We start from the raw sequence: 111,903 nt of genomic DNA on the forward strand, positions 1-111,903 counted from the left end.
CGATGGTGCCGGTCTCCTCCGGCCCCTGCGGCGACTCGAGCAGGAACTCCAGCGTCAACAGCGTGCGGTCGACCGCCTGGCGCCGGCCGATCCAGCCGTTCTCGATGCCCACCGGATACGCGGTCAGCGCGAAGCCGATCGCCGCCACGCTCGCGAACGGCCGCGACGGGAAACGGTCGGGCGTCATGCCGTTGCGCTCGTCTGTGGTGTCCCAGAAGAACTGGAAGGTGCGCTTTTCAATGTCGCGGAACAGCGGCGGCAGCGGCTCCTGCGCGGGCGGCGCGGCATCGGGGGGCGGCGGCGCGGTGACCATCACCTCCTCGATCGGACCCGGCCGCGGCGGCTCGACCTCCTGCTGCTGCTCGCGCCCGCAGGCGGCGAGCAACATCAGGGCAAGAACGGGAAAACAGCTGCGGATCCAGGGTCGGGGCATGGCTTACCAGTTGAATCCGATGGAGACCTTGAACGTACGTGTCGGCAGCGAGATGGCGTTGGGCCTGCCCCAGTTCGGGTTTTGCGGCTCGCCGGCACCGCCGCGCCAGTCATCGTAGCCGCTGTAATTGTCCCAGTTGAAGACGTTCAGCACGTCGGCCCGCAGCCGCAGTTGCAGATCGGTACCGGTGTCCCAGCGCTTCTCCACCGCGAAGTCGAACTGCTTGAAGTCCTCGTCTGGCGTATAGAACGAGAAGTGGCAGTACGCCCACTCCGGCATGTTGCAGTTCTGGTAGTAGCGCGGCGTCGCCGAGGCCAGGGTCAACTTGCCGGAGAAGGTCAGATCCCAGGGACCATCGAGGATGCCGGTGGCCACCAGCCTGTGGTCGGGCACCTTGCCCGGGAAGTCTCCGTAATCCTCGATGCGTTCGGCGTTGAAGGCGCCGGGCCAGCCGTCCATCGGGCTGTTCTGCTCGGAGTCGGTGTAGGTGTAGGCGACCGTGGCCCCCCAGCCCGAGGACGGTGTGTAGCTCTTCGCCAGGCGCAGGAACAGGGCGTTGGAATCGGTCTCCAGCGCGTTGACCGTCAGGATCATGTTGCTGAAAGGGGCGAAGCCGGCGCCCCACGGCGGCGGATCGGTCGCTCCAGGCGGGTCGGAGGGGAAGAAGCCGCCGTCATCGAGCCGGTTGCCAAGCATGAAGGCGATGCCGTCGCGGCTGCGGATATGCGACAGCGTGACCTCGGCGATCCAGTCGTGGCCGAACATGTCGAAAGCATTGCGCATGCCAACGCTCAGCTGGTCGGAGTACGGCACCTCGAGGTCGTTGTGGTTGAGGAACACCTCGCGCGCCCCGCCGGCCACGGCGCTGGCGCGCAGCACCGCCGGATCCAGGTAGGCGGGGTCCCACTCGCGGCAGGTGGCGTCGGAGACCGTGTCGCAGGGATGCAGGGGCGTGTTGAAGTTGTACACGTACTGCCCCCAGCTGCCCTTGGACACCTCGTTCTGCAGGTAGTCGAACAGGTTGCGATCGTAGGAGCGACCCACGCCACCGAAGACCACGTGGCGCTGGTCGCCATTGATGTCGTACGAGAAGCCCAGCCGCGGCGCGATGTTGTCGTCGTCGCGGCCGCGGTTGCTACCGGTGCTGATGAAGTCGCCGATGTCGACGCTGGAGCCGGGCAGGTTGGCGTTCGACGCCTCCAGCGCGGCAACCACGTCGGTCGGAGTCACGAAGTCCTCGTAGCTCGGCGTCTCCTCCACGTCCCAGCGCACGCCCATGTTGAGCGTCAGGTGCGCGTTGACCTCCCAGTCGTCCTGGATGTAGATGCCGAACTGGCTGTTGGCGGAATCCACGGTGCCATCGCCCAGGCCAGCCACCGGCGCACCGAACTCGACGTGCGTGGGCACCACCAGGCTTTCGTGGATGTCGTAGTAGAACTGCGGGTTGAACTTGTTCTGCTCCAGGGTGTGCAGGTCGATGGACTTGTACTTGAATCCCATCTTCACCGTGTGCCCGGCCCAGCCCATGTAGGTCAGGTCGTTCTGCAGCGACCAGCCTTCCTGGCCCTTGTCCTGGTAGTTGTCTCCGCCGCCCGTGTGGCCGATCGTCTCCCACCAGTTGCCGTCGCTCAGGATGTAGCCGGGCGCGAACAGTGCCGGCTGCGGGCTCCAGTACGACTCCTCGTAACCCAGGTGGGCATCGTTGAGCCAGTCACCGCTGCTGAACTGCCAGCGCAGGTCGACGCGGGTCTCCTCGTTGGTATTGTCGGTCGCCGCCGGCGGCAGGCGCTGGCCACCGACCTGGATCGTCTCCGACTCTTCACGGTATTTGGTGCTGAGCTCGAACAGGTGCGCGTCGCCAACCTGCAGGTCGACCTTCGCGAACCACAGGTCCTCCTTGAACGGCGCCGTGATGGTGCCGGTGCCGTACTGCTCCCTGAACTCGGGGGGCAGTTCGCCCGGCAGGAAGCCGCGCCCGAACTCCAGGGTACGCGGCGACTGGTATTCCTTGGCCTCGTAGGCAATGAAGAAGTGCGCGACGTCGCGCACGATCGGGCCACCGAAGGTGGCGCCATACTGGGTTTCCTCGGACTCGGCTTTCGGCGCGCCGTTCTCCTCGAAGGTGCTCCTGGAGCGCCACTCGGTGCGGGTATGGTCGAGGAAGAAACTGCCCTCGAACTCGTTGCTGCCCGAGCGCGTGACCGCGACCACGGCGGCGCTGCTGAGCTGGTCGAACTCGGCCTTGTAGTTCTGGGTGATGACCTTGTATTCGCCGACCGCCGATTGCGGGAACGGATTGCCGCGGCTGGTGTCCTGCCCCGACACGCCACCGGTGGTGACGTAGTTCTTCTGGCCGACGCCGTCGATGAAGACGTTGACCGCGTTGGCGCTCTGCGCACCCGAGCGCAGGCGGGTATTGCCGCTCGCGTCCTGGATGAACTGCATGCCCGGCACGGTGTCGGCGAAGGCCAGGAAGTTGCGCGTGCCCTGCGGCAGCGCCTCGATCTGCCGCTGGCTGACGTAGGTGGCGACTTCGGACGTGCGCGTCTCGGTCATCGTCTCGCCGGTCACGACCACGGCCGACATGTCCGTCGCGTCGCCGACAGGCGCGGACTCGGCCACGCCACCGACTCCAAGGTCGAGGGTGGCCACCTGGCCGACCGCCAGGGTCACCGTGCGGCTGTCCGCCCGCCCAGCCGCCTCCACGTCGATGCGGTACGTCCCCGGCGGCAGGCCCGCCAGCGAATAGCGGCCGTTGGCGGCGTCGACGCTGCGCGTGAGTCCAGAGGCGAGGTTGGTGGCGGTGACCCGCGCATCGGCGGCCGGCGCAGAATCGACCATCACCTGGCCACGCAGCGAGGCCGAGGTGGACTGCGCAAACGCAGGAGTGGTGACCAGCATGCAGCCGGCCAGCGCGCAGCAAAGCAGCGAGCGTTCGAGTCTATGGATGTGCCTGGGGTTCATTCGCGTCCCTCCCGGGGGTGACGGGCCTGTTTCATCTGCGGCGGCTTGATTCTCGGACCACGAGTTCCGGCACCACGGGGAGCACTGCCGCGGCGCCCTCCCCGTCCGCCGGAACGATCAGCGCGCGCATCGCACGCGCACCGAGTTCGGCGATGTCTACCTTCATCGTGGTGAGCGTCGGGTGCACGTGGCGCGCAAGCGGAATGTCGTCGAAACCCGCGACCAGGATCTGGCCGGGCACGCGTACGCCCGCAGCCGCCAGCGCCTGCAGGCAACCGAGCGCCATCATGTCGTTGGCGGCAAACACGGCGTCCGGCCGGCGCCCGGCCTGCAGGATGGCCTGCACGCCGCGCTGTCCCGAAGCCTCGTCGAAGCCACCCGGCAGCACCCACGGCTGCGTGCCGGGCATCAGCGCTTCGAGTTCGTCGCGATGGCCCTGCAGGCGCTCCCGCGCCTCGTGGTTGTCGTCGGGGCCGGCGATGAAAGCGATGCAGCGGCTGCCGGCCTCGACCAGGTGCCGGGTCATGGCACGCGCGCCGCCGCGGTTGTCCACGTGGATCCCCGCGCGGCCACCTTCAGCGGCTGGCGTATTGATGAGGACGGCAGGCAGGCCAGGCGGCAGGTGCCCCGACAGGACCCGGGCGGCCTCGTCGGTGGGCGCCATCACCAGCACCCCATCCACGCGGCCACGCATCGCCTGCAGCGCGGCACCCTGTTCGCGGGCATCGCCATGGTCGCTCGAGACCAGCATGTGCAGGCCATGGGCACGCGCCACCTGGCCGATGCCGCGGATCAGCTCGGAAAAGAATTCGCCGTGGAGGTCCGGCAGGACCACGCCGACGGTGTGCGTACGCCGGCTGCTCAGCGCGCGCGCCGCCTGGTGCGGGGCGTAGTCGAGCGCGCGGGCGACGGCCAGCACGCGCTCGCGCACGGCGGGGGCGACGTTGCCCTGGTCGTTGATGGCCCGCGACACCGTGGCGACCGACACCCCGGCTTCGCGCGCCACATCCTTGATGGTGATCGCCATCGACCCCTCGCACACGCTGGATCGGGTCGAATGTAAACGTTTACATGCCGCCCGGCAAAGGCCGCCGGTGCTGCGATGCAGCAGCCCCCCGGGTGGGTCAGTCGATGGTGCTGGCGGTCACGGCAACACCTTCCGGAACGGCCGCACTTCGACGCTGGCGTACACGCCCGCAGCGACATAGGGATCGGCATCGGCCCAGGCGCGGGCGTCTTCGAGCGACTCGAAGCGGGCGATCACGATGCTGCCGCTGAAGCCCGCCGGGCCCGGGTCCTCGGCGTCGACCGCCGGGCACGGGCCGGCCACCAGCAGGCGGCCGTCGTCCCGCAGGGCCCGCAGGCGCGCAAGATGCGCATCGCGCGCCGCGCTCCGCTTGCCGAGGACGTCCGCGCCGTCACGCCCTTCGATCGCATACCACATCGGCCCTGCTCCACTGTCTCGCCTGCAATGGCGGGTATCCTACTAGCCGCAACCCGCAATGAAGCCGCGATGCGGCCGGGCTGGACAAGCCGCATCCCCTGCCCGTACCCTGAAGCCCGGTTCCGAGGCCGGAACGCAGTGGCGGCGACGTGCCCGCCCGTCCTGTCCCCGTCGGCCCGACCACACCTCACCACCATCGCGCCGCCTCGGCCGCCTGCCGTCGCGCGCGGCCGGGCATGGTCAGGTCCTGCAATGCCCCGCGGCGTCCAGCCGCAAAGACGTGGACCGCGGCTCCAACCCGAGCCCGGCCCTTGCCGTCCAATGTTCCAGTGGCCCGGAGGGGGCCGCCAAACCGATGACCCAAGCCGGTCCAGACACCGCCGCCGTACCCGAGTCCGACGCCCCGGCGTCCGGGAGCCATCCGCTGCAGCAGGAGTTCGCGCTGGCAACGGTGCACGGCCAGCCGCTGCTGCAGATGCCGCAGGACCTCTACATCCCGCCGGATGCGCTCGAGGTCATCCTCGAGGCCTTCGAAGGCCCGCTGGACCTGCTGCTGTACCTGATCCGCCGCCAGAACCTCGACATCCTCGACATCCCGGTGGCGGAGATCACGCGCCAGTACGTGACCTACATCGACGTCATGCAGGAGCTGCGCTTCGAGTTGGCGGCCGAATACCTGGTGATGGCCGCGATCCTGGCCGAGATCAAGTCGCGGATGCTGCTGCCGCGGCCGCCGCTCGAGGAAGGCCTGGAAGACGACCCGCGCGCCGACCTCGTCCGCCGCCTGCAGGAGTACGAGCGCTTCAAGCAGGCCGCCGAGGACGTCGACGCCCTGCCGCGCATGGACCGCGACACCGCGCCGGCGCAGGCCTTCATGCCCGAGCGCAACGTCCACCGCGAGCCGCCGCCGGTGGATCTGCGCGAGATGCTGCTGGCCCTGCACGACGTGCTCAAGCGCGCCGACCTGTTCACCGGGCACGCCATCAAGCGCGACGCCCTGAGCGTGCGCCAGCGCATGGGCGAGCTGCTCACCCGGCTCGAGGACGGTGCCTTCCACCGCTTCGAGCAGCTGTTCGAGCCCCGCGAGGGCCGGCTTGGCGTGGTGGTCACCTTCCTGTCGATCCTCGAGCTGGCCAAGGAGCAGCTGCTCGACGTGGTGCAGGAGGAGCCGCTGGCGCCGATCTACGTCAAGTCGCTGGCCGTGGCGCGCGAGGACGGCCCGCCGCTGGAGTTCGCCAGCGAGTTCGACGACGACATCGAGCCCGCCGCCAACGATGACGACGCGGCGCGCTGACGCACCGCTTCCTGCCACAGGACACCCATGGATCCGCAACTGATCAAACGCATCGTCGAAGCCGCGCTGCTGGCCGCCAGCCAACCGCTGACCGTGGTGCAGCTCAACGGCCTGTTCCCGCTCGATGAGCCCGCGCCCGACGGCAGCATCCCGCAGGCGCTGGACGCCCTGCAGGCCGACTGCGCCGAACGCGGCGTGGAGCTGGTCGAGGTCGCGTCGGGCTGGCGCTACCAGGTGAAAGCCGACGTCCACCCCTGGGTGGCGCGGCTGTGGACCGAGCGCCAGGTCAAGTACACGCGTGCAACGCTCGAGACCCTGGCCCTGATCGCCTACCGCCAGCCGATCACCCGCGGCGAGATCGAACAGGTCCGCGGCGTCGCCACCAACAGCAACATCATCAAGGCGCTGGAAGAACGCGAGTGGATTCGCGTCGTCGGCCACCGCGACATGCCCGGCAAGCCCGAGCTGCTCGGCACCACCAAGGGCTTCCTCGACTATTTCGGCCTCAAGCGCCTGGACGAACTGCCGCCGCTGTCCGAGCTCAAGGATTTCGGCGAACTGGAGCCGCAACTGCGGTTCGAACCCGAAGCCGCCAGCGACGGGGACAGCACCGCCGATGCGATGCCGCTCGGCGACATCGCCGCCGGCAACGACACTGAAAACAACACCGTGGATTCCGCGGATACCGAACCAAGCCCGCCGCAAGACGCGGCACGACAAGAAGATGCCCTCGCCGTCGAAGGCGACAGCACCGGAGTGGAAGAAGAATGACCCAAGACAAGACAGGCGGCCGCAAGCTGTCGCTGAAGCGCAGCACCGACACCGCCACCGACGCACCCGATGCGCCCCGCCTGGAAGAACGCCTGCACAAGGTGCTGGCCCAGGCCGGCCTGGGTTCGCGCCGCGCGCTCGAGCAGCGCATCGCCGAAGGCCTGGTCAAGGTCAACGGCGAGATCGCACAGGTCGGCGTGAGCGTCGGCGGCGGTGACCGCGTCGAACTGGACGGCAAGACCTTCGTCGCCAGCGCGCTCACCGAGCCGGCGCGCGTGCTGCTCTACAACAAGCCCGAGGGTGAAGTGACCACGCGCGAGGATCCCGAGGGCCGGCCGACGATCTTCGATGCCCTGCCCGCGCTCAAGGGCGCGCGCTGGATCGCGATCGGGCGCCTGGACATCAACACCACCGGCCTGCTGCTGCTGACCACCGACGGCGAGCTCGCCAACGCGATGATGCACCCCTCGTTCGAGATCGAGCGCGAGTACGTCTGCCGCGTGCGCGCGCCCGAGGGCGAGGAAACGGTGGCCGAGGGCATCGTCGACCGCCTGCGCCGCGGCGTCGTGCTCGACGACGGCCCGGCGAAGTTCGACGAGATCAAGCGCATCGGCGGCACAGACTCCAACGAATGGTTCCAGGTGCTGCTCAAGGAGGGCCGCAACCGCGAGGTGCGCCGCCTGTGGGAGTCGCAGGGCTGCCAGGTCAGCCGCCTCAAGCGCGTGCGCTACGGACCGGTGGAGCTGCCCCAGCCGCTGCTGCGCGGGCAGTCGCAGGAGCTGTCCGACGACAAGGTGCAGTCGCTTCGCGCGAAGCTCGGCCTCGAGGACGGCGCCCCCGCCGCCCTCACCCTGCTGCCGGTGATCGGCCAGCGCCGCGCCGCCAAGTCCACGGTGCACGTCGGCGGCCAGCACCGCAGCAATGGCTATGTCGGCGGCCACAGCACCGCCGACGAAGGCCGCGAACTGCGCCGCTTCGACAACGTCCGCGAGGACCGCGGCCGTCGCGGTCAGCGCAAGCCCTCCGGCGGCCTGACGGTCACCGGCGAGGCCGCTGCGCGCCAGTCGCACAATCCGCTCAAGGCGCGCAAGGACAAGCGCGCCCTGCCCGAAGGCAATCCCGCCACGTTCCGCAGCTGGTACGTGCCCGATGGCGTCGACACCGGCCCGTCGGGGCATCGCAACGCGGGTCCGGCGGGTGCGCGCAAACCCGGCGGCCCCGGTGGCGGTCCTCGCAAGCCGGGTGGCGCGGGTCGGCCTGGCGGCGCAGGCCGGCCGGCACGCGCGGCGCATCCCTACGGACATCCGGGCAACGCGCCGGTCTTCCCCTCCGACCACGCCACCCCCGGTGGCGCACATGACCGGCCCCGCGGTCCGCGCACCGGTCGTCCCGGCGGAAAGCCGGGCGGTGGAAAGCCCGGCGGTGGCAAGCCCGGCGGCGGGCGTCCCGGCGCCGGCGCGCGTCCGGGCGGCAATACCCGGCCGGGCGGACGCCCGCAGGGCGCGGGTCCACGCGGGCCGCGCAGCGGCGGCGGCGGCCGCCGCGGCGCCTGAGCCCGGTCAGTCCGCGAGCGTGAACGCATCCCCGTCGCGCAGCGCGGGGAAATGCTCGCGATGGGCCGCCAGCGTGCCGGCGAGCAGGGTCGTGGTCACCACCACCTCCTCGTCGGCGCACTCGCTGAGCGGCGCACCGAGGAAGTCGATCACCGCGCTGTCGCCGGAGTACGCCAGGCCGTTGCCGTCACGCCCGACGCGGTTGAGTCCGGCGACGTAGCACAGGTTCTCGATCGCCCGCGCGCGCAGCAGCGTCTTCCAGGCATACGCGCGCGCGGCCGGCCAGTTCGCCACGTACAACTGCAGGTCGAAATCGGGCCTGCCCGTCGCGTCGAGGGTATTGCGCGCGAACACCGGGAAGCGCAGGTCGTAGCAGACCAGCGGATTGATGCGCCAGCCCTTGAGTTCCACCACCAGGCGGTCGCGACCGGCGGCATAGCGCTCGTGCTCGCGCGCGTAGGTGAACAGGTGGCGCTTGTCGTAGTACTGCAGCCCGCCGTCGGGCGTGGCCCAGAGCATGCGGTTGTAGACGCGGCCGTCGTCGCGCAGCTGCACGCTGCCGCTCACCACCACGCCCAGCGCGGCGGCCTGGTCGCGCATCCAGCGCACGGTGGGCCCGTCCATGCCCTCGGCCTGGTCGATGGCCTCGTTGCTGAAGCCGCTGGTGAATGTTTCCGGCAGCAACACCAGGTCGGTGATGCCGCGCAGCGGCGCGATCAGTTCACCGTAGTACTCGCGGTTGCCACTGGGGTCGTGCCAGAGCGTTTCGCCCTGGACCAGAGAGATGCGCAGATTGTCCATGACCCGATCTTAGTCCGCCCGCGCGACGAGGGATCCTTCCCTGCCCCTGTCCGTGTCCCCGGCCTGCGCCGGTTACAGCCTTGCCAGGCGTTCGATGGCCGCGTCCAGGGTCGGCTGCGCCTTGGCGAAGCACAGCCGCGCCAGACGCTGCCCGGCGGGCGGCGTCTCGTAGAAGGGTGAAAGCGGGATCGAGGCCACGCCGTGCTCGATGGTCAGCCAGCGGCAGAATTCCACGTCGGACAGGTCGCTGACCGCCGAATAGTCGACCAGCTGGAAGTAGCCGCCCGGCACCGGCAGCGGCCGCAGGCGCGTGGCCTCGAGCTGCTCGCGGAACGCGTCGCGCTTGGCCTGGTAGAAGTCGCCCAGGCCGAGGTGGTGCCCCGGCTCCTTGCGCAGCATCTCGGCGAACGCGTGCTGCGCCGGCGCGAAGGTGCAGAACACGTTGTACTGGTGCACCTTGCGGAACTCGAGCGACAGCCCCGGCGGCGCGATGCAGTAGCCGACCTTCCAGCCGGTGCAGTGGTAGGTCTTGCCGAAGCTCGACACCACGAACGCCCGCTCGCGCAGCGCCGGATAGCGCAATGCCGACTCGTGGCGGGCGCCGTCGAAGACGATGTGCTCGTAGACCTCGTCGGAGACCAGCCAGACGCCGGTGTCCTGGACGATGGCGGCGAGCTCGGCCATGTCGTCGGCAGTGAGCGTCGCACCCGAGGGGTTGTGCGGCGTATTGACGATCAGCATCCGCGTCTTCGGACCGATGGCCGCGCGCACCCGCGCCCAGTCCGGCGCGAAGGTCGCCGGATCCAGCGGCACGTGCACCGCGCGCGCGCCGGCCAGGTCGATCGCCGGTTCGTAGCAGTCGTAGGCCGGGTCCAGCACCACGACCTCGTCGCCGGCGCGGACCAGCGCATGCACGGCGTTGAAGATCGCCTCGGTGGCGCCGCTGGTCACGGTGACCTCGGCCTCCGGATCCGGGCGATGGCCGTACAGCGACAGGGTCTTGTCGGCGATCGCCTCGCGCAACGTGGCCACACCGGTCATCGGCGCGTACTGGTTGTGGCCGGCACGCATCGCGCGGCCCAGGGACTCCACCAGGCGCGCCGGCACGTCGAAGTCGGGGAAGCCCTGCCCCAGGTTGACCGCACCGTGCTCGGCCGCCAGCTGCGACATCACGGTGAAAATGGTCGTACCGACCTTCGGAAGCTTGGTGCCGGGCATGCAGGATCCTCCACCCGGCCGCCTGCCGGTGAACGGCGAGTTTACGCAGCCGCCCGCCTGGCGTTAAATCCCGGACATGCCGACGCAGCCGCCCGCCGTCCCCGAGGCCGAAGTCCAGCGCCTCGCCACCGCCTATCTCGAAGCGGACTATCGCTGGGCGCGCGACGGCGACTGGCATGACATCCACATCGGCCTGCCAGTCCCCGGGCTCGAACTGCTGCATCCTCGCGTGCGCAGCTTCGGGCTGCTGTCGGCCTGGAATCCGTATTCGAAGCCGCGCGAGGAGTCCGCCAACCGGCGCGCGGACGTGGCGCTGGAAACGGAACTCGCCACGCGCGATCTCAAGCACATTCCAGCGTTTTCTTCGGCGGCAAATCGCAGCTGGCGGGAGCCGGGCTGGGTGATCTTCGACATCACCGCCGCGGAACTCGACCACCTGCGCCGCGAGTTCGGGCAGCTCGGTGCACTGTGGTGGCAGCGCGGCAGCGCCGTGCGCCTGCGCATGCAGTCCACGCGTCCCTCGCGGTTCCACCGCGACGCTCCGGTCGACTGGCTAGAATAGCCGCCACCCGGTCGCCGTCGCGGCCCGTGCCGCACGATGCCCGAATCCGCCAACGCCGCTCCAGCGCTGCTTTCCGCACAGGCCCTGCGCTTCACGCGCAACGGGATGCCCGTGTTCGGGCCGATCGATTTCGAAGTCGCGGCCGGCGAAGCGCTGCTGGTCCAGGGCGACAACGGCGCCGGCAAGACCACCCTGCTCAAGGTCCTGGCCGGGCTGCTGCGCGCCGACGACGGCGACATCCGGCTGCAGGGCCAGGCTGCGGCAGCAGCGTTGCGCGCACGCGTGGTCGGCTATCTCGGTCACCTGCCGGCGCAGAAGGCCGACCTGAGCGCACTGGAGAACCTGCGCTTCCTCTGTGGCCTGCACGGCAGTCGCCCGGGAATGTCGCTCGAGGACGCCATGGACACCGTCGGCCTGGCGGGCTACGAGGATGCCCTGGCCCGTCAGATGTCGGCCGGGCAGCGCAAGCGCCTGTCGCTCGCACGACTGTGGCTGTCGCCGGCGCCGCTGTGGCTGCTCGACGAACCCTATGCCAACCTCGATCTCGAGGGCATCGAGCTGGTGAACCGCATGGTGCAGGCGCACCTCAGGGAGGGCGGCGGCGCGATGGTCACCACCCACGGCGCCTACGCCGCGCCGCCGGTCCGCACCCGGCTGCTGGTGCTGGAGCAGCCGTCATGATGTGGTCCGCCGCCCGCGCACTCGCCGTCCGCGACCTGCAGCTGCTATGGCGCAGGCGCGGCGACGCACTGCAGCCGGCGCTGTTCGCACTCCTGGTGCTGGTGCTGTTCGCGCTGGCCCTGGGCAACGATCCGGAGATGCTGGCCCGGGTGGCACCGGGCGCACTGTGGGTGGCGGTGCTGCTGTCGGGCCTGTTGGCCCTGGACACGCTGTTCCGCGGCGACGCCGAGGACGGCTCGCTGGAGCAGTGGCTGCTGGCGCCGGTGCCGCTGGCCTGGCTGGTGCTGGTGCGCGTGGCCACGCACTGGGCGACCACGGCGCTGCCGCTGGTGCTGGCGATGCCGCTGCTGGCCGAGCTGATGGCCCTGCCGCGCGACCACTGGCCGGTGCTGTTCGCGGCCTTGATGCTGGGAACTCCGCTGCTGGCGCTGCTGGGCGCGGTGGTCGCCGCACTCACCGTGGGCATGCGCCGCTCCGGGATCCTGGTGGCGCTGCTCGCGCTACCGCTGTACGTGCCCGTGCTGGTATTCGGCGCCGGCAGCGTCACCGCCGCTGCGCAGGGCTTCGACCCGGTCGGCGGCCTGCTGCTGCTGGCCGCGGGACTGGTGGCGGCGCTGGTACTGGCACCGCTCGCCGCCGCGGCAGCGATCCGGATCGCATTGGCGTAGAACCAAGGCCTGTCTTCCTGCGCCGCGTACTCCCCCGCTGAGCGCGTAGGGCACGATCACCCTGACGCCGTAAACCGACACCGGCAACGCCGCGGGATGGCCACTGTGTGCCATCCCCTGCGCTTGGCCCGGGGGACCAAACCTGAAAGAATGCACCAACGGGCGCCAAAGGCGTCCGTCGAGGCCTTGAGCCTGCCCACCCTCGGCCTGCCCACCTCCAGCCAGCGAAAACCAGATGTCCGACATGAATCCGGTGATCCGCTGGTTCCACCAGCTTGGTTCACCCCCCTACTTCGACCGGTTCGCCGCCAGGTGGTCGCCCTGGGGCTACGCGCTGGGCGCGCTGGTGATGGCCTGGGGCATGTACGGCGCGCTGTTCCAGGTGCCCGCGGACTACCAGCAGGGTGACAGCTTCCGCATCCTCTACATCCACGTGCCGGCGGCCTGGATGAGCCTGCTCGTCTTCGGCCTGATGGCGCTGTACTCCGCGATCGCGCTCATCTGGCGGATCAAGCTCTGCGAGATCCTCGCCATGGCCTGCGCGCCGATCGGCGCCGCCTTCACCTTCGTCACCCTCGCCACCGGCTCGATCTGGGGCAAGCCGATGTGGGGCACCTGGTGGGACTGGGACCCGCGCCTGAGCAGCCAGTTGGTGCTGCTGTTCCTCTACCTGGGCGTGATCGGCCTGTACCACGCCATCGACGACCGCCGCACCGCCGCGCGCGCCGCGGGCCTGCTGGCCCTGGTCGGCGTGGTCATGCTGCCGATCATCCGCTACTCCGTGGTGTGGTGGAACTCGCTGCACCAGGGCCAGACCATCCGCGTGTTCGGCGACTCCTCGATGGACCCAAGCATGATCCCGCCGCTGGTGTGGATGCTGATCGGCACCAAGCTCTGGTTCGCCGGCTCGCTGCTGGCGCGCGCGCGCGCCGACAACCTGCAGCGCGAAGCCGGCAAGGACTGGGTCCGCCGCATCGCGGGGACGAACGAATGAGCTATCGCGAATATGTCATCGCCGCCTATGCGGTGTTCGCCGTGATGCTGGTGTGGGACTACCTCGCACCCCGCTTCGCCATCGCGCGCCAGCTGCGCGCCGCGCGCAAACTGGCGGCGCGCCGTGCCGCCCGCCCCACCCGACCCGACCGTTCCACGGAGCTTGGCCGATGAACCCCACCCGCCGCCGACGCCTCTGGTTCGTGCTCGCCATCGTTGCCGCCTCCGCCCTGGTCGCGGTGCTGGTGGCCGCTGCGCTGGAGCGCAACGTCGCCTACCTGTTCACCCCTGCCGAAATCCTCGACGGCCGCGCCGGCGAAGACGTCGCCTCGGGCGCCACCCGCTTCCGGCTCGGCGGCATGGTCGCCGGCGACTCCTTCGAGCGCACGCCGGGTTCGATGGAAGCGCGCTTCCTGGTCAGCGACGGCGACGCGCTGATGCCGGTCGTGTTCTCCGGCATCCTCCCCGACCTGTTCCGCGAGAACCAGTCGGTGATCGCCACCGGCCGCATGCGCGCCGATGGCACCTTCGTCGCCGATGACGTGCTGGCCAAGCACGACGAGACCTACGTGCCCAAGGAAGTCGCCGACAAGATGGGACTGGCGCACGAAAAACACGACGTCGACATGCCCGCGCCGCAGTCCGAAGGCGGTCTCTAGGTGCTGCCGGAGATCGGCCAGGCGGCGCTTGCGCTGGCCCTGGTATTCGCCGTACTCCAGGGCATCGCCGGCCTGGCTGGCGCCGCCCGCGGGCGCGAGGACCTGGCGGCCGTCACGCGCCCGGCCGCGCTCGCGCAGCTGGTGCTGGTACTCGCCGCCTACGTGCTGCTGACCCTGGCCTTCGTGCTGCAGGACTTCTCGGTCAAGTACGTCGCCGACAACTCCAACTCGCTGCTGCCGCTCGTCTATCGCTACACCGCGGTCTGGGGCGCGCACGAAGGCTCGCTGCTGCTGTGGGCACTGATGCTGGCGGTGTGGAACGCGGCGGTGGCGGCGCTGTCGGGCCGCATCCCCTGGAGCTTCCGCGCGCGCGCCCTCGGCGTGATCGGCCTGGTCGCGGTGGGCTTCCTGTCGTTCATGTTCTTCACCTCGAACCCGTTCGACCGGCTGCTGCCGGCGGTGCTGGAAGGCCACGACCTCAACCCGCTGCTGCAGGACCCGGGGATGATCATCCATCCGCCGCTGCTGTACATCGGCTACATCGGTTTCGTGGTGCCCTTCGCGTTCGCGATCGCGGCGCTGCTGGAGGGCGCCGTCGACGCGCGCTGGCTGCGCTGGTCGCGGCCGTGGACCAACGTCGCCTGGGCCTTCCTCACCGTCGGCATCGCCATGGGCAGCTGGTGGGCCTACTACGAGCTCGGCTGGGGCGGCTGGTGGTTCTGGGATCCGGTCGAGAACGCGAGCTTCATGCCCTGGCTGGTGGGCGCCGCGCTGATCCATTCGCAGGCGGTCACCGAGAAGCGCGGCAGCTTCAGCAGCTGGACGATGCTGCTGGCGATCGCGGCGTTCTCGCTGTCGCTGCTGGGCGCGTTCCTGGTGCGCTCGGGCGTGCTGACCAGCGTGCACTCCTTCGCCGCCGATCCGTCGCGCGGCCTCTTCATCCTCATCTTCCTGGGGGCCGTGATCGGCGGCGCGCTGCTGGTCTATGTGACGCGCGCGCCGCGACTGGCGCAAGGCAAGCCTTTCGCGGTCGCCTCCCGCGAGACCCTGCTGCTGGTCAACAACCTGCTCCTGGCCTCGGCCTGCGCAATGGTGCTGCTGGGCACGCTGTACCCGCTGATCGCCGATGCCCTGGGCCTCGGCAAGGTCTCGGTGGGGCCGCCCTACTTCGGCACGCTGTTCCTGGTGCTGATGGCGCCGCTGGTGCTGCTGGTGCCGTTCGGCCCGCTGACCCGCTGGCAGCAGGAGCAGGCCTCCAGGCCGCTGGCGATGCTGGCGCCCTGGCTCGGCCTTGCCGTGCTGGTGGGCGTGATCGCATGGTTCAAGGCGCCGCAGGGCGCGTTGAAGACCGGCTTCGGCGTGGCGGCGGCCGCATGGGTGGCGCTGGGCACGCTGCGCTTCGCGTGGACGCGGCTGCGCGCCAAGGGCCGCAGCTTCACCCCGGAGATGTTCGGCATGGTGCTGGGGCACCTCGGCGTCGCCGTGTTCGTGATCGGCGCGATGCTGGTCGAGGCGCAGAACGTGCTGCGCGAGGTGCCGATGGTGCCCGGCGAGACGCAGACGATCGGCCGCTACGCCTTCCGTTTCGACGGCGTCGAGCGCGTGCCGGGACCGAACTACATGGCCGACCGCGGGCATGTGCAGGTGTTCCGCGACGACCGGCCGCTGGTGCTGCTGCATCCCGAGAAGCGCGCCTACGCCAGCGGCGGCCAGGTGATGACCGACGCCGGCATCCACGCCGGAGTGCGCGCCGACATCTTCGTGGCCCTGGGTGAACCGCTCGGCGGCGAGGCCTGGGCGGTGCGCCTGCACATCAAGCCCTTCATACGCTGGATCTGGGCCGGCGCGCTGCTGATGGCGCTGGGCGGCCTGGTCACCGCCACCGACCGCCGCTTCCGGCTGCCACTGAAGCAGGAGGCGGCGCCATGAGCACGTCCCTGCCTCCCGAAACGCCTCCTGCCGACGGCGGTCGCAGGCTGCTGACCGCGCTCTTGTTCGGCGGCTTCCTCACCCTGTTGGTGCTGCTGGGCTGGGGCGTGAGCCGGTCCGACCGTCCCGACCGCGAATCCCTGCCCTCGCCGCTGATCGGCAAGCCGGCGCCGGAGTTCTCGCTGCCGGTGCTGCACGACAGCGACTACCGCGTCGGCAGCGACGACCTGCGCGGCCAGCCCTACCTGATGAACGTCTGGGGCAGCTGGTGCCCGGCCTGCCAGGTCGAGCACCCGGTGCTGGCGCGCTACGCCGAAACCAGGCGCATCCGCGTGGTCGGCTACAACTGGAAGGACGAGCCCGAGGACGCGCTGCGCTGGCTCGAGCAGTTCGGCAATCCCTACTGGGTGGTGATCACCGACTACGACAGCGACGCCGCGATCGAATGGGGCATCTACGGCGCACCCGAGACCTTCCTGGTCGACGCCGAAGGCATCGTGCGCTGGAAGCACGTGGGTCCGCTGACCGACGAACTGATCGACGACGTGGTCGCACCGATGGTGGACGCCATGGAGGGCGGCGCATGAACCTGCATACCACCACCGGCCCGATGCCCGCCGCGCTCGGGGCCTGCCTGCTGGCGCTGCTGATGGCCACGCTGGCGCTGGCCCCCTCGCCCGCAACGGCGCAGGTTGCGCGCCCCGCGCAGCCGCTGGAGTTCCGCGACCGTGCCGAAGAGCAGCGCTTCCACGAGCTGACCCTCGAACTGCGCTGCGTGATGTGCCAGAACCAGTCGCTGGCGGACTCCGACGCGCCGATCGCCCACGACCTGCGCCGCGAAGTCTTCAACCTCATGCGCGAAGGCCGCAGCGACGCCGAGATCAAGACCTTCCTGGTCGAGCGCTACGGCGAGTTCGTGCTCTATCGTCCGCAGTTCGGCGGCGCCACGCTGCTGCTGTGGCTGGGGCCGGCGGTCGTGCTGCTGGCCGGCGCGGTCGTGCTGGTGGTGGTGGTGCGCAAACGCGCAGCGGCCAACCGCAAGGCGCTCGATCCCGTCGACGACGGACAGGAGTGGTGATGACCGTCGTATTCCTGCTTGCCGTGCTGTTCGGATCGCTGCTCGCCGCGGCGCTGGTGGCCGCACCGCTGCGCCGCGCTTCCCCGCGCAGCTGGCTCACCGTGCTGGCGCTGGTGCCGGTACTCGCGCTCGGCCTTTACCAGATGCTGGGCACGCCGGCAGCGCTTGATCCGGCCCTGCGCGCAACCCCTGCGGCGGCGGTCGGAGATGCCCCGCATGTCGATCCGGCGGAGTTTGCCGAGGCGGTCGTGCAGCTGCGCGCCGAACTCGAGCGCAATCCGCAGCAGCCGGAGGGCTGGGCGCTGCTTGCGCGCTCGCTGTCGGTGCAGGGCGACGCCGCCGGCGCGCGCGACGCGTACGCGAGAGCGCTGGAGCTGGTTCCCGACGAACCTGCGCTGATGGTGGAAGTCGCGCAGGCCAGCGCCCAGGCGCATCCGCAGAATCTGTTCGACGACCAGGCGCTGGCCCTGCTCGAGCGCGCCGCGACCCTGCAGCCGGCCAACCAGCGCGCGCGCTGGTTCATCGGAGTGGCCCAGCGCCAGCGCAACATGGACGCGGAAGCGGTCGCGACCTGGGAGGCGCTGCTGCCCGACGTCGACCCGTCCACCGCCGCCAGCCTCACCAACCAGATTGCCGAGGCGCGCGAAGCCGCGGGCCTGCCTCCGGCCACACAGGCGGCAGCCGGGGTAGTCGGCACTGAAGGCGGCACCACGACCGCGCCGCCTGCCATCGCGCAGTCCGGCGGCAGCGCCAACGCCGCTGTCGCCGCACCTGCCGGCAGCGGCCTCCGCGTGCGCATCAGCCTCGCCCCCGGCGTCGCCGAGCGCCTCGGCGGCAGGGGCACGGTCTTCGTGATGGCGCGCGCCCCCGACGGTCCGCCGATGCCGGTGGCCGCCGAGCGCCACGACGTTTCCGCGCTGCCGCTGGAGATCGTGCTCGATGACGCCGACAGCCCGATGCCCACTCAGGTCCTTTCGCAGCTGGAAGAGGCCCTGGTCTCGGCGCGCGTCTCCGCCAGCGGCACCGTCGAGCGCAGCGCAGACGACGTGGAATCCGCGCCGGTCCGCGTGTCCCTGCCGACCGAGGCGATCGTGGAGCTGGTGATCGGCGCGGAGTGAGCCGTCCTTGATGGGCGCGTCGCGGCCGACACCCCATGCCGCGGCCGTTAAACTTGCGGCCATGACCGAATTCATCCCGCCCGGCACGCGCTTCCTCGAACTGCCCTCGCCCTTTGCCATGAAACGCGGCGGCGGTCTGCGCGAGGGCCGCATCGCCTACGAGACCTGGGGTCGCCGCAACGCCGCCGGCGACAACTCCATCCTCATCCTCACCGGCCTGTCGCCGGACGCGCATGCCGCGGCGAACGAGGCTGATCCCGCCCCCGGCTGGTGGGAGGCGATGCTGGGCCCCGGGAAGGCGATCGATACCGACCGCTGGCACGTGGTCTGCGTGAACTCGCTGGGCAGCTGCAAGGGATCCAGCGGGCCGGCTTCGATCGATCCGGCCACCGGCCAGCCCTGGCGCATCGCCTTCCCCGACGTCGCCATCGAGGACATCGCCGATTCCGCGGCGCACGCCGTGCGCGCACTCGGCATCGAGCGCCTGGCCTGCGTGATCGGCAACTCCATGGGCGGCATGGCCGCGCTCGCCCTGCTCGCGCGCCATCCCGGCATCTCGCGCAGCCACATCAACGTGTCGGGCGCCGCGCGCGCATTGCCGTTCTCGATCGCGATCCGCTCGCTGCAGCGCGAGGCCATCCGCCTGGACCCGCACTGGAACAACGGCGACTACGATGACGCGAACTATCCCGAAAGCGGCATGCGCATGGCGCGCAAACTCGGCGTGATCACGTATCGATCCGCGCTGGAGTGGGACGGCCGCTTCGGCCGCGTGCGCCTGGACTCCGACCGCCGCGACGACGAGGACCCCTTCGGCCTCGAGTTCGAGGTCGAGAGCTACCTCGAGGCCCACGCCAGGCGCTTCGTGCGCAACTTCGACCCCAATTGCTATCTCTACCTCAGCCGCTGCATGGACTGGTTCGACATCGGCGAATCCTGCGGCGGCACCACGGCCGACGGCCTGGCCCGGATCCGCGTGGAGCGCGCACTGGCGATCGGCGTACACACCGACCTCCTGTTCCCGCTGCAGCAGCAGCAGGAAATCGCCGACGGGCTGCGCGCCGGCGGTGCCGAATCCACGCTGCTGCCGCTGGAATCGCCACAGGGACATGACGCCTTCCTGGTGGACTTCGCCCGCTTCACGCCCGCGGTCGGTGGCTTCCTGGCGGCGCTTTGAGGCCGGGCATCGCACCGGGCAGGATGCTGCACCGCGGCGCGAGGGCGGCGCGGGGCGTCGTACACTCGGGCCCATGACCCAGACCCGCGAGGACGCCGATGGCGTCCTGTCCGACATCGACTTCCCCGGCCGCGCGCGCCTGATCGCCGGCATCGACGCGGCGCTGGCCGCCGGCGACTGCCACGCCATCACCGCGGCCCTGCGCAACGTCATGTGCGGACTGATCCGCGACCCCGCGGTCCGCCTTCCCGACTGCGTGCACACGCCGATCGCCGACCACTACGCCCGCCGCGAGCTGTATCGAAGCCCGGAGCACGGCTACAGCGTGGTCGCCATGACCTGGGGACCGGGCCAGGGCACGCCGATCCACGACCACGCCGGCTGCTGGTGCGTGGAAGGCGTCTGGTCGGGCGAGCTGGAAATCACCCAGTACGAGCTTCTGGAGCACGACGGCGACCGCTTCCGCTTCCGCTCCGCAGGCGGCCTGCAGGCCGGTCCCGGCAGCGCCGGCAGCCTGATCCCGCCGCACGAGTACCACACCATCCGCAACGCCGACGCCGATGCGATCGCCGTGTCCCTGCACGTCTACGAGGCGCCGTTGGAGGCGTGCTCGCGCTTCGAGCCGATGAGCGGCGAATGGCATCTGCGTACGGACAGCGCGCTGCGTACCGACACGACGGCCTGACCGCTATACTTGCCGCCCGCGCCGGAATGGCGGAATCGGTAGACGCAGCGGACTCAAAATCCGCCGGGCTAAACACCTGTGTGGGTTCGAGTCCCACTTCCGGCACCACTGTAGGATTTTTCTGACCCCTTTGCCGGGGCTGGGCCGATACCGCGGACCTGCGCCGTGCCGGATCATGCGGATTCCGGCAGCACAGCGCACCAACGGACGGCGCGCCGCCTACAGGAAGTCCGGCCGTGGCCATCGGCCACGGTGCTGGGCCGGGATCTCAAAGTCGTAGCATCAGGCGCGCAACGCGCCTTCCCGGGTGGATCCCGCCCGGGACCGCTACCATGAGCGGCATGTGCCTGATCGCCCTCGCCTGGCGCCTCCATCCCCGCTACCAGCTGGCCATCGCGGCCAACCGGGACGAACTCCATGCCCGCCCCGCTGCCGCGGCAAGCCTTGATCCCGACGCCCCCGCCGTTTATGGCGGACGCGACCTGGTGCAGGGCGGCAGCTGGCTGCAGGTATCGGCGCACGGCCGGCTTGCAGCCGTCACCAACGTTCGCGACGGCCGCGGCAGCATGGCACCACAACCGTGTTCAAGGGGCTGGCTGGTTCGCGACTTCGTCCGGGACCACGTCGCGGCGGAGGATTTCGCCATGACGCAGGCCGCCTCTCCGGGCTACGGCCCGTTCAATGCGTTGTTCTGGGATGGCGACTCCCTTGTCCACGCCAGCAACCATCCAGAGGCGTTCGGGGCTGTAGTGACCCCCGGCATCCACGCGATGTCGAACGGCGCCTTCGATGCGCCCTGGCCGAAAAGCATGGCGGCAACGCGCGCGCTCGAGACCTGGTTGGGCACGCCGGCCGCATCGGCCGATCTGCCGGGCTCTCCGGAGGTGCTGGAGCCGCTGTTCGCAGCGCTCGCGGACACCACCCTGGCGCCCGACGACACGCTTCCGGACACGGGCGTGGGGCTCGCTCTCGAGCGCGCGCTTTCGCCTCCATTCGTGGACGGGCCGGAATACGGCACCCGCTGCAGCACCATCGTGCTGGTGGCACGCGATCACGTGCTGTTCGCCGAACGGCGTTACGGCCCCGCGGGCGTGCGCAGCGGCGACAGCATCGCCATGGTTCCCCTGCCCGTCAGCTGATGCCCGTCAGCTGACGCCGCAGCATCGGTGACGCACACCCGCTCCGCCCGGATCAGGGCGAACTGGCGCGGCAGCGCAGCGGCACGTTGTCCTCGAGTCCCTGCTCCCATCCATTGGGACGACGCAGCGCGATCGTGTGATTGATGCATGCGCGCTCGGCGCCATCGCGCATCGCAGCCACCGGCCCCGGAAGCATCACGAGATCACCGCCGCTGGACTGTCCGACCTCGACCACCGCCGCGTCCTCCAACGGCGCTTCGTCTTCGAATTCGTCGTAGTCCGTCCCGGCACGCTCCACCACCGCCGTTGCCGCCACAGGCTCGCTCCCGGAGCCGAAGACGGCACCCACTACGTGACCGACGACATCCGCCACCAGGATGCCGACGGCCACCGCGAGCATCATCGGCAGGAAGAAGGACCAGGGCGTGACGTCGTCGCGCAGGCGGACTGGACTCATGGGCGTGGCCTCCGTTTCAGAGATCACATTAACGCGTCCGTCCCCGGACGGCGCCTCGGGTAAACCCCAGGGAGAACCGCGGCAAGCCCCACAAGTGAAAGGCCCAGTCGTCCGGGTTTCCCCGGTCGGCTGAGCCTTCCGTCGTCGAAGCGATTGCGTTGGGCCGTGAGGCCGTTCCGCTTTTTCTTCGACGGGTCGACCATAGCGCAGGCGGCGTTAAACGCTCGTCAATCCACGCGACCGTCCGTCGGCGGCGCCGGCCAGGGCCACCAGCCGCGGCCGGTGAGCGCGTAGCGGTCGGCGGCGCGTTCGAACCGGTTGCGCACGCCGATTCCGCCGCACAGGAAGTACATGGGAAGGAACAGCGGGCCGAGTGACATGTACTGCAGTACATGCGCGCGCTCGTGGTCGGCGAGCCGCACTGCAGGTTGTTCGCACAGCCCGGCGCGGTGGGCATAGGTCAGGCAGTCGCTGTCGATGCTGTCGCCGGTATGCAGGATCACGTTGCCCAGGGTGAGCGCCCCGCCCGGCCCCCAGGGCACCGCGTCGAATACCAGGGCGAGGTCGCGCCTGCGCAGTCGAACGCGCGCGCCGAAGGGCAGCGCGGCCAGTCCCGCCAACAGGCCGGCCAAGGTGTTGGGCAGCGTCCAGGCGATGCCGAGCGCGCCGAGCACCCGCCGCAACGCGCGCAGGCCGCGCGCGCTCACCCGTCCTCGGGCATCAGCAGCCACAGCAGCAGGTAGGCGAGAATGCCGGGGAAGGCCGCCGACAGCACCGAGAACACGACGTACAGCACGCGCAGCAGGGTGGAATTCCAGCCGAAGCGGCGCGCGATGCCGCCAACCACGCCCACGAGCACGCGGTCGTCGAGCGGTCGGCTGAGGCTGGGCTTCGCGGTGTTCATCGCTGCGCCAACCAGTTGTGGATCGCGTCGGGCACTTCCTTCTGTGCCCGTCCCGAGACATAGATGCCGATATGGCCACCGCGGAACGACAGCTCCGAATAGTCGCTGCCGCCGATCAGCCCGCCCAGCGGCTTCGAGGCCGACGGCGGTACGAGATGGTCCTGCTCGGCGTAGATGTTGAGCACCGGTATCTCCACGTTCCCCAGGTGCACCTCGCGGCCGCCGATCTCGATGCCGCCCTCGACGAAGCCGTTGCCCTGGTAATACATCTTGATGAACTGGCGGAAGGCCTCGCCCGCCTGGTCTGGCGAGTCGAAGATCCACTTCTCCATGCGCAGGAAGTCCTCCATCGCCGCCTTGTCGTCGAGGATGTCGGCCATGCCCACGTACTTCTGCACGAACAGCCGCCAGGGCTTGAGCGTGAGGTAGCACATGTTCATCAGGTCGGCCGGCACGTTGCCGAGGGTGTCGACGAACAGGTCGACGTCCATCCCGCGCGTCCAGTTCGACAGCATGTTGTCCGGCGTGTGGAAGTCCACCGGCGTCACCATGGTGATGAGGTTGCGGAGCTTGCCGGGGTTGAGCGCGGCGTAGCTGAGCGAGAACGCGCCGCCCTGGCAGATGCCGAGCAGGTTGATGGCATCCAGTCCGTGTACCGCGCGCAGGTGGTCGACGGCGCCGCCGATGAAGCGTTCGATGTAGTCCTCGAGGTCGAGGAAGCGGTCGGAGCGGTCGGGATAGCCCCAGTCGATGATGTAGACGTCCTCGCCGCGCGCCAGCAGCTGGCGCACCAGCGACTTGTTGTCCTGCAGGTCGACCATGTAGGGCCGGTTGACCAGGGCATAGGCGATCAGCAGCGGCACGCGGGCCGTGGGCTTGCGCTCGCCGATGAAGCGGTAAAGCACCACTTTGCCGTCGCGCCAGACCTCCTCGCGTCGGGTGGCGCCGAAGTCGACGTCGTCGACCTCGCGCAGCACCTGCAGGCCCGCAGCGAGTTTCTGCTGCAGCCGCATGGCCTCTTCGGCCAGCCCCGCGGGGGTGATGTTGAGCGGACCGTACATGTCAGCGCTTCCCCTTCTTCACGGACTTCTTCGTCGACTTCGACGCCATGGGCTCGGGCGTCCGCGGCATTGCACCGGCGATCGCGCCGCCGAAGCTCCTGCCCCTGGACGATCGCCCACCGGTCGTCTTCGCGACCCGTCTGGCCGCCGTCTTGCCGGGGCGCTTTGCAGCGCGCTTCGTGACGGTCTTGGCGGCACGCGCGGGAGCACGCTTGGCCGCGGGCTTGGCGACCGCCTTGGCGGTACTGCGTGCGGCCGTCTTCTTCGGGGCCTTTCGCGCGCGCCTGGGAGGCACAACGGCTTCAGCAGTGGACGCCGGCTCCGCTGCGGGCGCGGGCGCCGGGGCCGGCCGGCGCTGCGGCGCACCCGCGGCGCGCGCACCGCCACCCGATCCGCCTGCAATCGCATCACGCAGCCGCCGCACCTCGCGTTCCAGCTGCGCCAACTTGCGGTGTGCGCCGTCGAGTTCAGTGCGCGTGGGCATGCCCAGCTGCGTGCAGGCGTCCTCCACCATGCGCTGCACCCCGGCGCGCACGCGCATCTGCGCATTGACCAGGTTGCCGTAGACCTCACGGAACTCCGGCGACAGCGCGATCTCGGCGTAGGCCTCCTCGGCCGCGTCGATCCAGAGGTCGAACAGGGCGCGGGCGGACTGGAGCTGGCGCCCCGGTTCCTCGTGGTCGACCAGCCTGTTCTCGAAGATCACGAACGCTTCCTGCTGCGCCTTGAGCATCAGCGCAGCGTGGGCATTGGAGGCCTGCTGGTACTCGGCCACGTGGGCCGCCAGCGCCTGCTGGCGCTCCTGCTGCTCGCGACCGGAGCCGAAAGCCGGCATGCGCAGCCAGGACATGCCCTCGTCGCGGACCTCGTCGAGCCAGGGCGAGGCGTCATCGACCCACTGCCCCAGGCCCTGCAGCCCGTGTCCGCGCATGCTGCGCAGCATCTCGGGGAAGGGGTTCTCGCCGCTGGCCCCCAGCGCCTCCTTCCAGGCGCGCGCGACGTCGACCGCACTGGCTTCCTGGCCGGCGAAACGCGCGGCGACTTCCTGCATGCGCCCGTACCAGCGGCGGGCCTGGCTGTTGAAGTGCGTGAGCGCGTCGTTGGACTCGCTGCGGCCGCCGTGGGCCAGCCGCGTCCACCAGTCCAGGGATTCCTGCCAGGCCTCCGCGCCCAGCGGCGGCAGCTGCGGCCCGCCCATGCCGGGGATGGCGCCGGTGCCCGGCACCGCGCTGCGCAGCGCGTCGCCCCAGGCGGCCCAGTAACGCCGCGCCAGTGACTCGAAATCGTCCCTTGGATTCCCCGACATCACCTGCCTCCGTCCGTTCAACCGATCATAGCAATGCCCGATGTCTGCGCCACCGCGGATCAGGGCTTGGGGATGCGCAGCGTCTTGCTGATCATCAACGAGCCCGACAGCGCGTACACCAGCACCAGCGGATGCAGCTGCCAGGGGCCGAGCTGCCACTGTCCGAACCAGATCGCGTCGCCAAGCGCGCCCTGCCAGGCCGCCACCGCCAGCAGCAGCACGATGGCCACGCTGCTGGGGATCGGCGTGCCCTCGAAGTACTTCACCTTGTCGCCGCCGTCGGCAAGGGTTTCCGCGGTGACGTTGTAGCGCGCCAGGCGGCTGACGCCGCAGGCGACGAAATAGCTCAGGACCACCCAGTCCCAGCCGCCCTGCAGGCCGCAGGCGTAGCCGAGCACGGCCGGTGCGACGCCGAAGGAGATCACGTCGGCCAGCGAATCGAGTTCGCGGCCCAGGGTGGAGGCGACCTTGCGCCAGCGTGCGACGCGTCCGTCGAGCGCGTCGAACACGAAAGCCAGCGGGATCAGCGCCATGCCCAGCATCAGGTCGCGGATGCCGCCGCCCCCACCGCCTTCCTGCAGGTAGCGCATGGCCGCGAAGATCGCACTGGTGCCGCAGACCGCGTTGCCGAGGGTGAACCAGTCCGCGAGCTGGAAGTCGCGGATCATCGAAAAGTGGCGCTGTCGGGTCATCGCCGTGCCTGTCGCGGATGGGAGCCCAGCATGCCAAACACGCCGTCACGGTGGGAGCAGTCCCGCCCTGCCGGGGCGCCGGGTCGCGGCTATAGCAGCTCCCACAAAGTTGGTTGTGGGAGCCGCTACAGCGGCAAAGGCGTCACCGCACGGCCACCGCTCAGCGCGGCATGGCGAGGTGCGACGCCTCCAGCGCCGCCGCCCCGCGCGGCGTGGTGTCGATCACCGCATCGGCCGGCAGCGCGGCGCCATCGAGATGCGCATCGACGCGGTCCAGGGCCTCGTACACGTAGGGCAACAGCGGCAGATAGCGTGCGCCGTAGTCGGGCAAGGCCAGGAAACCGTCGAAGTGCTGCACGTTGCGCACCTGCCAGTAGCGCACGTCGCGGCCCGCAGCGCGGGCGTGGGCCACGTAGGGCGCACTGCTGAACGCGACCGGGATCAGGCCATCGTCGAGGCCGTGTACGACGACCACAGGCAATCCGGCACGCGGTGGCGCGGCGCGGGTGGCCGCAATGCCGGCGCGCACGCGGTCGGCGTCGGCACCTTCGCCCGTCCACAGGCCACGCAGGCACTGCAGGCCCTTCAGCGTGAGGTCCGGCGGCGCCATGCCCGCATCGACCAGGCCCACGCCCGAGCCCGGCGGAATGCCGCTGGCGTCCGGCCACCAGGCCGCGCGCTCGGCGGCGGTCGCCGGGCGCGGCAGGAAGTCCGTGCCCTGCGCGGCGAAGGAGAAGCCGCAGGGACCTTCGCCGACGCCGTAGCGGCCGTAGGCGCTGGCGTAGGTCGCGGCCACCGCCCGCCACAGGTCGAAGCCCGCGGACAGCGCGCCCGCGCGCAGCGCTTCGTCGCTCCAGCCGGCGTCGCGCAGTGCATCGTGGGCCTCGCGGGCCTGGGCCGCGGTGTCGGCACCCGACAGCAGGCCTTCGGCCGCGAGCGAAGCGCAGCGCGCCGCGTACAGCGGCGTGACCTGGGTGAGCAAGGGCGGCTGCGGCAGGCTGTCGATGTCGAGCAGTGCGCAGGGCATCAGCAGCGCGGCCTCCGTGGTGTAGTCGTAGAGCGTGCGACCACCCTGCCCTTCGACGTGGACATTGGGTTCACCGGCGACGACGGCATCGAGCCAGTCGCCCTCCAGCTCCGCCGCCCGCAGCACCGCGCCGCCGCCGTTGGAGATGCCGACCGCGATCACGCGGGTGTTGTCGAAGGTGAAGGGCGCCTGCGCGGGCAGCGCCTCGCCCAGCGCCTGCAGCGCGAATTCCGCGGCCTGCTTCACGTGGTGGCCCCAGTCGGCCTCGGGGTTGTCCTGCGAATGCGCGTGCTTGAAGGCGACGCCGGTCGCGGCTTCGGACGCATCGGGTACGAACGCAAGGTCGCTGGCCGTATCCTTCGCCACGGCACGACCATCGCGCCCGAAGCCGATGCCTGCATCCAGGTCGAAGTAGTCGCTGCCCGCGCCCTTGTCGGTATAGGCCACGGCGCAGCCGCGCGGCAGGCCCCAGGCGCCGGCGACCGCGATCGAACCATAGATGCCGCGCGATCCGGAAGACGCCGTCACCACCACGCAGCGCCTGCCGGCATCGAAGTCATCGGGCAGCTGCAGCAGCACGCGGTGCGGATGCTTCGCGCCCGGCACGGTGGCATAGGCCGAGAACTCGCGCCCGGGCACTGCGTCCACGCTGCCGTAGAGCTCGCCGTAGCCCCCACCGGGGCCGAGGTCGGCGATGCCGCGCCAGTTGCTCCACAGCGCGCGGCGGCGCAGCTCGGCGGCGGTCGGATCTTCGGCATCGGCGAAGGCCGGCGGCAGCATCTGGCGCAGGCCGTCGATGCCGAGCCCGGCGCTCAGCAGGTCGTCGCCGTCGCGGTGGGTGCTGCTGCGCTGGTGTTCGAACATCACGGTCTCCGTGGCGGCATCGCGCGCGGCCTGCGAAGCGCAGCCGGCGATCGCCACGGCCAGCGCCAGCGCCGCCACGGCGGAAAGCAGGCGCGCCCGGGGCGCAGGCAGGATCTGATGCGGATTCTCGCGCACGTGCGCCACCTTCCGGTACGGGGAGTGGCCTGAACCGTAGCAGTCGCCCGCGCCTGCCGGCATCGTACTTTTGTACGCAGTGGCGCGCGGCTTCGATTTGCTACCTTGGACGTCCTCCACGCACACCGCAGCCCATGCCATGACCGACACCTTCCTTTCCGGCCGCACTGCGCTGGTGACCGGCAGCACCTCCGGCATCGGGCTTGCGATCGCCTGCTCCCTGGCCGAAGCCGGCGCGCGCGTCGCGATCAACGGCCTCGGCGACGAAGCCCAGGTCAAGGCCGCGCTCGACGCCGTGCGCGCCGCGGGCGGCAGCGACGTCCGCCATTTCGACGCCAACCTGCTGGACCCCGACGCCATCGCCAAGATGATGGCCGAGATCGACGCCTGGTCGCCGCTCGACGTGCTGGTCAACAACGCCGGCATCCAGCACGCGGTGCCGCTGGCCGAGATGCCGGTCGGCAAGTGGGACGCGATCATCGCCATCAACCTCAGCGCCGCCTTCCACACCATGCGCCTGGCGATGCCGGGCATGGCGGCGCGCGGCTACGGCCGGGTGGTGAACATCGCCTCGGTGCACGGCCTGGTCGCCTCGAAGGACAAGGCGCCCTACGTGGCGAGCAAGCACGGCATCGTCGGCCTGTCGAAGGTCGCGGCGCTGGAATATGCCGCAGTCGGCAGCCGCGACGGCGGCGGCGTGACCGTCAACTGCATCTGCCCGGGCTGGGTGGAGACGCCGCTGATCGAGCCGCAGATCGAAGCCCGCCGCAACGGCGGCAGCCGCGACGACGGCGTGCGCGCCCTGCTGGCCGAGAAGCAGCCCAGCCTGCGCATGACCCTGCCCGCCGAGATCGGCGCGCTGGCGACCTGGCTGTGCCGCCGCGAAGCGCACAACGTCACCGGCGCCTCGTTCCCGGTCGACGGCGGCTGGTCGACGCAGTAACGGCCCGCGACCACACACCATCATCCATGGCCACCCTGCTCATCGCCGACGACCACCCGCTGTTCCGCGCCGCCATGCGCGGCGCCGCGGTCGAGGCCGAGGCCGACACCGAGACCCTCGAGGCCGGCACGCTCGACGCCACCCTCGCCCTGCTGGAATCGCGCCCGGACATCGACCTGGTTCTGCTCGACCTGCACATGCCGGGCAACCACGGCCTCGCCGGCCTCGCCGCGATCCGCGCCCAGTTCCCGGCGGTGGCGGTGGTGCTGGTCTCGGCCAACGAGGACCCGCAGGTGGTGCGTCGCGCGCTCGACCACGGCGCCGCCGGCTACATCCCCAAGAGCGCCGGCCTCGATGAGATGCGCGACGCGATCCGCACCGTGCTCGCCTGCGAGGAGTGGCTGCCGCCGGCCCTGCGCGGCGCCGTGTCGCGCGCGCAGTCCACGCCGGGCGACGCCGACCTTGCCGCACGCCTGGCCAGCCTCACGCCGCAGCAGTTCCGCGTGCTGGCCCTGGTGGCCCAGGGCCTCCTCAACAAGCAGATCGCCGATCGCCTGGATGTGCAGGAGCGCACGGTGAAGGCCCATCTGTCGGCGATCTTCGAGAAGCTCGGTGCGCGCAACCGCACCCAGGCCGGCGTGATCCTGCGGGAGCTTGAACTCAGCGATCCCGCGCGCCAGCTCGAGCGCGCCGACTGACCACCGCGCTCAGGTGCGCGAGAACGACCAGGACTGCATGCGCCCGTTGCGATAGGGCATCACGCCGTGGAAGGCGCGCGGGTCGTCGTCGAACACCAGCGGCACGAAGTGGCGGTCGCCCTCCCACAGCGGCAATTCGAGCACGCGGTCGACATCGACCCATTCCAGCGCGCCCTCCGGGTTCGACGCCGGCGGCGTGCCGGTGAACTCCGTGACCAGGAAGACGAAGGCGAACCAGTCCTCGCCGTGCTTGCCGAAGCCCGGCCAGCTGATGGTGCCGCGCAGCTGCATCCGGGTGCATTCGATCGCGGCCTCTTCGCGGATTTCCCGCCGCATGCAGGCGAGCGCGTCCTCGTCCGCCTCGAGCTTGCCGCCCAGGCCGTTGTACTTGCCCAGGTGCAGGTCACCGGGGCGCGCGTTGCGGTGGATCATCAGCACGCGGCGCCCGTCGGGCGAGAGCACGTAGCCAAGGGTGGCCAGGATCGGGGTATAGGGCATCGTTGTTGCAACAGGCGGAAGGCCGGTGATTGTAGGACGCTCAGCCCACGCGTCCGTGCCTGATCCGCATCCGCCCCAGCACCGATTTCAGCGCCAGCGGCCGTACCGGCTTCTGCAGCAGTCCCAGGCCATGTTCGGCCACGTCCCGGCGCACCGCATCGGTGGCGTCGGCGCTGAGCACCAGCGTGGGCACGCTGCCGAAGCGCGCCGACAGCCGCTGCCAGGCATGGATGCCGGTGTCGCCGTGGTCGAGGTGGTAGTCGAGCAGCCACAGTTCGGCGCCGCGCGCGCCATGCGCCGAGATCGCGGCGTCGGCACCGGCGGCCAGGTCGACGCTGCAACCCCAGCCGCGCAGCAGCGCGGCCAGCGATTCCAGCGCCATCGGATCGTTGTCGAGCAGCAGCACGTGCGCGCCTGCGATCCCGGCGCGCATGGCCGGCACCGCAATGGCATCCGCCGGCGCGGCCACCCGCGGCAGCGCGATCGCGAACACGGTGCCAACGCCGGGCCGGCTGCGCAGCTCCACCCGCGAGCCCAGCAGCCGCGCGATGCGCTCGGCGATGGCCAGGCCCAGCCCCAGTCCCTGCCCGCCCACGCCTTCGCCGCGGCGGAACTCCTCGAAGATCAGCGCCTGCTGCGTCGGATCGATGCCCGGCCCGGTGTCGTGCACCTCGATGCGCAGCCCGCCATCGAACCGGCGCACACCCAGCAGCACGCGCCCGCGGTCGGTGTAGCGCACGGCATTGGCGAGGAAGTTCTGCAGCACCCGCCGCAGCAGCTGCGGATCGCTGTGCGTCCAGGCGTCGCTGGCGACATGGTCGAAGCGCAGGCCGCGGTCCCCGGCCAAAGCGCGGAATTCCGAAGCCAGCGGCTCCAGCACTTCCGCCAGCGGGAATTCGCGCGCCTGCGGCACCAGCCCGCCGGCCTCGAGCCGCGCCATGTCGAACAACCCGGTGAGCAGGTCGGTGGTGGAGTCGAGCGCGCCGCGGATCTGCCCCAGCGAGGCCTTCCGGCTGCCCTCGACCTGCTCCGCCAGCGCATCGGTGAACAGCTGCGCCGCGTGCAGGGGCTGCAGCAGGTCGTGGCCGACCGCGGTCAGGAAGCGGCTCTTGGCTTCGTTGGCGCGCTCGGCCTCGCGCCGCGCCTGGTCGAGGCTGGCGGTGCGCTCCTCCACGCGCTGCTCCAGGGTCTCGTTGCTGCGCTTGAGCTCGGCCTCGGTACGGCGGAAGGCGGTGACGTCGGTGAACGTCGCAACGAAGCCGCCGCCGGGCATCGGGTTGCCCCGGATCTCGACGATGCCGCCGTCGGGGAACACGCGTTCGCTGACGTAGGGCGTGCCGGCCTGCATGTGGCGCATGCGCTTGGCCGACTCGCCATCCACGCGCCCCCTGACGTCACCCGCCAGTCCGCGACCGAGGTTGTGCACGACCAGGTCGGCCACCGGCACGCCGATCCGCAGCAGCCCCTGCGGATAGCCGAACAGCTCCGCGTAGCGACGGTTCCAGGCCACCAGGTGCAGTTCGCGGTCGACCACGCTGATGCCCTGGCTCATGTTCTCCAGCGCCGCCTCGAGCACCCGCTGGTTGAAGCGCAGGTCCTGCGAGGCTTCGCCGACGATCTCCGCCACCGTGTCCAGGTCCGGCCCCGCCTCGCGGCGCGCGGCGTCGAGCAGCAGCCGGGCCGAGGCACTGCCCAGCACCGCGGCCAGCTCGCGCTCGAAGCGGGCTTCGATCACCGAGGGCACCGGACCGGTTTGCGGCGCACCGCGCAGCGCGTCGTCCACGGTGCGCGCGGCAAGGAAGCGTCGGCCCGCCTGGCGCAGCGTGCGCAGGTCCGAGCCACGCGCCACGTCGCGATCTGGCGCCGACAGCCAGGCCGACAGCGCCAGCGTGGTGGCGGCGCCCACGAACAGGCTGGCCCCGACCGCGCGTCCCAGGCGGCTCCAGCCGGTCAGGCCGAACAGCGTGTCCGGCGCGAGCCAGGCGATGCCCCAGGGGCCCGCAGTGAGCCACGTACCGTCGCCGCCGGTCAGCTCGACCAGCATCGGCGACAGCGTCACCCAGGCCCAGGCGAGAAACCCGGCCAGCACGCCCCAGGTGGCCGCGGCCGCGGGCGTGCGCGTGCGCCAGACCGCGCAGAACAGCGCCGGCGCCAGCGTCGCCAGGGCCGAGAACGACACCGCGCCGACGTCGGCCAGGGTCTGGCTGCCGCCGATCACGCGGCTGTAGGCCCAGGCCAGCAGCATCACCACCAGGATGCCCGCGCGGCGCAGGACCAGCACTGCGCCACGGCGGTCGCCGCCGCCGCGGCCGAACGACCATGCGCCGCGCAGCAGGCCGGGCGTGAACCAGTGGTTGCCCACCATCAGGCTCAGCGCGAGCGTGCTCACCACCACCATGCCGGTGGCCGCGCTCAGGCCGCCCAGGAAGGCGAACAGCGCCAGGCCCTCGTGGCCCAGCGCCGCCGGCAGCGCCAGCGCGTACATGTCCGCGGGCACGCTGTCGCCCAGCAGCGCGGTGCCGGCGCGCGCCAGCGGCAGCGTCGGCAGCGCGATCAGGACCAGGTAGAGCGGGAACTGCCAGCGCGCGGTGCGCACGTCACGTTCGTCTCGGCATTCGACCACGCCGACGTGGAACTGGTGCGGCATGATGAACATCGCCAGCGCGCCCAGCAGCACCAGCGGGATGAAGCCGCCCACCGGTGCCGGCGGCGGTGGCGCCGCGACGATGTCGATCTCGCCCAACCCGAACCACACCAGCAGCCCCAGGGCCAGCATCGCCGCGAGCTTGAACAGCGACTCGAAGGCCATCGCCAGCACCAGGCCGCGGTTGTGCTCGGTGGCGCTTGCGCGGCGGGTGCCGAAGGCCATCGCGAACACCGCCATCGCCAACGCCACGTACAGCGCGCCGTCGCGCCAGGGCGCCACCGCGGCGGCCACACCGCCACCGGTGAGGGTGGCGAAGCTCATCGTCACCGCCTTCAGCTGCAGCGCGATGTAGGGCAGCATGCCCAGCAGCGCCACCAGGGTGACCACCGCCGCCAGCCAGGGATCCTTGCCCAGCCGGGTGGCGATCAGGTCGGCGATCGAGGTGGCATTGCTCTCCCGCGCCAGGCGCACCAGGCGCAGCATCAGCCCGAATGCCAGGGCATAGAACAGGATCGCGCCGAGGAAGGTCGGCGGCAGCGGCCAGCCGTAACGCGCGGCCTGGGTGACCGTGCCGTAGAACGTCCACGACGTGCAGTGCACCGCCAGCGACAGCGCATAGACGTGGCGCCAATGGCGCGCCAACGCGCCTGGGCGACGTTCGGCGTAGACCGCCACGCCAAACAGCAGGACGAGCCAGAGCGCCGCGGCCGCGACCACCATGCCGACGCTCAGCATTGCCTCTTGTCCCCCACCCGTCCGGCCCTGGATCGTACGCGGCGAGCATAGCGCAGCGGCGGGCCGAAGCCCGCCGCCGTGATCAGCACTTGCAGCCGACCGGTCAGAAGTTGTAACGCACCGACATGTACCAGTTGCGCGGCAGGCCGTAGTACGCGGTCTGGATGTTGCCCACGCTGGCGAACTCCTGGCCCTCGGTCTTGTAGACCTCGTCAGTGAGGTTGCGCACGCCGGCGCGGACCTGCCAGGTGTACTGCGGCGAATCCCACACGCCGAACGCGCCATACAGGGTGTACGCGCCCTGGCTCAGCACGGCGCGGTTGTCCACCGACAGCCAGGTCTTGCCGCGGTAGGACGCATCCACGCCGACGCCCAGGTTGCCGGCGTCGCCCAGCGAGAAGCCCTGCTGCAGCGCGATGCGTGCGGTCAGGTCGGGCGAGAACGGCACGTGGTCGTGGTTGAGGTTCGGGTCGTAGCCCGGGTAGGTCGGATCGAGGCGGAAGTCGTCGAAGCGGTCGTACTCGGCGTCCAGCCAGCCCACCTGCGCGCTGAGCACCGTGGCCTCGCCGAAACGGGCGCTGCCCTCGAACTCGATGCCCATGATGTCCAGCTCGGCCGCGTTGAGCACCGGGAAGGTGCCGACGTCCTGCGAGACCCGGGCCTGGAAATCGCTGTAGTCGCTCTTGAACGCCGCGACGCTGCCGCGCAGGCGACCGTCATCGGATGCAGCCTTCAGGCCGAGCTCGTAGGTCCAGACGTACTCGGGATCGAACTTGGCGTGCTGGGTGTCGTAGACGGTGTTGGCCCGGCCGTTGAAACCACCGGACTTGAAGCCGCGGTTGGCGGAGACATAGCCCATCACGTTGTCGCTGAAGGCCTTCTGCAGGCTCACCGACGGGGTGACCGCGGTCCAGCTGGCCTTGGCCTGGAAGGCGACGGTCTCGTTGATGCCCTGGAACGGGGCACCCCAGAAGGTGCTGGTGCTGCGGTCGTATTCCTTCTCGTCCTTCGTCCAGCGCACGCCGGCGGCCAGCGTCCAGGTCGGCACGAACTCCCAGTTGGCGTGGGCGAACGCGGCGACGCTGGTGGTGGTCAGGTCATCGTCGATGGTGCGCAGGAACGACAACGGCGCGCCGAACAGGGCGAACAGGTCGCCGGCATAGGCCTCCTGGTAGGAGGGCACGTCCTCGCGCATGTAGTACGCGCCGAAGGTGGCCTGCAGGTTGCTGCCGTTGTCGTACTGGAGCTGGAACTCCTGGCTGGCCTGCTCCTGGTCGAGCGACACCAGCACGTCGCCAAGCTCGAATTCGCTGGCGTCGATATCGATGAAGGAGTTGGTCTTCAGGCTGCGGTGCGAAGTGATGCTCTTGAACAGCCACTGTTCGCTGAAGTCCCACTCCATCGACAGCGACGCACCCGAGTGCTCCAGCTGCTGGCCGTGCCCGGGCGGAAGGAACGAGGTCTGCGAGCGGTGGTTCCACTCGCCGGTCTCGCCCGGCTGCAGCACCACGACTCCTAACCCGAGGTCGGTCTGCAGCAGCGGCGCCATCGGCCGGCCCATGGTCGGCGCGACGTCCTGCTCGGTGTGGTCGAACGCCAGCGTCGCGCGGAAGGTATCGCTGGGCTGGAACGCGATCTTGGCGCGGATGGCCTGGGTGTCATCGTTGTTGTAGTGACGCCCGGTGACGCTGTCGCGCACATAGCCGTCGTTGCGGATCGAGGCCGCGGCGACGCTGGCGGCCACGGTCTCGCTCAGCTGCCCGCTGGCATAGGCGCGCACTTCCTGGCGGCCGTAGTCGCCGATGGTCAGCTCGGCCGCGCCGCCGCTGTGGTCGAAGGGATCGCGGGTGGTGATCTTGATCGCGCCGCCGGTGGAGTTCTTGCCGTACAGCGTGCCCTGCGGGCCGCGCAGCACTTCGACCTGCTGCACGTCGAACAGCGAGAACATCGAGCCGTTGATGCGCGAGTAATAGACGTCGTCGACGTACATGCCCACGCCCGGGTCGAAGCTCTGCAGCGCGTCGGGCTGGCCGATGCCGCGGATGAAGACGTTCACGCTGTTCGCCGAGCCACGGCCCTGGACGATGTTGAGGTTGGGCACCGCGCCCTGCAGGCCGCTGACGTCGCTGGCCTGGAGGTCCTTGAGCTGCTCTTCGCCAAAGGCGCTGACCGCGACCGGCACGTCCATGATCGATTCGGTGCGGCGGCGGGCGGTGACGGTGACGGTGTCGAGTTCGGTGGCACTGCGCGCGGACGGGGCCTGGTCGGCATCGGATTCCTGTGCGTGCAGGGCCGGCGCGGCCAGGGCCACGACGATCGCCAGGCTGAGGGTGGTGGCGCGAATATGGACAGGCTTCATGTGATCCCCTGGAATCTTCGTTGCGCGCGGCCGATTTGCCGCGTGGTGACAAGACTAGGGAGGGGGCCGCTGCGGCGGCATCGTACCTTCGGACAATGGGCCGCGGCCGCACGCGGCGGGAACACTGTCGCCCGTGGAGTCGTGCGCCGCACGATGCAAGGATCCCGAATGTCGTTCCTGATCGTGCTCGCCGCGCTGGTCTTCCTGATGTACGTCGCCTACCGCGGCCACAGCGTGATCCTGTTCGCGCCGATCGCAGCCCTGGGTGCGGTCCTGCTCACCGACCCGTCCCTGGTGGCGCCGATGTTCACCGGCCTGTTCATGGACAAGATGGTCGGCTTCCTGAAGCTGTACTTCCCGGTGTTCCTGCTGGGCGCGGTGTTCGGCAAGCTGATCGAGATCTCCGGTTTCTCGAAGTCGATCGTCGCCGCCACCATCCGCGTGGTCGGCGCGCAGCGGGCGATGCTGTCGATCGTGATCGTCTGCGCGCTGCTGACCTACGGCGGCGTGTCGCTGTTCGTGGTGGTGTTCGCGGTGTACCCGTTCGCGGCCGAACTGTTCCGCCAGAGCGACATCCCCAAGCGGCTGATCCCCGGCACCATCGCGCTGGGCGCCTTCACCTTCACCATGGACGCGCTGCCCGGCACGCCGCAGATCCAGAACATCATCCCCACCGCGTTCTTCGGCACCGACACCTGGGCGGCGCCGGTACTGGGCACGATCGGTGGCGTCTTCATCATCATCGTCGGCCTGTCCTACCTGGACTGGCGCCGGCGCGTGGCGCAACTCGCCGGCGAAGGCTATGGCGATCCCGCCACCCTGCTCAACGAACCCGCGCCCTTCATCGGCGAGCGCCTGGCACATCCGCTGGTCGCGCTGCTGCCGCTGGTGATGGTGGGCGTGGCCAACCTGGTGCTGACGCGCCTGATCCCGGGCTGGTATGGCGACAGCCACAGCTTCATCCCCGCGGTGGTCGGCAACCCGGCGCCGGTGGTGCAGGAAGTAGCGAAGATCGCCGCGATCTGGGCGGTGATGGGCGCGCTGCTGATCGGCATCGCGACGGTGATGGTGTTCGCCTGGAAGACGGTGTTCAGGCACTTCGCCGAGGGCACCAAGTCCGCGATCGGCGGCGCGCTGCTGGCGTCGATGAACACTGCATCGGAATACGGCTTCGGCGCCGTGATCGCCGCGCTGCCCGGCTTCCTGCTGGTGGCCGATGCGCTGGGCGCGATCCCCGACCCGCTGGTCAACGAAGCGGTCACGGTCACTGCGCTCGCCGGCATCACCGGCTCGGCCTCGGGCGGCATGTCGATCGCGCTGGCCGCCATGGCCGACACCTTCATCGCCAACGCCGAGGCCGCCGGCATCCCGATGGAGGTCCTGCACCGCGTGGCCTCGATGGCGTCCGGCGGCATGGACACCCTGCCCCACAACGGCGCGGTGATCACCCTGCTGGCGGTCACCGGCCTGACCCACCGCCAGGCCTACAAGGACATCTTTGCGATCACGATCATCAAGACCATCGCGGTGTTCGCGATCATCGCCACGTTCTATCTCACCGGCTGGGTCTGACCGGCGAGCCGGCGCGCGCGGCCGCGCGCCGGTGGTGGAGGGCCCCGCCGTGGCCGGGAGGCCTTCGCGGCTTCGGCTGCAATTGCGCGAGGTCGGGCCACCGCGTACTGCTGCGCACCGGGTGCCAAGGCCCTTGAGGGCCTTGGCACCCGGCACCCCCGTTGTGGCGGTGCCGCGCCTTCCAACGAGCTTGGAGAGGGAACAAAAAAAGAGCGGGCCCAGGCCCGCTCTTTTCATTTCCCGGCGATTGCCGGCAACGACGCGCGCGGCTTACTCCGCCGGCGTGCCCTCGCCTTCCTCGACCGCCTTCATCGACAGGCGGATGCGGCCCTGCTTGTCGACTTCCAGCACCTTGACCTTGACCACGTCGCCTTCCTTGAGCACGTCACCGACCTTCTCGACGCGCTCGTTGGAGATCTGCGACACGTGGACCAGGCCGTCCTTGCCGGGGGAGATGGTGACGAACGCACCGAAGTCCATCAGCTTGACGACCTTGCCCTCGTAGATCCGGCCCGGCTCGACGTCGGAGGTGATCTGCTCGATGCGCTCCTTGGCGGCGCGGCCGGCGGCGGCGTCGACCGATGCGATCGTGATCGTGCCGTCGTCCTGGATGTCGATCTGGGTGCCGGTTTCCTTGGTGATCGCCTGGATCACCGAGCCGCCCTTGCCGATCACTTCGCGGATCTTGTCGGGGTGGATCTTGATGGTGATCAGGCGCGGCGCGAACTCGCTCAGCTCCGAACGCGGCGCGGTCAGCGCGGCTTCCATTTCCTTGAGGATGTGCAGGCGGCCCTGCTTGGCCTGGGCCAGCGCGACCTTCATGATCTCTTCGGTGATGCCCTGGATCTTGATGTCCATCTGCAGCGCCGAAATGCCGTTGGTGGTACCGGCCACCTTGAAGTCCATGTCGCCGAGGTGGTCCTCGTCACCGAGGATGTCGGACAGCACGACATAGTCGTCGCCTTCCTTCACAAGGCCCATCGCGATGCCGGCGACCGGCGCCTTGATCGGCACGCCCGCGTCCATCAGCGCCAGCGACGAACCGCAGACCGACGCCATCGACGAGGAACCGTTCGACTCGGTGATCTCGGACACGACGCGGATGGTGTACGGGAACTCTTCCATCGTCGGCATCACGGCGAGCACGCCGCGCTTGGCAAGGCGGCCGTGGCCGATCTCGCGACGCTTCGGGCCCATCATGCGGCCGGCTTCACCCACCGAGTAGGGGGGGAAGTTGTAGTGGAACAGGAAGTGTTCCTTGTACTCGCCGGACACGGCGTCGATGATCTGGCCGTCGCGGGCGGTGCCCAGCGTGACGGCGACGATCGCCTGGGTCTCGCCGCGGGTGAACAGCGACGAGCCGTGCACGCGCGGCAGGATGCCGACGCGGCTGGCGATCGGGCGCACGGTGTCGAGCGCGCGGCCGTCGATGCGGACCCTGGTCTTGAGGACCGAGTCGCGCATGGTCTGGTATTCCTGCTCGCCGAACTCCTTCGACAGGTCGCCCGACGTCCACGCCTTGGCCTCGGCTTCCGGGGCGAGCGCGGCGAGGATCGCCTTCTTCACGGTGGAGATGGCGTCCTTGCGCTCGAGCTTGTCGCGCACCTGGAACGCGGCCGCGAGCTGCTCGCCCACGGCGGTGCGGATGGCGCTGACGATGCCTTCGTCGGCGGCAGGTGCGCTCCAGGTCCACTTCGGCCGGCCGGCCTCGGCGACCAGCGCATTGATGGTGTCGATCGCGACCTGCATCTGCTGGTGGCCGAACATCACTGCGCCAAGCATCACGTCCTCGGACAGCTCCTTGGCCTCCGACTCGACCATCAGCACGGCCTTGGCGGTACCAGCGACGACGAGCTCGAGCTCGGAATCCTTCAGCTCGGTGACCGTCGGGTTGAGCAGGTACTGGCCGTCCTTGTAGCCGATCTTGGCGGCGCCGATCGGGCCGTCGAACGGCGCGCCCGACAGCGACAGCGCGGCCGAGGCACCGATCAGGGCGAGGACGTCACCGTCGACCTCGGGGTTCATCGACATCACCGTGGCGATGATCTGCACTTCGTTGCGGAAACCGTCCGGGAACAGCGGGCGGATCGGGCGATCGATCAGGCGCGAAATCAGCGTTTCCTTCTCGGTCTGGCGGCCCTCACGCTTGAAGAAACCACCCGGGATGCGGCCACCGGCGTAGAACTTCTCCTGGTAGTCCACGGTCAGCGGGAAGAAGTCCTGCCCCTCGCGGGCGGTCTTGTTGGCGACCGCGGAGACCAGCAGCACGGTGCCCTCGCAGGAGACCATGACCGCGCCGCCGGCCTGGCGGGCGATCTCGCCGGTCTCGATGGTGACCGTGCGCTTGCCGTACTCGAAGCTCTTGATGACTTTTGCCACGTTGGTGATTCCTCGATGACTCTTGCGATGAACCGGACGGGACCCATGCCCTGGCCGGGTGGCGCGCGCTCTGGCGTGCCGAAAAAAAATGCGGCGCATCTCTGCGCCGCGGTGGGGTCTTGTCAGCGACGCAGGCCGAGCTTCTCGATCAGCGCCCTGTAGCGCGCGCTGTCCTTGCGGTGCAGGTAGTCGAGCAGGCTGCGACGGCGGTTGACCATCATCAGCAGGCCGCGGCGGCTGTGGTGGTCCTGCTTGTGCAGCTTGAAGTGCTCGGTAAGCTGCACGATGCGTGCGGTGAGCAGGGCGACCTGGACCTCCGTGGAACCGGTGTCGTTGTCGCCGCGCTTGTTGTCTTCGATGATCTTGACGGTGTCGATGGACATTGCGTGTTGCCTTGTAGGTGATGCGTGGACCGCAGGAACGCCGTCATGCCGGCCTGGCATGCTGCGCACCACGAGAACCGCCGCTTGCTGTGGGAAACCTGGCGCCCGGTCGGGCGCACGGATTGCTTGGAAAAAGCCGCGGAATTGTAACGCGCGGCGGGCTTGCCGGACAAGGCGCGGACTCAGGCGCTGGCCGATCCCTGCCCCGGCGCGGGCTGTGCGCAGGCCCAGGCGAACATGCGGCGGGGGCGCAGGCCGCCTTCGCCGTCCGCCACCCCCAGGCCGAGCACGCGGCCATCGGGCCCGAACACGGCCACCTCGCCGGCCCCCGTGAATACGCCTTCCGTGCCCTGGCCGTACGCCAGGCGCGCCGCGCCCGCCGCGTCCACCTCGACCCGCGGCCAGGCATCCATGCCCGCCTCGATCGGCAGCAGGCAGGCCTCGAGGCTGCGCTCGCCCCGCGCGGCCAGGGCCTCGAGCTCCGCAAAGGTCCACATCCGCGGATTCCTGAACGGATCGACCCAGAGCCGGCGCAACTCGGCCACGTGGGCGCCGCAGCCCAGCGCTTCGCCCAGGTCGCGCACCAGGCTGCGCACGTAGGTGCCCGAGCCGCAGTCCACGCGGAGGCGGAGGATGTTCCCGGGCGCCGCGCCCTCGACGGCATCGATCAGGTCGGCGGCCGACAGCAGGTTGAAGGCGTGCACGTCGACCTCGCGCGGCTCGACTTCGACCTCTTCGCCGCGGCGCGCCTTCGCGTACAGCGGCTCGCCGCCGCGCTTGAGCGCCGAATAGATCGGTGGGCGCTGCATGATGCGGCCGGTCAGCCGCGCCAGCGCAGCGTCGATGGTGGCGATGTCCAGCATCGGCACCGGGCGCTCGCGCAGCACCTGGCCGTCGGCGTCGTCCGTGTCGGTGACCAGGCCCAGGCGCGCGACCGCGTCGTAGGCCTTGCGCGCGCCAAGCAGGCCGCCGGCGATCTTGGTCGCTTCGCCGAAACACAGCGGCAACAGCCCGGTGGCCAGGGGGTCGAGACTGCCCGTGTGCCCGCCTTTGGCGGCGCGGAACAGATGCCGCGCACGCTGCAAGGCCTGGTTGGAACTCGGCCCGCGCGGCTTGTCGAGCAGCAGGATGCCGTCGAGCTTGCGAAACGTCGTTCGGGGGCGCGCCTTCATCGAAGCATTGTAAGTGGCGCGCTGGGGATGTGGGTCATGGCCCATGGCACGACCGGGGCGCAGTGATCCGGTCGCCGCTGTAGCGGCTCCTACCGGTCGTTGTCGGTGGCGTCGGGGTCGGGGTCGCTGGAGACGTCGGGCAGATCGCGCAGCAGGTTGTCGATCCGCTCGCCGCGATCGACGGAATCGTCGTAGTGGAAATGCAGCTCCGGCACGTGGCGCATCTTCACCGCGCGCGCGAGCCGGTAGCGCACTTCGGGCGCCACCGCCTTGAGGCCCTTGATGGCCTCGGCGGCGCGCTCGCCCTGCAGCGCGGTCACATACACCTTGGCATGCGCCATGTCGCGGGTGACCTCGACGTCGGACACGCTCACCGACGGCAGGCCGTGCTCGGCCACCGCCTCGCGCACCAGGGTGCCCAGCTCCCTGCGGAGCTGGGCGGACACGCGGTCGGTGCGGTGGAAGCTCTTCTGCGACATCAGAGCGTGCGCTGCACTTCGACGCGCTCGAAGCACTCGATCTTGTCGCCGGGCTTGATGTCGTTGTAGGCCTTCACGCCGATGCCGCACTCGGTGTTGGTACGCACCTCGTCGACGTTCTCCTTGAAGCGGCGCAGCGATTCCAGCTCGCCTTCGAAGATCACGACCTCGTCGCGCAGCACGCGGATCGGCTTGTTCCGCCGGAGCACGCCCTCGATGACCATGCTGCCGGCGACCGCGCCGAACTTGGAGCTGCGGAACACCTCGCGGACCTCGGCGGTGCCGATGATCTCCTCGCGGATCTCCACGCCCAGGATGCCGGACGCGACCTGCTTCACCTGGTCGATCACGTCATAGATGATCGAGAAGTAGCGCAGGTCCAGGCCGTGGGTATCGACCACCTTGCGCGCGGATGCATCGGCACGGACGTTGAAGCCGATGATCGTGGCCTTGGCCGTCGCCGCCGAATTGGCGTCGGACTCGGTGATGCCGCCGACGCCTGAGCGGATGATGTTGACCCGGATCTCGTCGTTGGAGAGCGCGGTCAATGCCTGGCGCAGCGCCTCCACCGAACCCTGCACGTCGGCCTTGATCACCAGCGGCAGCTCGAGCTGCTGGCCGCCGCCCATCTGCGCCATGATGTCTTCCATGCGGTTGCCAGCGGCCTGGACCAGGCGCGTTTCACGGCGCTTGGCTTCGCGCTGCTGGGCGACTTCCCTGGCCAGGCGTTCGTCGCCGACGACCACGAAATCGTCGCCGGCATCGGGCACGCCCGACAGGCCGAGCACCTGCACCGGGATCGACGGGCCGGCCGACGGCACCTGGCCGCCGGTCTCGTCGAACAGCGCACGCACGCGGCCGTACTCCACGCCGCAGACCACGAAGTCGCCCTTGTTGAGCTGGCCCTGCTGCACCAGCACCGTGGCCACCGGGCCGCGGCCCTTGTCGAGCGAAGACTCGATCACCGTGCCGCTGGCGCGGCCGTCGGCAATGGCCTTGAGCTCCAGCACCTCGGCCTGCAGGTTGATCGCGTCCAGCAGGTCGTCGATGCCATCGCCGGTCTTGGCGGAAAGCTCGACCATCTGCGTATCGCCGCCGAACTCCTCGGAGACGACGTCGTGGGCAAGCAGCTCGTTCTTGATCCGCGAGGGATCGGCCTCGGCCTTGTCGATCTTGTTGATCGCGACGATCAGCGGCACCCGGGCCGCCTTCGCGTGCTGGATCGCCTCGATCGTCTGCGGCATGACGCCGTCGTCGGCGGCAACCACCAGGATCACGATGTCGGTGATCTTCGCGCCGCGCGCGCGCATCGAACTGAACGCGGCATGGCCCGGCGTGTCGAGGAAGCTGACCACGCCCTTGGGCGTGTCGACGTGGTAGGCGCCGATGTGCTGGGTGATGCCACCGGCCTCGCCGGGGGCGATGCGGGTGCGGCGGATGTAGTCGAGCAGCGAAGTCTTGCCGTGGTCGACGTGGCCCATGATGGTGACCACCGGCGGACGCTGGGTCTGGTCGCCCGTCACGTCCTCGACGTGGGCGAGCAGCTCGCTCTCGGCGTCATCGGCGTCGGCACGCACGGCCGTGTGGCCAAGCTCTTCGGTGATCAGCACCGCGGTGTCGTGGTCGATGGACTGGGTGATGGTGGCCATCACGCCCATCTTGAACAGCGCCTTGACCACGTCGCCGCCCTTCATGGCGAGCTTCTGCGCCAGGTCGGCGACGGTGATCGCCTCGCCGATCTCGACTTCGCGCACGACGGGGGCCGTCGGGCGGGTGAAACCGGTACCGGTGCGCGACTGGTCGCGCTGCTGTCCACGCTGCGGGCGCCTGGGGCGCGCGGTGCTGCGGCGTGCACGGTCGGCCGGCGACAGGTGCATCTGGCCGGCGAAGCGCGCCGCGGCGCCTTCCTCGTCCTCGACGCCGGCCACCATGGCGTGCGAGCCGCGGTGCTTGCCCTTGCTGGCCGTGGTGCGATCGTCGCGCGCCGGGGGCGGCTTCGGATGACCGTGGCCGTGGCTCTTGCGCGGCGCCTCTTCGGTCGTCGCGACCGAGGCAGCGGCCTCGGTCTCGACGCGGACGCGCTCGGCTTCCGCTTCCACCTCGCGGCGCTTCGCCTCCTCGGCTTCCTCCACGCGGCGGCGGTCGGCGTCGGCCAGGCGCTGCTGCTCGTCGAGGTTGCGCTGGCGCGACTCCTCGAGCTTGCGCAGGATCTCCGTGCGCTCGTCGTCCACCCCGTCCGTACCGGCGCCCGCCTCCGGCTTGACCAGGGTGACCTTCTTGCGCACGACCACGTCGACGGTCGGCTTGTTGCGGCCGCCGCCCACGGTCAGCGTGCTCTTGCGCTGGAGGGTGATCTTCTTGGGCGCGACGGGATCCACGGCGCCCTGCTCGGCACGCCCGTGGGTGCGACGCAGAAAGCCCAGGAGCTTCATCTTCTCGGTACTGGACACGGCCTGGTCGGGATCGCTGAACGGCATGCCCGCTTCGGACAGCTGTTCAAGCAACTTTTCGACCGGCGTGTTCACCAGTGCGGCCAGCTTGCGGATAGTGGTTTGCTGCGACATTCGGATTCCGGTTCCTTTGGCGTCGGCATTTGCCGCGCTGTGGATGGATCAATTCTGGGTGCTTGCCATGCTCGGGGCCGTGAGGGCCCGGTCTGTCAGCCCTCGCTTTCCAGGCGCGCGATCTCGCCCGCGCGCGCGGCCAGCACAAGGGCCGCGGCGCGCTCCTGGTCGAGACCCTCGATGCCGAACTCCAGCACCTCGTCGGCGGCCAGGTCGGAGAGGTCCTCGGCGGTGCACACGCCGTTGGCGGCAAGCGCGAAGGCGGTTTCGTCATCCATGCCCTCGAGCGCCAGCAGGTCGTCGGCGGGCATGTTGTCGCCAAGCTCCTCCTCGACCGCCAGCGCATCGTTGAGCAGCGCATCGCGTGCGCGGGCGCGCAGTTCCTCGACGATGTCCTCGTCGAAGCCCTCCACCGCCAGCAACTCGCCGACCGGCACGTAGGCGATTTCCTCGACCGTACTGAATCCCTCGGCCACCAGGATGCCGGCGATCTCCTCGTCGACCTCGAGCTTTTCCTGGAACAGCGCGCGCGCCGTGGCCTGCTCGGCCTCGGACTTCGCGGCGACCTGGTCCTGCGTCATCACGTTGAGCTGCCAGCCCGACAGGCGGCTGGCGAGGCGCACGTTCTGGCCGCCCTTGCCGATGGCCTGCGCGAGGCGGTCTTCGGCGACCGCGAGGTCCATCGAGTGCTTGTCCTCGTCGACCACGATCGACTGGACTTCAGCCGGCGCCATGGCGTTGATCACGAACTGCGCCGGGTTGTCCGACCACAGCACGATGTCGACGCGCTCGCCGTTGAGTTCGTTGCTCACCGCCTGCACGCGCGAACCGCGCATGCCGATGCAGGCGCCGATCGGATCGGTGCGGGTGTCGTAGGCGACCACGGCGATCTTGGCGCGGTCGCCCGGATCGCGGGCGCAGGCCTTGATTTCCACCAGGCCCTGGCCGACTTCCGGCACTTCGAGCTTGAACAGCTCCATCATGAATTCCGGCGCGGCGCGGCTGATGAACAGCTGCGGGCCGCGCGGCTCGGTGCGCACGTCGTAGAGGTAGCCGCGGATACGGTCGCCGGCACGCACGACGTCGCGCGGGATGGCCTTGTCCTTGGGGATGAAGGCTTCCGCGTTGCCACCCAGGTCGACAAAGACGTTGCCGCGCTCGACGCGCTTGACCACGCCGGTGACGAGCTCGCCGACGCGGTCCTTCCAGGCGTCCACGACCTGCTGGCGCTCGGCCTCGCGCACGCGCTGCACGATGACCTGCTTGGCGGCCTGCGCCGCGATGCGGCCGAAGTCGACGTTCTCGATCTGCTCTTCGATGTAGTCGCCGACCTCGACGCCCTCGGCCTCGTCGACCGCGTCCATCATGCGGATCTGGCGGTCGGGCGACTCCATCACCACGTCGTCGGCCACGACCTCCCAGCGTCGGAAGGTTTCGTAGGTGCCGTCGTTGGGGTCGATCACCACGCGCGTCACCACGTCCTGTTCGAGGTAGCGCTTCTTGGCCGCGGTGGCCAGGGCCGCCTCGAGGGCTTCGAGGATCACCGACTCCGGCACGCCCTTTTCATTGGCGACCGCATCGACGACCAGCAACAGTTCCTTGCTCATCTTCTCTATTACTCCGCACGGGACGGCTTCGACGCCGCCGGCTTGTTGTTGGTGTTTTGTTTGCTGCCAGGCTTGCCACGGCCCTTGCCGGGACGCGCGTCGCGCCCGGAGGCGTCCTTCGCGGGCCCGTAGCCGAGCGCGACCCAGTCGGGCACCAGGCGCGCCTTGTCGACGTTGTCGGCGGCGACCGCGAACGGCTGGCCGTCGACCTCGAACGTGAGCGTCCCGCCCTCGACCGCCGCGATCCGCCCGGTCAGCCTGCGGCGCCCGTCCTGCGGCAGCTTCAGGACGACCTTGGCCTGTTCGCCCAGGAAGCGCTCGAAGTGGGCCGGCGTGAACAGCAGCCGGTCGACGCCGGGCGAGGACACCTCGAGGGTGTAGTTGCCGCTGATCGGGTCCTCGACGTCGAGCTGGGCCGAAACCTCGCGGCTGACCGCCTCGCAGTCCTCGATGCCCACGCCCTGCCCCTCTGCCGCCGGGTCGGCGCCCGGACGGTCGATGTACAGGCGCAACAGCGCGCCATCGGACGACGGCAGGTACTCGATTCCGAGCAACTCCAGTCCGAGCGACGCGACGGTCGGAGACAGGAGTCCAGCGATATCGGTCGACTTGTCGGCCACGTTGGCTCCTCCTGTCCTGGTCCATTGCCGGCGATGCCGGGCGCGAAAAACGAAAAAGGGCCCGATGGGCCCCTTGTCCGATGCTGCTGGATCCGGTGCCGGCGCGCCTCGATGCGCACCGCGCGAGCCCGACTCCCGCAATCGAAAAAAGCCTCCTTGGAGGCTCTCCGTCGACCGCGAAAAGCTTGCAGCGGGGCCGGACCTGACGCCGGGAGGCGCCAACGGTGGTCCTGCATGTTCCGCCGAGCCGCTGAAGTATAGGCGTGAGCCCGCCTTCCCGCAAGCCGCGCCGGCGCGGGTGCCATTGCCGCAGGCACCATCGGTTAACCTTGCCGGTCCCACGCCAGCCGGTGCCACGCTTCCATGAAACGCTCCCGCAAGACCGCCCTCGTCCTGATGGGCTCCGCCCCGCTGCTGCTGGTCGCCTGCGCGCAGCAGCCCGAGGTGCAGACCTCGGAGGGCCTGTTCACCTCGGTCGAGACCTGCACCACCGAAACCATGGACCCGTCGATGTGCCGCCAGGCCTTCGAGCACGCCCAGGTGCAGGCTGACGCGGTCGCGCCGCGCTATGCATCGGTGGCCGAATGCGAGGCCGAGTTCGGCGAAGGCCAGTGCTCCACGCGCCAGCAGGCCGGCGGCGGCAGCTTCGTTGGCCCGATGATGGCCGGCTTCTTCCTCTCGCAGATGATGAACACCCGTGGCGGTGCCATGGCTCCCGCGGCGGGCGCCGGCCCGGCAGCCACCGCTGGGGCCACGCGCGCCGCGCCCGCCTTCCTCTCCAACCAGTCGGGCTGGCTGCGCCCGCAGGCCGGTCCCGGCGGCGCCACGGCGCTGGCCCGCACCGGCCTGCAGCCCGATCGCGCGCCCACCGTGCGCCGCGGCGGCTTCGGCCGCGCCGGCGCCGGCCGCAGCGCCGGCGGCTGATGCGTCGGGTCGCGATCGAAGCGCGCCCCGACTGGCGCCAGCGCGCCGGGGACTGCGGCTTCGCCTTCCACACCATCGACGGTGCCGCGTACTGGGACGAGACCGCGTACTACGCCTTCGACCTGCGCCAGGTCGAGGACGACATCGAAGACCCCACCGCCGAGCTGCACGCGATGGCGATGGCGCTGGCTGGCGAAGCCGCCGGCAGCCAGGAGCTGATGGAACGCCTGGCGATCCCCGACCAGGCGCGCGACCAGGTCGCCGAAAGCTGGCGCCGCCGCGACCCGCACCTGTACGGTCGCATCGACCTGGCCTACGACGGCCGCGGCCCCGCGAAGCTGTACGAGTTCAACTACGACACCCCGACCTCGCTGTTCGAGGCCGCCTTCTTCCAGTGGGACTGGCTGGAACGCCAGCGCGAGGCTGGCGTGCTGCCCGCCGAGGCCGACCAGTTCAACGCCATCCACGAGGCGCTGGTTGCGCGCTTCGTCGAGATCGGCGGGCGGCTGCAGCAGCCGCTGTACTTCGCCGCGGCGCGCGACAGCGCCGAGGACCAGGGCACCGTCGACTACCTGCGCGACTGCGCGGCGCAGGCGGGCATCGAAGCGGGCTCGCTGTCGATCGAGGACATCGGCCTGTCCGCCGACGGCCGCTTCACCGCCGCCGATGACGTGCTCATCGCCAGCCTGTTCAAGCTCTACCCGCTCGAGGACCTGTTCGCGGACGAGTTCGCACAGGCCTTGCCGGGATCCGGACTGCAGCTGCTCGAACCGCCGTGGAAACTGCTGCTCAGCAACAAGGGCGTGTTGCCGCTGCTGTGGGAGCGACATCGCGGGCATCCCAACCTGCTGCCGGCGGAATTCGATACCGGCGGCGACCTGCCGGCGGGCTGGGTGCGGAAACCCTTGTTCTCGCGCGAAGGCGCCAACATCGAGATGCACTTTGCCGATGGCCAACGGCTGCACCAGCCGGGTCCCTACGCAGGTCCCGCGATACGGCAGGCACTGCATCCCCTGCCCGCGCACGATGGTGCCTGGCCACTCATCGGAAGCTGGGTGGTGGGTGACATGGCCTGCGGCATGGGTATCCGCGAGGACGACTCGCCGATCACCCGCGACAGCGCACGCTTCGTGCCGCACGCCATCATCGGCGACGGCCGCAGGCCGATGGTGATCGAAGCCTGAAAAGGCAAACGGCGCGTCCTTTTCAAGGAACGCGCCGCTGCTGTGTAGTGGTAGCGGGGGCAGGATTTGAACCTGCGACCTTCGGGTTATGAGCCCGACGAGCTGCCAGACTGCTCCACCCCGCACCAGGCCGACGATTATGACGCAGCGTCGGATTTCTTGCAAGCCAGGAGTGGCATCGCCACCTCCGGACCCGCGTGATGCATCAGGCGAACGCCGCCTGGCACCAGGCCATGATCGGGCTCCATGCAACGCCGAGCACCAGCAGTGCAAGCGCATTGACGGTGAACAGCGTCCGCAGGGGTCCGTTGTTGCTGACCTCGATCGCCTTGCCCTCCGGCTCGTCGAAGTACATCACCTTGATCACGCGCAGGTAGTAGAACGCGCCCACCACCGCGAACACGATGCCGACGATGGCCAGCCACATCATGTCGCCGCCGATCGCCGCGCGCAGCACCACCATCTTCGCCCAGAAGCCGAGGAACGGCGGCACGCCGGCCAGCGAGGCCATGATCACCAGCACCATTGCCGCCATCCACGGGCTGCGTGCGTTGAGGCCCTTGAAGTCCTCGATGCGATCGGCCTCGAAGCCGCGACGCGCCAGCACGATGATGGCGCCGAAACCCGCGGTGGCCATGATCGCGTAGCTGATCGCATAGAACATCGCCGCGGCGTAGCCCTCGGGACCACCGCCGGCGAGGCCGAGCAGCAGGAAGCCCACGTGCGAGACCGTCGAGTACGCGAGCATGCGCTTGAGGTTGCCCTGCGCGAGCGCGAACACGTTGCCGACCACCAGCGACAGCGCGGCCAGCAGCGCCACCATCACCTGCCACTGGTCCTGCAGCGGGCCGACGCCGGACTCGAGCAGGCGATAGGCCATGCCGAACACCGCCAGCTTGGGCGCAGAACCGATGAACAGCGTCATCGGGGTCGGCGCGCCGTGGTAGGCATCGGGCAGCCACATGTGGAAGGGCGCGGCGCCGAACTTGAAGCACACGCCCACCACCAGGAACACCGTGCCGGTCAGCAGCAGGGTGCGCGTGCCGCCGTCGACGGCGGCTGCGGCGGTGCTGATCGTGGCCAGGTCCAGGCTGCCCGTGGCGCCGTAGACCAGGGACATGCCGAACAGCAGCAGGCCCGAGGCCAGCGAGCCGAGCACGAAGTATTTCATCGCCGCCTCGGAGCCGACCGGGTTGTCGCGGTCGAACGCGACCAGGGCGTACTGGCAGAGCGCGAGCAGCTCCAGGCCGACGTAGATCGTGGTCAGGTTCGGCGCCGAGACCAGCAGCATCATGCCTACGGTCGCGAACAGCATCAGCACGGGCAGTTCGCCCTTGTACAGGCCGCGCTCGCGCATGAACGGCCAGGCGTAGCCCAGCGCCACGGCGGTCAGCACCAGGATGCCGATCTTGAGCACATCGGCCAGGGTGTCGCGCACGAACATATCGGCAAGGACCATGCCCTGCCCGCCGACGCCCAGCGCGATCATCACCGCGGCACCCAGCAGCACCGCCACGGCCAGGCCGTGCGTCACCACGCGGCGGCGCTCGCCCATGAACAGGTCGAGCATCAGCAGCGCGAACGCGCCGATCACCACCACGAGCTCGGGCGCCAGCGGCGCGATATCGGCCAGCGTCCGGACGGGAAGGTTCAATTCACCAGGCATCATCGCGTCTTGTTCCTCAAAGCTTGCTGTTGGCGAGCATGCCCGCCAGCTGCGCGATGGACGGCTCCATCAGGTCGGTCAAGGGCTGCGGCCAGAGGCCGATGAGCAGCACGCCCGCGGCGAACACGCCCAGCACCAGGGCCTCGCGGCCGTTGATGTCCTTCATCGCGGCGACGTGGGCATTGCCGACCTCGCCGTACATCACGCGCTTGACCAGCCACAGGGTGTAGCCCGCGCCCAGGATCAGGGTCAGGGCGGCAACGAAGGCGATCAGCGGGTGGTGCTGGAACGAGGCCACGATGACCATGAACTCGCCGACGAAGCCCGACGTACCCGGCAGGCCGGAGTTCGCGAACGCGAACAGCACGTAGAACGCGGCGAACCACGGCATCACGTTCGCCACGCCACCGTAGTCGCGGATCATGCGCGTGTGCATGCGGTCGTAGAGCACGCCGACGCAGGTGAACATGGCGCCCGAAACGAAGCCGTGCGAAATCATCTGCACCATCGCGCCCTGCATGCCCAGGCGCGCGGCCTCCGGGTTGCCGGTGTCGCGGATCAGGGCGAAGGCGATGAAGATGCCGAGCGTCACGAAGCCCATGTGCGACACCGACGAGTACGCGATCAGCTTCTTCATGTCCTGCTGGGCCAGGGCCACGAGGCCGACGTAGACCACCGCGATCAGCGACAGCGCGATCAGCAGCCAGGCCCACTCGTGCCCGGCGTCGGGCGTGATCGGCAGGCTGAAGCGCAGGAAGCCGTAGCCGCCGATCTTCAGCATGATCGCCGCCAGGATCACGGAGCCGCCCGTGGGTGCCTCGACGTGGGCATCCGGCAACCAGGTATGTACCGGGAACATCGGCACCTTGACCGCGAAGGCGATCAGGAAGGCGAAGAACAGCCACATCTGCTCGGTGGCGGTCAGCGGCAGCGCGTACAGGTCGGGCAGCTGCCAGCTGCCGGCCTTCAGGTACAGGTACACCAGGCCGACCAGCATGAACACCGAGCCGAGGAAGGTGTAGAGGAAGAACTTCACCGACGCGTACACGCGCCGCGGGCCGCCCCAGACGCCGATGATGATGAACATCGGGATCAGCATGCCCTCGAAGAACACGTAGAACAGCATCGCGTCGATCGCGGAAAACACGCCGATCATCAGGCCCTCGAGGACCAGCATCGCGGCGAAGTACTGGTTGACGCGCTTGTCGATCGCCGCCCATGCGCCGATCAGCACCAGCACCGTGACCAGGGTCGTCAGCAGGATCAGCGCGATCGAGATGCCGTCCGCACCCAGGTGGTACTGGATGTCGTAGGCCGGGATCCACTCCCGGGCCTCGACGAACTGCATCGTGGCCACGGCCGCCGAGGCGTCGTAACCGGTGAACAGGGGGATGCTGATGGCGAAGGTCGCCAGGGCGATCGCCAGCGCAAGCCAACGCGCGGCAGCCGCGCGGTTGCCGAGCGCGAGCACCATCGCGCCACCGAGGATCGGCAGCCAGATGAGGATGCTGAGGAGGGGCCAGTTCGACACGTATCGTCTTCCGTCAGGTCCAGTAGTGGATGAGCACGGCCAGGAGCACGATCAGGCCGAGGATCATCGCGAATGCATAGTCGTACAGGCGTCCGGTCTGCAGGCGCCGCACGACGCCCGCCATCAGGCCGATGAAGCCGGCACTGCCGTTGACCGCCACGCCGTCGATCAGCTTGCTGTCGACCGCGTTGGAGGCCTTGCCCAGCTGCAGGCTGCCGCCCGCCAGGCCGCCGATCCAGAAATCGTCGGCCCAGTACTTGTTCTCCAGCACCTTGACCGGCAGCGCGAACGCGCTGCGGGCCCTGGCCGCGAGCTCCGGACGCCACCAGTACATGACGGTCGCGAGCACGAAGCCGGCCAGCGTCAGCCAGAACGCCGGGGTCAGGAAGCCATGCAGCGCGAACGCCACGGGTCCGTGCCACAGCTCGGACGCGACGCGCGCCAGGGTGTCGTTCTGCGGCAGCAGGTCGATCGCACCGGTGAAGAACGGCATCACCTGCTCGCTGCCGCTCCAGTTGGTGCCGAACAGCATCGGACCGGCGGTGAGGAAGCCGATCGCGATCGAGGGAATGGCCAGCAGCACCAGTGGCAGGGTCACCACCCAGGGCGACTCCTTCGGCTCGTGCACGCCATGGTCCTCGTGCGCATGGCTGTCATGCGCATGCCCGCCCTGCGCTTCTTCGCGGAAGCGCTCCTTGCCGAAGAAGGTCATGTACAGCAGGCGGAAGCTGTAGAACGAGGTCACGAAGGCACCGGCCAGGACCGCCCAGTAGCCATAGGTGCCGACCCAGCCCATGCCCTCGGCCCCGAACTTGGCGGCCTCGATGATCGTGTCCTTCGAGTAGAAGCCGCTGAAGAACGGCGTCGCCACCAGGGCCAGGGTGCCGACCAGCATGGTGATGAAGGTGATCGGCATGTACTTGCGCAGTCCGCCCATGCGGCGCATGTCCTGCTCGTGGTGCATGGCGATGATCACCGAGCCCGCGCCGAGGAACAGCAGCGCCTTGAAGAAGGCGTGGGTCATCAGGTGGAACACGGCGGCCGAGTACGCCGACACGCCCAGCGCCACGGTCATGTAGCCCAGCTGCGACAGCGTGGAGTACGCGACCACGCGCTTGATGTCGTTCTGCACGATGCCGATCAGGCCGGTGAAGAAGGCCGTGGTGGCGCCGATGAACAGGATGAACTGCAGCGCGACCTCGCTCAGCTCGAACAGCGGCGACATGCGCGCCACCATGAAGATGCCGGCGGTGACCATGGTCGCGGCATGGATCAGCGCCGAGATCGGGGTCGGGCCTTCCATCGAGTCCGGGAGCCACACGTGCAGCGGCACCTGCGCCGACTTGCCCATGGCGCCCACGAACAGGCAGATGCAGATCACGGTCGCGACCGACCAGGCATAGCCGGGAATGATCTCGATCACCTGGCCGCCGCCGATCGCCGGACCGGCATTGGCGAACACCGTGGCGTAGTCCAGCGTGCCGAACCAGTACGCCACGCCGGCGATGCCGAGCAGCATGCCGAAGTCACCGACGCGGTTGACCAGGAAGGCCTTGAGGTTGGCGACCACCGCCGTCGGCCGCTTGAACCAGAAGCCGATCAGCAGGTACGACACCACGCCCACCGCTTCCCAGCCGAAGAACAGCTGCAGGAAGTTGTTGGCCATCACCAGCGCCAGCATCGAGAAGGTGAACAGGCTGATGTAGCTGAAGAAGCGCTGGTAGCCGGGGTCATCGACCATGTAGCCGATGCTGTAGACGTGGACCAGCAGCGACACGAAGGTCACCACCACCATCATCATCGCCGTCAGCCGGTCGACCATGAAGCCGATGTGGAGCTCGTAGCCGGCGACCTGGAACCAGGTGTAGATGTTCTCGTTGAAGGGCGCCGCGCCCTGCCCCAGCATCTGCCAGAGCACGTAGCACGACAGCGCGCAGCTGAGCGCCACGCCGAGGATCGTGACCGTCTGCGCGCCGACGCGACCGACCTGGCGGCCGAACAGGCCCGCGACGATCGCGCCCAGCAGCGGCGCGAGCACGATCGCGATCAGCACCGCCTTCGAAATGACTATTTCCATGCCAGGCATTCCGTCAGCCCTTCAGCGTGTCGAGTTCGGCGACGTTGATCGTGCGCCGGTTGCGGAACAGCGTGACCAGGATCGCCAGGCCGATCGCGGCCTCGGCCGCGGCCACGGTGAGGATGAAGAACACGAAGACCTGGCCGGCGGCGTCGCCGAACTCGCGCGAGAACGCGACGAAGTTGATGTTCACCGAGAGCAGCATCAGCTCGATGCACATCAGCAGGATGATCACGTTCTTGCGGTTGAGGAAGATGCCCGCGACGCTGATGCAGAACAGCGCGGAGGCCAGCGCAAGGTAGTGCCCGAGTGCCAGGCCCTGTCCGAGGAACTCCATTACTTCTCCTCCCCGTCGGTGGCGGCGCCGGCGGCCGGCGCGTCGTCGGCGACGTGCACGGAGCTCTGCATGTCGACCATGCGCAGGCGGTCGCCGGGGCGGGTACGTACCTGCTCGCCCGGATTCTGGTGTTTGGTCCCTTCGCGGCGGCGCAGCGTCAGCGTGACCGCGGCGATCACGGCCACGGTCAGGATCACCGCGGCGATCTCGAAGGGCAGCAGGAAGTCGGTGAACAGCCGGCGTGCGATCCACACCGTGTTCGGCACGCCCTCGGCCTCGAACGCATTGGCCGCAAACGGCGTTTCGACGAAGGCCATGATGCCGATCAGCGACAGCAGCTCGAGCAGCATCACCACCGCCACGACCAGGCCGACCGGCAGGTAGCGGACGTAGCCTTCGTTCAGGGGCACGAGGTCGATGTCGAGCATCATCACCACGAACAGGAACAGGACCATCACCGCGCCGACGTAGACGAGGATCAGGGCGACGCCCAGGAACTCGGCGCCGGCGATGATCCAGGTGCAGGCCACGGTGAAGAACGTCAGCACCAGGAACAGCGCCGAGTGCACCGGGTTGCGGGCGCCGATCACGCCGATCGCCGCGGCGACCGCGACCCCTGCGAATGCGAAGAATGCGAGCTGTACGAAGTCCATGGTTTACCTGTATGCGGCGTCGGCGGCGCGGCGCTCGGCGATCTCCGCCTCGAGGCGGTCGCCGATCGCCAGCAGCTGCGACTTGGTGACGACGTTCTCGCCGCGGTTCTCGAAGTGGTACTCGTGGATGTGGGTCTCGACGATCGAGTCCACGGGGCACGACTCCTCGCAGAAGCCGCAGAAGATGCACTTGAACAGGTCGATCTCGTAGCGCGTGGTGCGCCGCGTGTTGTCCTCGCGCTGCTCGGAGTCGATGGTGATCGCCAGCGCCGGGCACACCGCCTCGCACAGCTTGCACGCGATGCAGCGCTCTTCACCGTTGGGATAACGGCGCAGCGCGTGCAGCCCGCGGAAGCGCGGAGACTGCGGGATCTTCTCCATCGGGTACATCATCGTGTACTTCGGGCGCCACAGGTACTTGAAGGTCAGCGACAGGCCGCGGACCATCTCGATCAGCAGCAGGCTGCGCGCCCGGGAAATGAACTTGTCCATCACGCACCTGCCTCGAACACGCCGAAATACGCCATCAGCGCCGTCACCGCGATCCACGCGATCGACAGCGGAATGAACACCTTCCAGCCCAAGCGCATGATCTGGTCGTAGCGGTAGCGCGGGAACGATGCCCGGAACCAGACGAAGCAGCTGGCAAAGAAGAAGGCCTTGACGAACAGCCACCACCAGCCGTCGCCCAGCAGCACCGTGAGCACCGGGATGTCCGGGATCCAGGCCGCGGGAACCGGCGACAGCCAGCCGCCCAGGAAGAAGGTCGCGGTGAGGAAGCTCACCAGCAGCATGTTCGCGTACTCGGCCAGGAAGAACAGCGCGAACACCGCGCCCGAGTACTCGACCATGTGGCCGGCCACGATCTCGCTCTCGCCCTCGACCACGTCGAAGGGCGCGCGGTTGGTCTCGGCCACGCCGGACACGAAGTAGACGATGAACAGCGGCAGCAGCGGCAGCCAGAACCACTCGAGGAAGCCGGCGTCGCCGGACTGCGCCATCACGATCTCGCTGAGGTTGAGGCTGCCGGCGGCGACCATCACGCCCACCAGGGCGAAGCCCATCGCGATCTCGTAACTCACCACCTGCGCCGCCGAGCGCATCGCGCCCAGGAAGGCGTACTTCGAGTTCGAGGCCCAGCCGGCCAGGATCACGCCGTACACGCCCAGCGACACCATCGCCAGCAGGTACAGCAGGCCGGCGTTGGCGTTGGACAGCACCATCTGCGCGTCGAAGGGCACCACCGCCCAGGCCGCGAAGGCCGGGGCCAGGGTGATCAGCGGCGCCAGGAAGTACAGCACCTTGTGCGAGGCGCTGGGCCGGATGACTTCCTTGAACAACAGCTTGAAGACGTCGGCGAAGGCCTGGAGGATGCCGAAGCCCACATACATCGGGCCGTGGCGCACGTGCATCCAGCCGATCAGCTTGCGCTCCCAGACCACATAGAAGGCCACGGCGATGATCACCGGCATGGTGATCGCCAGGATCAGCAGCACCAGCCAGATGACGGTCCCGATGGCGCCGAGCGAGTCGAGCCAGCCGCGAAAGGGTTCGAGCCAGCCGAGCAGCACGGTGGCGGTATTGGTCGTCGTCGTGCTCATGCGGCCTCCACCCGCACCGTGCCGGCGCCGAGCGCCGCCGTGGCGCCGTAGCCGGATTCGATCAGTGCCGCGCCGCGGGCGACGCCCGTGCTGGTCGCGACCTGCAGGGTCGCGGTGCCGGCGCCGTTGGCCACGCGCGCCATCGCGCCATCGCGCAGGCCCGCCGCGGACGCGTCCTCGGGGTTGAGGGTGATGCGCGGGCCCACGGTCAGCGGGTGTGACTGCAGCGCGGCCGCACGGCGGGTCACGCCGTCGACGCGGTAGATCGCCTGCGACACCGCCAGTTCCATGCCCTCACCCGCCGCGGACGGAGCCGCGCCGCGCGCGACCTCGACCTGGCGCGGCGACACCAGCGCGAGCGCGCCAGCGAAGTCGGTGAAGTCGAAGCCTCCAACGCCCAGCAGTCCGCCAAGCGCGCGCAGCGCCTTCCAGCCCTGGCGGGCCTCGCCGGGCAGCTTGCCGCCGGCCACGGTGCGCTGGTCGCGACCGTCGAGGTTGGTCAGGGTGGCGTCGAGCTCCGGCAACAGGCCGATCGGCAGGATGACGTCGGCCACGCGGCGCGTGGACTGGCAGGCGAAGTGGCTGAACGCCACCACCTGCGCCCCGCCCAGGGCCTGCATGGCCTTTGCCTGGTCGGCGAAGTCCAGCCCCGGCTCGATGCCGTAGATGAGGTAGCCGCCGCGCGGCTGGGCCAGCATGGTGCCGGCGTCGCGCGAGGCCGGCAGCACGCCGTGTCGCGCCAGGCCGACCGCGTTCGCGCCCTGCGGCACGCGGCACAGCGCGGCGTTGTTGCGGCGCGCGAAATCGGCGGCGGCGGCGCGGATGGCCGCGGCGTGGATCCCGCACTCGGCGACCGCACCGACGATGACGACGGCGCGCGAAGCGCCTTCCAGCGCCTTGTCCAGCCCGGGCGAAGCCAGGGCCGAGGCGATCTCCGACGGCGCCACGATGGACTTGTGGGCGATGTCGAAGGTGAAGTCGAAGTCCACCGGGTTGACCACGTGCACCCTGGCACCCGCGCGCCAGGCCTTGCGCACGCGCTGGTGGACCAGCGGCAGCTCGGTGCGCAGGTTGCTGCCGACGATGACGATGGCGTCGGCCTGCTCGATGTCCTCGACCGGCATGCCGAAGACTTCGGCCACGGCGCCGTCGGACAGGTCGTGCTGAGCGATGCGGTGGTCGAGGTTGCCCGTTCCCAGGCCCTCGGCCAGGCGGGCGATCAGCGCGCCCTCCTCGTTCGATGTCGTCGGATGGACCAGGATGCCGAGGTCGTCGGCGGCGTTGTCGCGCAGGATCTGCGCGGCCTTCGCCAGCGCTTCGTCCCACGTCGCCTCGCGCCAGTCGCCGTCGTCGCCATTGCTGGCCACCCGCAGCAGCGGGCGCGTCGCGCGGTCGTCGGCGTACAGGCCCTGGTGCGAATAGCGGTCGCGGTCGGACAGCCAGCACTCGTTGACCGCCTCGTTGTCGCGCGGCACGGTGCGCATCACTTCGCCGCGACGGGTGTGCAGGAACAGGTTGCTGCCGAGCGCGTCGTGGTAGCCCAGCGACTCCCGCGCGATCAGCTCCCAGGGGCGCGCGCGGAAGCGGAACACCTTGTTGGTCAGCGCGCCCACCGGGCAGACGTCGATCACGTTGCCCGAGAGCTCGGTGGTCAGCGGCTTGCCGTCGTAGGTGCCGATCTGCAGGCTCTCGCCGCGCTGCATGCCGCCCAGCTCGTAGGTGCCGGCGATCTCGCCGGTGACGCGGATGCAGCGCGTGCAGTGGATGCAGCGCGTCATTTCGGTCGCGACCAGCGGGCCGAGGTCCTCGTCGGCCACCGAGCGCTTGCGCTCGACGAAGCGCGACACCGAGCGGCCGTAACCCAGCGACAGGTCCTGCAGCTCGCACTCGCCGCCCTGGTCGCAGACCGGACAGTCGAGCGGGTGGTTGATCAGCAGGAATTCCATCACGTTGCGCTGCGAACCCAGCGCCTTGTCGCTGCGCGTCTGCACGCGCATGCCGTCCATCACCGGCGTGGCGCAGGCCGGCGCGGGCTTGCCCATCTTCTCCACCTCGACCAGGCACATGCGGCAGTTGGCCGCGATGGCGAGCTTGTCGTGGTAGCAGAAGCGCGGGATCGGGATGCCGGCCTTGTCGGCGGCCTGGATGATCATCGAGCCCTTGGGCGCAGCCATCTCGACGCCGTCGATGAAGACGGTGACGTGGTCGGGCGGCAGGCTCGGGTTCACCGGCTGCGCGCTCATGCCGCCACCTCCGTGCTGGCGTCGACGATCGAGCGGCCGTGCTCGATGAAGTATTCGAATTCGTGCAGGAAATGGCGCAGGAAGCCCTGCACCGGCCAGGCCGCGGCCTCGCCGAAGGCGCAGATGGTGTGGCCCTCGATCTGGCCGGCGGACGCGCGCAGCATCTCGACGTCGGCCATCGTCGCCTTGCCTTCGACCATGCGGCTGACCATGCGGTACATCCAGCCCGTGCCTTCGCGGCAGGGTGTGCACTGGCCGCAGGATTCCTGGAAATAGAAGCGCGAGATGCGCTGGCAGGCGCGCACCATGCAGGTGCTGTCGTCCATCACGATCACGGCGCCGGACCCCAGGCCCGAACCCGCCTTCTGCAGGGCGTCGTAGTCCATGGTCACGCCCATCATGGTCTCGCCCGGCAGCACCGGCATCGAGGACCCGCCGGGGATCACGCCCTTGAGCGTGCGTCCCGGGCGCAGGCCACCGGCCATCTCCAGCAGCTCGGAGAACGGCGTGCCGAGGCGGATCTCGTAGTTGCCCGGCTTCATGACGTGGCCGGACACCGAGAAGATCTTGCAGCCGCCGTTGTTGGGCTTGCCCAGGCCGGCGAACCACTCGGGGCCGTTGCGGATGATCGCCGGCACCGAGGCATAGGTCTCGGTGTTGTTGATCGTGGTCGGCTTGCCGTACAGGCCGAAGTTGGCCGGGAACGGCGGCTTGTAGCGCGGCTGGCCCTTCTTGCCCTCGAGCGACTCCATCAGCGCGGTTTCTTCGCCGCAGATGTAGGCGCCGGCGCCCAGCGCGTTGTGGATGTCGATGTCCACGCCGCTGCCGAGGATGTCACGGCCCAGCCAGCCGTGCGCATAGGCTTCGGCCAGCGCTTCTTCGAGATGCTCGAAGGGCTCGTGGTGGAACTCGCCGCGCAGGTAGTTGTAGGCGACCGTGGAACCGGTGGCATAGCAGGCGATCGCCATGCCCTCGATCACCGAATGCGGGTTGTAGCGCAGGATGTCGCGGTCCTTGCAGGTGCCGGGCTCGGACTCGTCGGAGTTGCAGAGGATGTACTTCTGCTGGTCGCCCTTGGGCATGAAGCTCCACTTCAGGCCGGTCGGGAAGCCCGCGCCGCCGCGGCCGCGCAGGCCCGACTGCTTGACCATCTCGACGACGTCGGCCGGTGGGACTTTTTCGGTCAGCACCTTGCGCAGCGCCTGGTAGCCGCCGGTCTTGAGGTAGTTCTCGTACGACCACGGCTTGTCGAAATGCAGCGTGGTGTACACGGCCTGGTGCTCCTTCGGCGCGGGGCCGACCGGGCCGTAGCCTTCGGAGACGTGGGAGTTGTGATGCGCCATGCCTGCGTCCAGCCTCACTTCAGTCCGTCGAGCAGCTCGTCGACCTTCGCGGCGTCGAGCTTCTCGTGGTAATGGCCGTTGATCACGACCACGGGGGCGCCGCAGCACGCGGCCACGCACTCTTCCTCGCGCTTGAGGTAGACGCGGCCATCGGCAGTCGTCTCGCCCAGCTTGCAGCCGAGCGTCTTCTCGGCGTGGGCGACCAGTTCCTCGGCGCCGTTGAGCCAGCAGCTGATGTTGGTGCAGAAGGCGACGTTGTGGCGGCCGACCTCCCGCGTCTCGAACATCGAATAGAAGGTCGCGACCTCGTAGGCCCACACCGGCGGGATGCCGAGGTACTTCGCCACCCCGGCGATCAGTTCGTCGGTCAGGTAACCGCCGTTCTGCTGCTGGGTGGCGAACAGGCCCTGGATCACGGCCGAACGCTTGCGGTCGGGCGGGAACTTGGCCACCCAATGGTCGATCTGCGCGCGCGTCTCATCGCTGAGCACGACCATCGGGTCGACGTTGCGCGCATTCTCGAAGTTGCCGGTTGCCTTCATCGGTCCACTTCTCCGAAAACGAGGTCATAGGTGCCGACCATCGCCACGACGTCGGACAGCATGTGCCCCTTCACCACCGCGTCCATCGACGACAGGTGCGCGAAGCCGGGCGCGCGCAGGTGCACGCGGAAGGGCTTGTTGGCACCGTCGCTGACCAGGTAGCAGCCGAACTCGCCCTTGGGCGCCTCGACGGCCTGGTAGGTCTGGCCCGCGGGCACGCAGTAACCTTCCGAGAACAGCTTGAAGTGGTGGATCAGGGCTTCCATGTCGTCCTTCATCTCCTCGCGGGAGGGAGGGGCGACCTTGAAATCATCGACCATCACCGGGCCGGGGTTGGCACGCAGCCACTCCACGCACTGGGCGATGATCCGGTTGGATTCGCGCATCTCGGCGACGCGCACCAGGTAGCGGTCGTAGCAGTCGCCGTTGGTACCCACCGGGATCTGGAAGTCGACCTGGTCGTACTTCGCGTAGGGCTGTTTCTTGCGCAGGTCCCACTCGATGCCCGAGCCGCGCAGCATCACGCCGGACATGCCCAGCGCCATGGCCTGCTCCGGGGGGATCACGCCGATGCCGACGGTGCGCTGCTTCCAGATGCGGTTCTCGGTCAGCAGCACCTCGTACTCGTCGATGCGCGCCGGGAAGTCCTTGGTGAAGGCGTCCAGGAAATCGAGCATCGAACCCTCGCGCCACTCGTTGAAGCGCTTGAGCTTGTTGCCCTTGCGCCACGGCGACTCGCGGTACTTCGGCATGTGGTCCGGAAGGTCGCGATAGACGCCGCCGGGACGGTAGTAGGTCGCGTGCATGCGCGCGCCGCTGACCGCCTCGTAGACGTCCATCAGCTCTTCGCGCTCTCGGAACGAGTACAGCATCACCGCCATCGCGCCGAGATCGAGAGCGTTGGAGCCGATCCACATCAGGTGGTTCAGGATCCGCGTGATCTCGTCGAACATCGTGCGGATCCACTGCGCGCGTTCGGGCGCCTCGATGCCCAGCAGGGTCTCGATGGCGAGCACGTAGGCGTGCTCGTTGCACATCATCGACACGTAGTCGAGGCGGTCCATGTAACCGATCGACTGGTTGAACGGCTTGGACTCGGCAAGCTTCTCGGTGCCGCGGTGCAGGAGGCCCACGTGCGGGTCGACGCGCTGCACGACCTCACCGTCCATTTCCAGGATCAGGCGCAGCACGCCGTGCGCGGCCGGATGCTGCGGGCCGAAGTTCAGCGTGTAGTTGCGGATTTCCTGGCGCGTTTCGGCCGGCCTGCTGGCCAGCAGGCCGCTGGGCGGGTGGATGCTCACTTCGTGTCTCCTGCAACGCCGTAGCCGCGCACGGGGCCGACCTTGAGGTCCCGCGCTTCACCGGCCGTGGTTTCGTAGCGGGCGTCGTCGCGGATCACGCGCGGCACCAGCACGCGCGGCTCGACCGAGGTGACCGGCTCGTACACCACGCGCTGCTTGTCGGCGTCGTAACGCACTTCGACGTTGCCGATCAGCGGGAAGTCCTTGCGGAAGGGATGGCCGATGAAGCCGTAATCGGTGAGGAGGCGGCGCAGGTCCGGGTGGCCCGGGAACACGATGCCGAACAGGTCGAAGGCCTCGCGCTCGAACCAGTTCACGCCTTCCCAGACCTCGCACAGCGAATCGACCGCCGGCAGCGCGTCGTCGGGCGCATGACAGGTCACGCGCAAGCGGCGGTTGTTGGCGATCGACAGCAGCTGCACCACCGCCGAGAAGCGGTTTTCGGGCAGCGGGATCGCGCCCACGCCGTCGGGCTGCGCAAGCTGCTGGCTGGGCGTCTCGCCGTAGCGGAAGCGGCCCGGCCCCTTGCCTTCCACGCCCCGGCTGAAGCCTTCGGACGAGACATCGGTGTCCCACTCGTCGGTGCCGTAACCCAGGTGGTCGACGCCGCAGAGGTCGATGAGGATCTCGAAGCCGAACTCGTCGCGCAGCGTGCGGCAGCCCTCGCGCCAGTCGGATGCGGGCAGCACCATGCCGACCTCGCCGCGCGGCAGCGCGACGTCGACCAGGGCCGTCGGAAAGCGCGCGCGCAGGCGCGCGGCGAACGCGGTGGCGGACTCAGACATTGCGCTGGCCCACCCTGTCCTCGCCGAAATTCGTCGACCGGCGGATCTTGCGCTGCAGCTGCAGGATGCCGTGCACCAGGGCCTCGGCCGTGGGCGGGCAGCCCGGTACGTAGATGTCGACCGGCACCACGCGGTCGCAGCCGCGGACCACGGCATACGAGTAGTGGTAGTAGCCGCCGCCGTTGGCGCAGCTGCCCATGGAGATCACCCACTTCGGGTTGGGCATCTGGTCGTAGACCTTGCGCAGCGCCGGCGCCATCTTGTTGACCAGGGTGCCGGCCACGATCATCACGTCGGACTGGCGCGGCGACGGGCGGAACACCACGCCGTAGCGGTCGAGGTCCATGCGCGCCGCGCCGGCGTGCATCATCTCGACCGCGCAGCAGGCCAGGCCGAAGGTCACCGGCCACATCGAACCGGTGCGCGCCCAGTTGAGCAGGATGTCCGAGCTGGTGGTGACGAACCCCTGGTCGAGCAGCGGGTTCTCGCCCTCCGGCCGCAGGATGTCGTCCACGCGCCCTTCGGACAGCGGGTTGCTCGCGGCATTGGCAAGGCTGCGGGCTGCCTGGATCACTCCCATTCGAGCGCTCCCTTCTTCCACACGTAAATGAATCCGATCAGCAACATGCCGACGAAGATGCCCATCTCGATCAGGCCGAGCACGCCGAGCTCACGGAACACGGTGGCCCACGGCACGATGAAGATGATTTCCAGGTCGAAGACGATGAACTGGATGCAGATGAGGTAGTAGCGGATGTCGAACTGCATCCGCGAGTCTTCGAACGGGGCGAAGCCGCATTCGTAGGCCGTGTACTTCTCGGCGTTGTAGAACTTCGGCCCGAGGGCATTGCCTATGACGACCAGGGCGATGCCGATTCCGGTTGCAACAAAAAGAAACAGCAGGGTCGGCAGGTATTCGGCCAGCACGGTGTTCTCTCGGCTACGGGCCGCTTGCGCGACCCTTTGCTTGCTGGTGCCGGGCCCGGCCGTGAAACGACCGGACCCGACGCGTAGTGGTGCCCAAGGGGGGACTCGAACCCCCACGACCTAAGCCGCTACCACCTCAAGGTAGTGCGTCTACCAATTCCGCCACCTGGGCATTTTTTTGTGTTTCTTCCGTGTCTGGGCACGGAGCCGCGACATTGTATATCGCTATCAACCGCCCTGCGGGACTTCCTGCCCCGACTCCCCCTGCGCGGGGGGCGATGCGGCGGGCGGCCGATCCTCGGGCACCGACGGGACCGTGGATTCCGGCACCGCGGGCACGGCGTCGGGCGCCGCGGGAACCGCACCGGCCGGGGCCGGCGTTGCCGGCGCCGCCGGAACCTCGGACATCACGCCCAGGTCGACCGCGACCGGACCCGCCTGCCGCGAGAGCTGCGTCGCCTGAAAGGCCATGAACAGGGTCAGGGCGAAGAAGACGATCGCCAGCCACTTGGTGGACTTGCTGAGGAAGTTGGATGCGCCGCGCGAGCCGAAGACGGTGGCCGATGCGCCGCCGCCGAAGCCCGAGCCGGCCTGTGCGCCCGCGCCGCGCTGCATCAGGATCAGCGCGATCAGCGAGATGGCGACGAGCACGAAGGCGATGTTGAGGATGAGCTGCAGCATTGGTTCGGTTCTCTGGTGCCTTGGCGGTCAGCGGGCCGCTGCGGCCACGATGGCCATGAAGTCCGCGGCCACCAGCGATGCTCCGCCGATGAGGCCTCCATCGACGTCGGGCTTGGCGAACAGCTCGGCGGCGTTGGCGGGCTTCACACTGCCGCCGTAGAGGATCGGCAGTGAATTTCCAATCTTAGCATCCATCGCCGTGACCTCGCTACGGATGAAGGCATGGACGTCCTGGGCCTGTTCCGGGCTTGCGGTGAGTCCGGTGCCGATGGCCCAGACCGGCTCGTAGGCCACCACCGCGCCGGCGAAGCCCGCGGCACCGGCCAGGGCGAGCACCGGGCGCAGCTGGGAGGCGATCACGGCCTCGGTCGAACCACCCTCGCGGTCCTCCCGCGACTCGCCCACGCAGAGGATCGGGCGCAGGCCCGCGGCCACCGCGGCGGCGAACTTGCGCGCGACCAGGTCGCTGTCCTCGCGGTGGTACTGGCGGCGCTCGGAATGGCCGACCAGGGCGAAGCCCGCGCCGACGTCGGCCAGCATCGAAGCCGAGACCTCGCCGGTGTAGGCGCCGTCCGCGTGCTCGCTCACGTCCTGGCCACCGAAGCCGATGCCACGGCCGCCGTAGCTCGCCACCAGGCCTTCCACGTGGGTGGACGGCGGCAGCACCACCACCTCCACGCCCGCGGCCGGCAGGCCCGCCGCCACGTCCGACAGCAGGCCCTCGGCAAAGCTGCGGCTGCCATTGAGCTTCCAGTTGCCGGCGACGATGCGTGCGCGCATGGGATGACCTCGGACGTTGACGGAGCCGGAGATTCTAGGCCTTCGTACACATTCCTGCAGGGGGGCACGCACGCAGCGCGCCTGCCCCGCAGTGTTGCTCAGGCGAGCTTGATCTCACGCAGGCGCTCTTCCAGGTAGCCCTGCGCGGTAATCGGCTCCGGATACCGGCTGGGGTTGTCGGGCGTGATGCACGAAGGCAGCACGTCGATCAGGAAGTCCGGGTTCGGGTGCAGGAAGAACGGCACCGAATAACGCGGCTGGCGCGCGAGCTCGCCCGGCGGGTTGACCACGCGGTGGATGGTGGACGGATACACGTGGTTGGTCAGCCGCTGCAGCATGTCGCCGATGTTGACCACGATGGTGTCGGCATCGGCGGTGAACGGGACCCACCCGCCCTCGTGCGAGCGCACTTCCAGGCCCGCGGCGCTGGCGCCGACCAGCAGCGTGATCAGGTTGATGTCGCCGTGGGCGCCGGCGCGCACGTTGGGGATGTCGTCGGCGGTGATCGGCGGGTAGTGGATCGGACGCAGGATCGAGTTGCCGAAGTCGGTCTTGTCGGCGAAGTAGTCCTCCGGCAAGTCGATGTGCAGGGCCAGCGCGCGCAGCACCTGCGAACCGAGGTCGTCGAGCGCCCGGTACAGGGCATAGCCCTTTTCGTGGAAGGCCGGGACCTCGTCGGGCCACAGGTTCGGCGGCATGACGTCCCGGTAACCGGAATCGTCCGCGATCTCGCGGCCGATATGCCAGAACTCCTTCAGGTCGAAGTGCCTGGAATCCTTGGCCGTCTCGACGCCGAAGGGCGTGTAGCCGCGGGCGCCGCCGCCGCCGGCCACGTGATAGGCCTTCTTGGTGGCGTCCGGCAGCGCGAAGAAGGCCTTGAACGCCTCGTAGGCCTCATCGATCAAGCCCTGCGGGATGCCGTGGTTGCGGATGCCGGCGAAGCCCCACTCGCGATACGCGGCGCCGAGGTCGTCGACAAAGGCCTGGCGATCTTCAGGGCTGGCGGGCTGGATGAAACGGCGGATGTCGAGGGTGGGGATGCGCGGGGCCATGGCTCACTCGGGTGGCGACTGCCCCCGGGCGGGGGCGCAGGTCCGCAATGATAGCGTCCGCCCGCCGGTTCCGGCCCTCAGGCGGCGGCGCGCACCGCGTCCGCCAGCCGCTCGAGGGTTGCCGTCACCAGCGCCTCGTCGTCGGCCTCCACGGTCACCCGTACGACCGGCTCGGTGCCCGAGGGACGCAGGAATGCGCGCCCGCGGCCTTCCACGGCCCGCTGCGCCTCCGCCAGCGCCGCCTGCACGCCCTGCGCCTCGACGGGCCTGGCGCCATTGGCGATGCGCACGTTGACCGTGCGCTGCGGCACCTTGCGCAGCCCGCGCAGCGCGTCCGCCAGCGACACCCCGCGCCGGTGCAGCACCTCCAGCACCTGCAGGGCGCTGACGATGCCGTCGCCGGTGGTGGAACGGTCCAGGCACAGCAGGTGGCCGGATGCTTCGCCGCCGAGGATGCCGCCGTGTTCAACGAGCGCCTTGTGCACATGACGATCGCCGACCTTGGTGCGCATGAAGCCGATGCCGCGGGCCGCCAGCGCCTGCTCCAGCGAGAAATTGGTCATCAGCGTGCCGGCCACGGGGCCGCGCAGGCGTCCGCTCTCCTGCCAGTCGCAGGCCAGCAGGTAGACCAGGTCGTCGCCATCGCGGACCTGGCCCTCGCCGTCGACGAACATGACGCGGTCGCCGTCGCCGTCGAAGGCGATCCCCAGCTCCGCGCCGGTGGCGCGCACGCGCTCGGCCAGGCCTTCGGGGTGGGTGGAGCCGACGCCATCGTTGATGTTGGTGCCGTTGGGGTCGACGCCCATGGCGTCCACGCGCGCGCCGAGCTCGCGCAGCACCATCGGCCCGATCTGGTAGGTGGCGCCGTGCGCGCAGTCGACGACGATGCGCATGCCATCGAGGTCGAAGCTGCGCGGCACCGATCCCTTGCAGGCCTCGACGTAGCGGCCGACGGCGTCGCGCGTGCGCACCGCCTTGCCGAGCTGGTCGGAGGCCACGGTGCGGAACGGCTGCTCGAGCGCGGCCTCGATGGCGAGCTCGGTGGCGTCGTCCAGCTTCTCGCCCACGGCCGAGAAGAACTTGATGCCGTTGTCGTGGTGCGGGTTGTGCGATGCCGAGATCACGATACCGCCGTCGGCGCGCATCGAATGCGTGAGGTGCGCGACGGCCGGCGTCGGCATCGGCCCCATCAGCTGCACGTCCACGCCTGCGGCCACAAGGCCCGCCTCGAGGGCAGCCTCGAACATGTAGTTCGAGATGCGCGTGTCCTTGCCGATGATCACGAGCGGTTTGCGCCACTCGCCGCCGTCCTTGACCGATGCCAGCAGCGCGTGGCCGTAGGCGTTGCCCAGGCGCAGCATGAAGTCGGCCGAGATCGGGCCCTCGCCCACCCGTCCACGGATGCCGTCGGTGCCGAACCAGCGGCGCGCGCTGCCGGAGCTGCCGGGCGCGCTCACGGCGCGGCAGCCTCGTCAGCCGGCGGCGCCGGGTGACGCATCAACATCGCCAGCAGCGCAGCGATGCGCTCGCGCAGCTCGCGGCGGTCGCAGATCTGGTCGATCGCGCCGTGCTCGACCAGGAACTCCGAGCGCTGGAACCCTTCGGGCAGCGTCTCGCGCACGGTCTGTTCGATCACGCGCGGTCCGGCGAAGCCGATCAGCGCCTTTGGCTCGGCGAGATTGATGTCGCCCAGCATGGCGAACGAGGCCGAAACGCCACCGGTGGTCGGATGGGTCATGACCGAAACATAGGGCAGCCCCGCCGCCCGCAGCCGGCCCAGCGCGGCCGAGGTCTTGGCCATCTGCATCAGCGAAAACAGGCTTTCCTGCATGCGCGCGCCGCCGCTGGCGGAGAAGTTGACGAAGGGCGAGCCGATCTCGAGTGCGCGCTCGGCGCCGAGCGTGAAGCGCTCGCCGACAACCGAGCCCATCGAGCCGCCCATGTAGGCGAAATCGAAGGCGCTGGCGACGATCGGGCTGTCCTTGAGCCGTCCCTCCATCGCGATCAGCGCGTCACGCTCGCCGGTCGACTTCTGCGCGGCCTTGATGCGGTCGGCATAGCGCTTCTGGTCGCGGAAGCGGAGCACGTCGACCGGGCCGAGCGCGGCACCGATCTCGCGGCCGCTGCCGGCGTCGAGGAAGGCCGCCAGCCGCGCGCGGGCGCGGATCGGCATGTGGTGGGCGCATTTGGGGCAGACCTCGAGGTTTTCCTCGAGCTCGGGCCGGTAGAGCACCGCGCCGCAGCTGTCGCACTTTTCCCACAGCCCCTCGGGCACGCTTCGCTTGCGTGCGGGACTGCCCTCGGTGCGGATGCGGGCGGGCATGAGTTTCTTCAGCCAGGACATGCGTGTGCTGTGATCCTATGCGGACGGGGCCGCGAACCGGGGGAGTTTAGCCCACTGCCCCGCCGGGACCGGCATCCAGCGCGCTGCGCAGCGGCGCCAGGAAACCGGCGGCCGCAGCGGCGGCCTGGCCGCTTCCCGCGACAGCCATCGCCTTGACCAGGGCGCTGCCGACCACAACGCCGTCGGCGTCCACGGCCATGGCGGCGGCGCTGGCGGCGTCGTGGATGCCGAAGCCGGCCACCACCGGCACCGGGCTGCGGGCGCGCAGGGCGCGCAGCTGTGCGGTCGCGGCGCCGGCGTCCAGACGCGCCGAGTCGCCGGTCACGCCGGCGAAGCTGACGTAGTACAGATAGCCCTGTGCCAGCGAGCAGAGCATCTCCACCCGCTCCGGGCCGGTCGTGGGCGAGGCCAGCAGCACCAGGGCCACGCCGTGGGCCGAAAAGGCCTTGCGGAACTCCGTGGCCTCTTCGGGCGGCAGGTCCACCAGCAGCACGCCGTCCACGCCGGCCGCGGCCGCGGCAGCGCCGAAGGCTTCGGCGCCGCGGATCTCGACCGGGTTCAGATAGCCCATCAGGGTCACCGGGGTGTCGTCGTCGCGCTGGCGGAACTCGCGCACCCGCTCCAGCACCCAGGCCATGCCGGCGCCGCGCGCAAGCGCCCGTTCCGAGCTGCGCTGGATGGTGGGACCGTCGGCCATGGGGTCCGAGAACGGCACACCGAGTTCGATCGCGTCGGCGCCGGCCTCGACCATGGCGTGCATCACCGGAACGGTGTCTTCCAGCCCGGGGTCGCCGGCGGTGATGAAGGGCACCAGCGCCTTGCGCCCTGCGGCGCGCAGGGCGGCAAAACGGCGCGCGATGCGCGGCGCGACCGCGACGGTGCTCATACCTCCACTCCTTCGCGCGCGGCAATGGTGTGTACGTCCTTGTCGCCGCGCCCGGACAGGTTGCAGAGCACCAGCGCGTCCTTCGGCAGGTCGCGCGCGAGCTTGATCGCCTGCGCCACCGCGTGGCTGGACTCGAGCGCGGCGAGGATGCCCTCGGTTTTCGCCAGCAGGTGGAAGGCCTGCAGTGCCTCGTCGTCGCTGACGCCGACGTACTGCGCGCGGCCGGTGTCGGCGAGGAAGGCGTGCTCGGGGCCGACGCCGGGATAATCCAGGCCCGCGGACACCGAATGCGTTTCGGTCACCTGGCCGTCGTCGTCGCACAGCACGTAGGTGCGGTTGCCGTGCAGCACGCCCACGCGCCCGGCCGAGATCGACGCCGCGTGCCGGCCGCTGGCGATGCCCTCGCCCGCCGCCTCGGCGCCGACCAGGCGCACGCTGCGGTCGTTGAGGAAGGCGTGGAAGATGCCGATGGCATTGCTCCCGCCGCCCACGCACGCGGTGACGACATCGGGCAGCCGGCCGTGGCGCGCGAGCATCTGCGTGCGCGCCTCTTTGCCGACCACGGCGTTGAAGTCGCGCACCATCCGTGGATACGGATCGGGGCCGGCAACGGTGCCGATGATGTAGAAGGTGTCGGCGACATTGGTGACCCAGTCGCGCATCGCCTCGTTGAGCGCGTCCTTGAGCGTGGCCGAGCCGCTGGTCACCGGCACCACCGAGGCACCGAGCAGCTTCATGCGGTAGACGTTGATCATCTGGCGCTCGATGTCGGTCGCACCCATGTAGACCACGCACTCCAGGCCCAGGCGTGCGGCGACGGTGGCCGAGGCCACGCCGTGCTGGCCGGCGCCGGTCTCGGCGATGATCCGGGTCTTGCCCATGCGGCTGGCAAGCAGCGCCTGGCCGATGGTGTTGTTGATCTTGTGCGCGCCGGTGTGGTTCAGGTCCTCGCGCTTGAGCAGGATGCGCGCGCCGCCGACGTGGCGGGTCAGGCCCACGGCTTCGTAGATCGGACTCGGCCGGCCGACGTAATCGGCCAGGTCGGCCTCGAAGGCGGCGACGAAGGCGGGATCCGCGCGCGCGGCGTCGTAGGCGGCGGCCAGCTCCTGCAGCGGTCCGGCCAGGGTCTCGGCCACGAAGCGGCCCCCGTGGCGGCCGAAGTGGCCGCCGGCATCGGGAAACGCGTGGAAATCGTCGGGCATGTCGCTCATCGCGCACCTTCTCCGTGTGTTGTCTTGTCATCGTCCGCGCGACAGTCGGCGCGGCGCACCTCGGTCACGAAGGCACGCATCAGGTCGCCGTCCTTCTGGCCGGGCGCGGCTTCGATGCCGCTGCTCACGTCCACGCCCCAGGGCATGGTGGCGGCTACGGCATCGTGCACGTTGGCCGGCGACAGGCCGCCCGACAGCAGGTGGGGTCGGGTCAGGCCGGCAGGCATCGCGGACCAGTCGAACCGGCGCCCGCTGCCGCCATCGTGCCCACCGCCGTGGCTGTCGAAGAGGAAGGCCGACGCACCGGGGAAGGCCGCCATCAGCGCGGGGCCACTGGCGGGCAGGTCGCCGCCCATGCCCACCGCCTTGATCCACGGCACGTCGAAGCGGCGGCAGAAGGCGTCGTCTTCGTCGCCGTGGAACTGCAGCAGGCTGGGCCGGACGTGCTTCACCACCTCGCGCACCTCGTCGGCGCTGTTGTTGCGGAACACGGCCACCGCATCCAGCAGCGGCGCCAGCGCCTTGCACAGCGCACGCGCTTCGGCGACATGGATGCGGCGCGGGCTGCCGTGGGCGAAGACAAAGCCGACGGCGTCGACGCCGAGCTCGCCGGCAAGGCGGACGTCGCCGGGACGGGTCAGGCCGCAGAACTTGATGCGGGTGCGGAACAGGGTGCGGGGCATGTCAGGGGCGTGGCAGGGGAAGGGGTGGGGACGCATGGCCGGCGCCAGCCAGCACGACCTCCTCGGGAAGGCCGCAGTCGATCGGGTACAGCGGCCCGAGGAACACCAGCCCGCCCGCCGGTGCGGTGGGACCGGCCCGGGTGCGGTCGCGCGCTTCCAGCACCTCCGCGATCCAGTCCTCCGGACGGGATCCCTCGCCCACCTCGAGCAGCGAACCAACGATGTTCCGGACCATATGATGCAGGAACGCGTTGGCCTGGACCTCGACCACGAGCACGTCGCCCTCGCGGACGACGCTGATCGCCTGCAGGTCTCGGCGGGCGTGCGGCGCCTGGCAGTGCACCGTGCGGAACGAGGTGAAATCGAACTCGCCGACCAGGGCCCGGGCCGCGCGGTGCATCGCCTCCGCATCCAGCGGCCTGCGGGTCCAGGCCAGGTACTGGTGGCCCAGCGCCGGGCGCACCGGGCGGTTGAGGATGCTGTAGCGATAGCGCCGCGCGCGCGCGGAGAAGCGCGCGTTGAAATCGTCGCCGACTTCGCGGCACCAGCGCACCGCCATTGCCGGCGGCAGCAGCGAGGTGGTGCCCAGCATCCAGTTGCGCGGATTGCGCCCGGCATCACTGTCGAAGTGCACGACGTTGCAGCGTGCGTGCACGCCGGCGTCGGTGCGGCCTGCGCAGGTGGTCGCCACCGGCGCGTCCGCGATCCTGGACAGCGCGGCTTCCAGCGTTCCCTGCAGCGTGTCCGCACTCTCCACGCCCGCCCGGGTCAGGCGCTGCCAGCCGTGGAAAGCGCTGCCGTCGTATTCGATGCCCAGGGCGTAGCGCATGGCGTCAAGGGACTGCCGCGCCGCGGACGGGCCGCGGCGACGACGTCAGGCGATCCCGTCCAGCAGGCGCGAAGCTTCGGCACGGGCGGCGGGCTCGCCGGCGCCGACAACCTCGCGCAGCAGGTCGCGCGCGGTGTCGATGTCACCCAGGTCGATATAGGCGCGCGCCAGTTCGATGCGCTCGGCGCCGCCCGGCGCGGGGTTGAGCGAGGCGATCACCGCGGCGTCCACCGCGTCCCGATCCTCTTCCGGCGCCGGGGACGGCGCGGCCGGCTCCGCGACGACGGCCGTGGCTGTCGCCGTGGGCGCGATCGGCGCATCCGCGTGCCAGGTCGGCGTTTTGGGCGCGACAGCGGTCGTCGAAGCCGCTGCGGCGCTTGCGGGCGCGTCATCCGCACCGGTGTCACGGCGCGGCAGCGGCGCCGCGGCGGCCAGCGTGGCGGAATCGAAGCGCGGTCGCGGGGACGCCTTGGGCGCGCGGCGTGCAAGCAGCCAGGCCACGGCCACCACCACCAGCAGGCCGAGGCCGATCCACAGCCACGGCAGGCCGCCAGCCTGGGCCGTATCGGCCGCCGCCGGCGCGGGCGCGTCCTCGGAGGTGGTCGCCAGCCGCTCCTGCACCGCGGCCATCTCGCTGTCCTTCATCTGGATCAGCTGCGCCTGCTGGGCCTGCAGGCGCTCGAGATCGGCCACGCGGGCCTTGAGCTCGGCCACCTCGGCCTCGCGCGCGGCCAGGGTTTCCTGGTTCTGGTGCAGTTCCTGTTGCATGTCCTGTCGCAGCATCTCGCCCTCGCCACCGGCCTGGATGCCGGATCGTATGCCTGCCTGCTGTCCGCCCGCGGCCGATGGCGGCACGATTTCAAGGCGCGCATCCGCGGTCCGTGGCGCCGGGTCCGGTTGCGGACCACCATCGCCGGTGGCATCGGCTGCCTGTCCGGCGGCACCCTCGCCGGCCGCGGTCGCGGTGTCGGGCTGCGGTGCCGCCCGCGTCATGTCGCGCCATGCGGCGATCTGCTCGCGCATCAGCGCGCGGGATTCGCGCAGGTCGAGACCGGCGATTTCGCTCCGGTCCGGAATGCGCAGCACCGCGCCCTGGCGTACCAGGTTCAGGTTGTTGGCGATGAAGGCCTGGGGATTGGCGCGGAACAGGGCCACGATCGCCTGTTCGCGGCTGATGCCGTCGCCGACCAGCTCCTGCGCGATCGCGCCCAGCGTCTCCCCGGCCTGTACCGGCCCGTACTCGCTGGCCTGTGCCGACGCGGGCGGAGCCGGGGTCGGCGCCGCGGGCATCGGTGCCGGAACCGGTGCGGGAGGCGGCGCGGCGGTCTCCGGCGACTCATCGGCCTCGGCCGCGGCAAGCGCATCTTCCGCTGCGATGGCCTGGTCGCCGGCCGCTTCCGCCGCGACCGGTTCACTGTCGCCGGTGGCACCGACGGATTCGGGCGCACGCACGATCGTGTCCGAAGGCGTCGCGACCGGCGCCGCGATGGCCGGCTGCGCCGGGGCCGACACCGTCTGCGGCGTATCGACCAGGGCCGAATACTCGCGCACCAGGCGCCCCTGCCCCCAGTCGACCTCGACCAGGAAGGTGAGCGTGGGCTGGGTGACGGGGTCGCGCGTGGTGACCCGGATCACCGGGTTGCCGCGGACATCCAGGGCCACGGTGAACTCGAGCCCCGACACGGTGGCATCGGGTGCCGGCAGGCCGATCCGGCGGAACGTCTCCGGGGCGGCCAGGCGCGCGCGCAGGGCGTCGAGTTCGGCCGGATCATTGGAAATGACCTGGATCTCGGCCAGCAGCGGCTCGCCGGCGCGCGACTTGACCTCGATCCGGCCCAGGCCCAGTGCCAGCGCCTGGCCCGCGAACAGCACCAGCAGCAGGCCGCACATGGCCGCCCAGCGGATCGCTCGCTTCAAACGCGGTGTCGTGGTCACTCGTTCCCCCGTTGCATCGCGTGGACTCTAGCGGCCCGGGGCCTTGTCTGGCAACGCGACGACACGCATCAGCGCTCGCCGATCACCAGTTCCGCGACCTGCACCGCGTTCAGGGCCGCGCCCTTGCGGATGTTGTCCGCCACCACCCACAGGTCCAGCCCGCGCGGATGCGAGAGGTCTTCGCGGATGCGCCCGACGAACACGGCGTCCTTGCCCGATGCATGCGTCACCGGCGTCGGATAGCCGCCACCGGCGCGCTCGTCGACCACGTCCACCCCCGGCGCCGCCTCGAGCAGCGCACGCGCCTGCGCGGCGGTGATCTTGTCGCGGGTTTCGATGTGCACGGCCTCGGCATGGCCGTAGAACACCGGCACCCGCACCGCCGTGGGGTTCACCTGGATGGATGGATCGCCGAGGATCTTCCGCGTCTCCCAGACCAGCTTCATTTCCTCGCGGGTGAAGCCGTTGTCCATGAACTCGTCGATGTGCGGGATCACGTTGAAAGCGATCTGCACCGGGAAATGCTTCGGCTCCGCGCCCTGGAAGCGCAGCAGCGAGGCGGTCTGCCGGCCGAGCTCCTCCAGCGCCGGGCGGCCGCCGCCGGAGACCGACTGGTAGGTGGCGACGTTGATGCGCTCGATGCCCACCGCGCGGTGGATCGGCGCCAGCGCCACCACCATCTGCATGGTCGAGCAGTTGGGATTGGCGATGATGCCCCGCGGGCGGTCCCTCGCCGCGTCCGGGTTGACCTCGCTCACCACCAGCGGCACGTCGTCGTCCTGGCGGAAGGCCGAGGAGTTGTCGATCACCACCGCGCCGGCGGCGGCGAACTTCGGCGCGTACTCCCTGGAGACCGCGCCGCCCGCGGCGAACAGCGCGATGTCCACGCCCGCCGGGTCGAAGGACGCCAGGTCGCGCACCGTGACCTCGTCGTCGCCGAAGGCCACGACCCCGCCCGCCGAGCGCGCACTGGCCAGCGCCACCACTTCGCGAACCGGGAACTTGCGTTCGGCGAGGATGGAAAGCATCGCCTCGCCCACCGCGCCGGTCGCGCCGACCACGGCCACCGTGTATTGCTTGCCCATGGGGCCTCCGTCTGCTGTCGCACGGCCACGCCGCGCAGCCGGTCATAGTGCGCCCTTCGCGACCCTGCCGCTACGCCAGCGCCCGACTGCGGCGGCGCCCCAACCACAGCAGCGCGAAGCCCAGCGCCATCGCGATCGCGACGTCGCGCAGCTCGCGCGCGCTGCCCTGCGCCAGCAGCCAGGCGATCACGGCCAGGGCCACGATCACGGTGGCCATGCCGCCCGGAGCCCGGAACAGCGCCGGCGCCACGTCCGCGCGCCGGCGCAGCACCGGCACCGCGGCGCAGGTCGCGGCATACGCCAGCAGCCGGGTGAGCGTGCTGATGGCCACCGCCGACAGGAACGAGCCCGACAGCGTCATCACCAGCATCGCCAGCCCGGTCAGCATGATCGCCACGTGCGGGGTGTGGTGGCGCGGATGGGTGCGCGCGAACAACGCGGGCAGCTCCCCGTTGCCGGCCATCGCGAACAGCAGCCGCGGCGCCGCCAGTACCAGCCCGTTGAGCGTGCCGGCGATGGACACCAGCGCACCGACCACCACCACGCTGGCGCCGAGCGTGCCGGCGAAGCTCCCGGCGGCGTCGGCCAGCGGCCGCGTCGACGTCGCCAGCCCGGGCAGCGTGCCGATGCTCACCACCTGCACCAGCACGTACAGCGGCACGATCACCGCGAGCGCAGCGAGGATCGCGAACGGCAGCGTGCGCCGCGGGTCGCGCACTTCGCCCGCGGGCACGGTCGCGGTCTCGAAGCCGGTGAATGCGAACACCAGCAGCAGCATGCCAGCGGAGAAGTCGCCCACTCCGGGAGCATCGCCGGGCACCAGCCGCGCCGGCTCCACGAACCACAGGCCGACGCCCACGAACAGCAGCAGCGGCACCAGCTTGCCGACGGTGAAGACGTTGGCGACGATCGCGGCCGGCCGCACGCCGCGGATGTTCACCGCGACGATGATCGCCACCACCGCCGACACCAGCACCGGCCGCCACGCCGGCGACGCTGCCGCGGGCCAGAAGTACGCGAGGTAGTCGAGCAGCAGGTTGCACAGCGCCGCGAACGCGGTGACCCGGGTCAGCCAGACCAGCCAGCCGACCTGGAAGCCGGCCACCGGGCCGAAGGCCTCGCGTGCGTACAGATAGGGCCCGCCGGTACGCTCGAAGCGGCTGCCGACCTCGGCGAAGCACAGCACCACCAGCAGCACCAGCAGTGCGCACGCAAGATAGGCCAGCAGCGCCCAGGGGCCGAGCAGCGCGTGCACGCGCGACGGCAGGCCGAAGATGCCGGCGCCGACCACGGCGTTGATGAAGAGCGCGACCATGCTGGCGCGGCCGATGCCGCGGACCAGGCCTTCCCCGGTGCGGGGATCGTCAGCCACGCCGGGGCGCGCCGCCATCGATCATTGCAGCGGTACGGCCTTCCCGCCCGTCTGTGGCGTGACGGGATCGGATGGCCGGCCCGCATCGGGCCCCTGGCCCATCGCCGCCACCAGGTTGTCCACCGCCAGCGACACCATCGCCCGTCGCGTGGGCAGGCTGGCGCTGGCGATGTGCGGCGTCAGCACCACGTTGCGGCAGGCGGTGAGCCGCGGATCGACCGCCGGCTCGCCCTCGAACACGTCCAGGCCGGCCGCGGCCAGGCGGCCTGCCTGCAGCGCGTCGGCCAGCGCGCCCTCGTCGACGAGGCCACCGCGGGCGATGTTGGTCAGCGTGGCACCGGGCTTCATCCTTGCCAGCGCGACGGCGTCGATCACATGGTGGTTGGCCGCGGTGTACGGCAGCACCAGCACCAGGTGGTCGGATTCCGCGAGCAGGGACTCGCGCGCGACCCAGGTCGCGGCGCAGTCGCGCTCGACCGCGTCCGGCAGCCGGCTGCGGTTGTGGTACAGCACGCGCATGCCGAAGCCGCGCGCGCGCCGGGCGATGCCCTGCCCGATCCGCCCCATGCCCAGGATGCCCAGCGTACTGCCGTGGATCTCCGCGCCCAGCATCTGGTGGAAACCCCAGCCCTGCCAGCGGCCGTCGCGCAGCCAGTGTTCTGCTTCGGTGATCCGCCGCGCCGCGGCCATCATCAGCGCGAAGCCGAAGTCGGCGGTGGTTTCGGTGAGCACGCCGGGGGTGTTGGTGGCGACGATGCCGCGCGCGGCCAGCGCCGCCACGTCGAGGTTGTTGTAGCCGACGCCGACATTGGCCACGGCACGCAGCCGCGGCGCGCCGGCGATCTCCGCCGCGCCGATGCGGTCGTTGAGCGTGACCAGGGCGCCGTCGGCATCGGCCAGTGCCGCCGCGATCGCGGCCGGCGCGTGGTCGGTGACCTGCGCCGTGCGCGTGACGTCGAACCACTGCTCCAGCCGCGCCTCGAGGTCTTCGTACAGCGGCTGCGAGACCCACACCTTCGGCCTGGACTCAGCCATCGACGGACCCTCCGGCCGACGGCGGGATGCGCGGCGACACCTCGCCGACGTCGCCACACTGCGCCCGGTGCCGCAGCGCCTGGTCCATCAGCTCCAGCGCCATCATCGCCTCGCAGATCGGGGTCGCGCGGATGCCGACGCAGGGGTCGTGGCGTCCGGTGGTGACGATGTCCACCACCCGGCCTTCGACATCCACCCCGGCCACCGGCAGGCGCAGGCTGGAGGTCGGCTTGAACGCGACCGAACACACGAGCTGCTGGCCGCTGCTGATGCCCCCCAGCACGCCACCGGCGTGGTTGGCCAGGAAGCCTTCCGGCGCCATCGCATCGCGGTGTTCGCTGCCCTTCTGCGCGACGGACGCGAATCCGTCGCCGATCTCCACGCCCTTGACCGCGTTGATCGACATCATCGCCGCCGCCAGCCCCGCGTCGAGCTTGCCGTAGACGGGTTCGCCCCAGCCCGGCGGCACGCCGTCCGCGACCACGGTCACGCGCGCGCCGACCGAGTCGCCGGACTTGCGCAGCGCATCCATGTACGCCTCGAGTTCGGGCACCTGGGCGGCGTCAGGCCAGAAGAACGGGTTGTCTTCGACCGCGTTCCAGTCGTGGCCGCGCGGGGTGATGCCGCCCAGCTGCGCCAGGTGCCCGCGCACGCGTACGCCGTGGCGGTCGGCCAGCCACTTCTTCGCGATCACCGCGGCCGCCACCCGCATCGTGGTCTCGCGCGCCGAACTGCGGCCGCCACCGCGCGGATCGCGGATGCCGTACTTCTGCCAGTAGGTGTAGTCGGCGTGGCCGGGGCGGAACTGCGCGGCGATCGCGGCGTAATCCCTGCTGCGCGCATCGGTATTGCGGACCAGCAGTGCCACCGGCGTCCCGGTGGTCACGCCCTCGTACACGCCGGAGAGGATCTCGACCGCATCCTCCTCGCGTCGCGCCGAGGTGTGCCGCGTGCGCCCGGTGGCCCGGCGCGCGAGGTCGTCCACGAAGTCACCGCTGGCCAGGGCGATGCCCGGCGGGCAGCCGTCGACCACGCAGCCGATGGCGGGCCCGTGCGATTCGCCGAAGGTGGTGACGCGCAGCAGCTGCCCGAAGGTGTTCACCGCCGCGTCCGACGTGACTGGTCCGCGGGCGGCCGCATCAGAACAGGGTGCCCGGCTCGTCGCCCCGCGTGTCGCCTGCATCGCGGACTGGAGCGGTTCCGTCGCCGGCCACCTCGGACGCGGGCGGCCGACCCGACGTCCTGCCGACCGGCGCCGGCGTGCCTTCGCGCTCCGCGGCCAGTGCGGAAATGCGGGCGTTGTGGGTCACCAGGTCGTGCCGTTCGACCACGAACACGCCCATCTGCCCGACCTTGAACTCCACCCACATCAGCGGCAGCTCCGGCAGCAGCGCGGACAGCGCGCGCTCGGCTTCGCCGACCTCGCAGACCAGCACGCCGTCATCGGACAGGTGCAGCGGCGCGTCGCGCAGGATCGCCAGCACCAGGTCGAGGCCGTCGTTGCCCGCGCGCAGGCCCATCTCGGGCTCGTGCGAATACTCGCGCGGCAGCGCGTCGGTCTCGTCGTTGGTGACATAGGGTGGATTGGTGACGATGAGGTCGTAATGCTCGCCTTGCAGCGACGAGAACAGGTCCGACCTCATGAAACGGACGTTGTGCACATCCAGCCGGCGCTCGTTCTCCGCGGCCAGGGCCAGCGCGTCGTCGCTGAGGTCGACGCCGTCGACGTGCCACTCGGGGTTGTAATGCGCCATCGCGATGGCGATGCAGCCCGAACCGGTGCACAGGTCGAGCGCGCGGCGCACGTCGCGGCCGGCCAGCCAGGGTTCGAAGCCGGACTCGATCAGCTCGGCGATCGGCGAGCGCGGCACCAGCGCGCGCGGGTCGCTCTTGAAGCTCAAGCCGGCGAACCAGGCCTCAGCGCAGAGGTAGGCGGCCGGAATGCGCTCCTCGATGCGGCGGATGAACAATCCCAGCACGTCCTCTTTCTCGGCCTCCGTCACCCGCGCCTGGCCATAGACCGGGTTCAGGTCGTGCGGCAGGTGCAGCGCGTGCAGCGTGAGCTGGGTGGCTTCGTCCAGGGCGTTGTCGTAGCTGTGGCCGAAGGTCAGCCCCGCCGCGTTGAAGCGGCTGGCGCCGTAGCGGATGAGGTCGATGATGGTCTGGAGCTGTTGGGTGGTCATGGCGCGCGGTCACGGCGCTGTCGCCGGGTCCGGCAGTATAGGCGAGCAATGCACGCCCTCGCGCGCCGGCCGTTATGATGTTGCGCCCCCAACGCTCCGAGGCACCATGTTCAACCGCAGCTTCCTGATCGTGCTCGTGATCGCCCTCGCGGCCGGCCTCGGCCTGGTGGCCTCGCAGCGCTGGTTCGGGGGCGACGCCGCGCCGGCCGGCCCCGAGCTCGAGACCGTGCGCCTGTTCCCGCAGCCGCGCGAGCTGCCGCCCTTCGCGCTGCAGCAGTCCGACGGCACCCAGCTGGTGCCCGGCGAGCTGCACGGCCACTGGACCCTGGTGTTCCTCGGGTTCACCCATTGCCCGGACGTCTGCCCGACCACGCTGGCCGAACTCGCGCAGGCGCAGAAGCAGTGGGAGCCGCTGCCCGAGGCGCAGCGCCCACGGGTGCTCTTCGTCTCCGTGGATCCCGAGCGCGACAGCCCGGACCGCATCGGCGAATACGCGGCCTTCTTCCACCGCGACACCCTCGCCGCCACCGCCGACATCCCGGCGCTGGAGGCCTTCGCGCGCTCGCTGTCGATGGTGTTCATGAAGGTGCCGCTGGGCGACGGTGCGCCCGCCGACCAGTACACGATCGACCACTCCTCGGCACTTGCCCTGCTCGATCCCGAGGGCCGCATGGCCGGCGTGGTGCAGGGGCCGCTGGACCCGGCGGCGATCGCCGCCGACCTCACCGCGCTGACCGGAGCCGCGCTGCGGTGAGCCTGGCCACCGCACTGACCTGGGCGCTGCCGCACCGGTTGCTGTCGGCGGCCGCGCGTCGCCTCGCCTATTCGGACAACCCGCGCCTGAGCCGCTGGCTGATCGACACCGTGGTGCGCCGCTTCCAGGTCGACCTGGCGGAGGCGGCGCAGCCCGACCCGGCCGCCTATCCCACCTTCAACGCCTTCTTCACCCGCGCCCTGGGCCCGGACGCGCGCGAGGCCGATCCCGACGCGACCGCCATCCTGATGCCGGCCGACGGACGCATCAGCCAGTGCGGTCCGATCCGCGAGGGACGCATCTTCCAGGCCAAGGGGCGCTCCTTCAGCGCCGCCGAGCTGCTGGCCGACGCCACCGCGGCGGCGCCCTACGACGACGGCCTGTTCGCGACCGTCTACCTGTCGCCGCGCGACTACCACCGCGTGCACATGCCCTGGAACGGACGCCTGCTGCGCACCGTCCACGTCCCCGGGCGGCTCTTCAGCGTCGGCCCGGCCGCGGTCGCCCACGTGCCGCGCCTGTTCGCGCGCAACGAACGCCTGGTCTGCCACTTCGCGACCGACTTCGGGCCGATGGCCGTGGTGATGGTCGGCGCGCTCCTGGTATCAGGCGTGGAAACGGTCTGGAGCGGCGAGGAGATCCCCGCCTACGGCGACCGCGTGAGCAGCAAGGATTACGTGGCGGCCACGGTGGAACTGGCGCGTTTCGAGGAAATGGCGCGCTTCAACTACGGCTCCACCGTGATCGTGCTGCTCCCGCCCGGAGTGGCCGAACTGGCCGCCGGGCTGGGTCCGGAAACGCCGGTCCGACTGGGCCAGCGCCTGGCCACGCGACTGCCCTGACACCGCAGGGGCACGCGGAAGCGTAGAATCTGCGCCCCTTATGGCCGTCCCGGCCCGCACAAGGCCGCAAATGAGTTCCGACGCCCCCACAAGTCCGCTGTTCACCGACCTCGGCCTGCCACAGCCGCTGCTGCAGGCGCTCGCCGCCGTCGGCTACGAGGCCCCCTCGCCGATCCAGGCGGCCACCATCCCGCCGCTGCTCGCCGGCCGCGACGTGCTGGGCCAGGCCCAGACCGGCACCGGCAAGACCGCCGCCTTCGCGCTGCCGGCGATGGCTCGCCTGGATCCCGCCGCGCGCAAACCGCAGGTGCTGGTGCTGGCACCGACCCGCGAGCTCGCGATCCAGGTTGCCGAGGCCTTCCAGAAGTACGCCGCCTTCCTGCCCGGCTTCCAGGTGCTGCCGATCTACGGCGGCCAGGGCTACGGCCCGCAGCTCGCCGCCCTGCGCCGCGGCGTGCAGGTGATCGTCGGCACCCCGGGGCGGGTGATCGACCACCTCGAGAAGGGTTCGCTGGACATCTCCGAGCTGCGCCTGCTGGTGCTCGACGAAGCCGACGAAATGCTGCGCATGGGCTTCATCGACGACGTCGAAGCGGTGCTGGCGCGCACGCCGGAAAACCGCCAGGTCGCGCTGTTTTCGGCGACCATGCCGCCGCCGATCCGGCGCATCGCACAGACCTACCTGCGCGACCCGGTCGAGGTCGCGATCAAGTCCGCCACCAGCACCGCGCGCAACATCCGCCAGCGCTACTGGATGGTCAGCGGCACCAACAAGCTCGATGCGCTGACCCGCATCCTCGAGGCCGAGCCCTTCGACGGCATGATCGTGTTCACGCGCACCAAGATCGCGACCGAGGAACTCGCGGAAAAGCTGCAGGCGCGCGGTTTCGCCGCGGCCGCGATCAACGGCGACATCGCCCAGGCCCAGCGCGAGCGCACCATCGCCCAGCTGAAAGACGGCAAGGTCGACATCCTGGTGGCGACCGACGTCGCCGCGCGCGGCCTGGACGTCGACCGCATCAGCCACGTGCTGAACTACGACGTGCCCTACGACACCGAGAGCTATGTCCACCGCATCGGCCGCACCGGCCGCGCCGGGCGCAGCGGCGAGGCGATCCTGTTCATCGCCCCGCGCGAGCGCAACCTGCTGCGCGCGATCGAGCGCGCCACGCGGCAGCCGATCGAGCAGATGGACCTGCCGAGCGTGGAGACCGTGAACGACGCCCGCATCGTCAAGTTCAAGCAATCGATCACCGAGACCCTGGCCACCGGCGAACTGGGACTGTTCCGGTCGCTGGTCGAGGACTACGAGCGCGAGCACAACGTCCCCGCCGTCGAGGTGGCCGCGGCGCTGGCGAAGATGGCGCGCGGCGACGTGCCGCTGCTGCTCGAGCCGCCGCGGCGCGAGCAGCGGCCGCCACCGGCCTTCGGCCAGGAACGCGACCGCGGTGAGCGCCCGGCGCGCCACGACCGTCCGGACCGCCCGGAACGCCCGGCCTTCCCGAAGAAGGAGCGCGTGGCCCGCGCGCCCTCGCCGGGCATGCAGACCTTCCGCGTCGAGGTCGGCTACGACCACGGGGTGAAGCCGGGCAACATCGTCGGCGCGATCGCCAACGAGGCCAACATCGAGTCGAAGCACATCGGCCGCATCGAGATCTTCGAGGACCACAGCCTGATCGACCTGCCCTCGGGCATGCCGTCGGAAACCATGGCCCACCTCAAGGGCGTGTGGTGCGCGGGCCAGCAGCTGCGGATCACCGTGGACGGCGAGCCACCGGACACCAGCGGGGGCAAGTCGGCGGGCCGCAAGCCGTTCGTGAAGAAGGCCTTCGAGAAGAAGCCGTTCCCGCCGCGCAAGCCGCACCGCAAGGGGCCGGCACCGCCGCGCTAGGCGGTCTTCAGACCGCGGCGACCCTGCTGCGCGCGTCGCTGTCCGCGCCTGAGGACGACAGGCGCTCGGGCAGGTCCTCGACCACGGCCCGAGGAAGCTCGTGCACGCAGACGCGGTTGCGTCCCTCGCGCTTGGCGCGATAGAGCATGCGGTCGGCCTGCGACATCATCGAGGTCAGGTCGCGCCCGGCCAGCTCGCTGCAGGTGACGCCGAAGCTCGCGGTGACGGTGAACACGTGGCCGCTTTCCGCCGAATCGATCGCCGCCAGCCGCGCCCTGCACTCCTCGGCGACGTGGCGCGCGCGCGCGATGTCGGCGCCGGGGATAAGGATCGCGAACTCCTCGCCGCCGATGCGCGCGAAGCAGTCGCGTGGCGTGCACAGCGCGCGGCAGACCTCGACCACCCGCACCAGCGCCCAGTCGCCGGTGGCATGCCCGAAGCCGTCGTTGATGAGCTTGAAGCCGTCCAGGTCGAACATCACCAGCGACACCGGCTCGTCCCCGGGCGCGGTGAACAGCTGCTTCGCGCGCTGGGTGAAGAAGTGGCGGTTGCGGGCACCGGTCAGCGGGTCGTTCTCGGCGAGATGGCGCAGCGAGCGCTGCATGCGCTTGGTCTTGTAGGCCCAGTAGCAGATCGTGGCCAGCGCCACCAGCAGGAGCAGCACCAGCAGCCGCGAGTTGGTCGCCTCCTGCTCCTGCACCCGCTGCTGCAGCCGGAGGAGCTCGTTCTGCTGGTTGAGCAGCTCGATCTGCTGGTTCTTCTGGCTCGTTTCCTGGCGCACGATCTGATACGCCAGTTCGCGCGTCTTGACCTCGTTGAGCCAGGCCTTGTCGGCTTCGGCATACTTGCGGAAGTACTCCAGCGCTTCCTGTGGACGCCCCGCGCGCTCGGCGATCACGTACAGCACGCGGTAGGCGTCGGCGATGGCCCGGGCGCCGTCGATGCCGGCGGCCTGCGCAACGGCGGCCTCCGCGTTGCGCGTGGCGCCCTGGATGTCGCCGCTCTCCTCCAGCAGCACCGACAGCAGCGACCGGTATTCGGCCACCAGCCACGGGTAGCCGATGGCCGTGACCTTGTCGACGGTCTGCTGCAGCAGCGTGATCGCCTCGCTCGGCCTGCCGGTGGCCGCCAGGTGCCGCGCGAGGTTGGTGCGGATGATGCCGGCGACGACACCCTCCCCGATCGCCTCGCATTTCGCGAGCATCTCCCGCGCGCTTGCGTCGTCCTCGCCCAACTGGCCCAGCCGCAGACGCGCCTCGAGGCTGAAATGGCCGGCGAAGCAGGCCGCGCGCGGCGCCGGCGCATCGGCCAGGGTCTCGGCGGCATAGGTCTTGGCGAGCGTGTATTGCCCGAGCTGGTTGTACAGCGCCGCCGCCACGTTGGTGCCGTCGTGGCGGATGTCGCGGTCGTCCACCTCGTGGCGCTTCGGCAGCGTCTTCTCGAGGAAGCGCAGCCCCTCGGCGAAGTCGCGGTTGATCGCGAAGCTGTTGGCCACCAGCGACCCGGCGCGGAAGCGCAGGTCCGGGTCCGCCGCCTCGTGGAACAGGGACTGCGCGCGCGCGATGCCCGCGGTGACGTCGTTGCCGAACACGATCAGCCAGTACGCGCGCAGGTACTGGAGCTGCTGCAGCTCCGCCAGGTCGAGCGAGTCGCGGCGGGCGTACAACTGCTCCAGCGCCTGTTCGAAGCGGACGCGGTCGGCGCTGCGCAAGGCGTCAGCCTGGGCCAGCAGCTCGCGGACCCCGGCCCTGTCGGCGGCCGCGGGGTCGTCCCCGGCGCGCGCCGGCACCATCGCCGCGCAGAGCGCGGCAAGGGCCAGGACGACAAAGGCGAATGCTCCCCGCACCATCGCTGCCGCTCACTCGCCGGCCGGCGAGCGATCCTCCCGGTCCGGATCCTCTTTGCCTTCACCCTCGTCCTCGCGGTCTGGCGAACGCAGGGGAACATCGTCGCTGTCGGGCGTGCAGATCGCGCAGACCATCCTCGGGCGCGCGCCGAGCAGGCCGGCGAGGCCGGCCGCGTCGCGGCGCAGGAGCGCATCGCGCAGCTCGGGAACGGCGTCGAGCGAATCCACGGCCTGGTTGTAGGCCGCGGGGGCGCCGTGGAGTGCCGGCGAACGGCCGATCGCGTCGAGGAACTGGATGGCTTGCGTCATGTCGCGTGTCTTCCTTGCAACGGAGGGGTGGATTCCACCGCGGCATCGAGCGCGGCGATGCGTGCGAGCATCGCCTCGTCGCGCCGCAGCGGAACCGCGGGAGGAACCACCAGGGTGGTCTGCAGGTCCATCCGCGCATCCGCCAGTGCCGACAGCGGCAACTCCTCGATGCGCGGCGTGGAGATCGGCAGGGTGGCGGCTTCGTACAGGGTGACCGGATGGTCGAGGGGATAGTCCTCGGCCAGGCGCTCCACCAGCAGTTGCCGGTAGGCCCGCCCGGTAGTCAAACGGGTCGTGGAGCGATCCCCGGCCACGGCGACCTGCCACAGCACCAGGCAGGCGGACGGATCCACCCTCCGGCGGTAGAACATGAACTGGCTGGCCTCGAAATGCTGGCAGCCGTGCATGCCCGGGTCGATGCCGAGATCGGCATAGAGGCAGTCCTCGGCGGAAACGCCGGGCTCCATGACGGCGTCGAAGCCTTCGCTGCGGGCCTGCGCGATGGCACGGTGCGGCACCAGCGCGAACACGCCGGGATGGCCGTAGAACGCGCCGCACACGCGGCGTCCGGCGCGGACCTCGGCCAGCATGGCATCGACCATTTCGCGATAGGTCTCGTGCCGCGACTTGCCCTCGGCATAGAGCGGCTGCAGGCTGCGGACATCGGCGTGCATCTGCTGCAGCCAGAGTTCGACCAGGGGATCGGAGACGGCGGCGAACACGACCTCGGCCTGTTCGATGGTCGCACGGGCGCGGGGGCCGATATGCGCGCCCAGCATCATCCCTGTACCGACACAGGCAAGACTTCCAGCCACTGCCCAGCCCCCTTGGCCATTCAGGCCGTGATCGGGCGAGCCTAGCAAACATCGCCCGGGGCGTCAGCCCGGGGGCTCAGGGCCCCAGGACGTGGATGACCTCCTCGAGCGGCGGCCAGCCCAGCAGTGGCGCCAGCCACCAGTAGGCGGCGACCACGATCAGGACCCAAAGCGCCAGCTTCAGCACCACGCCGGCGACCTTGAACGCCAGGTAGAGGCCGATGATGATCGCGACCAGGCCGAGCCAGCTCATGCGCGGGGACTGCCGCAGATCGGAATGACGGTGGTCGGTGCAGGCCGGGACGTTCGCATCAGCGCATTCTACGTTCGGCGCGGGGTTGGCGCTGCGCCCCTGGCAACGGCCGCGCTATCCTGTCGCGATGACGATCGCCTGTGACGTGCTGGTCATCGGAGCCGGCGCCGCGGGGCTCATGTGTGCGCTGACGGCCGGACGCCGCGGCCGGCAGGTGCGCGTGGTCGAGCGCGCCAACAAGCCGGGCAAGAAGATCCTGATGTCGGGCGGTGGCCGCTGCAACTTCACCAACACCGGCACCGGTCCCGCGAACTTCGTCTCCGCCAACCCGCACTTCTGCAAGTCGGCGCTGGCGCGCTATGCGCCTGCCGATTTCATCGACATGGTCGACCGCCACGGCATCGCCTGGCACGAGAAGGAGCTCGGCCAGCTGTTCTGCGACGACTCCTCGAAACAGATCGTCCGCATGCTGCTCGACGAGTGCGCGGACGCGGGGGTCGTCGTCGACGTGGGCTGCGAGATCCACGGCGTGGTGCGCGAAGACGAAGGATTCCGGATCGACACGGCCCGCGGGCGCATCGCGGCGCAGTCGCTGGTGGTGGCCAGCGGCGGCCTGTCGATCCCCAGCCTTGGTGGCAGCGGCCTGGGTTACGCGCTGGCGCGCCAGTTCGGCCACGCGGTGCTGCCCACGCGCGCCGGACTGGTGCCGCTGGTGCTCACCGGCTCCCACGCAGAGCGCCTCGAGGGCCTGAGCGGCGTGGCCCTCGAGGTCGAGGCCGAAAGCGGCGGACAGTCCTTCCGCAATGCCATGCTCGTCACCCACCGCGGCCTCAGCGGCCCGGCCATCCTGCAGGTGTCCTCGTACTGGGACGCGGGCGAACCGATCGCGATCAACCTTCTTCCCGGCGTGGACGCCCTCGCCTTCCTGCGCGAACAGCGGGCCGCGCGGCCCGCCAGCGAACTGCGCACGGTGCTTGCCGAGCGCATGCCGCGACGCTTCGCCCAGCGCCTGTGCGAGCGCTGGCTTGGCGACCGGCCCTTGCGGCAGTTCGACGAACCGGCGCTGGCGCGTGCGGCAGCGGCGCTGTCGGCCTGGCCGGTAGCGGCCAGCGGCACCGAGGGCTACCGCACGGCCGAGGTCACGCTCGGCGGCGTCGACACCGACGGCCTGTCATCGACGACGCTGATGTCGCGCAGCGTGCTGGGCCTGTACTTCATCGGCGAGGTCGTCGACGTCACCGGATGGCTGGGCGGCTACAACTTCCAGTGGGCCTGGGCATCGGGCCACGCCGCCGGCAACGCCGCCTGATCAGGGTGCGGCCTCGTAACTCGTCGCGGCACACAGCTGGGTGTCTTCCGCGGTAGCCGCGGGAATGCCGTCGCCCTGCAGGGCAACCAGCTTGACCACGCGGATGCCCGCCTCCTCGTAGCTGGCCAGCGCCAGGAAGCCGGTCTTCATGCTGCCGCAGAAGGCCTGGCCGTCGTCGGCGCGGGTTTCATCGAGCACGCGGCGCAGTTCGACCGGTCGTCCGGCGTCGACCATCATCACGTCGGCATAGCGCTGGCCGGCGGTGAACTCGTCGCCACCGCGGACGATGGCCACGCGCTCGGTCAGGAAGCCCGCGCCGTTGTCGCCGGTGATGCGGGAGTCCTCGATCCGCAGGGCGCCGGTCATCGCCCGGGACACCCGGTCGGCGGCGTCGAAGCGGCCAAGCGCGACCGGCTGCAGCGTCGGCGGCGCGGCACGCTCGATCGGCGCGTTGGTGGTATCGGGCTCAAGCGAGGATCGCGGCGCAGGGGGCGGCGCGCTGGTGGCAGGCGGCTGGTCGGTACCGGATGCGGAAACGACCTCGTCGCGCGCGCAGCCCGCGGCTGCCAGGCAGGCGAGAGCGATCAGGGCCAGGACGGGACGGCGGGAGCTGTGGGCCAAGTGGGGGTCCGGATATTCGAGGAGGGGCGACCGCCGATGATAAGCGCCTGGCGTTCACTTCGCGTCAGGGGTCGACCCGAGGGTCCGGCGGCGACAACGGCAAGGCCGGCGTGTTCTCGCTCAGGATGCGCAGGCTTTCCTCTTCGCGGCGGCGGCGTTCGGCGGCGGCCTCCGGATCCTCGGCTTCGGCGTCGGCACCGGTCTCCGGGACACGCAGCGACGCACCGGGCACCCCATGGAGCGTCGCCGGGGCCGCCGCCGCCGTGCCCGGCCTGCACTCGGCCTGCAGGGACGCGGCTGCGGGCGCGTCCGCAGCGACTTCCTGCACCCGCACCGCGAGCCCCGACACGTCACCGTGTGCGGCAAGCCGCCGGCAGGCTTCCGACAGCGTGGCGTGGCCCGCGCTGCGCGAAGACACCAGCAGCAGCAAGGTCATGCGATCGACCCAGCCGGCGCCGCGGACGCCGGGCATCGCGGCCAGCCCGCGCCGCGCCTCCTCGCGGCGCACGGCGCTGCCGCGATCGGCGAGCAAGGCATCGCGATGCACCTGGGCGCCGAGGTCGGCAAGGCGTGCCGTGGCCGCTTCGCCATCGCCGGCGCGCGCGTCGCGGCCAATGGCCTCGACCTCGTCGGCCGCCACCGCGGCGGCTGGACCCACCGCCTCGGCCGCCAGCAACGCCGTCGGTGGTTGCCGCGATGGCGGTGACGATTCCGCTGGCGTCAGCGCCGGCGCGGCGTCCACTTCCGGCCCGGCCCGCGGACCGATCCAATCGCGCACATGGCGATATCCAAACCAGGGCAGCACCAGCAACAGCACCACCACCACCCAGAAGACGCGGCGCGCATGGCGCCGGCGGAGATGCGCGGAACGGTCGGGCCAGTGCGGCGCCTTTGGAGGGCGCCGCCGGCTCACGTCCCGGCTTTCCACAGCAGCACCACCGGAAGCGCCACCAGCGCCAGCAGGAACAGGACGCCAACCGCTACCGCGACCACCTTGGCAGGCTCGCGCCGCAGCACGTCGGCAAAGGTCTCGGCGCTGCCGTCGCGCAGCGCTTCGGCGTGGGCGGCGCGCGCGCGCGCCTGGCGCGCAGCCTGGTAGTCGTCCATCAGCCGCCGCGCACGCGGGAAGTCGGCGTCTTCGGAGATCCAGATGCCGCCGTGGGAAATGCCCCAGCGGCTGGGCCGGGTCTCGTGGAATTCGATGGCGTGCTCGCGCAGGAAGCCGCGAACATCGTCCGCCTCGTCCTCGGGCACCATCTTCATGTTGAGCAGCAGCTTGGCCATGCCGCAAAGGATACCGGGCCACGGGCCAGCCAGTCGTCGCGCCCGAACTCCCACCGGCACGGTTCGCCGGGCGCCGACCGCATGGCGGTGAATCCGGTGCGCCGCATCAGCGCGGCGGCGGCTTCGTGCCCCGGCGCATGCCGGGTCCACAGCCGGCGCAGGGCCGTCGCTGCGAACACCGCGTCGGCCAGGGCGGTGATCGCCGCGGTCGCAACGCCCGATCGCTGTGCCGCCGGCGCCAGCAGCACGCCGACCTCGGCGCTGGCGAAGGCGTCGTCCCCCAGCAGCGCGAGGATGCCGCCGGGTGCATGGGGGCCCTCCCCTCCCGGCAACAACCAATAGCCGCAGCGCGCGGGCCGGCGATCCAGCAGCCGCAGCACCCGGTCGAAGGCGGCTGCGGCCTCCACGGCATGCATCGGCGCGCCGACCTTGCCCATGGTGTCCGCGCAGCCGTACAGCGCGCAGTAAAGCGCGCGATCGCCGGACCCCAGGCGCTGCAGGGCCTGGCCGCCAACCAGGGGATCAGGCAGCCGCAGAGTCAGCCCTCCACGCCCAGGACGCGACGCAGGTTCGCGCGCGCGGCCCCATCCAGGCGTTCGTGGAAGAACGCGCTCAGGTAGATGCGTTCGCGGCGCAGCAGCCCGCGCAGGAAGCGGCGCCGGTTCAGGCGGTACAGCCAGCCCGGCACGGCGCCCCTGTATTCGTCGGCGATGGCGCGGTCATAGGCGTCGAAGGTCGCCACATCGGCCCCCAGGATCGCCATGTCGCAGTCGAGGAAATGGCGGCGGTCATCGCCATCCGGCCCGTCTCCCAGGTCTCCCGGCAGCAGCGTGCCGTGACGGGCGGTGAGTTCGATGAGCTTGACGGTGTGCGTTACATCAAGGCCTGCGTCCGGCAGCCAGCGCGCGATGTCCGCGGCCGCCAACGCCGCCGAGCGCGCCTCGTTGTCGCGCCGTCCGGCCTCGTACACCGCATCGTGGTACAGCACCGCCAGCCAGGCCTCACGCGGGCGCGACCATCCGGGCCCGGCGGCGACGGCATCGAAGTGCGCGAGCACCGACTCCACGTGGCCGAAGTGGTGGTAGGCGCGCGGCGGCCTGGAATACGCCGCGCGCAGCGCGTCGAGCATGCCCGGCGGCAGCGGGATCAGCTCGCGCATGCCGCCGTCCGCTGCCTGCGCAGTGCAAGCGCCACGCGCCCGAACACGGGCGACAGTGCCCGTCGCGCATCCCCTCCCGACAGTGCGGCCAACGCCGCCTGCACGCCCTCTTCGTCGTCATCGGGCGCCTCGCCGGTCCAGGCGAAGGCGATGCGGTTGCTCATTTTTGCTTCTCCCACCAGCAGCACATGCCCGGCGCCAAAGGCCTGGCGCAGACGCTCGACATAAACTGCGGGATCGTCGCCGTGCAGGTTGCTCGCCATCACGCCGCCGGGCAGGAGCGCATCGCGGCAGGCCTGGAGGAAGGCCGGGGTCGACAGTGCCTCGGGGATTCCGTGCGCGTCATAGCCATCGACGAGCAACAGGTCGTAGCGCGCAGGGCGGGCGGCGATGAAGCGCGCGCCGTCGTCGAGCGTCACCTCCAGCCGCGAATCGTCGTCAGGAATGCCGAACGCGCGGCGCAGGGCCAGCACCCCCGGGTGGTTCTCCACCACCTGCAGGCACGCCTGCGGCAGGTGGCGATGCAGGAACTTCACCTGCGACCCGCCACCCAGGCCGACGATGCCGATCCGCCCTGGCCGCGGCCGCCACAGCAGCGCCGCCAGCATGGTGCGGGTGTAGTCGATCAGCAGGTGGTCGGGGGCATCGCTGCGCATCCGGCTCTGGGTCTGGCCGCGGATGAAGTGCAGCGATACATAGCCGTTGTACTGGCGCACGCGTGCCGGGCGCAGGCGCAGCCCGGTGGGGTCGAGCGGCCCCGCCCCGCGCAGCCGCGCCACGGCCTCCGTCAGCCGGTGCCACCAGGAATTTCCAACTGCCACGCCCACCTCCGTCGCCATCGCCGCGAGCCTAGCGCAGCGGGCTTGCCGGCGTCAGCGCAGCTGGCTGTCCTTGCTGCCACGCCGGTTGTAGCTGCCGGGGCCGGACTCATCCTCGTCGGACGCAGCCTGGCAGGCGATGCACAGGCGCACCCCGGGCACGGCTTCGCGGCGCGCCTGGGGAATGGTCTCCCCGCACTCTTCGCAGTCCTCGCGCCCGGGCCCGGAGCCCAGGCGGCTGCGCGCCCGCTGGATCGCATCCTTCACGGTCGCGTCGATCTGTTCCTGCACAGCGCCGTCTCCGGCCCAACCGGTGGCCATGCCGCATCTCCACGGGGATTGACTACAACCGGTTATCGGGGCGCAGCCGTCGCGGGACAAGACCAGGCTCCCTGGAGTCGTGGCACGCGTTTTGCTTGCATTGATGTTCATGACATGCCCACGGACCACTGTCGCCACCCGCAACCGCCGCGTTGCGGGGGTCGCGCTGGCGCTTCTGGCCTGCTTCGGCCCGCGCGCAGGCGCCGCGGACCTGCTGCGTCTGGAGTCCTACGGTCCAGACCAGGGGCTGCCGCAGTCGACGGTGATGGCGCTGGCCAACGACGACCAGGGGTTCCTGTGGGTGTCCACCCAGGACGGGATCGCCCGTTTCGACGGCCACCGCTTCCAGGTCTGGCGCGGCGAAGGCGAGGCGCAGCACCGGTCCTCAGCCGCCCATGGGCTGGTCAGCGGCAGCATCGACGCGCTTGCCTTCGACACCGCCCACCGTCGCCTGTGGCTCGGCAGCAACGATTCCGGCGTCGAAGTGCTGCACCTGCCCGACTGGTCGCGGATCCGCATCGACCGGGAGTCCGGCCTGTCCCACCACCAGATCACGCGGATCGCGCTCGATGATGCGGGCGGGGCCTGGATCGGCACCGGGCACGGCCTGGACCACGCCGCGCCGGACGGGACGGTGACGCGCCTGGGCGGCGACGCGGGCATCGTCGGCATCGCGCGGCTGTCGGGCACCGGCGTGGCGGTGGCGCTGGGTCGCGATTGCCGCGTATGGCGGGCCACCCGCGCCGCCATGGACCTGCTGGCGACGCTGCCCGGAACGTCCGGCGACTGCATCGCGCTGCAGGCCGGCCCCGAAGGCGCCTGGCTCGCAAGCGAGCACGCCGGCGTATTCCTGCTGGATGCCCACGACGGTCGCATACTCCGTGCGCTGCCGCCCGCCGGACTGCTGCGCAACGCCCATCCAGTCGCCCAGCCGGTCACCACCCTGCTCCGTCGCCGCGACGGCAGCCTGCTGGTAGGCATGCGTGACGGCAGCGTCGCGCGCATCGCGGGTCCCGCGGCCACGCCGGCGCCGCTGCGACTCGACCGGCAGCTGGACAGCGCGGTGACCGTGCTGCATGAAGACCCGGAGGGCGCGCTGTGGATCGGCAGCTACACCTCGGGCCTGCACTATGCGCGCCCGCTGTCGACGCTGGTCCGCGCCGGCAGCGCCGAAGCCGGCGCCACCGGAGGATGGCCTCGCGGCAGCATGCGCGCGATCTGGCGCGACGGCGGACACACCCTGCTCGGCACCGACGCCGGCCTGCTGGAGCGCCGGGGCGGCACCCGGGACTGGCGCGAGATCCCCGGCTTCAGCGGCCAGTCCGTGCGCGCCATCGCCCGCGCCAGGGATGGCGGCTGGTGGATCGGCAGCCATGACGGGCTCTGGCATTGGCCCGGCCACGGTTCGCCGCGCGCCGTGCCCGGCCTGCCCGACCGCCGCATCGATGTCTTGCTGATCGAGGGCGATGACGGCTGGATCGGCACCCGCGGCGGCCTGGCCCGGATGCGCGACGGCCGCATCGTCGACGACCCGACGCTCGCACCGCTGCTCACCAGCCATGTGACCGCGCTGGTGCGCGCCGGCAAGCACCTCTGGATCGCGACCAATGCCGACGGCCTCTGGCGACTGGACCCGGATGCCCCGGCGGCGCCGGTATCGCCCGACGCGCTGCACCGCTCCCTGTGGTCGCTCGCCCTGGACGACCAGGCCGCTCTCTGGGCCGGCAGCTATTCGCGCGGCGTCTACCGCATCGACCCCGCCACCTCCGACGTTCGCAACTACAGCGAGCAGGACGGGCTGGGCAGCAACGTCGTCTATGCGCTGATGCCCGACAACCTCGGCCGCCTCTGGGTCAGCACCAACAACGGCATCTCCGTCATCGATCCCGGCAGCGACAACGTCCAGGTACTGGGCCCCCGCGACGGCCTCGTCAACCGCGAATACAACAGCAGTTCCGCCCACCGCAGCGCCGACGGACTGCTGTACTTCGGCGGCACCCGCGGCATCGATGTGCTCGACCCCTCCGGCCTGCCGCGCCGCAGCCCGCCCGCGCGCCCGGTGCTGACCACCCTGCGCACCGCATCGCTGGACGCCAACGGCAGCGGCCCGCGCGAGACCGATATCGTCTATGCCGACCAGGTGCAGCTCGCCCACGGCGAGCGCATGGTCACCGTGCAGATGGCCGCGATCGACTTCGGCGCGCCCGACGCCGCAAAGCTCCGCTACCGCGTACTTGGCCTGCACGGTGACTGGATCTACCCGCATGCCCCGCGGGCCGAGTTCTCGGTAACCGACTTGCCGCCAGGGCGCTACGTACTGGAAGCCGAGGCTGCGGGTCGCGACGGCCACTTCGGCCCGCCGCGGCGCTTGCGGATCGACATGGCGCCCCCCTGGTGGCGCCACCCGGCAGCCTATTCCGCCTACGTGCTGGCCCTGCTGTTGCTGCTGGCGCTGATCGCGCTTCGCGTCGACGCCGCCATGCGGCGCGAACGCAGGCAGGTGGAGCTGCTGGAGCGCACCGTCACCGAGCGCACCGCGCAGTTGCAGCTCGCCAACCAGCGCCTGAGCCGCACCAACGCCGAACTCAGCATCGCGACCCGCCGCGACCCGCTGACCCGCATCTCCAACCGCCGCGACCTGCAGGACTGGCTCGGACGCGAAGCCGCCTCGCTGCGCCGACGCACCGAGGCCGCCGACGGCAGCGGCAGCCGGCTGGTGTTCCTGATGATCGACATCGACGACTTCAAGCGCGTCAACGATGCCCATGGCCACCAGGCCGGCGACGAGGTGCTGGTGCACTTCGCCGACCGCTTGCGCCTGCTCAGCCGCGACGACGACCTGCTGGTGCGCTGGGGCGGCGAGGAGTTCCTGCTGATCTCGCGCTTCACCCGCCTGGAGGACGCCGCGGTGCTCGCCGAGCGCATCCGGGAGGCGATCGCCATCCAGCCGATCCGCCTCGGGCGTGGACTCGCGCTCGACCTCACCTGCTCGATCGGATTCGCACCGTGGCCGTTCGCGCTCGAATGGCCCGAGCTCGGCGACTGGAGCGCCTGCGTGGGCCTGGCCGACCGCTGCCTGTATGCCGTCAAGCGCAGCCGCAAGAACGGCTGGATGGGCGTGGTCCCCGGCGATGCCGTCGAGCCCGATGCCATCCGCGCGCTGCTGGCCGGCACGCATCCCAGCGAGGTGGGCACCCGCACCGCGCGCGTGCTGCAGTCGGACGATCACGGGACCGGATTTGTCTGAACAGCCGGCTGGGCCGGCTTCACGACCTCGTGCGACCATGCCCGCCATGCGAATGAAGATCCTGGCATCCGTCGCCATCCTGCTGCTGCCGCTCGCCCTGGCAGGCGCTGCGCCGGCACAGGCGCAGGGTGTTCCCCAGACGCCCGTCGAGGACAGAAATGAGCTCGGTCCCGAGGACCGCGAGCACGCCACGCAGGTGGCGGACCAGCAGCCGGGCATCGCCCGGGTCGAGAACCGGGTCGCCCTGAGCACCCGGCTGTCGGACCGCCTCGCCACGGCGACCACGCTGGCCGCAGACAAGGTCATGCGGCTGGTGGCCGCCCTGCCCTTGCTGCTGGTCGCCATCGTGGTGGTGATACTGGCCCGATGGCTCGGAAAATGGGCGGGCCGACGCGTGGGGAGGCGCATCGAGCAACGCAACTGGCAGTCCGAGAACCCCTATTTCGCCAGCCTGGTGCAGCAACTGGTGCAGTGGCTGGTGCTGCTGGGCGGCGTGCTGGTGGCGCTCGAACTGCTGGGCGCAACGGCCCTGGTGGGCGCGGTCATGGGATCGGCGGGCGTGATCGGACTCGCGCTGGGCTTCGCCTTCAAGGACATCGCCGAGAACTACGTCGCCGGCGTGCTGCTGAGCATCCGCCGCCCGTTCGCGCCCGGCGAGTTGCTGCGCATCGACGGCGCGCACGAAGGCCGCGTCGCGGCGCTTACCGCACGCGCCACCGTGCTGGTCACCGCCGATGGCAACCGCCTCACCCTGCCCAACGCGCTGGTGTTCAAGTCGGTGGTGCTCAATTTCTCGAGCAACCGCAAGCGGCGGCTGGACTTCGCGATCCCGGTCGACGTCTCCGAATCGATCCGCTGCGTGCAGGAACTGGCGCTGGAGGCGATCCGCCGCACCGAGGGCGTCATCGAGGACCCCGGCCCCTCCTGGACCGTCGAGGCCTACGACGCCAGCGCCATCACCCTGCGCTTCTTCGCCTGGGTGGACCAGGATGCAAGCGACCTCGGCAAGGTGCGTTCCGAGGCTATCCACGCCGCGCGCACACATCTGGCCGAGGCCGGCATCGCCACGCCGCGCAACATCCAGTACACCGCGATGCTGGCAGACGAGGCGCGCGCGCCCTCATCGCAGCCACCGCACACGGCGGACGATGCGGCGGGCGACACCTCGGTCAACAACGAACTCGACGCCCACCTGGCCGCCGAACAGCGTGCACACGCGGATGAGGACCTGCTGCCGGCCGAGCCGGCCGGGACGCCCGCTTCACCCCCCCAGGGTTTTCGGACTTTTCCTACCCCCTAATCGCCAGGACGCCGACATGCGGCCGGGTCGCGCAGGCGCATCCTGTCGATGCCCCGGCAGCACGGCCCTGCACCGGTCACGGATGCCGCTCAGCAACGGAACTGGCCGCGACCTTGAGCAAGTCGTGAAGCTGGGCCGGGGCGCCCCTAGCATCAGGTCACGCCAATGGTCGAGATCAAAGAGGTTGCGGCGGGATTCCAGGTCTCCGGCGCGCACTACGACGAGGTCTTCCACAGCCGTTTCAAGGCCACCATGGCCGCGCACGCCGTCGCGCTTGGCGACGCCACCACGGCGGGCCGCCCGGTGGCCATCACCATGCCGCTGGACTGGGGCGAGACGGTACTGGTCGAGCCGGGTCCCGGCACCAGCCGCGCCGCAAACAGGGCCTGAGCCCCGCGCCCTGGCGCCTGTCCGCGGAGCCGAAACCAAGGGTTGACCCGAGCAAGGGATCGCCCCGGCTGTCCTGCGGCCCGCATCCGGCGTCCAATGCCACCGCATACCACGGGAGAGGACGCGGGCCATGGACAACCATCTGATCAGCAGTGCATCACTGGCCATCAACGGCGGCGGCACGATCAAGCCCGCGGGCGAAGCGCCGACCACCCAGCGCACCACCGATGGCAAGGTGCGGTTCGAGAACGACGGCTACCGGATCACCGCCGGTGACGACAACCAGATCCTGATCCAGAACAAGAACACCGGCGAGCAGTACCGCATCTGGGGCGATCCCCATGTCGAGGTGGACGGCAAGCAGGCCTTCGACTTCTGGGGCCAGACCACGTTCATGCTCGACGACGGCACCAAGGTCACGATCGAGACCACGCCCTGGAACGAGGGCAAGAACGGCGCCACCATCGCTTCCAAGGTCACCATCACCGATGGCGAGTACACCGCCGAGATCAGCGGCGTCGACACCAACACCCGCGGCGACCTGGAGTTCCGCGAGTTCCACGGCGTCCACGCCACCGTGCATGAGCTCGCCACGCGCGACGGCAACATACTCTACGAAAACGCCAATGGTCGCGGCTTCGTCGCGCTCGACCACGATGGCCAGATGGTCGGCGTCGACCAGGCCTTCATCAACGCCACCGACGAGGTGAAGCAGGGTGCGGTGTCCTTCGCCCAGCACTACCGCGAGGCGATGCACATCTTCAAGAGCCTGGTTGCGATCGTGTTCTCCGGCGACCTGGTCTCGCACGAGCGCGATGTCGACCCGCGCCCGGACGTGCTGCCGGCCCCGATGCAGATCGAAAATCCCGCGCGCGACGCACCGGCCCTCGACGCCGGCGACGACTGGTCCTTCTCCTGGTCGTTCTCGTTCGACTTCACGATGGCCCGCCAGGCCTGACCGCCGCGCTCCGGCTGCGGCTCAGACGCCCGGTTCGCCGGGCGGCGGCATGTCGGCCGGGCGCGCACAGCCAGGCGTCGGACCGATGCCGTCGATGGTCAGCTCGGCGGCCAGCGGGAACACGGCGCCGGACATGCTGTCCTCGCAAGGTCCCGGCAGCAGGGTGACCGAGATCGAACCGGCGGCGTCGCCGGCATGGACCACGCGGGCGCCTTCGGCGGCGTTCTCGCTGTCGATCGTGAAGCGCCGGCCTTCGACATCCGGGCCGCTCAGCACGACTTCGCCGCCCTCCACGCGTGCCTGCCAGAACGGCTCGTTGGTCAGCACCACGAACTCCCCGGGCAGTGCGGATGCCGAGTCCGCTGGCTGCCGATCCGAAGGCAGGGCGGCCGCGACGTCATCGGCGTCGGGGAGTGCGTCCGGCGGCGGTGCGCCACGATCGCAAGCCGCGAGCGGCAGGGCCAGCACCAACAGCAGCGGGAGCAGTCTGGGGTTCATCACGTCGTCCTCGTGGGAGTCGAAGGCGCACAGCATGCCGCATCGGCGCGCGTGCGTCGTCAATGCGGACGCGCAAGCCAGCGCAGGAGGCCTTCGGCCGCCATCCGTCCGCTGGCGAAGCAGGCGGTCAGCAGGTAGCCGCCGGTCGGCGCCTCCCAGTCCAGCATCTCGCCGGCGGCGAAGGTGCCCGGGCGGGCGCGCAGCATCAGGTCGCCGTCCAGCGCCTCCAGGCGCACGCCGCCGGCGCTGCTGATCGCCTCGGCCAGCGGGCGTGGAGCACGCAGGCGCAGCGGCAGGCGCTTGGCCGCCACGGCCACCGCACCGGGATCGTGCATGGCGTCCGCGCCAATGACTTCGCGCAGCAACCCGGCCTTGGCGCCGTCAAGCCCGGAACTGCGGCGCAGGTGCTCGGAGACGCTGCGCTTGCCCCGGGGCCGTGCGAGTTCGCGCTGCAGGCGCGCAAGGTCGCGACCGGGCGCCAGGTCGAGCTCGAGTATCGCGTGGCCCTTGCGCGCGATCTCCTCCCGCAGGGTCGCCGAGATCGCGTAGACCAGGCTGCCCTCGATGCCGTGTTCCGACACCACGCATTCCCCCTGCAAGGCATGTTCGAGGCCGTCGGCGTCGCGCCAGTGCGCGATCACCGGCTTCAGCGGCGCACCCGCGTGGCGCGCGGCAAAGTGTGGCGACCAGTCGACCTCGAAGCCGCAGTTCGACGGCTGCAGCGGCGCGACATCGACAGCGGCATCGCGCAGCACGCCCTGCCAGGCGCCATCGGAACCCAGCTGCGGCCAGCTGCCGCCACCCAGCGCCAGCAGCGTGGCATCCGGGGCGAAATCGAACGCGCCGTCCGGCGTCGCGAAGCGCAGCGCTCCGTCTTCGTTCCAGCCAGTCCAGCGGTGGTGGACATGGATCCCGACGCCCTGCGACCGCAGTCTGCGCACCCAGCCGCGCAGCAGCGGCGCGGCCTTCAGGTCTTCCGGGAACACGCGCCCGGAGCTTCCGACGAAGGTTGCCACGCCCAGGCCCAGCGCCCACTCGCGCAGCGCGTCGGCGTCGAAGGCCGACAGCCAGCCCGCGACCGGTCCGGAGCGCTCGCGGTAGCGGCTGGCGAACACCTCCGGCGGATCGGAATGCGTGAGGTTCAGCCCGCCCTTGCCGGCGACCAGGAACTTGCGCCCGACCGAACCCTTGGCCTCGAAGACGTGGACTTCGCAGCCGGCCGCACGCAGCGTTTCGGCCGCGAACAGCCCGGCGGGACCGCCGCCGACCACGGCCACGCAGCGGCCGACCGCATGCACCGCGATCGCCGCGCCCACAGCCGGGGCTTCGTCCATCGCGGCCTCAGGCCTTGCGCAGGAAGCAGGTCTTGAGCACCAGGTCGCGGATCTTGTCCGAGTGACCCTCGATGTTCTCCGCATCGCCGTCGACCAGGCGGATGTTGCGGATCATCGTGCCCTGCTTGAGCGGGATCGAAGAACCCTTGACCTTCAGGTCCTTGATCACGACCACGGTGTCGCCGGCTTCGAGCGGGTTGCCGTTGACATCGCGCACGACCACCGCATCCGCGCCCGCACCCTCTGCGTCACCGGCGGCCCACTCGTGGCCGCAGTCCGCGCAGACGTGAAGAGCACCGTCGGGATAGGTGTTCTCAAGGCCGCATTGCGGGCAGGGGGGAATGGTGGCGGGCATGGGGACTCCGGGGATTGCGTGTGACCGCCCATTGTAGCCGGGCGCTCAAACTCCCTTGGGACCGCCCGCTGCCGGCCGGGTGCCGCGCACCCTGACCCGGGTCAAGCGGTGGAACGCCCCCTCAACGCGGCGCGCACCGCCGGCTCGGCCAGGAAACGCCCGACCTGGTACCACACCAGCAGCGCACCGCCGCCGATCAGCAGCGCGACCAGTCCGTTGCCGGGCTGCAGCGCGTACAGGGCAGCTGCCAGCCCCACGGTCGATGCCAGCCACGCCCAGGCCTGCCACCGTCCCAGCAGCGCCCGTCGCGTCTCGCGCCCGATGATCTCCCTGGCCTGTGCGGCCGGGATCCCGTACTCCTCGCTGATCACTTGCGGATGCATCGTGTGGCTGGCTCCTGTGGCTGTTCGGACGTACTACCTCGTTGCAATGGACGACGTGGGGTGGAGCGATTACGCCACGGATCGGCGCGCAAAGAAAGGTTCTTCTTCCAACTGAGGGAATGGCGCGCCATTGATACGGCGCAGGTGCCGGGTGCCAAGGCCCTTGAGTGCTCATGTCCCCCGGCGCTGGCCTGCGGCCATCGCCTCCTCCTTGACTTCCCCGCGAAGGCCTCCCGGCCACGACGGGGCCCTCCAGGTCACGGCGAGGCGTAGCGAAAGAAGCAGGCACTCCCCGTCGAAACCGTTTCCCCGGAGTTGGGAAATGAACCAAAAGGAAAGGGGGCGGATATCCCGCCCCCCTCCCGACTCACCAGATGCGGACGCGATCGTCCGGCGCGACCCACAGCGGATCGGCCTCGGTGACGCCAAACGCCTCGTACCAGGCGTCGATATTGCGCAGCGGCGCGAAGGCGCGGATGTGCCCCGGCGAATGCGTGCCGTTGACCAGCTGCTGGCGCAGCGCATCGTCGCGCCACAGCGTGCGCCAGACCTGCGACCAGCCCATGAAGAAGCGCTGCTCGCCGGTGAAGCCGTCGACCACCGGTGCTTCCTGGCCGTCGAGCGAACGGCGGTAGGCCTCGAGCGCGATGGTCAGGCCACCGAGGTCGCCGATGTTCTCGCCCATCGCCACCCGGCTGTTGATGTGCATGCCCGGCAGCTGCGGGAACTCGAAGGCTTCGTACTGGGCGCCGAGCTTCGTCGCCTGGACCTCGAACTTCGCCGCGTCTTCGGCCGTCCACCAGTCGCGCAGCAGGCCGGCACCGTCGGATTTGCGGCCCTGGTCGTCGAAGCCGTGGATGATCTCGTGCCCGATCACGCCGCCGATGGCGCCATAGTTCACCGCAGGATCCGCATCGGCATCGAAGAACGGCGGCTGCAGGATCGCGGCCGGGAACACGATCTCGTTCTTGACCGAGTTGTAGTAGGCGTTGACGGTCTGCGGGGTCATCCCCCACTCGCCCTTGTCCACCGGCTGGCCGATGCGCACCCGGCGGTACTCCCACTCGAAGGCGGCGGCGCGTTGGGCATTGCCGAACACGTCGCCGTTGGCCAGCTGCAGGCCGCTGTAGTCGCGCCAGGTATCGGGGTGGCCGATCTTCAGGCCGAAGCCGGCCAGCTTGGCCCGGGCTTCGGCCTTGGTTTCATCGCCCATCCATTCCAGCTGGTCCAGGCGCGCACCCATCGCCGCCTTCACGTTGGCGACCAGCGCGTCCATCTTGTCCTTGGCATCGGCCGGGAAGTACAGCTCCACGTAGTCCTCGCCGATCGCCTCGCCCATCGCCGAGGAGGCGAAGGACACTGCGCGCTTCCAGCGGGCGCCCAGCTCCGGCTGGCCGGACAGGAACTTGCTGCGGAACTCGAACTCGGCGTCGACGAAGGCGCTCGACAGCAGCGGCGCGGCGTTGTCGGTGGTGTGGAAGGCCTGCCAGGCCTTCAGGGTGTCGAGGTCGGTGTCGGCGAAGATCTTCGCGATCTTCGGCAGCGCGGTGTCCTGGCGGATCACGCCGGCATCGGCGTAGTCCACGCCGGCCGCGGCCAGGTAGGCCTGCCACGGGAAGCCCGGGGCGACGGCGTCGAGCCCGGCGAAGGTGACCGGGTTGTAGGTCTTGTCGCGGTCGCGGCTCTCGGCGCGCGTCCAGTGCGCTTCGGCGATCTTCGTCTCCATCGCCATGATCGCGTCGGCCCTGGCCGAAGGATCGTCCCAACCGGCCAGCTCCAGCAGCTGCGCGATGTACGCGACGTAGCGCTCGCGCTGCGGGGCGAACTTCTCGTCCAGGTACATCTGGCGGTCGCCCAGGCCCAGGCCGGACTGGCTCAGGTACAGGGTGTAGACATCCGGGTTGCGCTGGTCGTCGCCCACGTAGTGGCCGAAGAAACTGCCGCCCAGGGACGCGTTGCGCTGGCCCATCAGGCGCGCCATGCCGTCCTTGTCGTCAACCGCGCGGATGGCATCCAGGTGCGGCTGCAGCGGCTTGGCGCCCAGCGCCTCCACGGCGGCCTCGTCCATGAAGCCCTGGTACAGGGCGGCGAGCTTGGCCGCGTTGGCGGTGCCTGCCGGATCACCCAGGGCATAGCCCTCCAGCAGCTGGCGGACGCGCGCCTCCGACAGGTCGCGCAGGACCAGGAACGAGCCGTACATCGACTTGTCCGACGGGATTTCGGTGTTCGCCGCCCAGGTGCCGCTGACATAGGCGAAGAAGTCGTTGCCCGGCGCCACGGACGTATCCATGCCGGCGGTGTCGATGCCCCAGGTGCCGTAGCGTGTGGCGGCAACGGTGCCCGTGGTGGTCGCACCCTGCCCGGCGTCATCGACCAGGGCGAACAGGTGGCAGGCTTCGTCCAGGCAGCGTTCGTGGGCATTGGCACCCGCGGGGACGCCGACGGTGAGCGCGAAGGCGGTGGCAAGGCTGAGGATCGTCTTTTTCAAAGCGGGATTCTCCGGCGCGTCGTGGCGCAAAGTGGTCGGACCCTGCGGATGCGGGTGCGCCGGACAGTCTAACCAGCCCGCCCCGCCGGGAGAGGTGTCGCTGGTCATGGCTCGCCATGGCACCCGGAACAATGCCGCCACCCCCGATCTGCGAGAATTCCGCCCACCGCCGCGCCGTCGCGGCGTTGGAGCCGGCATGAAGGAACAGTTGCCCGTCTGGGCGCAGGAATGGCTGGGCGTGATCGTGCCGCTGGGCCAGGTCGCCCTGATCATCGTCGCGGCGCTGCTGCTGCGCCTGCTCGCACGCCGCGTCGGTGACCGCATCTGGAAGCGCTACGACGCCCCCGCCGAACTGGTGGTGGGGTCGCGCCGCGTGGTGACGTTCCTGATCTCCGCATCCGCGTCCCTGCTCGTCCTGCAGCGCCTGGGCGTGTCCGGCACCGTGCTGTGGACGGCGTTCACCGGTTTCGCCGCCGTCGCTGCGATCGCGTTCTTCGCCGCCTGGAGCGTGCTCTCGAACATCTTCTGCACGATGCTGATCCTGGCCACGCGTCCGTTCCGCCTGTACGACCACGTCGAACTCCTCGAAGGCGGCGACAAGCCGGGCCTGGGCGGCCGGGTGACCGACATCAACCTGGTCTACACCACGCTGCAGGAAATCGATGACGCCGGCGACCCGCGCGGCAGCGTGCTGCGCGTGCCCAACAGCCTGTTCTTCCAGCGCAGCGTCCGCCGCTGGAGAAGCGACGAAGACCGTCGTCGCGCCCTTGCCGCGCGGGACAGGCCCGCCCGCAACCTGGACGTCTGACGCCGGGGTCCGTCGATGGCATTGAGGCACACCGCGACACTCCCCCAACAGCGCGGCCGCTAGAATCCCCCTGACCCCAGGAGCCCACCGATGACCTCCATCAAGCAAACCCTCGTCCTCGCCGCCCTCGCCGTCGCCTCCGCCTGCTCGCCCCAGGCCCGCGCGACCCTGCAGCCCGGCGACGCCGCGCCCGACTTCACCGCGCCCGCATGGCTCGCCGGCGAGGCCTTCGAGTACTCCCTCTCGAAGGCCCTGCGCGACGGTCCGGTGGTGCTGTACTTCTTCCCCGCCGCGAACACGCCGGGCTGCAATATCGAGGCGTCCCTGTTCTCGCAGGCGATCGACGACTTCAAGGCCCGCGGCGTGTCGGTGATCGGCGTCACCGCCGGGAACACCGACCAGTTGCGCGAGTTCTCCGCCGACAAGGCGACCTGTTCCGGCAAGTTCCCGGTGGCCGCCGACGCCGGCGCGAAGATCGCGGCCGAGTACTCCGCGGTGCTGGAGCGCAAGCCGGAGATGTCCAGCCGCACCTCCTACCTGATCGGCAGCGACGGCCGCGTGCTGGCCGCGCACTCGGACATGAACCCCGCGCAGCACGTCAAGCGCATGCTCGAAGCCATCCCCGGCAAGGCCGGCGAGGCCACGGACGCGACGCGCTGAGCATCGCGCCAGCCGCGCTCAGAACAGGCGCACCAGCGCCGCCGCGGCCGCGCCTGCAATCACCACGACGAGGAACGGCAGCCGCAGCAGCAGCGCGCCCGTCGCCGCCAGCAGCGCCGCGACGCGTGCATCGAAGGACAGCACCTGGCCATGGGCAAAGGTGTTGACCGCCGTCAGCGAAGCCAACAGGCCGATGGTCAAGGCCATCGCCGCCGCCTGCGCGCGCGGTGCGTCGAGCCAGCGCGGCGGCACCAGGAAACCGGCGAACTTGGTCGCGAACGCGGCCGCGCAGGCCAGCAGGATCCATCCCCACGTCGACATCAGCGCACCTTCGTCCCGCTGAACCATCCCCAGGCGGCGGCCACCGCCGCGGCGACCAGGATCGGCACCCCCGGCGGCACGAAGGGCACCGCCAGCACCGTGGCCAGCGCGCATGCCACTGCGATCGCCACCGGTTCGCGCGCCGACAGGCGCGGCCACAGCAGCCCGAGGAAGGCCGCCACCGCGGCGCCATCCAGCCCCCAGCGGCGCGGATCGCCCATGGCATCGCCCAGCAGCGCGCCGGCCGCCGTGCAGACGTTCCAGAACACATAGATGCCAAGCCCCGCCGCCCAGAAGCCGCGTCGCTGCTCGCCGGGATCGCGCTGGCCGACGGCAGTCGCCGTGGATTCGTCGATGCACACCTGCGCCGCCAGCAAGCGGCGCCAGCCGCGTGGCCGCAGCATGCGGTTGATCTGCATCCCGTACACCGCGTTGCGCACGCCCAGCAGCGTTGCCGCGCCAAACGCCGCGCCGCCACCGCCGCCGCCGGCAATCACGCCGATGTACGCGAACTGCGAGCCGCCGGTGAACATCAGCGCGCTGAGCGCGACCACCTGCAGCACGTCCAGCCCGGCGGCCACGCCAAGCGCCCCGAAGGAGACGCCATACAGCCCGGTAGCGACCGCGACCGACAGGCCGATGCGCGTCGCGGGAGTCATCAGGGTCTGCATGCGGGCATCTTAAAGCGCGCAATCGCCCAAACGTCCGGCAACCGTGGTAATACTCTGCGATGCGGTCCCATCGGACGGGGAGCGGATGGAAGCGGACGGCAAGGGCACTCGACGAGCTCGCCTGTGGTGGCTGCTGGTGCCGGGCATCCTGCTGGCACTGACCGCCACGCTGTTGCCTGCCTCCACGGACGCCCCGCGCACCAGCCTCCGTATCGGCGGCGATGCCAACTATCCGCCCTACCATTTCCTGGACAGCCGCGGCGAGGCCGATGGCTTCGACGTCGAACTCTCGCGCGAAATCGCCGCGGACCTGGGCCTGGAGCCGGTGTTCGAACTCGGTGACTGGGGCACCACGCTCGAACGCCTTGAACATGGCGAACTCGACGTCGTGCCCATGTTCTGGTCTGCCGTGCGCGAGCAGCGTTACGGACTCACCGAACCCTTCCTGATCCGCCACCACGCCCTGTTCGGACACTACGAAACCCCGACCGTCAGTTCACTGGACGCACTGACCAACGCACGCGTCGCGGTGCAGAGTGCCGGGCTGGCCTGGGAAGCGATGCGCGAACTCGATCGCCCGGGCGTCATCCTGATCGAGACCGACAACGAGTCCGAAACCCTGGGGATGGCAGCGCGGGGCGAGGTCCACTACGCACTGGCGCCCACCGGCATCGGCTATCACACGATCCAGCACGACGACCTGCCCGGGGTCGTTGCGCTCAGCCCCCCGCTGCTGGAGCGCAAGTACGTGTTCGCGGTCAGGCCAGGCGATCCGGAGCTGGTGGCCGCGATCAACGCCTCGCTCGCGCGCCTGCGCCGGAGCGGCGTGCAGAACCGGTTGTACGTGGAATGGATCGGCAACCCGGGCGCGCAGGGCGGGCCGCCGCCCGCGCGCCGCAACATCGCCATCCCGGCCCTGTTCGCGCTGGGCGCGATGGCCGTTGCCGGGCTCGCGCTGCTGGCATGGCGACGCCGCAGGGTCCCCGCCACGCATGTCGCCGCGCCCAGCCAGGCCACGACGGCAACTGCCGACACGCGCACTTTCGACGCCGCCCTCGCCCACCCACGGCTCCTCGCCGAACTCAGCGAGGCAATCGCCAGCCATCAGCTCGCCTATGCCCTGCAGCCCAAGATCGATCTGCGCAGCGGGCGACTGCTCGGCGCGGAACTCCTGGTGCGCTGGGACCATCCACGCCTGGGGCCGATGGCTCCGGACGAGTTCGTGCCCATCGCCGAACAGGCGCGCACCATCGGCGAAATGACGCTCTACCTGGTACGCCACGGCCTTGCGCACTGCCGCGGCTGGCCCGCCACCGGCGACCGCCTGCACGTGTCGATCAACGTGTCGGCCAACGACCTCGCCGACCCGCGCCTCGTCGATGCGATCATCGATGCCTGCGAAGGCGACAGCCCCGGCCTGATGCTGGAGATCACCGAGACCGAGGTGATGCGCGAACCCGAGCGCGTCGCCGAAGCCCTGCCGCGCCTGCGCAGCCACGGCATCGGCATCTCGGTCGACGACTTCGGCGCAGGCCACTCCTCGCTGGTGAACCTCCGTCGCCTGGCCCCGGACGAACTCAAGATCGACCGTTCCTTCGTGCATGCACTGCTGGCATCGCACTCCGACCGCGCGATCGTTCGCGCCACCATCCATCTCGGCCACGAGCTTGGCGCCAGCGTCGCCGCCGAAGGCATCGAGGACGAGGCCACGCGCACGTGGCTCACCCAGGCCGGGTGCGACGCCGGCCAGGGCTTCTGGATCGGCCGGCCGATGCCGCCCGCAGAGTTCATGGAGCTGCTGCGGGCACAGGGCTGATCCGGCGGCCACGGGCCGCGACTGCTATCCTGACCGCAGTGCAGGCCTGCCCTGCATCCGCGCGTACCGGCCCATCGGACGCCCCCTCCCACGCGCAGTCCGACAGGACCGGCGCCCCTTCCGGGAGGCCTTCGTGCCTGGCTACAGCACCCGCACCCTCACGGTGACGGTCGGCGCGCATCGGTACCGGCTGCGCGTACTCAGCGACAACCAGCAGTTCGCCGATCCGGACGGGCATGGCGAACGCCTGGGCATCTCGTCGGCCCAGTGGAGCCACTTCGGCCAGCTCTGGCCCTCGGCGCGGCTGCTGGCCGAAGCCATGGACACGTTCGACATCGCCGGCAAGCGCATCCTCGAGGCCGGCTGCGGCATCGGCCTGGCGAGCCTGGTGCTGCAGCGCCGGGGGGCCGATGTCGTCGCCTCGGACATCCACCCGCTCGCCGAAGCCTTCATCGCCTACAACTCGGCGCTCAACGGACTGCCGGCCGTGCACTACCGCCAGTTGGACTGGGTACAGCCGCTGCCGTCGCTCGGCGAGTTCGACGTGTTCATCGCCAGTGACGTGCTGTACGAGCGGGAACACGCGGCGCTGCTCGCGGCCGTGGTGGTGCGGCACGCAAACCAGGCCGCCGAGGTGGTCGTCGCCGACCCCGGCCGCGGCAACAGCAGCACCCTGGTGCGCCTGCTCGAAGCCGAGGGCTTCGGGATCACGCATTCGCGCGGCGCCCTGAAGGGAGACGCCCTGGGCACCCTCCGCGGCCGCTTGCTGCACTTCCGTCGCTGAGCCGCCTTGCCACGACAGAAGGCCTGCGTCAAGATGCTGCAAACACTTTGTTAATGTGCGATTGGTAGGATGGACGCAAGGACGCATGCGCCCATCGGGGCAAGCAGCGTCCAGGTCAGGCAGTACTCCTCCAGGGTGCGTTCCGCACCGCACAGCCACGGGGCCTGGCCCCGACTGCCCATGGCCGCCCTCCGAAGGCCCGCCGGCCGCAATTGCACGGCCGGGCCAACAACGACAGGAGTCGAGATGTCCCGCAGCAGCACCCAGAAGAAAACCACCGCACCCGCACCCGCCGCAACGCCGCGTGCCCGCAACTCGCCACCGCTCCGCCGTGCCTCCGGCAGCAGTGCCAGCGCCTCGGCCGCACACCTGACCAGCCAACGCATCGCCACCGATCTTGCCTCGTTCAAGAAGTCCGGCGGACGCATCGAGGTGCTCGGCAACACACCGCTGCGCCCGTATACCTCGCGCACCACCAGCCGCAAGACCGCCGCCGCCACGGACAAGACGGCCGCAACCGTCGCACCGGCGGCCAAGGCCAAGAAGTAACCCAGGCTGCATCCTGGCCGGCGAGGCCAGGCTGACCGGGGCGGCGCGCGGCAACCGCGCGCCGCCCGCATGTATCAGGCGCCGGAACCGGCCTGCGACACGGCGTCCCCGGGCACTCCGCCCGCGGAAGCGCCATCGACCACCGCATCGCGGGCCGACGTCGCCCCGCAGGCCGCGGCGATGAACACCACGTCGGTCGACGAGTTCAGCCCCGTCTCCGCCGAATCCTGCACCACGCCCACGATGAAGCCGATCGCCACGACTTGCATGGCGATGTCGTCGCTGATCCCGAACAGCCCGCAGGCCAGCGGGATCAGCAGCAGCGAGCCGCCCGGCACGCCCGAGGCGCCGCAGGCACTGATCGCCGCGACCACGCTCAGCAGCAGCGCCGTGGGCAGGTCCACCTGGATGCCCAGCGTGTGCACCGCCGCCAGCGACAGCACCGAAATGGTGATGGCGGCGCCCGCCATGTTGACCGTCGCGCCCAGCGGCACCGCCACCGAGCAGGTTTCCTGGTGCAGGCCGAGCTTGCGGCAGAGCTCCATGTTGACCGGGATGTTGGCCGCCGAGGAACGGGTGAAGAACGCCGTGATGCCGCTCTCGCGCAGGCAGCGCAGCACCAGCGGATAGGGATTGCGCCGCGTCATCGCGAACACGACCAGCGGATTGGCCACCAGCGCCACGAACAGCATCGCGCCCAGCAGTACCGCCAGCAGGTGCGCGTAGTCGAGCAGCGCCGACAGCCCGCTCTCGGCCAGGATCGAGGCGACGATGCCGAACACGCCCAGCGGCGCCAGCCGGATCACCATCCGCACCACGCGCGTGATCGCCTGCGAGAAGTCGGACAGCACCTGCCTGGTGCCCTCCCCCGCCTGCCGCAACGCCAGGCCCGTGGCGATGCCCCAGGCCAGCAGGCCGATGTAGTTGGCGTTGACCAGTGCGTTGAAGGGGTTGTCGAACACCTGCAGCACCAGCGTGCGCAGCACCTCGCCGATGCCGCCCGGCGCGCTGAGCGCGACCTCGACGGGCACATCGAGCGTGAGCGTGATCGGGAACATGAAGCTTGCCGCCACGCCCACCAGCGCCGCCAGCACGGTGCCGGCCAGATACAAACCGAGGATCGGCCGTATCCGCGTGTCCTTCCCCTGGCGATGGTTGGCGATCGACGCGGCCACGAGCACCAGCACCAGTACCGGCGCCACCGCCTTCAGCGCGGAGATGAACACCGTCCCGAGCAGGCTGACCGACGCCGCCGCGCGGGGCGACACCACGGCGAGCAGGACGCCGGCCACCAGGCCGATCACGATTTGCGTGACCAGGCTTGGCCGGCGCAGGAAGGCGGGGAGGAAGGACATGGACGTACGGATTCCGGAGAATGGCAGCGCGCCATGATAGAACGCCCGCGGTGCGGACGCGCTGGCCTGACCCAGGTCAATGCACCGACGCCTCGCAGATGCGAGCCTGCATGTTTCCCCGCACGGAGGAGGCCATGGGCGACGCCATTTCCCTTCAGCTTGCCGACCGGCCGGACATCGAGATCGACGGCGACCTGGTCGCGCGCGGCCTCGGCCTGGACGTGGAGCGGTTCCGCGAACTGATGGCGCTCCGCAAGATCAGCGTGCTCTGCGAACGCGGCACCGGCGAGGATGCCGGCCTCTACCGCGCCAGCTTCTACCACGAGGGCCGGCGCATGCGCCTGGTCGTGGACGCCGAAGGGCAGCCGGTCGACCATCCTTCGCAGACGGCGGGCGCCTGATCCCCGCCGCCCCGGCTCCCCTTCACATGCGCGAAAGACCGCCGGGGTCCATCATTGATCCAATTTCCCACGCACGAGGTGCACGATGAAACTCCACGCTTCCCTGCTTGCCGCCGCCTGCGCACTGGCCCTGTCCGCCTGTGGCGGCGAGCCGTCGCAAACACAGGACACCGCGACGACGCCGGCGCCCGCCACCACCGCGGCCGACGACGCGGCGAAGGTGGAGCCCGCCTCCGTGCCCGAGGCTCCCATGGGCCAGGTCCCCGCTGACGGATCCATGGCCGACGCCGGCGATGCCGCGGCCGGCGCCACCGGCTGCGCGGTCGACATCGAAGGCAACGACATGATGCAGTTCAACGTGTCGTCGATCAGCGTGCCGTCGAGCTGTGCCGAGTTCACCATCAACCTCACCCATACCGGCCGCCTGCCGGCAGCGGCGATGGGCCACAACGTCGTGATCACTTCGTCGTCCGACACGGCCGGCGTCGCCGCCGACGGCATTTCCGCCGGCGCAGCGGCCGACTACCTCAAGGCCGGCGACAGCCGCGTCATCGCGGCCACGGACATGATCGGCGGCGGCGAAAGCACCTCGGTCACCTTCGACGTCGCCAAGATCAAGACCGGCGGTCCCTACGGGTTCTTCTGCAGCTTCCCGGGCCACGCCGCGCTGATGAAGGGCACGATCAGCGTCGACTGATCCGGCGCGCATCCGCGACATCCGTCGCCCGCGTCGAGCACAGGTTCGACGCGGGCGATTTTTTGTCCGGAGCACCCGGCCCTGCCAATCTGAATGGCCAGCCAACTGTCATCACTCTGTCATCGCCACAAGGTAGAGCGGCGACGCGACGGACCGATAGCCTGAAAGGCCGATTTCCGCCGTGGTCCCCATGCTCCGCATCGCCGCCCTCCTCGTCGCCTGCCTGCTGGCGGCGGGTTTCACCTCCTGGCCCGGCCTGTCCGCGGCGCTGGCATCGCATCTGGTCGCACCCGGTGGCACCTCGCCGCTGCTGCCGCCCGGGCCGATCAACGCCGCCCTGTCCCGGCTGCAAGACCGCAGCGGCCACGTCACCACCGGCGGCGGCATCGAGGTCTTCTGGCGCGCGATCGAGCCCGGCAGCTACGACCTGCACATGTCCTGGCCGCAGGGCCTGACCGTGGCCGACACCTTTCCCACGCTCGATTTCGACGTCCCGTCCGCGCCCGCCTCCGCTCCGCGCGGCACCGTGGTGCTGCTGCACGGCTGGATGATGCACGGCGACTCGATGCTGCCCTGGGCGCTGCGCCTGGGCGAGGCCGGCTATCGCACCATCGCCATCGACCTGCGCAACCATGGCCGCTCGGGCGAAGGCCGCTCGGGCTACGGCACCCGCGAGGCGGACGACGTGGTCGACGTGGTGGCCGCGCTGCGCGAACGCGGCGAGGTCACCGGCCCGCTGCACCTGCTCGGCGTGTCCTACGGCGCCGCCACCGCGATCTTCGCCGGCGCCGACCCGCGACTGCAGGCGGACACCGTGGTCGCCATGGAATCCTTCGCCGTGGCCGACATCGCGATCCGCGACATGGTGCCCTACATGCTTGCCGACGCCCCCGCCCCACCCTCGGCGTGGCCGGCCCGGCAGTGGATGAAGTGGCGCCTGAGCGACGCCGTGCTCGACGCCGCCATCGACCAGGCCGGCAGCGACCTGGGGCTGCCACTGGATGGCGTCGACGTCATCGCCGCGCTGGCGCACGTGCCCTGCCCACTGCTGGTCCATGGAGACGCCGATCGGCACGTCCCGGTCGAACACGGCCGCGCGCTCGCAGCATCGGCCCCGCATGCGCGCTACATCGAGATGCGCGGCGAGGACCACCTGAGCCTGCCCATGCAGCTCGACGCCCTGGCACCGGCGGTGGTCGACTGGTTC

At 70.1% G+C, this 111,903-nt stretch carries 106 protein-coding genes, 3 tRNA genes and 2 pseudogenes (2 of these 111 cut by a window edge); 38 read left to right on the top strand and 73 right to left on the bottom strand.

Going from position 1 to position 111,903, the window contains the following annotated elements:
* The 4 genes from E2169_RS01545 to E2169_RS01560 all read right to left on the bottom strand — a co-directional run.
* Positions 1 to 433, bottom strand: the 5' portion of a protein-coding gene (locus E2169_RS01545; protein ID WP_370465103.1) for a glucoamylase family protein. Its footprint begins 1,202 nt before the window's first position; the window shows 433 of its 1,635 coding nt (coding positions 1-433); it begins with the start codon at positions 431 to 433; its stop codon lies off the left edge, out of view.
* Positions 434 to 436: 3 nt separating this feature from the next.
* Positions 437 to 3,397, bottom strand: coding sequence for a TonB-dependent receptor domain-containing protein (locus tag E2169_RS01550; protein ID WP_229659120.1), 2,961 nt, complete (start codon positions 3,395 to 3,397; stop codon positions 437 to 439).
* 31 nt (positions 3,398 to 3,428) lie between these two features.
* On the bottom strand, positions 3,429 to 4,424 hold the full coding sequence (locus E2169_RS01555) for a LacI family DNA-binding transcriptional regulator (RefSeq protein WP_132984861.1): 996 nt from the start codon (positions 4,422 to 4,424) through the stop codon (positions 3,429 to 3,431).
* Between the two features lie 117 nt (positions 4,425 to 4,541).
* On the bottom strand, positions 4,542 to 4,841 hold the full coding sequence (locus tag E2169_RS01560) for a YciI family protein (protein ID WP_132984862.1): 300 nt from the start codon (positions 4,839 to 4,841) through the stop codon (positions 4,542 to 4,544).
* A 355-nt stretch (positions 4,842 to 5,196) separates the two neighbouring features.
* Here E2169_RS01560 and E2169_RS01565 point away from each other — a divergent pair, with 355 nt between their 5' ends.
* From E2169_RS01565 to E2169_RS01575, 3 genes and pseudogenes are all read left to right on the top strand, one after another.
* Positions 5,197 to 6,135 (top strand): segregation and condensation protein A, encoded by a 939-nt coding sequence (locus tag E2169_RS01565; RefSeq protein ID WP_132984863.1) that lies wholly within the window; start codon positions 5,197 to 5,199, stop codon positions 6,133 to 6,135.
* Positions 6,136 to 6,162: 27 nt separating this feature from the next.
* Positions 6,163 to 6,712: pseudogene (gene scpB / locus E2169_RS01570) on the top strand (SMC-Scp complex subunit ScpB); the annotation flags it as partial.
* A 190-nt stretch (positions 6,713 to 6,902) separates the two neighbouring features.
* Positions 6,903 to 8,459: a pseudouridine synthase gene (locus tag E2169_RS01575; RefSeq protein WP_132984865.1), complete on the top strand. Its 1,557-nt coding sequence runs from the start codon at positions 6,903 to 6,905 to the stop codon at positions 8,457 to 8,459.
* A 6-nt stretch (positions 8,460 to 8,465) separates the two neighbouring features.
* Here the strand turns inward: E2169_RS01575 and E2169_RS01580 are convergent, their stop codons facing one another.
* Positions 8,466 to 9,260 (bottom strand): amidohydrolase, encoded by a 795-nt coding sequence (locus E2169_RS01580; RefSeq protein ID WP_132984866.1) that lies wholly within the window; start codon positions 9,258 to 9,260, stop codon positions 8,466 to 8,468.
* 72 nt (positions 9,261 to 9,332) lie between these two features.
* On the bottom strand, positions 9,333 to 10,478 hold the full coding sequence (locus E2169_RS01585) for a pyridoxal phosphate-dependent aminotransferase (RefSeq protein WP_132984867.1): 1,146 nt from the start codon (positions 10,476 to 10,478) through the stop codon (positions 9,333 to 9,335).
* A gap of 76 nt (positions 10,479 to 10,554) precedes the next feature.
* Here E2169_RS01585 and E2169_RS01590 point away from each other — a divergent pair, with 76 nt between their 5' ends.
* From E2169_RS01590 to E2169_RS01655, 14 genes are all read left to right on the top strand, one after another.
* Positions 10,555 to 11,040 carry a DUF3293 domain-containing protein gene (locus tag E2169_RS01590; RefSeq protein ID WP_132984868.1) on the top strand — a complete coding sequence of 162 codons (486 nt, stop codon included), beginning with the start codon at positions 10,555 to 10,557 and terminating at the stop codon, positions 11,038 to 11,040.
* A gap of 36 nt (positions 11,041 to 11,076) precedes the next feature.
* Entirely contained in the window at positions 11,077 to 11,721 is a 645-nt protein-coding gene (ccmA, locus tag E2169_RS01595) for a heme ABC exporter ATP-binding protein CcmA (protein WP_132984869.1), read from the top strand.
* On the top strand, positions 11,718 to 12,389 hold the full coding sequence (gene ccmB / locus E2169_RS01600) for a heme exporter protein CcmB (RefSeq protein WP_132984870.1): 672 nt from the start codon (positions 11,718 to 11,720) through the stop codon (positions 12,387 to 12,389). The genes ccmA and ccmB overlap by 4 nt, the downstream gene beginning before the upstream one ends.
* Before the next feature lie 244 nt (positions 12,390 to 12,633).
* Entirely contained in the window at positions 12,634 to 13,383 is a 750-nt protein-coding gene (locus E2169_RS01605) for a heme ABC transporter permease (RefSeq protein WP_132985434.1), read from the top strand.
* Entirely contained in the window at positions 13,380 to 13,556 is a 177-nt protein-coding gene (ccmD, locus tag E2169_RS01610) for a heme exporter protein CcmD (protein WP_132984871.1), read from the top strand. Before E2169_RS01605 ends, ccmD begins: the two co-directional genes overlap by 4 nt.
* Positions 13,553 to 14,041 carry a cytochrome c maturation protein CcmE gene (ccmE, locus tag E2169_RS01615; RefSeq protein WP_132984872.1) on the top strand — a complete coding sequence of 163 codons (489 nt, stop codon included), beginning with the start codon at positions 13,553 to 13,555 and terminating at the stop codon, positions 14,039 to 14,041. The genes ccmD and ccmE overlap by 4 nt, the downstream gene beginning before the upstream one ends.
* Positions 14,042 to 15,970, top strand: a complete 1,929-nt coding sequence (locus E2169_RS01620) for a heme lyase CcmF/NrfE family subunit (protein WP_132984873.1) — start codon at positions 14,042 to 14,044, stop codon at positions 15,968 to 15,970. It abuts the gene before it with no gap.
* Positions 15,967 to 16,557 (top strand): DsbE family thiol:disulfide interchange protein, encoded by a 591-nt coding sequence (locus tag E2169_RS01625; protein WP_132984874.1) that lies wholly within the window; start codon positions 15,967 to 15,969, stop codon positions 16,555 to 16,557. The genes E2169_RS01620 and E2169_RS01625 overlap by 4 nt, the downstream gene beginning before the upstream one ends.
* Positions 16,554 to 17,048 carry a cytochrome c-type biogenesis protein gene (locus E2169_RS01630; protein WP_370465102.1) on the top strand — a complete coding sequence of 165 codons (495 nt, stop codon included), beginning with the start codon at positions 16,554 to 16,556 and terminating at the stop codon, positions 17,046 to 17,048. Before E2169_RS01625 ends, E2169_RS01630 begins: the two co-directional genes overlap by 4 nt.
* Complete coding sequence (locus tag E2169_RS01635) at positions 17,048 to 18,166, top strand: tetratricopeptide repeat protein (protein WP_132984875.1); 1,119 nt, start codon at positions 17,048 to 17,050, stop codon at positions 18,164 to 18,166. Before E2169_RS01630 ends, E2169_RS01635 begins: the two co-directional genes overlap by 1 nt.
* A 61-nt stretch (positions 18,167 to 18,227) precedes the next feature.
* Positions 18,228 to 19,343 (top strand): homoserine O-acetyltransferase MetX, encoded by a 1,116-nt coding sequence (gene metX / locus E2169_RS01640; RefSeq protein ID WP_132984876.1) that lies wholly within the window; start codon positions 18,228 to 18,230, stop codon positions 19,341 to 19,343.
* A gap of 73 nt (positions 19,344 to 19,416) precedes the next feature.
* On the top strand, positions 19,417 to 20,028 hold the full coding sequence (locus tag E2169_RS01645; RefSeq protein WP_188726138.1) for a cysteine dioxygenase family protein: 612 nt from the start codon (positions 19,417 to 19,419) through the stop codon (positions 20,026 to 20,028).
* Positions 20,029 to 20,048: 20 nt separating this feature from the next.
* Positions 20,049 to 20,136: transfer RNA gene (locus tag E2169_RS01650), tRNA-Leu, on the top strand.
* A 224-nt stretch (positions 20,137 to 20,360) separates the two neighbouring features.
* Positions 20,361 to 21,167 (top strand): NRDE family protein, encoded by an 807-nt coding sequence (locus E2169_RS01655; protein WP_229659119.1) that lies wholly within the window; start codon positions 20,361 to 20,363, stop codon positions 21,165 to 21,167.
* Between the two features lie 52 nt (positions 21,168 to 21,219).
* Here E2169_RS01655 and E2169_RS01660 read toward each other — a convergent pair whose 3' ends face one another.
* From E2169_RS01660 to E2169_RS01690, 7 genes are all read right to left on the bottom strand, one after another.
* Complete coding sequence (locus E2169_RS01660; RefSeq protein ID WP_132984877.1) at positions 21,220 to 21,624, bottom strand: hypothetical protein; 405 nt, start codon at positions 21,622 to 21,624, stop codon at positions 21,220 to 21,222.
* 227 nt (positions 21,625 to 21,851) lie between these two features.
* Positions 21,852 to 22,331 carry a hypothetical protein gene (locus E2169_RS01665; RefSeq protein ID WP_132984878.1) on the bottom strand — a complete coding sequence of 160 codons (480 nt, stop codon included), beginning with the start codon at positions 22,329 to 22,331 and terminating at the stop codon, positions 21,852 to 21,854.
* On the bottom strand, positions 22,328 to 22,528 hold the full coding sequence (locus E2169_RS01670; RefSeq protein WP_132984879.1) for a PspC domain-containing protein: 201 nt from the start codon (positions 22,526 to 22,528) through the stop codon (positions 22,328 to 22,330). The genes E2169_RS01665 and E2169_RS01670 overlap by 4 nt, the downstream gene beginning before the upstream one ends.
* Positions 22,525 to 23,589, bottom strand: coding sequence for a class III poly(R)-hydroxyalkanoic acid synthase subunit PhaC (gene phaC, locus E2169_RS01675; protein ID WP_132984880.1), 1,065 nt, complete (start codon positions 23,587 to 23,589; stop codon positions 22,525 to 22,527). Before phaC ends, E2169_RS01670 begins: the two co-directional genes overlap by 4 nt.
* Before the next feature lies 1 nt (position 23,590).
* On the bottom strand, positions 23,591 to 24,895 hold the full coding sequence (phaE, locus tag E2169_RS01680) for a class III poly(R)-hydroxyalkanoic acid synthase subunit PhaE (RefSeq protein WP_132984881.1): 1,305 nt from the start codon (positions 24,893 to 24,895) through the stop codon (positions 23,591 to 23,593).
* Between the two features lie 59 nt (positions 24,896 to 24,954).
* Positions 24,955 to 25,587 carry a CDP-alcohol phosphatidyltransferase family protein gene (locus tag E2169_RS01685; RefSeq protein WP_165942292.1) on the bottom strand — a complete coding sequence of 211 codons (633 nt, stop codon included), beginning with the start codon at positions 25,585 to 25,587 and terminating at the stop codon, positions 24,955 to 24,957.
* Positions 25,588 to 25,747: 160 nt separating this feature from the next.
* Positions 25,748 to 27,613, bottom strand: a complete 1,866-nt coding sequence (locus E2169_RS01690) for a D-(-)-3-hydroxybutyrate oligomer hydrolase (protein ID WP_229659118.1) — start codon at positions 27,611 to 27,613, stop codon at positions 25,748 to 25,750.
* Positions 27,614 to 27,752: 139 nt separating this feature from the next.
* Between E2169_RS01690 and E2169_RS01695 the strand changes: the two genes are divergently transcribed.
* Both E2169_RS01695 and E2169_RS01700 read left to right on the top strand, forming a co-directional pair.
* Complete coding sequence (locus E2169_RS01695; protein ID WP_132984882.1) at positions 27,753 to 28,556, top strand: 3-hydroxybutyrate dehydrogenase; 804 nt, start codon at positions 27,753 to 27,755, stop codon at positions 28,554 to 28,556.
* Positions 28,557 to 28,582: 26 nt separating this feature from the next.
* Complete coding sequence (locus tag E2169_RS01700; RefSeq protein ID WP_132984883.1) at positions 28,583 to 29,254, top strand: response regulator transcription factor; 672 nt, start codon at positions 28,583 to 28,585, stop codon at positions 29,252 to 29,254.
* Positions 29,255 to 29,263: 9 nt separating this feature from the next.
* Here the strand turns inward: E2169_RS01700 and E2169_RS01705 are convergent, their stop codons facing one another.
* The 3 genes from E2169_RS01705 to E2169_RS01715 form a co-directional block, all read right to left on the bottom strand.
* Positions 29,264 to 29,752, bottom strand: a complete 489-nt coding sequence (locus E2169_RS01705; protein WP_132984884.1) for an NUDIX hydrolase — start codon at positions 29,750 to 29,752, stop codon at positions 29,264 to 29,266.
* Between the two features lie 40 nt (positions 29,753 to 29,792).
* A complete protein-coding gene (locus tag E2169_RS01710) occupies positions 29,793 to 33,134 on the bottom strand; it encodes a hybrid sensor histidine kinase/response regulator (RefSeq protein WP_132984885.1) in 3,342 nt (1,113 codons plus the stop codon).
* 103 nt (positions 33,135 to 33,237) lie between these two features.
* The gene (locus E2169_RS01715) at positions 33,238 to 35,493 is read right to left on the bottom strand and encodes a TonB-dependent receptor (RefSeq protein WP_132984886.1); all 2,256 of its coding nucleotides are present in this window, start codon (positions 35,491 to 35,493) and stop codon (positions 33,238 to 33,240) included.
* Between the two features lie 168 nt (positions 35,494 to 35,661).
* Here E2169_RS01715 and E2169_RS01720 point away from each other — a divergent pair, with 168 nt between their 5' ends.
* Positions 35,662 to 37,065, top strand: a complete 1,404-nt coding sequence (locus E2169_RS01720) for a GntP family permease (RefSeq protein ID WP_132984887.1) — start codon at positions 35,662 to 35,664, stop codon at positions 37,063 to 37,065.
* A 270-nt stretch (positions 37,066 to 37,335) separates the two neighbouring features.
* Here the strand turns inward: E2169_RS01720 and pnp are convergent, their stop codons facing one another.
* From pnp to E2169_RS01755, 7 genes are all read right to left on the bottom strand, one after another.
* Complete coding sequence (pnp, locus tag E2169_RS01725; RefSeq protein WP_132984888.1) at positions 37,336 to 39,444, bottom strand: polyribonucleotide nucleotidyltransferase; 2,109 nt, start codon at positions 39,442 to 39,444, stop codon at positions 37,336 to 37,338.
* A 122-nt stretch (positions 39,445 to 39,566) separates the two neighbouring features.
* The gene (gene rpsO / locus E2169_RS01730) at positions 39,567 to 39,827 is read right to left on the bottom strand and encodes a 30S ribosomal protein S15 (RefSeq protein WP_132984889.1); all 261 of its coding nucleotides are present in this window, start codon (positions 39,825 to 39,827) and stop codon (positions 39,567 to 39,569) included.
* 182 nt (positions 39,828 to 40,009) lie between these two features.
* Positions 40,010 to 40,999 carry a tRNA pseudouridine(55) synthase TruB gene (gene truB, locus E2169_RS01735; RefSeq protein WP_132984890.1) on the bottom strand — a complete coding sequence of 330 codons (990 nt, stop codon included), beginning with the start codon at positions 40,997 to 40,999 and terminating at the stop codon, positions 40,010 to 40,012.
* An 89-nt stretch (positions 41,000 to 41,088) separates the two neighbouring features.
* The gene (gene rbfA / locus E2169_RS01740) at positions 41,089 to 41,478 is read right to left on the bottom strand and encodes a 30S ribosome-binding factor RbfA (protein WP_132984891.1); all 390 of its coding nucleotides are present in this window, start codon (positions 41,476 to 41,478) and stop codon (positions 41,089 to 41,091) included.
* Entirely contained in the window at positions 41,478 to 44,042 is a 2,565-nt protein-coding gene (gene infB, locus E2169_RS01745; protein ID WP_132984892.1) for a translation initiation factor IF-2, read from the bottom strand. The genes rbfA and infB overlap by 1 nt, the downstream gene beginning before the upstream one ends.
* Before the next feature lie 95 nt (positions 44,043 to 44,137).
* Positions 44,138 to 45,649 carry a transcription termination factor NusA gene (nusA, locus tag E2169_RS01750; protein ID WP_132984893.1) on the bottom strand — a complete coding sequence of 504 codons (1,512 nt, stop codon included), beginning with the start codon at positions 45,647 to 45,649 and terminating at the stop codon, positions 44,138 to 44,140.
* Between the two features lie 8 nt (positions 45,650 to 45,657).
* Entirely contained in the window at positions 45,658 to 46,269 is a 612-nt protein-coding gene (locus E2169_RS01755) for a ribosome maturation factor RimP (RefSeq protein ID WP_132984894.1), read from the bottom strand.
* 363 nt (positions 46,270 to 46,632) lie between these two features.
* On the opposite strand from E2169_RS01755, the gene E2169_RS01760 reads away from it, so the two are divergent.
* A complete protein-coding gene (locus tag E2169_RS01760; RefSeq protein WP_132984895.1) occupies positions 46,633 to 47,193 on the top strand; it encodes a DUF1190 domain-containing protein in 561 nt (186 codons plus the stop codon).
* The gene (locus E2169_RS01765; RefSeq protein WP_132984896.1) at positions 47,193 to 48,377 is read left to right on the top strand and encodes a glutathionylspermidine synthase family protein; all 1,185 of its coding nucleotides are present in this window, start codon (positions 47,193 to 47,195) and stop codon (positions 48,375 to 48,377) included. The genes E2169_RS01760 and E2169_RS01765 overlap by 1 nt, the downstream gene beginning before the upstream one ends.
* 48 nt (positions 48,378 to 48,425) lie before the next feature.
* On the opposite strand, the gene E2169_RS01770 is transcribed toward E2169_RS01765, so the two are convergent.
* From E2169_RS01770 to prmB, 31 genes and pseudogenes are all read right to left on the bottom strand, one after another.
* Positions 48,426 to 48,502 (bottom strand) — tRNA-Met (locus E2169_RS01770).
* Positions 48,503 to 48,582: 80 nt separating this feature from the next.
* On the bottom strand, positions 48,583 to 50,046 hold the full coding sequence (gene nuoN, locus E2169_RS01775; protein ID WP_370465101.1) for an NADH-quinone oxidoreductase subunit NuoN: 1,464 nt from the start codon (positions 50,044 to 50,046) through the stop codon (positions 48,583 to 48,585).
* Positions 50,047 to 50,059: 13 nt separating this feature from the next.
* The gene (locus E2169_RS01780) at positions 50,060 to 51,574 is read right to left on the bottom strand and encodes an NADH-quinone oxidoreductase subunit M (RefSeq protein WP_132984898.1); all 1,515 of its coding nucleotides are present in this window, start codon (positions 51,572 to 51,574) and stop codon (positions 50,060 to 50,062) included.
* 13 nt (positions 51,575 to 51,587) lie between these two features.
* Entirely contained in the window at positions 51,588 to 53,651 is a 2,064-nt protein-coding gene (nuoL, locus tag E2169_RS01785; RefSeq protein ID WP_132984899.1) for an NADH-quinone oxidoreductase subunit L, read from the bottom strand.
* Positions 53,652 to 53,664: 13 nt separating this feature from the next.
* Positions 53,665 to 53,988, bottom strand: a complete 324-nt coding sequence (nuoK, locus tag E2169_RS01790; RefSeq protein WP_132984900.1) for an NADH-quinone oxidoreductase subunit NuoK — start codon at positions 53,986 to 53,988, stop codon at positions 53,665 to 53,667.
* On the bottom strand, positions 53,988 to 54,641 hold the full coding sequence (locus tag E2169_RS01795; protein ID WP_132984901.1) for an NADH-quinone oxidoreductase subunit J: 654 nt from the start codon (positions 54,639 to 54,641) through the stop codon (positions 53,988 to 53,990). The genes nuoK and E2169_RS01795 overlap by 1 nt, the downstream gene beginning before the upstream one ends.
* 3 nt (positions 54,642 to 54,644) lie before the next feature.
* Positions 54,645 to 55,133, bottom strand: coding sequence for an NADH-quinone oxidoreductase subunit NuoI (gene nuoI, locus E2169_RS01800; RefSeq protein ID WP_132984902.1), 489 nt, complete (start codon positions 55,131 to 55,133; stop codon positions 54,645 to 54,647).
* Complete coding sequence (nuoH, locus tag E2169_RS01805; protein WP_132984903.1) at positions 55,133 to 56,242, bottom strand: NADH-quinone oxidoreductase subunit NuoH; 1,110 nt, start codon at positions 56,240 to 56,242, stop codon at positions 55,133 to 55,135. Before nuoH ends, nuoI begins: the two co-directional genes overlap by 1 nt.
* The gene (nuoG, locus tag E2169_RS01810) at positions 56,239 to 58,485 is read right to left on the bottom strand and encodes an NADH-quinone oxidoreductase subunit NuoG (RefSeq protein ID WP_132984904.1); all 2,247 of its coding nucleotides are present in this window, start codon (positions 58,483 to 58,485) and stop codon (positions 56,239 to 56,241) included. Before nuoG ends, nuoH begins: the two co-directional genes overlap by 4 nt.
* Entirely contained in the window at positions 58,482 to 59,828 is a 1,347-nt protein-coding gene (nuoF, locus tag E2169_RS01815; protein WP_132984905.1) for an NADH-quinone oxidoreductase subunit NuoF, read from the bottom strand. Before nuoF ends, nuoG begins: the two co-directional genes overlap by 4 nt.
* Positions 59,829 to 59,842: 14 nt before the next feature.
* Entirely contained in the window at positions 59,843 to 60,370 is a 528-nt protein-coding gene (gene nuoE / locus E2169_RS01820; RefSeq protein ID WP_132984906.1) for an NADH-quinone oxidoreductase subunit NuoE, read from the bottom strand.
* A complete protein-coding gene (locus E2169_RS01825) occupies positions 60,367 to 61,671 on the bottom strand; it encodes an NADH-quinone oxidoreductase subunit D (RefSeq protein WP_132984907.1) in 1,305 nt (434 codons plus the stop codon). The genes nuoE and E2169_RS01825 overlap by 4 nt, the downstream gene beginning before the upstream one ends.
* Positions 61,668 to 62,456: an NADH-quinone oxidoreductase subunit C gene (locus E2169_RS01830; RefSeq protein WP_132984908.1), complete on the bottom strand. Its 789-nt coding sequence runs from the start codon at positions 62,454 to 62,456 to the stop codon at positions 61,668 to 61,670. The genes E2169_RS01825 and E2169_RS01830 overlap by 4 nt, the downstream gene beginning before the upstream one ends.
* Positions 62,449 to 63,036, bottom strand: coding sequence for a NuoB/complex I 20 kDa subunit family protein (locus E2169_RS01835; RefSeq protein WP_132984909.1), 588 nt, complete (start codon positions 63,034 to 63,036; stop codon positions 62,449 to 62,451). Before E2169_RS01835 ends, E2169_RS01830 begins: the two co-directional genes overlap by 8 nt.
* Positions 63,027 to 63,383 carry an NADH-quinone oxidoreductase subunit A gene (locus E2169_RS01840; protein WP_132984910.1) on the bottom strand — a complete coding sequence of 119 codons (357 nt, stop codon included), beginning with the start codon at positions 63,381 to 63,383 and terminating at the stop codon, positions 63,027 to 63,029. The genes E2169_RS01835 and E2169_RS01840 overlap by 10 nt, the downstream gene beginning before the upstream one ends.
* A gap of 87 nt (positions 63,384 to 63,470) precedes the next feature.
* Positions 63,471 to 63,555: transfer RNA gene (locus E2169_RS01845), tRNA-Leu, on the bottom strand.
* A 56-nt stretch (positions 63,556 to 63,611) separates the two neighbouring features.
* Positions 63,612 to 64,064 (bottom strand): preprotein translocase subunit SecG, encoded by a 453-nt coding sequence (secG, locus tag E2169_RS01850; RefSeq protein WP_132984911.1) that lies wholly within the window; start codon positions 64,062 to 64,064, stop codon positions 63,612 to 63,614.
* 27 nt (positions 64,065 to 64,091) lie between these two features.
* Complete coding sequence (tpiA, locus tag E2169_RS01855) at positions 64,092 to 64,844, bottom strand: triose-phosphate isomerase (RefSeq protein WP_132984912.1); 753 nt, start codon at positions 64,842 to 64,844, stop codon at positions 64,092 to 64,094.
* A 98-nt stretch (positions 64,845 to 64,942) separates the two neighbouring features.
* A complete protein-coding gene (locus E2169_RS01860; protein WP_132984913.1) occupies positions 64,943 to 65,896 on the bottom strand; it encodes an isopenicillin N synthase family dioxygenase in 954 nt (317 codons plus the stop codon).
* A gap of 77 nt (positions 65,897 to 65,973) precedes the next feature.
* Positions 65,974 to 67,353, bottom strand: a complete 1,380-nt coding sequence (glmM, locus tag E2169_RS01865; RefSeq protein ID WP_132984914.1) for a phosphoglucosamine mutase — start codon at positions 67,351 to 67,353, stop codon at positions 65,974 to 65,976.
* The gene (accD, locus tag E2169_RS01870) at positions 67,350 to 68,240 is read right to left on the bottom strand and encodes an acetyl-CoA carboxylase, carboxyltransferase subunit beta (RefSeq protein WP_132984915.1); all 891 of its coding nucleotides are present in this window, start codon (positions 68,238 to 68,240) and stop codon (positions 67,350 to 67,352) included. Before accD ends, glmM begins: the two co-directional genes overlap by 4 nt.
* A gap of 46 nt (positions 68,241 to 68,286) precedes the next feature.
* Positions 68,287 to 69,126 carry a tryptophan synthase subunit alpha gene (gene trpA, locus E2169_RS01875; RefSeq protein WP_132984916.1) on the bottom strand — a complete coding sequence of 280 codons (840 nt, stop codon included), beginning with the start codon at positions 69,124 to 69,126 and terminating at the stop codon, positions 68,287 to 68,289.
* Positions 69,123 to 70,337, bottom strand: coding sequence for a tryptophan synthase subunit beta (trpB, locus tag E2169_RS01880; protein WP_132984917.1), 1,215 nt, complete (start codon positions 70,335 to 70,337; stop codon positions 69,123 to 69,125). The genes trpA and trpB overlap by 4 nt, the downstream gene beginning before the upstream one ends.
* Positions 70,334 to 71,020 carry a phosphoribosylanthranilate isomerase gene (locus tag E2169_RS01885; RefSeq protein WP_132984918.1) on the bottom strand — a complete coding sequence of 229 codons (687 nt, stop codon included), beginning with the start codon at positions 71,018 to 71,020 and terminating at the stop codon, positions 70,334 to 70,336. The genes trpB and E2169_RS01885 overlap by 4 nt, the downstream gene beginning before the upstream one ends.
* 1 nt (position 71,021) lies before the next feature.
* Positions 71,022 to 71,849 (bottom strand): tRNA pseudouridine(38-40) synthase TruA, encoded by an 828-nt coding sequence (gene truA / locus E2169_RS01890; protein ID WP_132984919.1) that lies wholly within the window; start codon positions 71,847 to 71,849, stop codon positions 71,022 to 71,024.
* Between the two features lie 45 nt (positions 71,850 to 71,894).
* Positions 71,895 to 73,766, bottom strand: coding sequence for a motility hub landmark protein FimV (locus tag E2169_RS01895; protein WP_229659116.1), 1,872 nt, complete (start codon positions 73,764 to 73,766; stop codon positions 71,895 to 71,897).
* A gap of 86 nt (positions 73,767 to 73,852) precedes the next feature.
* The gene (locus E2169_RS01900) at positions 73,853 to 74,869 is read right to left on the bottom strand and encodes an aspartate-semialdehyde dehydrogenase (RefSeq protein ID WP_132984920.1); all 1,017 of its coding nucleotides are present in this window, start codon (positions 74,867 to 74,869) and stop codon (positions 73,853 to 73,855) included.
* A gap of 70 nt (positions 74,870 to 74,939) precedes the next feature.
* A complete protein-coding gene (locus E2169_RS01905) occupies positions 74,940 to 76,241 on the bottom strand; it encodes an APC family permease (protein WP_165942293.1) in 1,302 nt (433 codons plus the stop codon).
* Positions 76,242 to 76,262: 21 nt separating this feature from the next.
* Positions 76,263 to 77,276: a 2-hydroxyacid dehydrogenase gene (locus E2169_RS01910; protein WP_132984922.1), complete on the bottom strand. Its 1,014-nt coding sequence runs from the start codon at positions 77,274 to 77,276 to the stop codon at positions 76,263 to 76,265.
* Positions 77,269 to 78,378, bottom strand: a complete 1,110-nt coding sequence (aroC, locus tag E2169_RS01915; RefSeq protein WP_229659115.1) for a chorismate synthase — start codon at positions 78,376 to 78,378, stop codon at positions 77,269 to 77,271. Before aroC ends, E2169_RS01910 begins: the two co-directional genes overlap by 8 nt.
* Positions 78,379 to 78,544: 166 nt before the next feature.
* Positions 78,545 to 79,459, bottom strand: a pseudogene (gene prmB, locus E2169_RS01920) (50S ribosomal protein L3 N(5)-glutamine methyltransferase); the annotation flags it as partial.
* Between the two features lie 106 nt (positions 79,460 to 79,565).
* Between prmB and E2169_RS01925 the strand changes: the two are divergent.
* The 3 genes from E2169_RS01925 (at position 79,566) to E2169_RS01935 (ending at position 82,946) form a co-directional block, all read left to right on the top strand.
* Positions 79,566 to 80,213 carry an SCO family protein gene (locus E2169_RS01925; RefSeq protein ID WP_132984925.1) on the top strand — a complete coding sequence of 216 codons (648 nt, stop codon included), beginning with the start codon at positions 79,566 to 79,568 and terminating at the stop codon, positions 80,211 to 80,213.
* Positions 80,210 to 81,055 (top strand): archaetidylserine decarboxylase, encoded by an 846-nt coding sequence (asd, locus tag E2169_RS01930; RefSeq protein ID WP_132984926.1) that lies wholly within the window; start codon positions 80,210 to 80,212, stop codon positions 81,053 to 81,055. The genes E2169_RS01925 and asd overlap by 4 nt, the downstream gene beginning before the upstream one ends.
* Before the next feature lie 70 nt (positions 81,056 to 81,125).
* Positions 81,126 to 82,946, top strand: a complete 1,821-nt coding sequence (locus E2169_RS01935; protein ID WP_132984927.1) for a DEAD/DEAH box helicase — start codon at positions 81,126 to 81,128, stop codon at positions 82,944 to 82,946.
* Positions 82,947 to 82,953: 7 nt separating this feature from the next.
* Here the strand turns inward: E2169_RS01935 and E2169_RS01940 are convergent, their stop codons facing one another.
* The 4 genes from E2169_RS01940 to E2169_RS14175 all read right to left on the bottom strand — a co-directional run bounded on the left by E2169_RS01940 (position 82,954) and on the right by E2169_RS14175 (position 86,169).
* On the bottom strand, positions 82,954 to 84,795 hold the full coding sequence (locus E2169_RS01940) for a sensor domain-containing diguanylate cyclase (protein WP_132984928.1): 1,842 nt from the start codon (positions 84,793 to 84,795) through the stop codon (positions 82,954 to 82,956).
* A gap of 9 nt (positions 84,796 to 84,804) precedes the next feature.
* Positions 84,805 to 85,101: a hypothetical protein gene (locus tag E2169_RS01945; RefSeq protein ID WP_132984929.1), complete on the bottom strand. Its 297-nt coding sequence runs from the start codon at positions 85,099 to 85,101 to the stop codon at positions 84,805 to 84,807.
* Positions 85,098 to 85,916 carry an SAM-dependent methyltransferase gene (locus E2169_RS01950; RefSeq protein ID WP_132984930.1) on the bottom strand — a complete coding sequence of 273 codons (819 nt, stop codon included), beginning with the start codon at positions 85,914 to 85,916 and terminating at the stop codon, positions 85,098 to 85,100. The genes E2169_RS01945 and E2169_RS01950 overlap by 4 nt, the downstream gene beginning before the upstream one ends.
* Positions 85,917 to 85,992: 76 nt before the next feature.
* Complete coding sequence (locus E2169_RS14175; RefSeq protein WP_165942294.1) at positions 85,993 to 86,169, bottom strand: hypothetical protein; 177 nt, start codon at positions 86,167 to 86,169, stop codon at positions 85,993 to 85,995.
* Positions 86,170 to 86,296: 127 nt separating this feature from the next.
* Between E2169_RS14175 and E2169_RS01955 the strand changes: the two genes are divergently transcribed.
* Entirely contained in the window at positions 86,297 to 87,478 is a 1,182-nt protein-coding gene (locus E2169_RS01955; protein WP_132984931.1) for a BaiN/RdsA family NAD(P)/FAD-dependent oxidoreductase, read from the top strand.
* Here E2169_RS01955 and E2169_RS01960 read toward each other — a convergent pair whose 3' ends face one another.
* From E2169_RS01960 to E2169_RS01990, 7 genes are all read right to left on the bottom strand, one after another.
* Positions 87,479 to 88,099: a hypothetical protein gene (locus E2169_RS01960; RefSeq protein ID WP_132984932.1), complete on the bottom strand. Its 621-nt coding sequence runs from the start codon at positions 88,097 to 88,099 to the stop codon at positions 87,479 to 87,481. It lies immediately after the preceding gene.
* Between the two features lie 64 nt (positions 88,100 to 88,163).
* Complete coding sequence (locus E2169_RS01965; protein WP_132984933.1) at positions 88,164 to 89,012, bottom strand: hypothetical protein; 849 nt, start codon at positions 89,010 to 89,012, stop codon at positions 88,164 to 88,166.
* Entirely contained in the window at positions 89,009 to 89,383 is a 375-nt protein-coding gene (locus tag E2169_RS01970) for a DUF6164 family protein (RefSeq protein ID WP_132984934.1), read from the bottom strand. Before E2169_RS01970 ends, E2169_RS01965 begins: the two co-directional genes overlap by 4 nt.
* Positions 89,359 to 89,925 (bottom strand): GNAT family N-acetyltransferase, encoded by a 567-nt coding sequence (locus E2169_RS01975; RefSeq protein ID WP_132984935.1) that lies wholly within the window; start codon positions 89,923 to 89,925, stop codon positions 89,359 to 89,361. Before E2169_RS01975 ends, E2169_RS01970 begins: the two co-directional genes overlap by 25 nt.
* A complete protein-coding gene (locus tag E2169_RS01980) occupies positions 89,922 to 90,542 on the bottom strand; it encodes a hypothetical protein (protein WP_132984936.1) in 621 nt (206 codons plus the stop codon). The genes E2169_RS01975 and E2169_RS01980 overlap by 4 nt, the downstream gene beginning before the upstream one ends.
* On the bottom strand, positions 90,530 to 91,363 hold the full coding sequence (locus E2169_RS01985) for a spermine/spermidine synthase domain-containing protein (protein ID WP_132984937.1): 834 nt from the start codon (positions 91,361 to 91,363) through the stop codon (positions 90,530 to 90,532). The genes E2169_RS01980 and E2169_RS01985 overlap by 13 nt, the downstream gene beginning before the upstream one ends.
* Before the next feature lie 51 nt (positions 91,364 to 91,414).
* Positions 91,415 to 91,681 (bottom strand): DksA/TraR family C4-type zinc finger protein, encoded by a 267-nt coding sequence (locus E2169_RS01990; RefSeq protein ID WP_132984938.1) that lies wholly within the window; start codon positions 91,679 to 91,681, stop codon positions 91,415 to 91,417.
* Between the two features lie 109 nt (positions 91,682 to 91,790).
* Here E2169_RS01990 and E2169_RS01995 point away from each other — a divergent pair, with 109 nt between their 5' ends.
* From E2169_RS01995 to E2169_RS02010, 4 genes are all read left to right on the top strand, one after another.
* A complete protein-coding gene (locus E2169_RS01995; RefSeq protein WP_165942295.1) occupies positions 91,791 to 94,928 on the top strand; it encodes a ligand-binding sensor domain-containing diguanylate cyclase in 3,138 nt (1,045 codons plus the stop codon).
* Positions 94,929 to 94,974: 46 nt separating this feature from the next.
* Positions 94,975 to 96,228, top strand: a complete 1,254-nt coding sequence (locus tag E2169_RS02000; protein ID WP_165942296.1) for a mechanosensitive ion channel family protein — start codon at positions 94,975 to 94,977, stop codon at positions 96,226 to 96,228.
* A gap of 165 nt (positions 96,229 to 96,393) precedes the next feature.
* Positions 96,394 to 96,618 carry a hypothetical protein gene (locus E2169_RS02005; protein WP_132984941.1) on the top strand — a complete coding sequence of 75 codons (225 nt, stop codon included), beginning with the start codon at positions 96,394 to 96,396 and terminating at the stop codon, positions 96,616 to 96,618.
* A 130-nt stretch (positions 96,619 to 96,748) separates the two neighbouring features.
* Positions 96,749 to 97,576 carry a DUF1521 domain-containing protein gene (locus E2169_RS02010; RefSeq protein WP_132984942.1) on the top strand — a complete coding sequence of 276 codons (828 nt, stop codon included), beginning with the start codon at positions 96,749 to 96,751 and terminating at the stop codon, positions 97,574 to 97,576.
* A 21-nt stretch (positions 97,577 to 97,597) separates the two neighbouring features.
* Here the strand turns inward: E2169_RS02010 and E2169_RS02015 are convergent, their stop codons facing one another.
* From E2169_RS02015 to E2169_RS02035, 5 genes are all read right to left on the bottom strand, one after another.
* The gene (locus tag E2169_RS02015) at positions 97,598 to 98,074 is read right to left on the bottom strand and encodes a hypothetical protein (RefSeq protein WP_132984943.1); all 477 of its coding nucleotides are present in this window, start codon (positions 98,072 to 98,074) and stop codon (positions 97,598 to 97,600) included.
* 59 nt (positions 98,075 to 98,133) lie between these two features.
* Positions 98,134 to 99,408 carry a TIGR03862 family flavoprotein gene (locus tag E2169_RS02020; protein ID WP_132984944.1) on the bottom strand — a complete coding sequence of 425 codons (1,275 nt, stop codon included), beginning with the start codon at positions 99,406 to 99,408 and terminating at the stop codon, positions 98,134 to 98,136.
* A 7-nt stretch (positions 99,409 to 99,415) separates the two neighbouring features.
* The gene (locus E2169_RS02025; protein WP_132984945.1) at positions 99,416 to 99,763 is read right to left on the bottom strand and encodes a zinc ribbon domain-containing protein YjdM; all 348 of its coding nucleotides are present in this window, start codon (positions 99,761 to 99,763) and stop codon (positions 99,416 to 99,418) included.
* A 101-nt stretch (positions 99,764 to 99,864) separates the two neighbouring features.
* A complete protein-coding gene (locus tag E2169_RS02030; protein ID WP_132984946.1) occupies positions 99,865 to 100,146 on the bottom strand; it encodes a hypothetical protein in 282 nt (93 codons plus the stop codon).
* Positions 100,147 to 100,513: 367 nt separating this feature from the next.
* Positions 100,514 to 102,634, bottom strand: coding sequence for a M13 family metallopeptidase (locus tag E2169_RS02035; protein ID WP_229659113.1), 2,121 nt, complete (start codon positions 102,632 to 102,634; stop codon positions 100,514 to 100,516).
* A 196-nt stretch (positions 102,635 to 102,830) separates the two neighbouring features.
* On the opposite strand from E2169_RS02035, the gene E2169_RS02040 reads away from it, so the two are divergent.
* The gene (locus tag E2169_RS02040) at positions 102,831 to 103,442 is read left to right on the top strand and encodes a mechanosensitive ion channel family protein (protein WP_132984948.1); all 612 of its coding nucleotides are present in this window, start codon (positions 102,831 to 102,833) and stop codon (positions 103,440 to 103,442) included.
* A 90-nt stretch (positions 103,443 to 103,532) separates the two neighbouring features.
* Positions 103,533 to 104,102, top strand: a complete 570-nt coding sequence (locus E2169_RS02045) for a peroxiredoxin (RefSeq protein ID WP_132984949.1) — start codon at positions 103,533 to 103,535, stop codon at positions 104,100 to 104,102.
* 18 nt (positions 104,103 to 104,120) lie between these two features.
* On the opposite strand, the gene E2169_RS14370 is transcribed toward E2169_RS02045, so the two are convergent.
* Positions 104,121 to 104,423: an AzlD domain-containing protein gene (locus E2169_RS14370; protein ID WP_132984950.1), complete on the bottom strand. Its 303-nt coding sequence runs from the start codon at positions 104,421 to 104,423 to the stop codon at positions 104,121 to 104,123.
* Entirely contained in the window at positions 104,423 to 105,094 is a 672-nt protein-coding gene (locus E2169_RS14375) for an AzlC family ABC transporter permease (RefSeq protein WP_132984951.1), read from the bottom strand. Before E2169_RS14375 ends, E2169_RS14370 begins: the two co-directional genes overlap by 1 nt.
* Positions 105,095 to 105,179: 85 nt before the next feature.
* Between E2169_RS14375 and E2169_RS02060 the strand changes: the two genes are divergently transcribed.
* The 3 genes from E2169_RS02060 to E2169_RS02070 all read left to right on the top strand — a co-directional run bounded on the left by E2169_RS02060 (position 105,180) and on the right by E2169_RS02070 (position 108,243).
* Positions 105,180 to 106,910 (top strand): EAL domain-containing protein, encoded by a 1,731-nt coding sequence (locus E2169_RS02060; RefSeq protein WP_132984952.1) that lies wholly within the window; start codon positions 105,180 to 105,182, stop codon positions 106,908 to 106,910.
* Positions 106,911 to 107,043: 133 nt separating this feature from the next.
* Positions 107,044 to 107,694 carry a class I SAM-dependent methyltransferase gene (locus E2169_RS02065; RefSeq protein WP_132984953.1) on the top strand — a complete coding sequence of 217 codons (651 nt, stop codon included), beginning with the start codon at positions 107,044 to 107,046 and terminating at the stop codon, positions 107,692 to 107,694.
* A gap of 246 nt (positions 107,695 to 107,940) precedes the next feature.
* Entirely contained in the window at positions 107,941 to 108,243 is a 303-nt protein-coding gene (locus tag E2169_RS02070) for a hypothetical protein (protein ID WP_229659112.1), read from the top strand.
* 74 nt (positions 108,244 to 108,317) lie between these two features.
* Here the strand turns inward: E2169_RS02070 and sstT are convergent, their stop codons facing one another.
* Positions 108,318 to 109,598 carry a serine/threonine transporter SstT gene (gene sstT, locus E2169_RS02075; RefSeq protein ID WP_132984954.1) on the bottom strand — a complete coding sequence of 427 codons (1,281 nt, stop codon included), beginning with the start codon at positions 109,596 to 109,598 and terminating at the stop codon, positions 108,318 to 108,320.
* A 110-nt stretch (positions 109,599 to 109,708) separates the two neighbouring features.
* Here sstT and E2169_RS02080 point away from each other — a divergent pair, with 110 nt between their 5' ends.
* The 3 genes from E2169_RS02080 to E2169_RS02090 form a co-directional block, all read left to right on the top strand.
* Positions 109,709 to 109,999, top strand: a complete 291-nt coding sequence (locus tag E2169_RS02080; RefSeq protein ID WP_229659111.1) for a DUF6522 family protein — start codon at positions 109,709 to 109,711, stop codon at positions 109,997 to 109,999.
* Positions 110,000 to 110,084: 85 nt separating this feature from the next.
* Entirely contained in the window at positions 110,085 to 110,696 is a 612-nt protein-coding gene (gene azu / locus E2169_RS02085) for an azurin (RefSeq protein ID WP_132984955.1), read from the top strand.
* A gap of 190 nt (positions 110,697 to 110,886) precedes the next feature.
* A protein-coding gene (locus E2169_RS02090) for an alpha/beta hydrolase (protein WP_132985442.1) crosses the window boundary here: on the top strand, positions 110,887 to 111,903 show its 5' portion. The gene runs 51 nt beyond the window's last position; the window shows 1,017 of its 1,068 coding nt (coding positions 1-1,017); it begins with the start codon at positions 110,887 to 110,889; the stop codon falls past the right edge of the window.

The organism is Luteimonas terricola (assembly GCF_004352845.1).
Taxonomy (GTDB): Bacteria; Pseudomonadota; Gammaproteobacteria; order Xanthomonadales; family Xanthomonadaceae; genus Luteimonas; species Luteimonas terricola.

Bases quoted from the DNA above. Each gene is read 5' to 3' on its own strand.
- E2169_RS01760 (WP_132984895.1), top strand. From the start codon at position 46,633: ATGAAACGCTCCCGCAAGACCGCCCTCGTCCTGATGGGCTCCGCCCCG.
- ccmE (WP_132984872.1), top strand. From the start codon at position 13,553: ATGAACCCCACCCGCCGCCGACGCCTCTGGTTCGTGCTCGCCATCGTT.
- nuoG (WP_132984904.1), bottom strand. From the start codon at position 58,485: ATGAGCGCGCAGCCGGTGAACCCGAGCCTGCCGCCCGACCACGTCACC.
- azu (WP_132984955.1), top strand. From the start codon at position 110,085: ATGAAACTCCACGCTTCCCTGCTTGCCGCCGCCTGCGCACTGGCCCTG.
- E2169_RS02005 (WP_132984941.1), top strand. From the start codon at position 96,394: ATGGTCGAGATCAAAGAGGTTGCGGCGGGATTCCAGGTCTCCGGCGCG.
- E2169_RS01860 (WP_132984913.1), bottom strand. From the start codon at position 65,896: ATGGCCCCGCGCATCCCCACCCTCGACATCCGCCGTTTCATCCAGCCC.
- E2169_RS01660 (WP_132984877.1), bottom strand. From the start codon at position 21,624: ATGAGTCCAGTCCGCCTGCGCGACGACGTCACGCCCTGGTCCTTCTTC.
- E2169_RS02025 (WP_132984945.1), bottom strand. From the start codon at position 99,763: ATGCCCGCCACCATTCCCCCCTGCCCGCAATGCGGCCTTGAGAACACC.
- E2169_RS01655 (WP_229659119.1), top strand. From the start codon at position 20,361: ATGAGCGGCATGTGCCTGATCGCCCTCGCCTGGCGCCTCCATCCCCGC.
- E2169_RS01695 (WP_132984882.1), top strand. From the start codon at position 27,753: ATGACCGACACCTTCCTTTCCGGCCGCACTGCGCTGGTGACCGGCAGC.
- E2169_RS01795 (WP_132984901.1), bottom strand. From the start codon at position 54,641: ATGGACTTCGTACAGCTCGCATTCTTCGCATTCGCAGGGGTCGCGGTC.
- trpB (WP_132984917.1), bottom strand. From the start codon at position 70,337: ATGAGCGACATGCCCGACGATTTCCACGCGTTTCCCGATGCCGGCGGC.
- E2169_RS01715 (WP_132984886.1), bottom strand. From the start codon at position 35,493: ATGAAGCCTGTCCATATTCGCGCCACCACCCTCAGCCTGGCGATCGTC.
- E2169_RS01700 (WP_132984883.1), top strand. From the start codon at position 28,583: ATGGCCACCCTGCTCATCGCCGACGACCACCCGCTGTTCCGCGCCGCC.
- E2169_RS01935 (WP_132984927.1), top strand. From the start codon at position 81,126: ATGAGTTCCGACGCCCCCACAAGTCCGCTGTTCACCGACCTCGGCCTG.
- nuoI (WP_132984902.1), bottom strand. From the start codon at position 55,133: ATGGACAAGTTCATTTCCCGGGCGCGCAGCCTGCTGCTGATCGAGATG.
- E2169_RS01590 (WP_132984868.1), top strand. From the start codon at position 10,555: ATGCCGACGCAGCCGCCCGCCGTCCCCGAGGCCGAAGTCCAGCGCCTC.
- sstT (WP_132984954.1), bottom strand. From the start codon at position 109,598: ATGTCCTTCCTCCCCGCCTTCCTGCGCCGGCCAAGCCTGGTCACGCAA.
- ccmD (WP_132984871.1), top strand. From the start codon at position 13,380: ATGAGCTATCGCGAATATGTCATCGCCGCCTATGCGGTGTTCGCCGTG.
- E2169_RS14370 (WP_132984950.1), bottom strand. From the start codon at position 104,423: ATGTCGACGTGGGGATGGATCCTGCTGGCCTGCGCGGCCGCGTTCGCG.
- infB (WP_132984892.1), bottom strand. From the start codon at position 44,042: ATGTCGCAGCAAACCACTATCCGCAAGCTGGCCGCACTGGTGAACACG.
- secG (WP_132984911.1), bottom strand. From the start codon at position 64,064: ATGCTGCAGCTCATCCTCAACATCGCCTTCGTGCTCGTCGCCATCTCG.
- nuoN (WP_370465101.1), bottom strand. From the start codon at position 50,046: ATGATGCCTGGTGAATTGAACCTTCCCGTCCGGACGCTGGCCGATATC.
- E2169_RS01580 (WP_132984866.1), bottom strand. From the start codon at position 9,260: ATGGACAATCTGCGCATCTCTCTGGTCCAGGGCGAAACGCTCTGGCAC.
- trpA (WP_132984916.1), bottom strand. From the start codon at position 69,126: ATGAGCACCGTCGCGGTCGCGCCGCGCATCGCGCGCCGTTTTGCCGCC.
- nuoF (WP_132984905.1), bottom strand. From the start codon at position 59,828: ATGGCGCATCACAACTCCCACGTCTCCGAAGGCTACGGCCCGGTCGGC.
- E2169_RS02080 (WP_229659111.1), top strand. From the start codon at position 109,709: ATGTTTCCCCGCACGGAGGAGGCCATGGGCGACGCCATTTCCCTTCAG.
- E2169_RS01555 (WP_132984861.1), bottom strand. From the start codon at position 4,424: ATGGCGATCACCATCAAGGATGTGGCGCGCGAAGCCGGGGTGTCGGTC.
- E2169_RS02015 (WP_132984943.1), bottom strand. From the start codon at position 98,074: ATGAACCCCAGACTGCTCCCGCTGCTGTTGGTGCTGGCCCTGCCGCTC.
- ccmB (WP_132984870.1), top strand. From the start codon at position 11,718: ATGATGTGGTCCGCCGCCCGCGCACTCGCCGTCCGCGACCTGCAGCTG.
- E2169_RS01605 (WP_132985434.1), top strand. From the start codon at position 12,634: ATGAATCCGGTGATCCGCTGGTTCCACCAGCTTGGTTCACCCCCCTAC.
- E2169_RS01900 (WP_132984920.1), bottom strand. From the start codon at position 74,869: ATGGGCAAGCAATACACGGTGGCCGTGGTCGGCGCGACCGGCGCGGTG.
- tpiA (WP_132984912.1), bottom strand. From the start codon at position 64,844: ATGCGCGCACGCATCGTCGCCGGCAACTGGAAGCTCAATGGCAGCCGC.
- E2169_RS14175 (WP_165942294.1), bottom strand. From the start codon at position 86,169: ATGAGCTGGCTCGGCCTGGTCGCGATCATCATCGGCCTCTACCTGGCG.
- E2169_RS02030 (WP_132984946.1), bottom strand. From the start codon at position 100,146: ATGCATCCGCAAGTGATCAGCGAGGAGTACGGGATCCCGGCCGCACAG.
- E2169_RS01765 (WP_132984896.1), top strand. From the start codon at position 47,193: ATGCGTCGGGTCGCGATCGAAGCGCGCCCCGACTGGCGCCAGCGCGCC.
- nusA (WP_132984893.1), bottom strand. From the start codon at position 45,649: ATGAGCAAGGAACTGTTGCTGGTCGTCGATGCGGTCGCCAATGAAAAG.
- E2169_RS01575 (WP_132984865.1), top strand. From the start codon at position 6,903: ATGACCCAAGACAAGACAGGCGGCCGCAAGCTGTCGCTGAAGCGCAGC.
- rbfA (WP_132984891.1), bottom strand. From the start codon at position 41,478: ATGTCGCAGAAGAGCTTCCACCGCACCGACCGCGTGTCCGCCCAGCTC.
- nuoL (WP_132984899.1), bottom strand. From the start codon at position 53,651: ATGGAAATAGTCATTTCGAAGGCGGTGCTGATCGCGATCGTGCTCGCG.
- metX (WP_132984876.1), top strand. From the start codon at position 18,228: ATGACCGAATTCATCCCGCCCGGCACGCGCTTCCTCGAACTGCCCTCG.
- E2169_RS02020 (WP_132984944.1), bottom strand. From the start codon at position 99,408: ATGGACGAAGCCCCGGCTGTGGGCGCGGCGATCGCGGTGCATGCGGTC.
- E2169_RS02045 (WP_132984949.1), top strand. From the start codon at position 103,533: ATGACCTCCATCAAGCAAACCCTCGTCCTCGCCGCCCTCGCCGTCGCC.
- E2169_RS01970 (WP_132984934.1), bottom strand. From the start codon at position 89,383: ATGGCCAAGCTGCTGCTCAACATGAAGATGGTGCCCGAGGACGAGGCG.
- E2169_RS01940 (WP_132984928.1), bottom strand. From the start codon at position 84,795: ATGGTGCGGGGAGCATTCGCCTTTGTCGTCCTGGCCCTTGCCGCGCTC.
- E2169_RS01990 (WP_132984938.1), bottom strand. From the start codon at position 91,681: ATGGCCACCGGTTGGGCCGGAGACGGCGCTGTGCAGGAACAGATCGAC.
- E2169_RS14375 (WP_132984951.1), bottom strand. From the start codon at position 105,094: ATGCAGACCCTGATGACTCCCGCGACGCGCATCGGCCTGTCGGTCGCG.
- E2169_RS02070 (WP_229659112.1), top strand. From the start codon at position 107,941: ATGTCCCGCAGCAGCACCCAGAAGAAAACCACCGCACCCGCACCCGCC.
- E2169_RS01630 (WP_370465102.1), top strand. From the start codon at position 16,554: ATGAACCTGCATACCACCACCGGCCCGATGCCCGCCGCGCTCGGGGCC.
- nuoE (WP_132984906.1), bottom strand. From the start codon at position 60,370: ATGAAGGCAACCGGCAACTTCGAGAATGCGCGCAACGTCGACCCGATG.
- E2169_RS01565 (WP_132984863.1), top strand. From the start codon at position 5,197: ATGACCCAAGCCGGTCCAGACACCGCCGCCGTACCCGAGTCCGACGCC.
- E2169_RS01670 (WP_132984879.1), bottom strand. From the start codon at position 22,528: ATGAACACCGCGAAGCCCAGCCTCAGCCGACCGCTCGACGACCGCGTG.
- E2169_RS01585 (WP_132984867.1), bottom strand. From the start codon at position 10,478: ATGCCCGGCACCAAGCTTCCGAAGGTCGGTACGACCATTTTCACCGTG.
- E2169_RS01830 (WP_132984908.1), bottom strand. From the start codon at position 62,456: ATGTCTGAGTCCGCCACCGCGTTCGCCGCGCGCCTGCGCGCGCGCTTT.
- ccmA (WP_132984869.1), top strand. From the start codon at position 11,077: ATGCCCGAATCCGCCAACGCCGCTCCAGCGCTGCTTTCCGCACAGGCC.
- E2169_RS01685 (WP_165942292.1), bottom strand. From the start codon at position 25,587: ATGACCCGACAGCGCCACTTTTCGATGATCCGCGACTTCCAGCTCGCG.
- E2169_RS01645 (WP_188726138.1), top strand. From the start codon at position 19,417: ATGACCCAGACCCGCGAGGACGCCGATGGCGTCCTGTCCGACATCGAC.
- E2169_RS01625 (WP_132984874.1), top strand. From the start codon at position 15,967: ATGAGCACGTCCCTGCCTCCCGAAACGCCTCCTGCCGACGGCGGTCGC.
- E2169_RS01925 (WP_132984925.1), top strand. From the start codon at position 79,566: ATGTTCAACCGCAGCTTCCTGATCGTGCTCGTGATCGCCCTCGCGGCC.
- rpsO (WP_132984889.1), bottom strand. From the start codon at position 39,827: ATGTCCATCGACACCGTCAAGATCATCGAAGACAACAAGCGCGGCGAC.
- E2169_RS01635 (WP_132984875.1), top strand. From the start codon at position 17,048: ATGACCGTCGTATTCCTGCTTGCCGTGCTGTTCGGATCGCTGCTCGCC.
- E2169_RS01710 (WP_132984885.1), bottom strand. From the start codon at position 33,134: ATGCTGAGCGTCGGCATGGTGGTCGCGGCCGCGGCGCTCTGGCTCGTC.
- nuoH (WP_132984903.1), bottom strand. From the start codon at position 56,242: ATGAGCACGACGACGACCAATACCGCCACCGTGCTGCTCGGCTGGCTC.
- E2169_RS02010 (WP_132984942.1), top strand. From the start codon at position 96,749: ATGGACAACCATCTGATCAGCAGTGCATCACTGGCCATCAACGGCGGC.
- E2169_RS01560 (WP_132984862.1), bottom strand. From the start codon at position 4,841: ATGTGGTATGCGATCGAAGGGCGTGACGGCGCGGACGTCCTCGGCAAG.
- nuoK (WP_132984900.1), bottom strand. From the start codon at position 53,988: ATGGAGTTCCTCGGACAGGGCCTGGCACTCGGGCACTACCTTGCGCTG.
- E2169_RS01550 (WP_229659120.1), bottom strand. From the start codon at position 3,397: ATGAACCCCAGGCACATCCATAGACTCGAACGCTCGCTGCTTTGCTGC.
- E2169_RS01910 (WP_132984922.1), bottom strand. From the start codon at position 77,276: ATGGCTGAGTCCAGGCCGAAGGTGTGGGTCTCGCAGCCGCTGTACGAA.
- accD (WP_132984915.1), bottom strand. From the start codon at position 68,240: ATGTCCTGGCTGAAGAAACTCATGCCCGCCCGCATCCGCACCGAGGGC.
- E2169_RS02040 (WP_132984948.1), top strand. From the start codon at position 102,831: ATGAAGGAACAGTTGCCCGTCTGGGCGCAGGAATGGCTGGGCGTGATC.
- E2169_RS02000 (WP_165942296.1), top strand. From the start codon at position 94,975: ATGCGAATGAAGATCCTGGCATCCGTCGCCATCCTGCTGCTGCCGCTC.
- truB (WP_132984890.1), bottom strand. From the start codon at position 40,999: ATGAAGGCGCGCCCCCGAACGACGTTTCGCAAGCTCGACGGCATCCTG.
- phaE (WP_132984881.1), bottom strand. From the start codon at position 24,895: ATGTCGGGGAATCCAAGGGACGATTTCGAGTCACTGGCGCGGCGTTAC.
- E2169_RS02060 (WP_132984952.1), top strand. From the start codon at position 105,180: ATGGAAGCGGACGGCAAGGGCACTCGACGAGCTCGCCTGTGGTGGCTG.
- E2169_RS01705 (WP_132984884.1), bottom strand. From the start codon at position 29,752: ATGCCCTATACCCCGATCCTGGCCACCCTTGGCTACGTGCTCTCGCCC.
- E2169_RS01955 (WP_132984931.1), top strand. From the start codon at position 86,297: ATGACGATCGCCTGTGACGTGCTGGTCATCGGAGCCGGCGCCGCGGGG.
- E2169_RS01835 (WP_132984909.1), bottom strand. From the start codon at position 63,036: ATGGGAGTGATCCAGGCAGCCCGCAGCCTTGCCAATGCCGCGAGCAAC.
- E2169_RS01945 (WP_132984929.1), bottom strand. From the start codon at position 85,101: ATGACGCAAGCCATCCAGTTCCTCGACGCGATCGGCCGTTCGCCGGCA.
- E2169_RS01980 (WP_132984936.1), bottom strand. From the start codon at position 90,542: ATGCGCGAGCTGATCCCGCTGCCGCCGGGCATGCTCGACGCGCTGCGC.
- E2169_RS01995 (WP_165942295.1), top strand. From the start codon at position 91,791: ATGACATGCCCACGGACCACTGTCGCCACCCGCAACCGCCGCGTTGCG.
- E2169_RS01720 (WP_132984887.1), top strand. From the start codon at position 35,662: ATGTCGTTCCTGATCGTGCTCGCCGCGCTGGTCTTCCTGATGTACGTC.
- truA (WP_132984919.1), bottom strand. From the start codon at position 71,849: ATGCGCTACGCCCTGGGCATCGAATACGACGGCAGCGCTTTCCACGGC.
- E2169_RS01885 (WP_132984918.1), bottom strand. From the start codon at position 71,020: ATGCCCCGCACCCTGTTCCGCACCCGCATCAAGTTCTGCGGCCTGACC.
- phaC (WP_132984880.1), bottom strand. From the start codon at position 23,589: ATGTACGGTCCGCTCAACATCACCCCCGCGGGGCTGGCCGAAGAGGCC.